105 protein-coding genes and 4 pseudogenes (2 of these 109 only partly in view) are annotated in these 111254 nt (G+C 70.7%); 54 read left to right on the top strand and 55 right to left on the bottom strand.

Annotated features, from left to right (window positions below; genetic code table 11):
- The 3 genes from AMK10_RS21645 to AMK10_RS38720 form a co-directional block, all read left to right on the top strand.
- Positions 1-778 carry the 3' portion of an acyl-CoA synthetase gene (locus AMK10_RS21645; RefSeq protein WP_073749556.1) on the top strand. Its footprint begins 722 nt before the window's first position, so 778 of the gene's 1500 nt are visible here — the last part of the coding sequence; its start codon lies off the left edge, out of view; it ends in the stop codon at positions 776-778.
- A 528-nt stretch (positions 779-1306) separates the two neighbouring features.
- Entirely contained in the window at positions 1307-1810 is a 504-nt protein-coding gene (locus AMK10_RS21640) for a sortase (RefSeq protein WP_073749555.1), read from the top strand.
- Between the two features lie 490 nt (positions 1811-2300).
- Positions 2301-3218 (top strand): class F sortase, encoded by a 918-nt coding sequence (locus tag AMK10_RS38720; protein ID WP_073749554.1) that lies wholly within the window; start codon positions 2301-2303, stop codon positions 3216-3218.
- Positions 3219-3369: 151 nt separating this feature from the next.
- On the opposite strand, the gene paaK is transcribed toward AMK10_RS38720, so the two are convergent.
- Positions 3370-4659 carry a phenylacetate--CoA ligase PaaK gene (gene paaK / locus AMK10_RS21630; protein ID WP_073750133.1) on the bottom strand — a complete coding sequence of 430 codons (1290 nt, stop codon included), beginning with the start codon at positions 4657-4659 and terminating at the stop codon, positions 3370-3372.
- 185 nt (positions 4660-4844) lie between these two features.
- Here paaK and AMK10_RS21625 point away from each other — a divergent pair, with 185 nt between their 5' ends.
- Positions 4845-6365, top strand: coding sequence for an alpha/beta fold hydrolase (locus tag AMK10_RS21625; RefSeq protein ID WP_073749553.1), 1521 nt, complete (start codon positions 4845-4847; stop codon positions 6363-6365).
- A gap of 41 nt (positions 6366-6406) precedes the next feature.
- Here the strand turns inward: AMK10_RS21625 and AMK10_RS21620 are convergent, their stop codons facing one another.
- Positions 6407-8041, bottom strand: coding sequence for an FAD-dependent oxidoreductase (locus tag AMK10_RS21620; RefSeq protein WP_073749552.1), 1635 nt, complete (start codon positions 8039-8041; stop codon positions 6407-6409).
- Positions 8042-8314: 273 nt separating this feature from the next.
- Between AMK10_RS21620 and AMK10_RS21615 the strand changes: the two genes are divergently transcribed.
- The 7 genes from AMK10_RS21615 to AMK10_RS21585 all read left to right on the top strand — a co-directional run bounded on the left by AMK10_RS21615 (position 8315) and on the right by AMK10_RS21585 (position 13564).
- Positions 8315-9433: a SchA/CurD-like domain-containing protein gene (locus tag AMK10_RS21615; protein WP_073749551.1), complete on the top strand. Its 1119-nt coding sequence runs from the start codon at positions 8315-8317 to the stop codon at positions 9431-9433.
- A 71-nt stretch (positions 9434-9504) separates the two neighbouring features.
- Entirely contained in the window at positions 9505-9948 is a 444-nt protein-coding gene (locus AMK10_RS21610; RefSeq protein WP_073749550.1) for a cupin domain-containing protein, read from the top strand.
- Positions 9945-11213: a beta-ketoacyl-[acyl-carrier-protein] synthase family protein gene (locus AMK10_RS21605; protein WP_073749549.1), complete on the top strand. Its 1269-nt coding sequence runs from the start codon at positions 9945-9947 to the stop codon at positions 11211-11213. Before AMK10_RS21610 ends, AMK10_RS21605 begins: the two co-directional genes overlap by 4 nt.
- Positions 11210-12460, top strand: a complete 1251-nt coding sequence (locus AMK10_RS21600; RefSeq protein ID WP_073749548.1) for a ketosynthase chain-length factor — start codon at positions 11210-11212, stop codon at positions 12458-12460. The genes AMK10_RS21605 and AMK10_RS21600 overlap by 4 nt, the downstream gene beginning before the upstream one ends.
- Positions 12461-12473: 13 nt before the next feature.
- Positions 12474-12731 (top strand): acyl carrier protein, encoded by a 258-nt coding sequence (locus tag AMK10_RS21595; RefSeq protein WP_073749547.1) that lies wholly within the window; start codon positions 12474-12476, stop codon positions 12729-12731.
- Between the two features lies 1 nt (position 12732).
- The gene (locus AMK10_RS21590) at positions 12733-13212 is read left to right on the top strand and encodes an SRPBCC family protein (RefSeq protein ID WP_073749546.1); all 480 of its coding nucleotides are present in this window, start codon (positions 12733-12735) and stop codon (positions 13210-13212) included.
- Positions 13213-13231: 19 nt separating this feature from the next.
- On the top strand, positions 13232-13564 hold the full coding sequence (locus tag AMK10_RS21585; protein WP_073749545.1) for a TcmI family type II polyketide cyclase: 333 nt from the start codon (positions 13232-13234) through the stop codon (positions 13562-13564).
- Positions 13565-13634: 70 nt separating this feature from the next.
- Here the strand turns inward: AMK10_RS21585 and AMK10_RS21580 are convergent, their stop codons facing one another.
- Together AMK10_RS21580 and AMK10_RS21575 are read right to left on the bottom strand one after the other, a co-directional pair.
- On the bottom strand, positions 13635-14720 hold the full coding sequence (locus AMK10_RS21580; RefSeq protein WP_073749544.1) for a methyltransferase: 1086 nt from the start codon (positions 14718-14720) through the stop codon (positions 13635-13637).
- A gap of 34 nt (positions 14721-14754) precedes the next feature.
- Positions 14755-15843: a right-handed parallel beta-helix repeat-containing protein gene (locus AMK10_RS21575; protein WP_073749543.1), complete on the bottom strand. Its 1089-nt coding sequence runs from the start codon at positions 15841-15843 to the stop codon at positions 14755-14757.
- 158 nt (positions 15844-16001) lie between these two features.
- Between AMK10_RS21575 and AMK10_RS21570 the strand changes: the two genes are divergently transcribed.
- Both AMK10_RS21570 and AMK10_RS21565 read left to right on the top strand, forming a co-directional pair.
- Positions 16002-16457 (top strand): ACT domain-containing protein, encoded by a 456-nt coding sequence (locus AMK10_RS21570; protein ID WP_073749542.1) that lies wholly within the window; start codon positions 16002-16004, stop codon positions 16455-16457.
- Positions 16458-16503: 46 nt separating this feature from the next.
- Positions 16504-17004, top strand: coding sequence for a hypothetical protein (locus tag AMK10_RS21565; RefSeq protein ID WP_031095964.1), 501 nt, complete (start codon positions 16504-16506; stop codon positions 17002-17004).
- On the opposite strand, the gene AMK10_RS21560 is transcribed toward AMK10_RS21565, so the two are convergent.
- Complete coding sequence (locus AMK10_RS21560; protein WP_073749541.1) at positions 16943-19207, bottom strand: terpene synthase family protein; 2265 nt, start codon at positions 19205-19207, stop codon at positions 16943-16945. The two genes, AMK10_RS21565 and AMK10_RS21560, sit on opposite strands and share 62 nt — an antisense overlap.
- Before the next feature lie 238 nt (positions 19208-19445).
- Between AMK10_RS21560 and AMK10_RS21555 the strand changes: the two genes are divergently transcribed.
- Positions 19446-20777 carry an N-acetylmuramoyl-L-alanine amidase gene (locus tag AMK10_RS21555; protein ID WP_073749540.1) on the top strand — a complete coding sequence of 444 codons (1332 nt, stop codon included), beginning with the start codon at positions 19446-19448 and terminating at the stop codon, positions 20775-20777.
- Positions 20778-20886: 109 nt separating this feature from the next.
- On the opposite strand, the gene AMK10_RS21550 is transcribed toward AMK10_RS21555, so the two are convergent.
- Positions 20887-22023, bottom strand: a complete 1137-nt coding sequence (locus AMK10_RS21550; protein ID WP_073749539.1) for an aminoglycoside phosphotransferase family protein — start codon at positions 22021-22023, stop codon at positions 20887-20889.
- Between the two features lie 231 nt (positions 22024-22254).
- Here AMK10_RS21550 and AMK10_RS21545 point away from each other — a divergent pair, with 231 nt between their 5' ends.
- A complete protein-coding gene (locus tag AMK10_RS21545; RefSeq protein ID WP_073749538.1) occupies positions 22255-23748 on the top strand; it encodes a DNA-binding protein NsdB in 1494 nt (497 codons plus the stop codon).
- Positions 23749-23929: 181 nt separating this feature from the next.
- Here the strand turns inward: AMK10_RS21545 and AMK10_RS21540 are convergent, their stop codons facing one another.
- Positions 23930-25366, bottom strand: coding sequence for a PP2C family protein-serine/threonine phosphatase (locus tag AMK10_RS21540; RefSeq protein ID WP_073749537.1), 1437 nt, complete (start codon positions 25364-25366; stop codon positions 23930-23932).
- Positions 25367-25888: 522 nt separating this feature from the next.
- Here AMK10_RS21540 and rpmG point away from each other — a divergent pair.
- Positions 25889-26053: a 50S ribosomal protein L33 gene (gene rpmG / locus AMK10_RS21535; protein ID WP_073749536.1), complete on the top strand. Its 165-nt coding sequence runs from the start codon at positions 25889-25891 to the stop codon at positions 26051-26053.
- A gap of 249 nt (positions 26054-26302) precedes the next feature.
- On the opposite strand, the gene AMK10_RS21530 is transcribed toward rpmG, so the two are convergent.
- The gene (locus AMK10_RS21530) at positions 26303-26803 is read right to left on the bottom strand and encodes a tetratricopeptide repeat protein (RefSeq protein ID WP_073749535.1); all 501 of its coding nucleotides are present in this window, start codon (positions 26801-26803) and stop codon (positions 26303-26305) included.
- 100 nt (positions 26804-26903) lie between these two features.
- Between AMK10_RS21530 and AMK10_RS21525 the strand changes: the two genes are divergently transcribed.
- Positions 26904-27656: a VanZ family protein gene (locus tag AMK10_RS21525; protein WP_241839623.1), complete on the top strand. Its 753-nt coding sequence runs from the start codon at positions 26904-26906 to the stop codon at positions 27654-27656.
- On the opposite strand, the gene AMK10_RS21520 is transcribed toward AMK10_RS21525, so the two are convergent.
- Both AMK10_RS21520 and AMK10_RS21515 read right to left on the bottom strand, forming a co-directional pair.
- Positions 27653-29407: a glycoside hydrolase family 6 protein gene (locus AMK10_RS21520; protein WP_079180817.1), complete on the bottom strand. Its 1755-nt coding sequence runs from the start codon at positions 29405-29407 to the stop codon at positions 27653-27655. The genes AMK10_RS21525 and AMK10_RS21520 overlap by 4 nt on opposite strands.
- A 290-nt stretch (positions 29408-29697) precedes the next feature.
- Complete coding sequence (locus AMK10_RS21515) at positions 29698-30303, bottom strand: hypothetical protein (protein ID WP_073749533.1); 606 nt, start codon at positions 30301-30303, stop codon at positions 29698-29700.
- 378 nt (positions 30304-30681) lie between these two features.
- Between AMK10_RS21515 and AMK10_RS21510 the strand changes: the two genes are divergently transcribed.
- From AMK10_RS21510 to AMK10_RS21495, 4 genes are all read left to right on the top strand, one after another.
- Positions 30682-33519: a glycoside hydrolase family 48 protein gene (locus tag AMK10_RS21510; RefSeq protein WP_241839622.1), complete on the top strand. Its 2838-nt coding sequence runs from the start codon at positions 30682-30684 to the stop codon at positions 33517-33519.
- Between the two features lie 197 nt (positions 33520-33716).
- Entirely contained in the window at positions 33717-34430 is a 714-nt protein-coding gene (locus AMK10_RS21505; protein WP_073749531.1) for a DUF4230 domain-containing protein, read from the top strand.
- A gap of 399 nt (positions 34431-34829) precedes the next feature.
- The gene (locus AMK10_RS21500) at positions 34830-35837 is read left to right on the top strand and encodes an alpha/beta fold hydrolase (protein ID WP_073749530.1); all 1008 of its coding nucleotides are present in this window, start codon (positions 34830-34832) and stop codon (positions 35835-35837) included.
- Positions 35838-35889: 52 nt separating this feature from the next.
- On the top strand, positions 35890-36399 hold the full coding sequence (locus AMK10_RS21495; protein WP_073749529.1) for a mycothiol transferase: 510 nt from the start codon (positions 35890-35892) through the stop codon (positions 36397-36399).
- Here the strand turns inward: AMK10_RS21495 and AMK10_RS21490 are convergent.
- Positions 36360-37196, bottom strand: coding sequence for a helix-turn-helix transcriptional regulator (locus AMK10_RS21490; protein ID WP_073749528.1), 837 nt, complete (start codon positions 37194-37196; stop codon positions 36360-36362). The two genes, AMK10_RS21495 and AMK10_RS21490, sit on opposite strands and share 40 nt — an antisense overlap.
- Positions 37197-37282: 86 nt before the next feature.
- Between AMK10_RS21490 and AMK10_RS21485 the strand changes: the two genes are divergently transcribed.
- Positions 37283-37714: a DUF2000 domain-containing protein gene (locus tag AMK10_RS21485; protein ID WP_073749527.1), complete on the top strand. Its 432-nt coding sequence runs from the start codon at positions 37283-37285 to the stop codon at positions 37712-37714.
- Positions 37715-37838: 124 nt separating this feature from the next.
- On the top strand, positions 37839-38126 hold the full coding sequence (locus tag AMK10_RS21480; protein ID WP_073749526.1) for a hypothetical protein: 288 nt from the start codon (positions 37839-37841) through the stop codon (positions 38124-38126).
- A 25-nt stretch (positions 38127-38151) separates the two neighbouring features.
- Here the strand turns inward: AMK10_RS21480 and AMK10_RS21475 are convergent, their stop codons facing one another.
- The 6 genes from AMK10_RS21475 to AMK10_RS21450 form a co-directional block, all read right to left on the bottom strand.
- Positions 38152-38583: a protein-tyrosine phosphatase family protein gene (locus AMK10_RS21475; RefSeq protein ID WP_073749525.1), complete on the bottom strand. Its 432-nt coding sequence runs from the start codon at positions 38581-38583 to the stop codon at positions 38152-38154.
- Between the two features lie 8 nt (positions 38584-38591).
- Positions 38592-38864, bottom strand: coding sequence for an HPr family phosphocarrier protein (locus AMK10_RS21470; RefSeq protein ID WP_073749524.1), 273 nt, complete (start codon positions 38862-38864; stop codon positions 38592-38594).
- 47 nt (positions 38865-38911) lie between these two features.
- On the bottom strand, positions 38912-40906 hold the full coding sequence (locus tag AMK10_RS21465; protein ID WP_073749523.1) for a PTS fructose transporter subunit IIABC: 1995 nt from the start codon (positions 40904-40906) through the stop codon (positions 38912-38914).
- Positions 40907-40988: 82 nt separating this feature from the next.
- Complete coding sequence (gene pfkB / locus AMK10_RS21460; protein WP_073749522.1) at positions 40989-41936, bottom strand: 1-phosphofructokinase; 948 nt, start codon at positions 41934-41936, stop codon at positions 40989-40991.
- Positions 41933-42694, bottom strand: a complete 762-nt coding sequence (locus AMK10_RS21455; RefSeq protein ID WP_073749521.1) for a DeoR/GlpR family DNA-binding transcription regulator — start codon at positions 42692-42694, stop codon at positions 41933-41935. The genes pfkB and AMK10_RS21455 overlap by 4 nt, the downstream gene beginning before the upstream one ends.
- A gap of 157 nt (positions 42695-42851) precedes the next feature.
- On the bottom strand, positions 42852-43106 hold the full coding sequence (locus AMK10_RS21450) for a DUF6296 family protein (RefSeq protein ID WP_073749520.1): 255 nt from the start codon (positions 43104-43106) through the stop codon (positions 42852-42854).
- Positions 43107-43384: 278 nt separating this feature from the next.
- Here AMK10_RS21450 and AMK10_RS21445 point away from each other — a divergent pair, with 278 nt between their 5' ends.
- Positions 43385-43639, top strand: coding sequence for a DUF5133 domain-containing protein (locus tag AMK10_RS21445; RefSeq protein WP_073749519.1), 255 nt, complete (start codon positions 43385-43387; stop codon positions 43637-43639).
- Between the two features lie 183 nt (positions 43640-43822).
- Positions 43823-44650, top strand: a complete 828-nt coding sequence (locus AMK10_RS21440) for a PepSY domain-containing protein (RefSeq protein ID WP_073749518.1) — start codon at positions 43823-43825, stop codon at positions 44648-44650.
- 98 nt (positions 44651-44748) lie between these two features.
- Here AMK10_RS21440 and AMK10_RS21435 read toward each other — a convergent pair whose 3' ends face one another.
- Both AMK10_RS21435 and AMK10_RS21430 read right to left on the bottom strand, forming a co-directional pair.
- Entirely contained in the window at positions 44749-45243 is a 495-nt protein-coding gene (locus AMK10_RS21435) for a GNAT family N-acetyltransferase (RefSeq protein WP_073749517.1), read from the bottom strand.
- A gap of 78 nt (positions 45244-45321) precedes the next feature.
- Positions 45322-46518, bottom strand: a complete 1197-nt coding sequence (locus AMK10_RS21430; protein WP_073749516.1) for a right-handed parallel beta-helix repeat-containing protein — start codon at positions 46516-46518, stop codon at positions 45322-45324.
- 239 nt (positions 46519-46757) lie between these two features.
- On the opposite strand from AMK10_RS21430, the gene AMK10_RS21425 reads away from it, so the two are divergent.
- Positions 46758-47849, top strand: a complete 1092-nt coding sequence (locus AMK10_RS21425) for a hypothetical protein (protein ID WP_073749515.1) — start codon at positions 46758-46760, stop codon at positions 47847-47849.
- Positions 47850-47978: 129 nt separating this feature from the next.
- The gene (locus AMK10_RS21420; RefSeq protein ID WP_073749514.1) at positions 47979-48746 is read left to right on the top strand and encodes an NPP1 family protein; all 768 of its coding nucleotides are present in this window, start codon (positions 47979-47981) and stop codon (positions 48744-48746) included.
- 66 nt (positions 48747-48812) lie between these two features.
- On the opposite strand, the gene AMK10_RS21415 is transcribed toward AMK10_RS21420, so the two are convergent.
- Positions 48813-49244, bottom strand: a complete 432-nt coding sequence (locus tag AMK10_RS21415) for a VOC family protein (RefSeq protein ID WP_073749513.1) — start codon at positions 49242-49244, stop codon at positions 48813-48815.
- Between the two features lie 366 nt (positions 49245-49610).
- On the opposite strand from AMK10_RS21415, the pseudogene AMK10_RS38615 reads away from it, so the two are divergent.
- The 4 genes and pseudogenes from AMK10_RS38615 to AMK10_RS21400 form a co-directional block, all read left to right on the top strand.
- Positions 49611-51479 (top strand): annotated as a pseudogene (locus tag AMK10_RS38615) (rhamnogalacturonan lyase family protein); the annotation flags it as partial.
- Between the two features lie 54 nt (positions 51480-51533).
- A pseudogene (locus AMK10_RS36650) lies at positions 51534-52142 on the top strand (DUF6250 domain-containing protein); the annotation flags it as partial.
- Between the two features lie 58 nt (positions 52143-52200).
- On the top strand, positions 52201-52467 hold the full coding sequence (locus AMK10_RS21405; RefSeq protein ID WP_073750131.1) for a hypothetical protein: 267 nt from the start codon (positions 52201-52203) through the stop codon (positions 52465-52467).
- A 143-nt stretch (positions 52468-52610) separates the two neighbouring features.
- The gene (locus tag AMK10_RS21400; protein ID WP_073749512.1) at positions 52611-53462 is read left to right on the top strand and encodes a poly(ethylene terephthalate) hydrolase family protein; all 852 of its coding nucleotides are present in this window, start codon (positions 52611-52613) and stop codon (positions 53460-53462) included.
- Positions 53463-53527: 65 nt separating this feature from the next.
- Here AMK10_RS21400 and AMK10_RS21395 read toward each other — a convergent pair whose 3' ends face one another.
- Positions 53528-54304 (bottom strand): integrase, encoded by a 777-nt coding sequence (locus AMK10_RS21395; protein WP_198959761.1) that lies wholly within the window; start codon positions 54302-54304, stop codon positions 53528-53530.
- 231 nt (positions 54305-54535) lie between these two features.
- Between AMK10_RS21395 and AMK10_RS21390 the strand changes: the two genes are divergently transcribed.
- Together AMK10_RS21390 and AMK10_RS21385 are read left to right on the top strand one after the other, a co-directional pair.
- Complete coding sequence (locus AMK10_RS21390) at positions 54536-55384, top strand: prephenate dehydratase (RefSeq protein ID WP_073749511.1); 849 nt, start codon at positions 54536-54538, stop codon at positions 55382-55384.
- A gap of 95 nt (positions 55385-55479) precedes the next feature.
- A complete protein-coding gene (locus tag AMK10_RS21385; protein WP_073749510.1) occupies positions 55480-56397 on the top strand; it encodes a TIGR03619 family F420-dependent LLM class oxidoreductase in 918 nt (305 codons plus the stop codon).
- A gap of 137 nt (positions 56398-56534) precedes the next feature.
- On the opposite strand, the gene AMK10_RS21380 is transcribed toward AMK10_RS21385, so the two are convergent.
- Positions 56535-57425, bottom strand: a complete 891-nt coding sequence (locus tag AMK10_RS21380) for an LLM class F420-dependent oxidoreductase (protein ID WP_073749509.1) — start codon at positions 57423-57425, stop codon at positions 56535-56537.
- 109 nt (positions 57426-57534) lie between these two features.
- Here AMK10_RS21380 and AMK10_RS21375 point away from each other — a divergent pair, with 109 nt between their 5' ends.
- Complete coding sequence (locus AMK10_RS21375) at positions 57535-58176, top strand: LysE family translocator (protein WP_073749508.1); 642 nt, start codon at positions 57535-57537, stop codon at positions 58174-58176.
- A 38-nt stretch (positions 58177-58214) separates the two neighbouring features.
- Here AMK10_RS21375 and AMK10_RS38715 read toward each other — a convergent pair.
- From AMK10_RS38715 to AMK10_RS21340, 6 genes and pseudogenes are all read right to left on the bottom strand, one after another.
- Positions 58215-58403: pseudogene (locus AMK10_RS38715) on the bottom strand (GNAT family N-acetyltransferase); the annotation flags it as partial.
- A 71-nt stretch (positions 58404-58474) separates the two neighbouring features.
- Positions 58475-59947 carry a cytochrome P450 gene (locus AMK10_RS21365; protein WP_073749507.1) on the bottom strand — a complete coding sequence of 491 codons (1473 nt, stop codon included), beginning with the start codon at positions 59945-59947 and terminating at the stop codon, positions 58475-58477.
- A 159-nt stretch (positions 59948-60106) separates the two neighbouring features.
- On the bottom strand, positions 60107-60499 hold the full coding sequence (locus tag AMK10_RS37730) for a hypothetical protein (RefSeq protein ID WP_073749506.1): 393 nt from the start codon (positions 60497-60499) through the stop codon (positions 60107-60109).
- Between the two features lie 222 nt (positions 60500-60721).
- On the bottom strand, positions 60722-61756 hold the full coding sequence (locus AMK10_RS21350) for a zinc-binding dehydrogenase (RefSeq protein ID WP_073749505.1): 1035 nt from the start codon (positions 61754-61756) through the stop codon (positions 60722-60724).
- 40 nt (positions 61757-61796) lie between these two features.
- A complete protein-coding gene (locus AMK10_RS21345) occupies positions 61797-62168 on the bottom strand; it encodes a DUF2255 family protein (protein WP_073749504.1) in 372 nt (123 codons plus the stop codon).
- Positions 62169-62241: 73 nt separating this feature from the next.
- A complete protein-coding gene (locus AMK10_RS21340) occupies positions 62242-63126 on the bottom strand; it encodes an aldo/keto reductase (protein ID WP_073749503.1) in 885 nt (294 codons plus the stop codon).
- A 777-nt stretch (positions 63127-63903) separates the two neighbouring features.
- Between AMK10_RS21340 and AMK10_RS21335 the strand changes: the two genes are divergently transcribed.
- Together AMK10_RS21335 and AMK10_RS21330 are read left to right on the top strand one after the other, a co-directional pair.
- On the top strand, positions 63904-64800 hold the full coding sequence (locus AMK10_RS21335) for a helix-turn-helix domain-containing protein (protein WP_073749502.1): 897 nt from the start codon (positions 63904-63906) through the stop codon (positions 64798-64800).
- Positions 64801-64827: 27 nt separating this feature from the next.
- Positions 64828-65847, top strand: coding sequence for an aldo/keto reductase (locus AMK10_RS21330; RefSeq protein ID WP_073749501.1), 1020 nt, complete (start codon positions 64828-64830; stop codon positions 65845-65847).
- Positions 65848-65955: 108 nt separating this feature from the next.
- Here the strand turns inward: AMK10_RS21330 and AMK10_RS21325 are convergent, their stop codons facing one another.
- The 4 genes from AMK10_RS21325 to AMK10_RS21310 form a co-directional block, all read right to left on the bottom strand.
- Positions 65956-66432: a (2Fe-2S)-binding protein gene (locus tag AMK10_RS21325; RefSeq protein ID WP_073749500.1), complete on the bottom strand. Its 477-nt coding sequence runs from the start codon at positions 66430-66432 to the stop codon at positions 65956-65958.
- Positions 66433-66447: 15 nt separating this feature from the next.
- Entirely contained in the window at positions 66448-68754 is a 2307-nt protein-coding gene (locus AMK10_RS21320; RefSeq protein ID WP_073749499.1) for a molybdopterin cofactor-binding domain-containing protein, read from the bottom strand.
- Positions 68755-68971: 217 nt separating this feature from the next.
- On the bottom strand, positions 68972-70195 hold the full coding sequence (locus tag AMK10_RS21315; protein WP_073749498.1) for an oxygenase MpaB family protein: 1224 nt from the start codon (positions 70193-70195) through the stop codon (positions 68972-68974).
- A 187-nt stretch (positions 70196-70382) separates the two neighbouring features.
- Positions 70383-71618: an oxygenase MpaB family protein gene (locus tag AMK10_RS21310; protein WP_073749497.1), complete on the bottom strand. Its 1236-nt coding sequence runs from the start codon at positions 71616-71618 to the stop codon at positions 70383-70385.
- Between the two features lie 567 nt (positions 71619-72185).
- On the opposite strand from AMK10_RS21310, the gene AMK10_RS21305 reads away from it, so the two are divergent.
- Positions 72186-72926 (top strand): dienelactone hydrolase family protein, encoded by a 741-nt coding sequence (locus AMK10_RS21305; protein ID WP_073749496.1) that lies wholly within the window; start codon positions 72186-72188, stop codon positions 72924-72926.
- Positions 72927-73111: 185 nt separating this feature from the next.
- Here AMK10_RS21305 and AMK10_RS21300 read toward each other — a convergent pair whose 3' ends face one another.
- On the bottom strand, positions 73112-74035 hold the full coding sequence (locus AMK10_RS21300) for a helix-turn-helix domain-containing protein (RefSeq protein ID WP_073749495.1): 924 nt from the start codon (positions 74033-74035) through the stop codon (positions 73112-73114).
- A gap of 117 nt (positions 74036-74152) precedes the next feature.
- Here AMK10_RS21300 and AMK10_RS21295 point away from each other — a divergent pair, with 117 nt between their 5' ends.
- Positions 74153-75196, top strand: a complete 1044-nt coding sequence (locus AMK10_RS21295; protein ID WP_073749494.1) for an NAD(P)-dependent alcohol dehydrogenase — start codon at positions 74153-74155, stop codon at positions 75194-75196.
- Positions 75197-75330: 134 nt separating this feature from the next.
- On the top strand, positions 75331-75636 hold the full coding sequence (locus AMK10_RS21290) for a hypothetical protein (RefSeq protein ID WP_073749493.1): 306 nt from the start codon (positions 75331-75333) through the stop codon (positions 75634-75636).
- A gap of 71 nt (positions 75637-75707) precedes the next feature.
- On the opposite strand, the gene AMK10_RS21285 is transcribed toward AMK10_RS21290, so the two are convergent.
- Positions 75708-76802, bottom strand: coding sequence for a hypothetical protein (locus tag AMK10_RS21285; RefSeq protein WP_073749492.1), 1095 nt, complete (start codon positions 76800-76802; stop codon positions 75708-75710).
- 230 nt (positions 76803-77032) lie between these two features.
- Between AMK10_RS21285 and AMK10_RS21280 the strand changes: the two genes are divergently transcribed.
- The 4 genes from AMK10_RS21280 (at position 77033) to AMK10_RS21265 (ending at position 80568) form a co-directional block, all read left to right on the top strand.
- Positions 77033-77371, top strand: coding sequence for a thioredoxin family protein (locus tag AMK10_RS21280; RefSeq protein WP_073749491.1), 339 nt, complete (start codon positions 77033-77035; stop codon positions 77369-77371).
- 139 nt (positions 77372-77510) lie between these two features.
- Positions 77511-77885 (top strand): hypothetical protein, encoded by a 375-nt coding sequence (locus AMK10_RS21275; RefSeq protein ID WP_073750129.1) that lies wholly within the window; start codon positions 77511-77513, stop codon positions 77883-77885.
- A 670-nt stretch (positions 77886-78555) separates the two neighbouring features.
- Positions 78556-79578, top strand: a complete 1023-nt coding sequence (locus AMK10_RS21270; protein WP_073749490.1) for an acetylxylan esterase — start codon at positions 78556-78558, stop codon at positions 79576-79578.
- Between the two features lie 201 nt (positions 79579-79779).
- Positions 79780-80568 carry an IclR family transcriptional regulator gene (locus AMK10_RS21265; RefSeq protein ID WP_073749489.1) on the top strand — a complete coding sequence of 263 codons (789 nt, stop codon included), beginning with the start codon at positions 79780-79782 and terminating at the stop codon, positions 80566-80568.
- A 63-nt stretch (positions 80569-80631) separates the two neighbouring features.
- Here the strand turns inward: AMK10_RS21265 and AMK10_RS21260 are convergent, their stop codons facing one another.
- The gene (locus AMK10_RS21260) at positions 80632-82920 is read right to left on the bottom strand and encodes an FAD-dependent oxidoreductase (RefSeq protein WP_073749488.1); all 2289 of its coding nucleotides are present in this window, start codon (positions 82918-82920) and stop codon (positions 80632-80634) included.
- Positions 82921-83264: 344 nt separating this feature from the next.
- Between AMK10_RS21260 and AMK10_RS21255 the strand changes: the two genes are divergently transcribed.
- The 5 genes from AMK10_RS21255 to AMK10_RS21235 all read left to right on the top strand — a co-directional run bounded on the left by AMK10_RS21255 (position 83265) and on the right by AMK10_RS21235 (position 89318).
- Positions 83265-84191, top strand: a complete 927-nt coding sequence (locus AMK10_RS21255) for a carbohydrate ABC transporter permease (protein ID WP_073749487.1) — start codon at positions 83265-83267, stop codon at positions 84189-84191.
- The gene (locus AMK10_RS21250; RefSeq protein ID WP_079180815.1) at positions 84191-85111 is read left to right on the top strand and encodes a carbohydrate ABC transporter permease; all 921 of its coding nucleotides are present in this window, start codon (positions 84191-84193) and stop codon (positions 85109-85111) included. Before AMK10_RS21255 ends, AMK10_RS21250 begins: the two co-directional genes overlap by 1 nt.
- 64 nt (positions 85112-85175) lie before the next feature.
- The gene (locus AMK10_RS21245) at positions 85176-86477 is read left to right on the top strand and encodes a sugar ABC transporter substrate-binding protein (RefSeq protein WP_073749486.1); all 1302 of its coding nucleotides are present in this window, start codon (positions 85176-85178) and stop codon (positions 86475-86477) included.
- A 190-nt stretch (positions 86478-86667) separates the two neighbouring features.
- The gene (locus AMK10_RS21240; protein ID WP_073749485.1) at positions 86668-87972 is read left to right on the top strand and encodes a BNR-4 repeat-containing protein; all 1305 of its coding nucleotides are present in this window, start codon (positions 86668-86670) and stop codon (positions 87970-87972) included.
- 287 nt (positions 87973-88259) lie between these two features.
- Entirely contained in the window at positions 88260-89318 is a 1059-nt protein-coding gene (locus tag AMK10_RS21235) for a DUF2330 domain-containing protein (protein WP_241839621.1), read from the top strand.
- Positions 89319-89538: 220 nt separating this feature from the next.
- On the opposite strand, the gene AMK10_RS21230 is transcribed toward AMK10_RS21235, so the two are convergent.
- The 13 genes from AMK10_RS21230 to AMK10_RS21170 all read right to left on the bottom strand — a co-directional run bounded on the left by AMK10_RS21230 (position 89539) and on the right by AMK10_RS21170 (position 100378).
- Entirely contained in the window at positions 89539-89985 is a 447-nt protein-coding gene (locus AMK10_RS21230) for a hypothetical protein (protein WP_073749483.1), read from the bottom strand.
- Positions 89986-90178: 193 nt separating this feature from the next.
- A complete protein-coding gene (locus AMK10_RS21225; RefSeq protein WP_073749482.1) occupies positions 90179-90781 on the bottom strand; it encodes a dihydrofolate reductase family protein in 603 nt (200 codons plus the stop codon).
- Positions 90782-90936: 155 nt separating this feature from the next.
- On the bottom strand, positions 90937-91701 hold the full coding sequence (locus tag AMK10_RS21220; RefSeq protein ID WP_073749481.1) for an ABC transporter ATP-binding protein: 765 nt from the start codon (positions 91699-91701) through the stop codon (positions 90937-90939).
- On the bottom strand, positions 91698-92498 hold the full coding sequence (locus tag AMK10_RS21215; RefSeq protein ID WP_073749480.1) for an ATP-binding cassette domain-containing protein: 801 nt from the start codon (positions 92496-92498) through the stop codon (positions 91698-91700). Before AMK10_RS21215 ends, AMK10_RS21220 begins: the two co-directional genes overlap by 4 nt.
- On the bottom strand, positions 92495-93373 hold the full coding sequence (locus AMK10_RS21210; RefSeq protein ID WP_073749479.1) for an ABC transporter permease: 879 nt from the start codon (positions 93371-93373) through the stop codon (positions 92495-92497). Before AMK10_RS21210 ends, AMK10_RS21215 begins: the two co-directional genes overlap by 4 nt.
- On the bottom strand, positions 93370-94335 hold the full coding sequence (locus AMK10_RS21205; RefSeq protein ID WP_073749478.1) for an ABC transporter permease: 966 nt from the start codon (positions 94333-94335) through the stop codon (positions 93370-93372). Before AMK10_RS21205 ends, AMK10_RS21210 begins: the two co-directional genes overlap by 4 nt.
- Complete coding sequence (locus AMK10_RS21200) at positions 94335-95852, bottom strand: ABC transporter substrate-binding protein (protein WP_073749477.1); 1518 nt, start codon at positions 95850-95852, stop codon at positions 94335-94337. Before AMK10_RS21200 ends, AMK10_RS21205 begins: the two co-directional genes overlap by 1 nt.
- Before the next feature lie 38 nt (positions 95853-95890).
- The gene (locus tag AMK10_RS21195) at positions 95891-96631 is read right to left on the bottom strand and encodes a DUF1684 domain-containing protein (protein ID WP_073749476.1); all 741 of its coding nucleotides are present in this window, start codon (positions 96629-96631) and stop codon (positions 95891-95893) included.
- 327 nt (positions 96632-96958) lie between these two features.
- On the bottom strand, positions 96959-97546 hold the full coding sequence (locus AMK10_RS21190) for a TetR/AcrR family transcriptional regulator (protein ID WP_073749475.1): 588 nt from the start codon (positions 97544-97546) through the stop codon (positions 96959-96961).
- 5 nt (positions 97547-97551) lie between these two features.
- Positions 97552-98367: an ABC transporter permease gene (locus tag AMK10_RS21185; protein ID WP_073749474.1), complete on the bottom strand. Its 816-nt coding sequence runs from the start codon at positions 98365-98367 to the stop codon at positions 97552-97554.
- Positions 98364-99329, bottom strand: coding sequence for an ABC transporter ATP-binding protein (locus AMK10_RS21180; RefSeq protein WP_073749473.1), 966 nt, complete (start codon positions 99327-99329; stop codon positions 98364-98366). The genes AMK10_RS21185 and AMK10_RS21180 overlap by 4 nt, the downstream gene beginning before the upstream one ends.
- 217 nt (positions 99330-99546) lie before the next feature.
- Complete coding sequence (locus tag AMK10_RS21175) at positions 99547-99978, bottom strand: RNHCP domain-containing protein (protein ID WP_073749472.1); 432 nt, start codon at positions 99976-99978, stop codon at positions 99547-99549.
- A gap of 19 nt (positions 99979-99997) precedes the next feature.
- Positions 99998-100378 (bottom strand): RNHCP domain-containing protein, encoded by a 381-nt coding sequence (locus AMK10_RS21170; protein ID WP_073749471.1) that lies wholly within the window; start codon positions 100376-100378, stop codon positions 99998-100000.
- A gap of 787 nt (positions 100379-101165) precedes the next feature.
- On the opposite strand from AMK10_RS21170, the gene rsgA reads away from it, so the two are divergent.
- Together rsgA and AMK10_RS21160 are read left to right on the top strand one after the other, a co-directional pair.
- A complete protein-coding gene (gene rsgA / locus AMK10_RS21165) occupies positions 101166-102281 on the top strand; it encodes a ribosome small subunit-dependent GTPase A (RefSeq protein WP_073749470.1) in 1116 nt (371 codons plus the stop codon).
- Positions 102282-102298: 17 nt separating this feature from the next.
- Positions 102299-103045: an SAM-dependent methyltransferase gene (locus AMK10_RS21160; protein ID WP_073749469.1), complete on the top strand. Its 747-nt coding sequence runs from the start codon at positions 102299-102301 to the stop codon at positions 103043-103045.
- Between the two features lie 131 nt (positions 103046-103176).
- Here AMK10_RS21160 and AMK10_RS38130 read toward each other — a convergent pair whose 3' ends face one another.
- Both AMK10_RS38130 and AMK10_RS38125 read right to left on the bottom strand, forming a co-directional pair.
- Positions 103177-103626 (bottom strand): hypothetical protein, encoded by a 450-nt coding sequence (locus AMK10_RS38130; protein WP_241839678.1) that lies wholly within the window; start codon positions 103624-103626, stop codon positions 103177-103179.
- 207 nt (positions 103627-103833) lie between these two features.
- Positions 103834-104034: pseudogene (locus AMK10_RS38125) on the bottom strand (helix-turn-helix domain-containing protein); the annotation flags it as partial.
- Between the two features lie 271 nt (positions 104035-104305).
- On the opposite strand from AMK10_RS38125, the gene AMK10_RS21150 reads away from it, so the two are divergent.
- A complete protein-coding gene (locus AMK10_RS21150; RefSeq protein WP_073749467.1) occupies positions 104306-104587 on the top strand; it encodes a hypothetical protein in 282 nt (93 codons plus the stop codon).
- Between the two features lie 271 nt (positions 104588-104858).
- On the opposite strand, the gene AMK10_RS21145 is transcribed toward AMK10_RS21150, so the two are convergent.
- The gene (locus AMK10_RS21145) at positions 104859-105173 is read right to left on the bottom strand and encodes a glycosyltransferase (protein ID WP_073749466.1); all 315 of its coding nucleotides are present in this window, start codon (positions 105171-105173) and stop codon (positions 104859-104861) included.
- A 257-nt stretch (positions 105174-105430) separates the two neighbouring features.
- On the opposite strand from AMK10_RS21145, the gene AMK10_RS21140 reads away from it, so the two are divergent.
- The gene (locus tag AMK10_RS21140; RefSeq protein WP_241839620.1) at positions 105431-105934 is read left to right on the top strand and encodes a hypothetical protein; all 504 of its coding nucleotides are present in this window, start codon (positions 105431-105433) and stop codon (positions 105932-105934) included.
- A gap of 33 nt (positions 105935-105967) precedes the next feature.
- Here the strand turns inward: AMK10_RS21140 and AMK10_RS21135 are convergent, their stop codons facing one another.
- Positions 105968-106162 (bottom strand): hypothetical protein, encoded by a 195-nt coding sequence (locus AMK10_RS21135; protein ID WP_073749465.1) that lies wholly within the window; start codon positions 106160-106162, stop codon positions 105968-105970.
- A 25-nt stretch (positions 106163-106187) separates the two neighbouring features.
- Positions 106188-107492, bottom strand: coding sequence for a LuxR C-terminal-related transcriptional regulator (locus AMK10_RS21130; protein ID WP_107428471.1), 1305 nt, complete (start codon positions 107490-107492; stop codon positions 106188-106190).
- A 286-nt stretch (positions 107493-107778) separates the two neighbouring features.
- Here AMK10_RS21130 and AMK10_RS21125 point away from each other — a divergent pair, with 286 nt between their 5' ends.
- Entirely contained in the window at positions 107779-108861 is a 1083-nt protein-coding gene (locus AMK10_RS21125) for an S-(hydroxymethyl)mycothiol dehydrogenase (protein ID WP_073749463.1), read from the top strand.
- Between the two features lie 59 nt (positions 108862-108920).
- Complete coding sequence (locus AMK10_RS37470; protein WP_158070893.1) at positions 108921-109064, top strand: hypothetical protein; 144 nt, start codon at positions 108921-108923, stop codon at positions 109062-109064.
- Positions 109065-109080: 16 nt separating this feature from the next.
- Here the strand turns inward: AMK10_RS37470 and AMK10_RS38120 are convergent, their stop codons facing one another.
- Positions 109081-109929: an SDR family NAD(P)-dependent oxidoreductase gene (locus AMK10_RS38120; protein WP_079180814.1), complete on the bottom strand. Its 849-nt coding sequence runs from the start codon at positions 109927-109929 to the stop codon at positions 109081-109083.
- Positions 109926-111254, bottom strand: partial view of a flavin-containing monooxygenase gene (locus tag AMK10_RS38115; protein ID WP_079180813.1) — the 3' portion only. The gene runs 63 nt beyond the window's last position; the window shows 1329 of its 1392 coding nt (coding positions 64-1392); the start codon falls outside the window, past its right edge — the gene reads right to left on this strand; its stop codon occupies positions 109926-109928. The genes AMK10_RS38120 and AMK10_RS38115 overlap by 4 nt, the downstream gene beginning before the upstream one ends.

Genomic DNA, 111254 nt, shown 5'->3' with positions numbered 1-111254 from the left:
CGGCGAAGCGGACAGCCTCTTCGCACCGCCCACGGTCTGGATCGGCCTCGCCAACCACCCCGAGTTCGCCACCCGTGAGCTCGGCGCCCTGCGCAAGGCGTACTACGGCGCGTCGATCATGCCCGTGCCGGTACTGGAACGCCTGCGCGAGCGGCTGCCGGAGCTGGCGTTCTACAACTGCTTCGGGCAGAGCGAGATCGGCCCGCTCGCCCTCGTCCTCGGCCCCGACGAGCACGAGGGCCGGATGGACTCCTGCGGGCGCCCGGTGCTCTTCGTCGAGGCGAAGGTGGTGGACGAGAACGGCCAGGACGTGCCCGACGGCACGGCGGGCGAAGTGGTCTACCGCTCCCCTCAGCTCTGCCAGGGCTACTGGGACAAGCCCGAGGAGAGCGCCGAGGCCTTCCGTGACGGATGGTTCCACTCCGGCGACCTCGCCGTACGTGACGCCGACGGCTACTTCACGGTTGTCGACAGGGTGAAGGACGTCATCAACTCCGGCGGCGTACTTGTCGCCTCCCGGCAGGTGGAGGACGCCCTGTACACCCATCCGGCGGTTGCCGAGACGGCCGTGGTGGGGCTCCCGGACGAGCGCTGGATCGAGGCCGTCACCGCGATCGTCGTGTTGCGCGGCGAGGCGTCCGAGGCCGAACTGATCGCGCACGCGCGCGAGAAGCTGGCCCACTTCAAGGCCCCGAAGAAGGTCCTGTTCGTCGGCGAACTCCCGCGCAACGCCAGTGGAAAGATCCTCAAGAGGGAGCTGCGCGACACGTACTCCTGAGCACCGCCGCGATGCCTGGCAGGGGCATGGGTGCGCCCCCGGGTCGGCGCGATGCGCTCGCATGCCGACCACGTCAGCTGTGACCGGGGCCTGCCCGCTCAGTGTCGACCACAGTCCGCAGCGGCCGGGCCCCCGCTCGTCCCCACCGAACTTCCCGCCTGGCAGACCGCCTTCGGTGGTCCCGGGAAGTGGTCGGTTCCGCGCGTCCCCGCTCTCCGGGACCGCGGACGAGGAAGCGCCGGGCCCTGTCGGGTTCCGGGTGGCCCACCGCCGTCTGACGGGCCACCGGGCGGAGCACAGCCGCCTTAACCCGTTCGCCGTCCACACGTGATTGCTCCTCAGATCCGCCTCCGAATCGGGTGACCTGCGTAAACGGTCGCCGGAATGCCCGTTCCCGGGACCGGCCGGGTGAAGGGGCAGGGGACGCCTCGTGTTGCGGGGGTGACGGGGTGTCGGTTGCCTCGGGAGCGGAGCACAGCAGAGGTGCCGCGCAGACCGGCCGGACCCTGCTCCCGTTGGAGGAACCACATGCGCAACACACGCATCGGTGCGGGTATCTGTCTGGCCGTGGGACTGCTCGCGCTCACGGCTCCGGCCGCGGGCGCGGCCGCCGAACCAGCCGCTGAACAGACCATCAGGATCAGCCCGGCGAAGGCCTCGCCGGGCACACAGGTCACCGTCACCACCAGAGCCTGCGGCAAGGAGACCTACGGCAAGGGCACCTCGGAGGCAGGAGGTGCCTTCCACCTCTTCGAGGGCGACCGCAAGGGCGTACTGGTCGGCATCTTCGAGATCCCGAAGGGTACGGAGCCCGGCACCGACACCGTCACCGTGAAGTGCCCGCCGCGCATCAAGATCATTGACACGTACCAGATCGTCGACCGCGCACCCAGCGGCGGAGTCGACGCCGGCTTCGGGGTCTCCACCGGCGGAAGCACACAGCTCGCCGTGGGGAGCGTGCTGCTCGCCGGGGCGGTGGCCGGGGGAGTGGTGAGGATGCGCCGCCGGACAGCTGCCACCGCGCGCGGCTGACGGCACGCCCTGGCCCGCGGACCGTGCGGGGCGTGCCCGCGTCGGGGCCGTGCCGCCGCCGACGGTGCGCCCCGCCCCGGGCCCTGGAGGCAGCTGCGGCTCCGGGGCGTGGTGCGCAGCCGTCCGTACGCGGTCCCGGACCATGGCGGTCGTTCGGTCTTCGCGCCGCGCTGACGCTCCCACCCGTCGCCGGTCCTGGCGCCGCTCCGGCGTCGGGCCGCGGTTGACGGTACGGGTCCCGGGCGCCGCCCTGGCTTCGGATCGCGGCTGACAGCACCTCCGTCACCGGCCAGGGCGCCGCTCCGCCTTCGGACCGCGCGTGTTGCGAACACATCGCGATCCGCAGGCCCGGGCAGTTCGTTCCCGGCCCGGTCATTCCCAGGTCGCCGTAGGTCCCACCCGTAGGTCCCACCCGTGGGTCCCGAAGCCGATCCGGCTCGCGGGGCCCATGGACCCCCATCCCACCCGCTGCGAACCAGAGGCACACGCGATGGAAACCGGGCGCAGGAACAGCACCTCGTCACCCCAGACGTTCCCGGCGGTCAAGCACCTTGTCTGGGCCTTCGTGGCGGGCACGGTGCTGGTGGTCACCGGTCTGCGCGACGACAGCCCGCCGCAGCCGCCCGCCGCCCAGTCCGTCACGGCCCCCGCTCCACCCGGCACCTCGGCATCGGCCTCGCCGGAACCGTCCGGGGGCCGCACACCCGCCCCGGTGGTGCCGGCCGTCCAGGTCCCCGCCTACCTGGCCCCGGAGCGCCCCGCCGCCGGACCGCCCTCCTACGTGCGCCGTGCCACGGCACCCCCAGCGCTCCTTCCCCGGCCCTATGTCCGTCCCGCCCCCCTCCGCCCCCTCCCGCCGAACCCCTCACCGGTGCCGGCGAGGAGCGGCGTCGCCACACCTGCGCCCAGCCGCAGCGCCGCTGCCGCACCACGTCCCGCCGCCCGGCCACTCCCGCCCTCGGCGCCGCTCCGGCTGCGGATCCCGACGCTCAAGGTGGACGCGCCCCTGATGGAACTGGACCTGGACAAGGCGGGCGCCCTGAAGCCTCCGCCCGACAACAACCCCGTACTCGCGGGTTGGTACGCGGGCGGCACCGTGCCCGGAGCCGAAGGCACCGCGATCACCGCCGGGCACGTGGACACCCGTCTCGGGCCCGGTGTCTTCCAGAAACTGGGATCGCTGCGCAAGGGCGCCACGGTCGAGATCGACCGGGTCGATCTGCGTACCGCCGTGTTCACCGTCTACGCCGTCGAGGTCTACAGCAAGAAGAACTTCCCGGACCAGAAGGTCTACGGCCCCTCCACCAGGCCCGAACTGCGGGTGATCACCTGCGGCGGCGACTACAGGAAGAAGACCGGCTACCAGGACAACGTCGTCGTATTCGCGACCCTGACCGCCACACGCTGATCCCGGCCCCCATTCCGCTCATGCGGGGCTCACCCCCCTGAGGTTCGCACCGTGCGGGAGACTCGTGGCGCTTGAGCTACCTGCGACGTTCGAGCCACCCGTGACGCCTGTGCCTCCAGTGACGTCTATGCCTCCGGCGACCGGGCGCACCTCAGCTGTCCCCCCGCAGATCGACGATCCGCTTGATCTTGCCGACCGACCGCTCCAGCGTCTCCGGGTCGACGATTTCGACCCCGACGCTCACACCCACACCGTCCTTCACGGCGGCCGCGATCGACCGAGCTGCTGCTGCCCGCTCCTCCGACGTAGCACCGGCCCGCGTTTCGGCCCGCACGGTCAGTGCGTCCAGGCGCCCCTGCCGCGTCAGTCTCAGCTGGAAGTGAGGGGCGACCCCCGGCGTCCGCAGGACGATCTCCTCGATCTGGGTGGGAAAGAGGTTCACCCCGCGCAGGATCACCATGTCGTCACTGCGCCCCGTGACCTTCTCCATGCGGCGGAAGGCGCGAGCCGTCCCCGGCAGCAGACGCGTCAGGTCCCGGGTCCGGTAGCGGATCACCGGCATGGCCTCCTTGGTGAGCGAGGTGAAGACCAGCTCCCCCTCCTCCCCGTCCGGCAGGACCTCCCCGGTGAGCGGATCGACGACCTCCGGATAGAAGTGGTCCTCCCAGATGTGCAGCCCGTCCTTGGTCTCGACGCACTCCTGGGCCACGCCGGGTCCCATGACCTCCGACAGTCCGTATATGTCGACCGCGTCGATGGCGAACCGCTCCTCGATCTCGCCGCGCATCTGCTCGGTCCACGGCTCCGCGCCGAAGATGCCGACCTTCAGCGATGTCGTGCGGGGGTCGACGCCCTGGCGCTCGAACTCGTCCAGCAGGGTCAGCATGTACGAGGGAGTGATCATGATGATCTCGGGCCGGAAGTCCTGGATCAGCTGCACCTGGCGTGCGGTCATGCCCCCGGACGCGGGGATGACGGTGCAGCCGAGCCGCTCCGCACCGTAATGCGCTCCCAGCCCACCGGTGAACAGACCGTATCCATAGGCCACATGGGCCTTGTGGCCCGGACGTCCGCCCGCAGCCCTGATCGACCGTGCGACCACGTCCGCCCAGATGTCCAGATCGCGCTCGGTGTACCCGACGACCGTGGGCCGGCCCGTCGTGCCACTGGAGGCGTGGATCCTCCGGACCCGGTCCTCCGGAACGGCGAACATCCCGAACGGGTAGTTGTCGCGCAGGTCGGACTTCACGGTGAACGGGAAGCGGGAGAGATCGGCGAGGGAGGTGCAGTCATCCGGCCGCACACCGGCCTTGTCGAAAGCCGCCCGGTAGAAGTCGACGTGGTCGTAGGCGTGCCGCAGCGTGGCCCGGAGGCGCTTCAGCTGCAGGGCCTCGAGCTCGTCGCGGCCGAGCCGCTCGCCGGCGTCAAGCAGCGCGGTCATACGGATCATCCCCTCGCCGACCGACGACCGACCATTCGGTCGTCTCCTGTGATCAGTAATTCAGGAGGCGGCCCGTCCTGGCAAGGGGGAGACGCGGCCTGTGGAAAACTCCTGTGAGCGGTCACCTGATTCGCTGTGGGCGTAGGCACGCGCACCATGCGCCCGACCCTGTTTGGATGGCAGTCATGCCGATCTTCAACACGTACGACGGGACCGAGCTCGCCTACCACCTCCACGGCGAGGGCGAGCCGCTGATCTGTCTGCCCGGCGGTCCCATGCGGGCCGCGCGATACTTCGGCGACCTCGGCGGACTCTCGCGCGTGCGGCAGCTCGTCCTGCTCGACCTCCGCGGCACCGGGGACTCCGCGATACCCGAGGACACGTCGAGCTACCGGATCGACCGGCTCGTGGAGGACGTCGAGGCGCTCCGCGCACACCTGGGCCTGGAGAAGGCGGACCTGCTGGGGCACTCCGCATCGGGTGAACTCGCGGCGCTCTACGCCGCGAAATACCCGCAGCGCCTGCGCTCCCTCACCCTCGTCACGCCCGCGACCGGCATCCTGGGGCTTCCCGCCACCGACCAGGACCGGCGCGACGCCGCCGCGCTGCGCGCCCACGAGCCCTGGTATCCCGAGGCCGCGGCCGCCCTCGCACACATCCAGGCCGGACAGGCCACCGCCGAGGACTGGGCCGGGATCAGGCCGCTCACCTACGGCCGCTGGGACGCGGAGGCCCAGGCGCACGCAGCCGATTCACCCGGGCAGAAGAACGCCCTGGCAGCGTCGCTCTACTACCCGGAGAACGGCCTCGACACCGCCCCCGCGCTCGCCGCCCTGCGTGAGCTGTGCGCGCCCGTCCTCGTCCTCGCGGGGGAGTACGACGGCGGCCCCACCCCCGACCGCGCCGCCGAGCTCGCCGCGCTGTTCCCCTACGCGGAGTTCGCCGTCCAGCGGGGTGCCTCCCACTTTCCCTGGATCGACGACCCCGGCGCCTTCGTCCGCACCGTCACCGCCTTCCTCGACCCCGAGGTCAGCAGTGTGCAGGCGGGCGGAATCCGGCTCGCGTACCGCACCTGGGGCGATCCGTCCGCCCCTCCCGTCGTCCTCGCGCACGGCCGGTGCGGCAGCAGTCTCGACTGGACGGGCATCGCGGAGGAGCTCGCCGCCCGCCACCGGGTGTACGCCCTCGACTTCCGGGGCCACGGTCTCAGCGACTGGCCGGGCCGCTACAGCTTCGAGTTCTTCCGCGACGACCTGCACGCCTTCCTGGAGGCCCGCAACCTCTCCGGCGCCACGGTGATCGGGCACTCCATGGGAGGCGCGGCAGCCCTGCTGCTCGCCGAGCGGGACCCGGCACTGATCGGGTCACTGGTCATCGAGGACGCCCCGGCCCTGCTCCCCCTCGACCCGCCCCGCCCGCCGGCCGAGCGGCCGCCGGGCGAGCTCGGCTTCGACTGGCAGGTGGTCCCCTCCATCGACGCCCAGCTGAACGCCCCCGACCCGGCCGCACGGGAGAACCTGGGCGAGATCACCGCACCGGCGCTCGTCGTCGGAGGCACCCGGAGCCATATCGACCAGGAGCAACTGGCCTGGATGGCCCGGCAGATCCCCGGGGCCCGGTTCATCGCGGTCGACGCCGGCCATCTCGTGCACAGCGAGAATCCGGAGGCCTTCCTCGCGGCCCTCAGATCCTTCGGCATCGGCTGACCGGCAGGCCGTGCGGCGCTGCCGGTCACCCGACACGTCCGTCAGACGCGGTGCAGCAGCGTCGCCAGGACCTCGTACAGCGTCCCCTCCGGGTCCGCCGCCCCGCCCTCCGAACGCCAGGCCACGAACCCGTCGGGGCGCACGAGCACGGCGCCCTCGGCGGACGTGCCGTGGGCGGCGGCCCAGTCGGCACCGTCCTCGGACCGGAGATCCGCGCCCTCGTCGGGACCGATCCCGAAGGCGTCCAGACGGACCGACAGACGTTTCGCCACCTGCTCGGCCGCCGTGCGCCAGTCCTTGTACCGGGCGTCGCTCAGCAGCACGAACGACCGCTCGTAGAGATCCAGGGTGGACACCCGCCCGCCCTCGCGGCCGAGCCACATGTGCGGTGCCCTGGTGCCGGGTTCGCCCGCCAGGCCCATCCCCTCGGGGACCACGGGCAGGCCGGGATCGACGTCCAGGACCGCGCCGCGCACATAGCGGTAGCCGAGCGCGACCGTGAGCATGCCGCCCTTGCGCCCGCCGCCGGGACCGGGCGAGCCGGCGTACCCCGGGTGACTGTGCTCGGAGGAACGGGCCGACGCGCGTGCGCTCGTGGCCTTCGCCACGGGCAGCCGCTCCGCCTCGTACGTCTCGAGCAGCCCCGGTCCGGCCGCCTCGTCGATCACGGCCGCCAGCTTCCAGGCCAGGTTGTGCGCGTCCTGGATACCGGTGTTGGAGCCGAACGCCCCGGTGGGGGACATCTCGTGGGCCGAGTCCCCGGCCAGGAACACCCTGCCCGAGCCGTACCGTTCGGCGACGCGCTCCGCAGCGTGCCACGGAGCCTTGCCCGTGATCTCGATGTCGAGATCCGGCGCTCCGACGGCCCGGCGGATGTGCTCCGCGCACCGCTCGTCGGTGAAGTCCTCCAGCGTCTCGCCGCGGTCGGGCTGCCAGGGGGCGTGGAACACCCACCGCTCCACGTTGTCCACGGGCAGCAGCGCCCCGTCCGCCTCCGGATTCGTCAGATAGCAGACGATGAAGCGCCGGTCACCCACCACGGTGGCGAGCTCGCGTGAGCGGAAGGTGATGCTCACGTTGTGGAACAGGTCGCCGGGACCCGTCTGGCCGATGCCGAGCTGCTCCCGGATCGGGCTCCGGGGCCCGTCCGCGGCGACGAGGTAGTCCGCCCGGACGGTGGTGTGCTTCCCGGTCTCCCGGTCCTTCACGACAGCGGTGACCCCGTCCGGGTCCTGCTCGAAGCTCATCAGCTCGGTGGAGAACCGCAGCTCGCTGCCCTGCGCACGGGCGTGTGTCACCAGCACCGGCTCCAGGTCGTTCTGGCTGCACAGGCACCACCCGCTCGGGCTGAACCGGGCGAGCCCGCCACCCGGGTCGATCTCCTTGAACAGCCACTCCTGGTCGTCGCCTGTGAGGGAGCCGGCCTGCAGGATGCCGTGGTTGCCCGCCAGCACGGACGCCGCGTCACGGATCAGCTGCTCGGCACCCGCGGTGCGGAACAGCTCCATCGTGCGCACGTTGTTGCCGCGCCCACGCGGGTGGGTCGAGGTGTCGCTGTGTTTCTCGACCAGCAGGTGGCGGACGCCGAGCCGGCTCAGGAAGAGGGAGGCGGACAGGCCCACCAGGGAGCCGCCCACGATGAGGACCGGTACGCGGAGGTCGACGTTCTCGTTCATCAGTTGCTCCAGCTCGGACGCACGGGGGATGCACTGTCCATGCCCTGATACGAGCCCCTCGGCAGGGCTTCGGACGGTGCCTCACCTGAACGGTTCATAAATCTCGCGCCGCCCGTACCAGCGTTCCACGATCAGTCGCGGGAGCGATGCCCGTGATGCGGGCGAGGACGTCACGCGTCAGCGGACAGGGATCCGCGCCGCTTCCACCGAAACCGACGGATGACGAGAGGCCACGGGACGTGGCCGCCGCACCGTCTCGAAGGAGAGCTAACGATGACAACCCTCTCGGAACGGATATCGCAGTCCGCCTTCGACGGCTCGAGGCTCCGGGTCATACTCATGCTCGACCTGCACGACGGCGCCCAGAACCAGTTCCTCGAGGCGTACGAGCACATGCGCAACCAGGTGGCCTCGATCCCCGGACACATCAGCGACCAGCTGTGCCAGTCCATCGAGAACCCCTCGCAGTGGCTCATCACCAGTGAGTGGGAGAGCGCGCCGCCGTTCCTCGCCTGGGTGAACAGCGAGGAGCACGTCGCGACGGTGCAGCCGCTGCACAGCTGCGTACGCGACACGCGCTCGCTCCGTTTCAGCGTTCTGCGGGAGACCGGGGCGGCGTTCGAGAATGCCCCCGAACCCGTCAAGGGACGCCTGCAGGCCGCACCGCGGCTGGGCGACGGTGTCGTGCGCCACGCGCTCACCTTCACGGTGAAGCCCGGCACGGAGGAGCTGGTCGCGAAGATCCTCGCCGACTACGACTCCCCGCAGGCACGCGTCGACGAGAACACGCGACTGCGCCGCACCTCGCTCTTCATGCACGGAAACCGTGTCGTGCGAGCGGTCGAGGTCGAGGGCGATCTCATGGCAGCCCTGCGCCACGTCTCGCGTCAGCCCGAGGTCAGGGCCGTCGAGGAGGCCATCAACGAGTACCTGGAGCAGGACCGCGACCTCAGCGACCCCGACTCCGCCCGGATGTTCTTCACCCGAGCGGCGCTCCCCACCGTCCACCACGTGACGGCCGGCCGCCACGCCCCGGCGGACGTCCAGCGGCACGCGCTGTTCTACCAGGCCAAGGAAGGCTGCGGAATGGCGCTGGCCCGGCTGCTCGCCGGTGAGGACGAGGAGGCGGCGGACGACGCCACCAGCCCCATCGAGAGCAGCACCATCTTCCAGCGCGACGACATCGTCGTACGGCTCCTCGAAGTCAGCGGCCCGCTCGACGCCCAGCCCACGCAGGCGCTGGGGATCGGCGGCGGCCGCAAGGCGGCCATGCTCGGCCGGCTGCTGGACGGCGGCGCCAACGGCATGCCGACGACCGACCAGGAGGCCGCGCGCTTCCTCGCGCAGGCGGAGATGAATCTGATCACCGACCGTCGGGCCGGCGAGGCCTGATCCGCGTCACCGGCAGCGGGGCCGCTCCCCGCTGCCGTCACACAGCACAACGTGCCTGGAGGAGACCAGCCATGACCACCCACCGGCCTCGCATCGTGGACCTCAGCGAGACTCAGCCCAACCGCAGGCGCGGAGGCGACCTGCGCGCTCTGCTCACCCCCACGGCTGTGGGTGCCACCAGCGGCTTCATGGGGCTGGCCATCGTCGGCCCCGGTGAGCGCATCGGCGAGCACTACCACCCGTACTCCGAGGAGTTCGTGTACGTCGTGCAGGGGCTCCTCGAAGTGGACCTGGACGGCGAGTCGCACGCGATCCGGCCCGACCAGGGGCTGCTGATCCCGCCGCACGTCCGTCACCGCTTCCGCAACGTCGGCGACGTGGAGGCGCGGATGGTCTTCCACCTCGGCCCGCTCGCCCCGCGCCCCGAGCTCGGACACGTGGACACCGAGGTCACGGAGAGTGCGGACCCCAGCGACGGCTACGCGCCGCCAGAACGAACGGGGGCCGCGTCATGACACGGCGTGTGGCAGTCACCGGGGTCGGCGTCGTCGCCCCCGGTGGCATCGGAGCCCCGGCCTTCTGGGACCTGCTCTCCAACGGCCGGACCGCCACCCGGGGCATCACCCTCTTCGACCCCGCGGCGTTCCGCTCGCGCATCGCCGCGGAGTGCGACTTCGACCCCGTCGCGTACGGCCTGGACGACGAGCTGATCGCACGTTCGGACCGGTACGTCCAGTTCGCCCTGGTGGCCGCGCGCGAAGCACTCGGCGACGCCGGGCTCGACATGGAGAAGGAGGACCCCTGGCGCGTAGGGGTCTCCCTCGGCACCGCGGTCGGAGGCACCACCCGCCTCGAACACGACTACGTCGCCGTCAGCGGCAGCGGTGCCCGCTGGGACGTCGACCACCGGCCGGCGGGCGCTCACCTGGAACGGGCGTTCTCCCCCAGTACCCTCGCCTCCGCCGTGGCGGAGGAGGTCGGCGCGCACGGCCCCGTACAGACCGTCTCGACCGGCTGCACCTCGGGACTGGACGCCATCGGATACGCCTTCCAGTCCGTCGAGGAGGGCCGGGTCGACATCTGCGTCGCCGGGGCCTCCGACACCCCGATCACCCCGATCACCGTCGCCTGCTTCGACGCCATCAAGGCGACCTCGGCGAACAACGACGACCCGGAGCACGCCTCCCGGCCGTTCGACGCCCGCCGCGACGGCTTCGTCATGGGCGAGGGCGGAGCCGTCCTCGTACTCGAGGAGCTGGAGCACGCACGGGCTCGCGGGGCGACCATCTACTGCGAGATATCCGGCTACGCCACCTTCGGCAACGCCTACCACATGACCGGGCTGACCAGTGAGGGCCTGGAGATGGCCGAGGCCATCAACACCGCCCTCGGACACGCCCGGCTCGACGGATCGCAGGTCGACTACGTCAACGCGCACGGCTCGGGCACCAAGCAGAACGACCGGCACGAGACGGCGGCCGTGAAGCGGGCGCTCGGCGCACACGCGTACAAGGTGCCGATGAGCTCGATCAAGTCCATGGTCGGACACTCTCTGGGCGCCATCGGAGCGATCGAGATCGCCGCGTGCGTCCTGGCCCTCGAACACCAGACGGTGCCCCCGACGGCCAACTACGAGACCGCGGACCCCGAGTGCGACCTCGACTACGTACCGCGCACCGCACGGCCGCTCAAGCTGCGCAGCGTGCTCTCGGTAGGCAGCGGGTTCGGTGGCTTCCAGTCCGCCGTCGCCCTGACCCGATCAGGCGGGAGGACCCCATGACCAGCTCGGCACACCGACGGTCCGTCATCACGGGAATCGGTGTCATCGCTCCCAACGGGAGCAGCACCGGTGCCTTCTGGAAGCAGACGCAGGAAGGCGTCAGCGTCCTGGACACGGTCTCGCGCGAGGGCTGCGAGAACCTTCCGCTGCGGGTCGCGGGCGAGGTCAGGGACTTCGACCCGGTCGCGGCCGTGGAGGAGCGCTACCTCGTCCAGACCGACCGTTTCACCCACTACGCGATGGCGGCCGCCGATCTCGCCCTCGAGGACGCGCGGCTCGGCCGTGCCGACTACGAGGACGAGCCGTTCAAGGTCGGGGTGGTGACCGCCGCCGGCTCCGGCGGCGGTGAATTCGGCCAGCGGGAGCTGCAACGGCTCTGGGGCCAGGGCTCCAAGTTCGTCGGCCCCTACCAGTCCATCGCCTGGTTCTACGCGGCCAGCACCGGCCAGATCTCGATCCGGGGCGGCTTCAAGGGACCCTGCGCCGTCGTGGCCAGCGACGAGGCCGGCGGTCTCGACGCGGTCATGCACGCCGCGCGGTCGATCGGGCGCGGCACCGACGCCGTGGTCGTCGGCGCAGCGGAAGCACCCCTCGCGCCGTACTCGGTCGTCTGCCAGCTCGGCTACGAGGACCTCAGCCGCTGCGACGAACCCTCGCGCGCCTACCGGCCCTTCACCGCCGACGCCTGCGGATTCGTGCCGGCCGAGGGCGGGGCCATGCTGGTGGTCGAGGAGGAGGCGAAGGCCCGCGACCGCGGCGCCAGGATCCGGGCCGAACTGGCCGGACACGCCGCCACCTTCACCGGCGCCTCCCGCTGGGAGCAGTCCCGTGAGGGGCTGGCCCACGCGATCGAAGGGGCACTGCGCGAGGCCGGATGCGCGCCCGAGGAGATCGACGTCGTCTTCGCGGACGCGCTCGGCGTGCCCGCCGCGGACCGCGCCGAAGCCCTCGCGATCGCCGACGCCCTCGGAGCGCACGGACGGCGCGTCCCGGTGACCGCCCCCAAGACGGGGATCGGCCGTGCCTACTGCGGCGCGCCCGTGCTCGACACGGCCGCTGCGGCGCTCGCCATGGAACACGGCCTGATCCCGCCCACGCCCAACGTGTTCGAGGTCTGCCACGACCTGGACGTGGTCACCGGCCGTGCGCGTCCCGCGGAACTGCGGACGGCGCTGGTGCTGAGCCGCGGGCTGATGGGCTCGAACTCCGCCCTGGTGCTGCGGCGCCCCACCGACACCCCGCTCTGAGAAGGAGTACCCCATGACCGCACAACTGACGTACGAGGAGCTGGCCGCGCTGATGAAGAGCGGCGCGGGCATCTCGGTCGAACCGCAGCAGATGGAGGGCAGCCCCGGCTCGGCCTTCGACGAGTACGGCCTGGACTCCCTCGGCCTGCTCGGCATCGTCGCCGCACTGGAGAACCGGTACGGCCACCCGCTGCCCGCCGACGCCGACCGGTGCAAGACGCCCCGGGAGTTCCTCGACCTCGTGAACAACACCCTCGTGACAGGAGCCTGACGTGTCCGGACACACCGAGAACGAGATCACCATCGCCGCCCCCCTGGACCTCGTCTGGGACATGACGAACGATCTCGAGAACTGGCCGCAGCTGTTCAGCGAGTACGCGGCCGTCGAGGTGATGAAGCGGGAGGGCCAGAAGACGACCTTCCGGCTCACCATGCACCCCGACGACAACGGCAAGGTCTGGAGCTGGGTCTCCGAGCGCACCACCGACCGCCAGGGACTCAACGTACGCGCCCGGCGTGTGGAGCCCGGACCCTTCCAGCACATGGACATCCGGTGGGAGTACTCGGAGGTCCCCGGCGGTACGCGGATGCACTGGCGGCAGGACTTCGCGATGCGGCCCGACGCGCCGGTCGACGACGCGTGGATGACCGACAACATCAACCGGAACTCCCGCGTCCAGCTCGAACTCATCCGCGACAAGATCGAGCAGCGCGACCGCGAGCGCCGTTCCGCCGCGGTCCCCGCCAACTGATGCCCCGAAAGGCAGCCGGATGCACCACGCACTGATCGTCGCCCGGATGGCACCCGAGTCCGCACCGGACATCGCGAAGCTGTTCGAGGCCTCCGACAACACCGATCTGCCCCACCTCGTCGGCGTCAACAGGCGCACGCTGTTCCAGTTCGGCGACGTGTACCTGCACCTGATCGAGTCCGACCGGCCCCCGGGCCCGGAGATCGCCAAGGTGACGGAGCACCCCGAGTTCAAGGCCATCAGCGACCGGCTCACCGCCTTCGTGAGCCCCTACGACCCGCAGACCTGGCGCGGTCCGAAGGACGCCATGGCCCAGCCGTTCTACCGGTGGCAGCGCGACGGCGCCTCCTGACGGACGGACGACCGCCCCGGGCCCGGCACTCACGTGCCGGGCCCGGGGCGGTCCTGTGGGGAGGCGCCGGTTACGGGACGCGGCACTCGAAAGCGTGCAGGTACGCGTTGACCGGGCTGATCTCGCCCACCCGCAGGCCCGCCTCGGACAGACGTGAGACCAGGCTCTCGCGCGTGTGCTTCGCACCGCCCACGTTGAGCAGGAGCAGCAGGTCCATGGCGGTGGTGAACCGCATCGACGGGGTGTCGTCGACGAGGTTCTCGATGATCACGACACGGGCACCGGGACGGGCCGCCTCGACCACGTTGCGCAGGGTCCTGCGCGTGCTCTCGTCGTCCCATTCGAGGATGTTCTTGATGACATAGAGATCCACGCCGACCGGGATCTCCTCACGGCAGTCACCGGGCACGATCCGCACCCGGTCCGCGAGCTCGCCGCCGTCCCGCAGCCGGGCGTCCGCCCTCGCCACGACACCCGGCAGGTCCATGAGCGTGCCCTGGACCGAGGGGTGCTTCTCCAGCAGGCTGGCGAGCACATGGCCCTGACCGCCGCCGATGTCGGCGACCGAGGACACCCCGGTGAGGTCGAGGAGCTCGGCGACGTCCCGGGCGGACTGCACGCTCGACGTGGTCATGGCCCGGTTGAACACCTGGGCGGACTCGCCCGCGTCCTGGTGGAGGTATTCGAAGAAGCCCTTGCCGAACGTCTCCGGGAAGACGGTCGTGCCGGAGCGCACGGCGTCCTCCAGGCGCGGCCAGACGTCCCAGGTCCAGGGCTCGGTGCACCACAGCGAGATGTAGCGCAGGCTGTTCGGGTCGTCCTCGCGCAGCAGCCGGGACATCTCCGTGTGGACGAACTTCCCCTCCGGCGTCTCGCTGAAGATCCCGTAGCAGCACAGCGCGCGCAGCAGCCGCCGCAGCGGTGCCGGCTCGGTGTCCACGACGAGGGCGAGCTCGGCGGCGAACGCGGGCGTCTCGTCGAGCGCGTCGGCGACTCGCAGTCTGGCCGCGGCGCGTACGGCGGCGGCCACGGCCGCTCCGAACGCCAGCTCCCGCAGGCGCATGGCCGGCGGCGGGGACGGGGCCTCGGCGGGCTTGGCGGTGGTGATGGTGGACTTCAGGGGAGTGGTGTCGGGGGTGGGACTCACGGTGGTCATGCCGTCTCGTTTCTGCTGGTGCGGTGGTCAGCCGTCATCCGGCACACATCCCGGCCGGTACGGACGTCCCGCACGTGTTGCTGACGAAGGTGTTGCCCTTGCCGGAGGTGTCGCGGTTGGCGAGGTCGGCGGGCTGGTTGCCCTGCACGAGGTTCTCGCTGATCGTGTTGTCGGTGTTCAGCGCGCCGACGAAGCTCTTGAACAGGAGGATCCCGCCCGACAGCGGGGTCGAGCCGACGTTGTCCCGGATGACGTTGGACCGTACGACGGTGCGCTCACTGCCGGTGAGGACGATCCCGGATCCCTGGATCGCCGACAGACGCGGGGTCGCCGCACAGAACTTGTTGTTCTTCACGATCCGGTTGCCGCTGACCGTCATCGCGCCGGCCGCGGGCTTGGACTCGTCTCCCACGACGAAGACACCGCTGCAGTTGCCGGTCAGGGTGTTGCCGTCGATGACGAGGTTCCTGACCCGGCGGGCGGTGACACCGATGCGGTTCCCGCTCACCGAGTTGTCCAGGACCACCGTCCCTCCGGTGTCGGTCGCCCCGCCCTCCTCGCTGACCGAGTTGGCGATGAAGATCCCCGCGTCGCCGTTGCCGGTCGCGGTGTTGCGCCGGAAGTCGGCGCGGGTCGACCGCTCCTGCGCGATGCCCCAGGTGCCGTTGGAACGGGCGGTCACCTTGCGGACGGCCAGCTCGTCGGTCCAGGAGGCCCAGATACCGCTCTTGCTGAAGCCGGAGACGGTCAGTGCACGGATGGTGACACCGTCGACGGTGCGGCCCTTGGCGCCGATGACGCAGATGCCGTTCCCGCCGGCGGCGCAGGCGTTGGCCGCCTTCTTGCCGTTGGTCGCCTTCTTGCTCTTCGCCGCCGCGGGCGTGATGACCGTCCGCCGGCCCATGCCCTGGAGGGTCAGGCCCGGCTTGGTGACCAGGACGCTCTCGTGGTACGTGCCCGGCAGGATGACGATGGTGTCCCCGGGGTGCGCGGCGTCCACCGCGCTCTGGATGGACTCGCCCGGGCGCACCACATGATCACCGTGTCCGGTGGCGGCCGAGGGGACGGCCGCGAGACCCAGGGCCGTGGCAGTGCTGACGGTGATACCCGCCAGGCATTTCATGTGTTTTTTCCTCATGAGCCGAAGCTATGGGCGATCAAGCACCGGTGCCACGCAAGGTGAGCGTATGGATACATGGCGTGCCCGAATGGCTTACTCGTCCGGACAGGAACGCATCCCGCAGGCGCGCGGGTGCCCGCGCGCGGCCGTAGCGTGGCCTCATGACGGGCGAACGCGATCTGCGCACACTGCTGCACGGCATGAGGCCGGAACTGAATCCCGGCCGCTACGTCTTCACGGCCGTACCCGGCGGTGAGGTGCCCACCGGTGTCACCCCCGTCGTCACCGTCGCCGAGCGCGAGGGCCTGACGCTGGTCGTCCCCGAGGGGCAGGCGGTCGCGTCGGGGCTGGAGTTCCACTTCGTCGCGGGCTGGATCACTCTCCGTGTGCACTCGGCGCTCGACGCCGTCGGGCTGACCGCCGCGGTCTCACTGGCCCTCACTGATGCCGGGATCAGCTGCAACGTGGTCGCCGGATTCCACCACGACCACCTGTTCGTCCCGCACACGCGTGCGGCCGAAGCGGTCCAGGTGCTGGAGGCGCTGGCGGCGGAGTCCGGCCAGGGTCCTTCGCCGGGATCGGGCCGGATGAGGCCTGATCCCGGCGAAGGGGCTTAGGAGTGCCCGGCTCCGCAAGGTGAGCCGGGACACGTAACATGGCCCCATGTCCTTCCTCCGCCGCCGTAGCGCCGCCACACCCGCGGGCCCGGACTTCGATGTCCTGGCCATGGATCCGGGGGACTGGCCCGGCAACCTCGGCGCCGGTCTCCTTCCCGCTCCCGACGGGAGCTGCCAGGGCGTCTTCCTGCGCTACGACCTGTTCGGCGGCCGCGGTCCCGCGATGATCATCGGCAACCTGCCCGAGGGATCACCCGCCCGCGAGACCGAGGAGGGCCAGGTCCCCTTCGAGGTGGCCCAGCTCCTCCTCGCGCTCGAGAACGACGAGCCGGTCGAGGTGACCGGCACCGAGGACGTGCCCGTCATGCAGGGGGACAGCCTGCTGATCGTGCGCCGCATCAAGCTCTCCGAGAGCCGCATCTCCTGCGTCCAGTTCGACCGGAGCGACGGCGTGCTCGTCACCATCGCCAGCTGGGACCGGCCGATCACCGACGATCTGTACGCCCTGCTGAAGCCGCTTCCGGCAGAGCTGTTCCAACAGGGCTGAAACGTCCCTGCGCCGTCAGCAGGCGCGTCACCCGCGCCGCCGACGTCCCGAACCCCGTGGGACCACTGATGTGCCACGGGGTTCCCGTGCCCCGCCGCAGATCCTGCTCGCGGTAGCGGCGGCAGTCCCGGTGCCAGATCAGGATTCCGGCCATCCAGTGCTGGAGCTCCACGACATAGCCCGCCAGGATCTCCCGCACCTCCGCGTCCAGCGCGAAGTCGTCGTACAGCACCGGCAGTTCCCGCTCGGCGACATGCTGGAACTGACGCATCCGCGACTTCATCAGGTCGTGCACGATCGCGACCCCCGTCGGATAGTCCGTCCCGAAGAAGTTCTGCACGACCAGGACGCCGTTGTGCACCTCGCCCTCGTACTCGATCTCCTTCTGGTACGAGAACAGGTCGTTCATCAGGCACGCGTAGTCGGCGGCCGCGTTCTCCAGGGAGCGCATCGGTCCGCTGCGGTAGACCGCCTCGGGCACCTTCTTGCCGTGACCCAGCCGGCACAGGCTCATCGTCAGATCCGAGCCGAACGTCGCCCGGCGCATCTCCATGTAGTCCACCGGGTCGGGAATCCGGTTCTGCGCCTGATTCGCCAGCTCCCACAGCCAGCTGGCCGTCATGGACTCCACCGCCTCACGGAACGTGCGCCGGGCGGCCTCGTCCATCGGGCCGGACGTGCGCCCCCAGAGATCGGCGAGCCCGCGCTCCAGTGCGTTGACCGGCTCCGGCACCGGCGAGCCGTCCAGCGGCATGAACAGCGACAACCGCTCGTTGGCCAGCCGCGCCCCGGCCAGATCACGCGTCCGGCCGTGCACCACCGGGAACCAGTCGTCGCCGTACGTTCCCCAGGTCAGCCAGCCCGACGACAGATCGAGCTCGTCAGGAGTGGCATCGGGATGCAACCCGGCGGCGCACAGGGGCAGATCGGTCGCGACGAGCCTCTCCTCGTCCCAGATGTGCGAACCCGGCACACCGGGCTGCGCCTCCAGCAGGCCCATCCGGCGTGACCAGTCCACGATCCGCACCCGCGCCCCGTCCAGATGCGGGCTCAGCGTCGTGCTGAACGGCATCTCGAAGTCGGGCAGCAGCGACGGACCGACGTGCTGGAACGGCACATGGGCGTGGCTGCGCAGCCGGAAGGACTCCGAACGAGGCGTGAATCGCAGCGAAGCCGCGGCCATGCCGAAGCCGGGCACGCTCTCTCCCGCGCCGCCGCCGTTCATGTAACGGCTGGAACGCATGTGCCACTCGTGCCCGCCGGACTGCCAGTCCTGGAGCCCCTTGACGTACGCCAGGACGGCAACCGTCTCGTCGGGGGCGAGCCCCGCCTCCGCACAGAGCGGACCGAGCTCCGTCAGCGCGGTGTTCTCGAACTGATGCAGGCGCGAGGTCAGCAGATCGTTGACCGCCTCGGCCGCCTCCTGAGTGGTGCAGCCCAGGAACCTCTCGAGTACCAGCACACCGTTGCTGTTCTCCCCCTCGTCCTCGACCTCACGCTGGTACGAGAACAGGTCGTTGCGCAGGTGCACACCGTCGGAGAACGCGTCCCGCAGCACCCGCAGCGCACGCGAGTCCGCCACCGGGGCCGGCACCTCCGCGTTCGCCGCGTACTCCACCAGCCCGGCCGACCACGGCGCCCCGCCCACCTTGCGGCGCATCTCGATGTACTCGACGGGGTTGGCGATGCGCCCCTCGTTGATGTTGGCGAGCTCCCAGAGGGACTCGTTGAGCAGATTCTCCGTGGCCACCGCGAAGCGCGCCCGCCACGCGTCCGACATGGCCGGCACGGTCCTGGTCCACAGGTCGGCCAGACCCGCCTCCACCGGATTCGTCGGCTCGGGTGTGGCCGCACCCCGCTCCATCGGCATGAAGGCGGGCAGCCGGTCCAGATACCGCTTGCCGCCCTCACGGTCCGGAGTGCGCTTGAAGAGTTCGAGGAAATGGTCGTCGAAGAAGAAGACCCACACGTACCAGTCGGTGACCAGGGAAAGGGCTTCCGCCGAGCAGTCGGGGTGGGTGTACGCGCAGAGCAGCGCGTAGTCATGGGATTCGAGGTCCTTCTCGTCCCAGATTCCGGATCCCTCCAGCATCCCCATGCCGCGCGCCCACGCCCGGGTGTGGCTCCGGGCGGCCTCCAGATGGGGATTGAGACGCGCAGGGTACGGGACGTAGAAGTCCGGCAGTGAGAAGGGCTGTGCCATGTGCGTCGGGCCTTTCCGGTAACCCGGACCGGTCCACGTGGACCGGTCCTTTCGGCGCCAGCACTACCCTTCGGCCATCCGGGGCACGCACCGCGCGGAATAGTCACACAAGCTCAGGTCTAGTTGCACACTGCACTCTTGACGCACCGACACCTCCCGCCACAGAGTGTGCGCCGACATACGAACGCGGAAAGCACCGCAGGACAGCTCCGCCACCCCCGGCCCCGGAAGGGTTGTCATGACGTCGAAGCAGAGGATCAGACTCGCGCTCGCACTGACCACGGCGGGGGCGCTGAGTGTGGCGCTCCTCTCCCCGGCTGCGGCCGGCGCGGACGCCGTACGCCCCGAATGTCCGCGCACCCTGGACTGCGACTGGGTCCCGGCCGCCTACCAGCAGACCGGCGACCCTGCCGACAAGGAGACGTACGGCAACTACGACACGGCGGAGCGGCCCGACAGCAACGCCGTCAAGTTCATCGTCCTGCACGACACCGAGGTCGACTTCGACACCACTCTGAAGATCTTCCAGAACCCGGCCAACCAGACCTCCGCCCACTACGTGGTGCGCTCCTCGGACGGCCATGTCACGCAGATGGTCAAGAACAAGGACGTGGCTTGGCAAGCGGGCAACTGGTACCTCAACACCCACTCCATCGGCATCGAGCAGGAGGGCGTCGCGGCCGAGGGCGCCAAGTGGTACACGCCCGAGATGTACCGCTCGACCGCGCGACTGGTGCGTCATCTGGCGGCGAAGTACGACATCCCGCTCGACCGGCAGCACATCCTCGGCCACGACGGTGTACCGCCCACCAGCGCCGCGGGCACGAAGAACATGCACTGGGACCCGGGCCCGTACTGGGACTGGAACCGCTTCATGGCCCTGCTCGGGAAGCCCACTGTGCCCAGCGCTCCCGCGAGCAGCGAACTGGTCACGGTCAGCGCCGACTTCGGGAAGAACCAGCAGGAGTTCCGGGACTGCGAGAAGGGCGTCGACCTCCCCCGGCAGGGCAGCAGCGCCGTGCCTCTGCACACCGGGCCGTCCGACGACGCGCCACTCTTCTCCGACCCGGGACTGCACCCGGACGGCTCGCCGGGCACGAACTGCGCCGCGGACTGGGGCAGCAAGATCAGCGCCACCCAGCAGGCCGTCGTCGCGGGCAAGGAGAAGGGCTGGACGGCGATCTGGTGGTACGGGGAGAAGGCGTGGTTCCGCACCCCGGCAGGCTCCCGGGTCGTCACCCCCACATCCGGCCGTGTCGTCCGGCCCAAGGCGGGGAGGACCGAGGTGCCCGTGTACGGCGTGGCGTACCCGGAGAAGGCGGAATATCCCGCGGACTTCGTCAAGCCGACCGTGGGCAGCCCGCTCGTCTACACCATCAAGGAGGGGCAGGCGTTCCCCGGGGGCGGCGAGGCACCCACCGGCTACTACTACGCACCGACGATCGACGCGTCCAAGCCGTACGACCACACGTACTTCCAGGGAGCGCAGAAGTACGTCACGGTCCAGATCGGGCACCGGATCGGCTTCGTGAAGGCGTCCGACGTCGATGTGGTGCGGGCGCGCCCATGAGCCGCGGCTGAGAAGCACCGACAACGCGCTGCGGGACCCGTGTGTCGGCACCGGTCCCGCAGCGCGCTTTCCTCGTCCCCCGTAGGTCAGGCTTGTCGTCCCGGCGTGCTCAGCGGGTGCCCACCGCGGCGCGCACGGCCCGCCGCGCCATCGCGCAGTCGTCGTGCAGCCTGCGGAGCAGCAGCCGCTGTTCCTCGCCGGAGGACAGCACACCCTGCCGCGCCTGGCCGCCTCCGGCCGGGGCGCCTTCGCGCATGGCCCGCTGGACGGCCGTCTCGTACGTACGGATCTCGCGGGTCAGCACGATCATCAGGTTGACCAGGAAGGCGTCACGCGCAGCGGCGCCGGAGGCCTGCGCCAGCTGGCTGATCTGGCGGCGTGAGGCAGGGGCGTCACCGAGCACGGCCCACAGCGTCGCCAGGTCGTACCCCGGCAGATACCAGCCGGCGTGCTCCCAGTCGACCAGCACGGGGCCGGTGGGCGGCAGCAGGATGTTGGAGAGCAGGGCGTCGCCGTGGCAGAACTGGCCCATGCCCTGCCGCCCGCCCGCGTGGGCCAGACCGTGCAACAGCTTCTGCAGATCGCCGAGATCACGGTCGGTGAAGAGCCCCAACTCGTGATAGCGGGCGATGCGCGAGGCGTAGTCGAGCGGAGCGTCGAAGAGTCCGGCCGGCGGCCGCCAGGCGTTGACCCGGCTGACCGCACCGAGAACGGCGCGCAGGTCCGCGCGCGGCGGAGCCTCCGCCGGATGCCTCGTCAGGGCCGCGACGCGGCCCGGCATCCGCTCGATGACCAGGGTGCAGTTCTCCGGGTCGGCGGCGATGAGCCGAGGGACCCGGACCGGCGGACGGTGCCTGACGAAGGCACGATATGCAGCTATTTCGTGCCGGAATCGCTCGGTCCAGGCGGGGGAGTGATCGAGTAAACACTTGGCCACCGCGGTCGCGCGCCCGGTGGTGCCCACGATGAGGACCGAGCGGCCGCTGCGGCGGAGCACCTGCACCGGATTGAACTCCGGGCAGATGCGGTGGACCGAGGCGATGGCCATCCGCAGCTGTGCGCCCTGGGCGCCGGACAGGTCGAGCCGTCCGCTGAGCGGTTGGGTGCCCGGCCCCGCCGCCCGCCGGGTCCGACCCGTGCCGGACGCCGGTGCGGCGGCGCGGGGGTCGAGATACGGCCCGCTGCCCGTCCCCATGGGACGGAGCGGCCGGGGCGGGGCGGACACGGAGGACGATGCTGTGTACATGGGCGAGACAGATCCCTTCGTGCGCCGACAAGTTGCGTGCGCCGCCCCGGCCGGCGGCCGTTCGGCACCCTGGGGAGTACCTAGGGCTGCCGGGCGGGGTGGCGCTTTCCTACCTGACACCGACCTGCGGGTAGTGGAACATCTGGCGACCCCTGGCGAACCCTGGCGAATATTCGCCCGGCATCCGCTGGGGGGCTAGGGTCAAGTCAGCCGAGAACCTGGGGGCTTGACGTGACCGGAGAACCCAACACCCGCCTGTCCGACCTGTTCGGCCTCGCCGGATGGTCCAAGGGCGAACTCGCGAGAATGGTGAACAGGCAGGCGGCGGCCATGGGCCACCTCCAACTCGCCACCGACACCTCGCGGGTCCGGCGCTGGATCGACATGGGGGAGTCCCCCCGCGATCCGGTGCCCGAAGTGCTGGCAGCTCTGTTCACCGAGCGACTCGGCCGTGTCGTGACCATCGAGGACCTCGGGTTCGGCCGGCGCGGGCGTGTGGGGAAACGGCGGAAAGCCGGGACGCAGGACAATCCCGACGGACTTCCGTGGGCGCCCGAACGGACGGCAGCGGTCCTCACCGAATTCACGGGAATGGACCTCATGCTCAACCGACGCGGCTTGGTGGGCGCGGGCGCCGCGCTCGCCGCTGGCTCAGCTCTCACCGGCGCCATGCACGACTGGCTGCACTCCGAGCCCGCTCCGGCGGCCCGGACCTCCCACCTCAACTCCCCCCAGTACGCCGACAACGCGGGCTTCGATCTCTATGAGGCGGCGCCCATCGGATCGGAGGAGATCGAGGCCCTGGAGCGCTCGGTCGAAGTGTTCCGGGCCTGGGACGCCTCCAGAGGGGGCGGACTCCAGCGCAAGGCGGTCGTGGGCCAGCTCAACGAGGTGGGCGGCATGCTCGCCTACCGGCATCCTGAACATCTGCAGCGCCGCCTGTGGGGCGTCGCCGCCAACCTCGCCGTCCTCGCCGGGTGGATGTCCCACGACGTCGGCCTCGAACCCACGGCACAGAAGTACTTCGTCATCGCCGCCCACGCGGCGCGCGAGGGCGGCGACCGACCGCGCGCGGGCGAGGCCCTCTCCCGGGCCGCCCGCCAGATGGTCCACCTGGGCCGGCCGGACGACGCCCTGGACCTGATGAAGCTCGCCAAGTCCGGCTCGGGGGAGGAGACCCTGCCGCGTACGCGGGCGATGCTGCACACCATCGAGGCCTGGGCACAGGCGTCGATGGGCCGGGGACAGGCCATGCGGCGCACCCTGGGCGAGGCCGAGGAACTCTTCGTCTCGGACAAGGGCGACGTGCCGTCGCCGAGCTGGATGCAGATGTTCGACGAGGCGGACATGCACGGGATGCAGGCGCTGGCCTTCCGTACGCTCGCCGAGCACGACCCGGCGGCGGCGACCACGGCTCAGCGGCACGCCAAGCAGGCACTCGATCTGCGGATAAACGGTCGCCAGCGGTCCAAGATCTTCGACTACATCTCGCTCGCGTCGGCCTGCTTCATCGCCAACGACCCCGAGCAGGCAGACCGCTACGCACGGCTCGCCCTGGTGTCGATGGGGGAGACCTCCTCTCACCGCACCTGGGACAGGCTGCGCGAGATGTACCGGCTCACCGGGCAGTTCGCGGGCTACGGCAAGATCGAGGACCTGCGCGAGGAGATCGAGCTCGTCCTGCCCCCGCAGGCGGCCAAGAAGGCCAGAGGCTCGCAGATCTGAACCGGATCTCCGGCCAGGGAGATGCGCAGGCAGGTTCGGCAAGGAAGGGCGACGAGGGAGCTCGGCCAGGGGCCCTGGGGCAGGGAAGTCCTGCCAACAGAGGGATCAGCTGTGCCCGGGCAGGGGTAAGTTCTGCCGTTCTCCGTGGTCCTTCACCGGCACTGCGCCCTCAGGCGATTCCTCATGCCTCGACGCGGGCCACCAACACGCAGGCGTCGTCCAGTCGTTCGGCCGATCCGATCTCCTCGACGACGGCCCGTACGCAGTCCTGCGCCGTGCGGGCCCGGGCGAACCGAGGTGCCAGCCCCAGAAGTGTGTCCGGGCCGGCGCTCCGCTCGTCGTGCCGCGTCAGTCCGTCGGTGTGCAGGACCAGCACGTCGCCGGGGAGCAGGTCCACCTGGTCCTGCTCGTAGGTGACCCCTGACGCGGCACCGAGCAGCACCCCGTCCGGCGCGGGCAGGGGGCGCCCCACTCCGTTGCGGAACAGCAGCGGCGCGGGGTGCCCCGCCTGCGCCCAGGTCAGCGTGGACGCCACCGGGTCGAAGCGGCAGTACACCGCGCTTCCCAGGGCGGGCTGCGCCGAGCATTCGATCAGCTGGTTCAGATGGCTCATCACGGCCCCGGGCTCGACACCCGCCACCGCCATGCCCCGCAGCGCCCCGAGCAGCATCGCCATGGCCGACGTGGCCGGGATGCCGTGGCCCGTGAGGTCACCCACGGTGAGCAGCGTCCTTCCGTCCGGGAGCGGCAGCGCGTCGTACCAGTCCCCGCCGATCAGATCGCTGGACCCCGACGGAAGGTAGTGCGCGGCGATGTCCAGGCGGCCCGCGCACCGGCCGGACACCGGCAGCGAGCCGCTCCAGGGGGGCACGACCGCCTCTTGGAGCTCGACCGCCATCCGGTGCTCCGTGTGCGCCCTGTGCTCCCGCAGCCGCAGGGTGTCCCGGGTCCTGCCCACGACGTGCTGAGTGCGCCTCAGCCTGCTGACGTCACGCAGGACCGCCCACATCGAGGCGGTGCAGCCCTCCGCGTCCAGGACGGGTTCGCCCATCATGTGCAGCGTGCGCATGCCGCCGTCGGGCAGCAGGATGCGGAATTCGCCGTCTATCGGCCTGCCGTCCACCAGACAGTCCGTCACCATCGACGTCAGGAGCGGCTGGTCCTCCGAGAGGAGCACGGACGGCAGCTCGTCCAGCGACAACGCACCCTTCCCCGGGTCCCTGCCGAAGATCTGGTACAGCTCCTCGGACCAGCTGACCTCGTCGGTGAGCAGATTCCATTCCGCACTGCCCACCCTGCTGAGGAGCGACCCCGTCGGAGGGCCGGCCTGCGCCTCGGAGGAGACCGTGCCCGCGGACCCCGAAGCCGCCGGGCAGCCGGATATGCCGTCCCGCAGCTGTCCCAGGTGCTCGCCGAGGTCGTCGAGCTGGTGGACGGCGAGCTCGCAGAGGGCCCGCTGCCAGCGCAGCTGAAGATCGTCGTCGTCGATCACGGATGTGTCGCGCCGCACGGCGTCCACATCGCCTCGGAGCAGTCGAGCGCGGTTGATCAGGGCATCGACGGCTTCCCGCTCGGGCGGTTGTGGGGCGGGGCGGTCCGCAAACAGATGGGACGGCATCTGGTACTCCGATACAGGCGGTACGGCCGGTTCGTGGGGGTGGACCGAACATGACTGTTGCACAGCCGACGGGGGCCCGTAAGGGGTTTGGCAACACTCGACACGTTCTTGCTTCCGGCATATGCCATCGGCGGGGTGGAGCGGGGGTCCGCCGAACACCCTTGCTGTTGCGGGGGAGTTGACGCAAGTCATCCGGCGTGAGCAGTCCGGCGTACGCCCGCGCATGGGGACTCGCGCGGCTCGCACCCGCCGGGATCAGGGCATATGCGGGGTGGCGCGGAGCCGGGGGCCGGTGCGAAACGCGCCCCGGCCGCCCTGCCGCTCGACGGGGTGTTCGGGGTGGCGGTCAGGTGCCCATCGGTCACCCGTTCGGAAGCGGTCGGGCGAGGGTCGCGACGGGGTGCTCCGGCGCCTCGTGCGGACGGGAATGACGGCGCGTCCTCGCGCGTTGCAGCGGTCAGTAAAGAAAACGACACCCATTCCCATCCAGGGGCTGGGGTCGGCACCTTCTCTGGAGGCCCCATGGCGCGCAACGAGACCAGGCCCGTCGTGCTGCTCCGGTCGACCGCCGGAACCGGCCACACCTATGTCACGCGCAAGAACCGGCGCAACGACCCCGACCGGCTGGAGCTGCGGAAGTTCGACCCGGCCGCAGGGCGTCACGTCGTGTTCCGCGAGGCCCGCTGACCTTCGGCGGTGCCGTCGCGCCGCCTCCGGCGCACCCCTGCGACCTGTGTGGTCGTGGTGTGGATCACATGAAGGGGTGCCGGTTCCAGGGAACGCGGCGCGGTGGTTTATCGTTCATCTATACGTGGGAGCGGCCGGGCGGAGCCCGCTGGACAGCGAGCCGCCTTCGCCCCCGCACACAGACCGCCCCGGCTGGATTCCCCCGATCCGGCCGGGGCTTCCTTCTGCCCCGAAGCGGTCGGACCGGCGTCACATGGTCCGCGTCAGGTCCGCGGCGTAGTGCTCGATGGCGGGCCGGTAGCTCCGCACGTGCGGGCTGTCGCTCGTCGTCGCCACCAGGCGCAGCAGGAGCTGCATGGCCTCGTGGTGCTCGCCGGTGTTGAACAGGGCCATGGACAGGAACGTGCGCAGGGCGCCGTCGTCCGGGAACTCCTCCACACCGCGGCGCAGCGTCTCGACGGCCTGCCCGAACCTGCCGAGCACGCGGTAGGTGCTGCCGAGTCCCACCAGGGCTCCCCGGCGGTCCTCCTCGGCGAGGTCCTTGCTCTGGAGGCAGCGCTCGTAGTACGGCACGGCCTCGGCCTCCAGGCCGAGCACGTCGTGGACCCAGGCGGTCTGATAGGCGACGTCCGCGTCGTCCGGGAACGCGGCGGTGAGGGTGAGGAGGCGTTCCCTGGCCTGCTCGGGATGGCCCTGTTCGCGAAGCCGCACGGCCTCGGCCAACGGTTCGTCCTTGTTCTGTGCGCTCATGCGCACATGGTCGCACCCGAGGGTGGGTGTGGCCGACGGAGTTGGGGGCATCCGATCCGCCATGACAGCAGAGGCGAATCGTAGTGCACGACGCAGAGACATGACACGACTTCTGCTGCGAGCGGTGGTGCTGGCCGCGGCCTTCCTGGCCCTGGTGGCCTTCTCCGTCGTACTGGCGAAGGTGACACTCACCCCATCACCCGCCTCGGAGGGCATCGTGACCTCCAACCTGCGGCCGGGGCGGTCCCTGCGGCAGTACGCGGAGGACTACACCTTCCTTGCAGCGTGCAAGCAGGCGGGCGGCAACCTGTTGCTCGGCGCGCCGTTCGGCGTGCTGCTGCCGATCATGGTGCCGCGCCGGCTGCGGATGTTCAGGATGATCGTGCTGACCGTCCTGGTCATAGCGGTCGTCGAACTGGCGCAGGGCGCGCTCGTGGCGGGCCGGGCCTTCGACATCGACGACGTCATCCTCAACACCACGGGTGCGCTGCTGGGTTACCTGCTGCTGGGGCGGCGCATCAGTCACCGCTACCACGAACTGGCCGTGAAGCCGGCTCCCGTGAATGCGACCGGCACGGAGACGAAGGCCGCCAAGACCAAGCCCACCGCCAAGGCCAAGCCCGGCACGAAGGCCGCTCCCGGTACGAAGACCAGGCAGGGGAAGCCGGGCGTGATGGCGAAGGCCGGTGCGAAGGCCAAGCCCCGCACCGGGGCCGGTGCGAAGGCCGGCTCCGGCGCACGCCGGAGCGCGTCCGCGCCGGTTGCTCGCGGACGCGCTCTTTTCGACAAGTGGCGTGGCCATCGGGAGGACCCGGGCGGGAGAGCGCCCGGACCCCGCCGACGTGGAGCCTAGAGCGCCGGGTAGGCGTTCTTCATGAGCTCCTGGAACTGCGCCGAGAACCACTGCCCGGAGATGGGGGCGTTGGGCAGCGCACCGGACATGTTGTTGTTGTTGCGTGCGTTACCCGTGTAGGTCGGGTCGCACATCCGGTCGAATCCCTTGCCGTCGGGGTTCTCGATCAACTTGCTGGAACCGTCCGACTCCCCCGGGGGCTTCATCCAGACGTACGCGTCGATGCCGGCCGCGGGCGCCGCCGTCGGCCGCTCACCGAGGCCCGCACCGGACTGGTTGCACCAGTTGCCGAGGTGGATGCGCCGGTCGATACGACCGCCGTCCACATAGGTGTCGACGCTGGTGGTGGCACCCGGCCCGGTGGGCCGCTGCGTGCCGCCCCAGCCGTTGCGCGAGGTGTCGATCAGCATGCCGATGTCGGACTTGAAGCCGACCGAGACCAGCTCGTTGCGGAAGGCCTGGGCGAACGACTGCTCGTCCGTGTAGCGGTTCCAGTCGACCCACTTCGACTGACGCACCGAGGTTCCGTTGACGGAGTCCTCGATCTTGAAGTTGGTCTCCTTGAGCGCGCTGTAGTTGGCCGTGTTGGTGATGAAGCCGTGGACGTCGCTGACGGTCGCGCCCTCGGTGGTCGCGGCCTCGTGGAAGAGGTCCGCGGAGGCTCCGAAGTTGTCGTCCCAGCCGATCCAGCCGTGGTGCCCGGCGTCGATGTAGTTGTAGACGTTGGGCGCGTCGCCGAGCTTGTTCAGGGCGTAGCCGACGCCCTTCTGGTAGTTGCCGTTGGCCTTCATCACGTCACAGGCCGGGGTGGCCGTGGCGCGGCTGCCGGTGTTGGTGACCAGGTTCGGCAGCGAGTCGATCTCGATGGTGGTGACGATGCGCAGACCCGCGTACTTCGAGTCGGCGAGGATCGCCGCGATCGGGTCGATGTACTCCGTCTTGTAACGGCCGATCTCGGTGGGGCCGAGCTCACCGTTGGAGGCGAGAGCCGCACAGTCACGTCCGGGCAGGTTGTAGATGACGAGCTGGACGACGAGCTCGCCGGAGCCCTTCTGCGTCAGGGCCGCGTCCAGGTGGTCGCGCAGGCCCATTCCGCCGTTGGCGCCCTCGATGGCGGCGATGCGGTCGAGCCAGACACCCGTCGGCTGGCTGGAGATCCGGCTTCCGCCCGGCTCGGCGGCGGCCTTCTCGGACCACTCCGGGTTCACGTAGACCTTGGCCCCCTCGTAGGGGTTGTTCACCTTGTCGCCCGCGGGGGGATCGGTGGGCGGGTCGGTCGGGTCCGGCGGGTCGGTCGGACCCGTCACGTCTCCGTTGCAGGTGACGCCGTTCAGCTTGAAGGTCGCGGGGACGGTGCTGTTGCCGTTGCCCGTCGCGTTGAAGCCGAAGGAGGCGGACGAACCGGTGGCCAGCGCGCCGTTGTAGGAGAGGCTCTTCGCGGTGACCGCGGCCCCGCTCTGCGTGACGGTGGCGTTCCAGCCCTGGCTGACCTTCTCGCCGCCGGCGAACGACCACTCCAGCTGCCAGCTGGACACGGCGTCACCGGTGTTCGTGACGCTCACGGAGGCCGTGAGCCCGCCGTTCCACTGATTCTGGATCTTGTAGTCGACTTTGCAGCCGGCTGCCGCGGCTGCGGCGGTACCGAAGGGGGCCGCCGCGGCGGCGGATCCCGCGGCTGCGGCGACGAGGGCTCCCGCCGCTATGAGCGCCATTCTGGATCGGCGCAGGTTGGTGCGGCTCGTGCGGCTCATGCGAATTCCGTTTCCTCAGCTGTAGAGGGCGCGCGGAGATGACGCGGCCCGATTCCGTACGGGTGGGGATTCCGTTCGTAGTCGCTGATCAAGGACGGGGCCTGTGGAGTGGTCCCACGCGTTACAGGTCCGTCCGGTTGAGCGGGTCCGTGGTCGTCGAACCGCTGCGTGACCCGGTCGGCCGAAGCCGTGGGGACAGGGTTCACACCGATCTCGCCTGCGGCGAGGGGGACTTCGGTGTCGACCGGTGCGAGCGGGGACTTCCAGCGGTCCTCGTTCGCGCGGACTTCTCAGTTGTGGACGCGCCGGGCGGTGGCGGCGGGCGCTGGATGCCCGCGGCCTGGCCGTCGCCCGGACAGGTGCGGCCGGGGTGCGCGTCGGAGCTGCCGGCGGTGTCGCCGGTGTGGTGTTCCCGGGGCGGGTGTTCTCCCGCCCGGGGGAGCCGTGCCCTGGTCCTCGCCGCGCGGAGAGGGGTCCTTCACGGCGCTGTGCTCGTTCTCGCCCGCGTACTGCGGTTTCGTCGTGGTCTGGCCCAGCCTGTACTCCTCGGTCAGGGGAACAAGGGGGGTCTCGGCGCGCTCGTCGTCGGCCGCCCGCACGGAGGCGTCGTCGAGGAGCTCGCTGTTCCGGGTGCCCGGTTCGGGCAGCCCGTCGGTGGAGGCGGAGAGAACCGCCGGCGCAGTGGATCCGGTCGGACCGGAGCTCGCACCGATCGCAGATGTCCCGTCCGGCCTCGTTCCCGCCGCGGTGCCGGCTTCCTGGATACCGCCGTCCACCGTGCGTACGGGGGCGGATCCGGAAGCAGCGGCCATGCGGGCGGCAGCGACGCCGGCCGTGGCGAACACTGCTCCGAGGAGCAGCTTGAACAGGTGCGAGAAGTGCGAGGGGTGACGCATGAGCGACTCCTTGCAGATCGGGCATGCCCCCTACGGCACGTCCACTGATGGAACCGCTCCCACTGGTGTGGCATGACGTTAGAGCGTCAAGTGGTGTCGGTCAACACACCAGTTCTCAACTCTTGCTATCGAAATAATTCGACTCTTCAAGTCTCTTGACTCTCTTTTTCCTCATCCCCATGCTGGGAGCGCTCCCACTGGTTCAAGGCTTGTGCTCAACCCTGCACGCCCCCCATGTCGCCGAGCCGCGAGGAGGTACCGCGCATGCCATCGGGACGCGCACGAAGAACGTGGTTACCGAGAAGACCGGGAAGAACCGGAGCCGGAAACCGACGGTTGTGGACAGCATTCGTTGCCGCACTAGCCCTCCCACTGGGTATGACCGCAGCAGCCGGTACTCCGGCCCAGGCCGCAGCCGTCCAATGCAGCGTCGACTACAAGGCCAATGACTGGGGTTCGGGCTTCAGCACCGAACTCACCATCACCAACAGGAGCACGGCCGCGATCGACGGCTGGACCCTGACCTACGCGTACGCCGGCAACCAGCAGCTCACCAACGGCTGGAACGGGACCTGGTCCCAGTCGGGCAAGAACGTCACCGTCAAGAACGCCGCCTGGAACGGCAGCGTCGCCGCCGGAGCGGCGGTCACCACGGGGGCGCAGTTCTCGTACAGCGGCACCAACACCGCACCGACCAGCTTCGCGGTCAACGGCACCGCGTGCACGGGCGCGCACCAGCCGCCGATCGCCGTCCTCACCAGTCCGGCGGCGGGCGCCGTCTTCTCCGCCGGCGACACGATTCCGATGGCCGCCACCGCGGCGGCCGCGGACGGGGCGGGGATCAGCAAGGTCGAGTTCTACGACAACACCACCCTGCTGGGCACGGACACGACGTCCCCGTACACGTTCAACGCCTCGGGCCTCGCCGCCGGCGGCCACTCCGTGTATGCGAGGGCGTACGACAGCCTCGGCGCGTCCGCCGAGTCGACACCCGCCGGCATCACCGTCGTCGCGGGTCCGGCCGTCGTCGCGACGCCCGCCCAACTGGGCGTGCAGCAGAGCAAGTCAGGGACCTTCAACGTATCGCTGTCCACCGCGCCCACCTCGTCGGTCACCGTCACGGTGGCGAGGACCGCGGGCAACACGGGCCTCAGCGTCACCGGTGGTGCGAGCCTCACCTTCACCTCGGCGAACTGGTCCACGCCCCAGAAGGTGACCGTCACGGCGGACGCCTCCGGCACCGGGGCCGCGACCTTCACCGTGACCGCCCCGGGTCACAGCAAGTCCGAGGTCACCGTCACCCAGCTCGCGGCGGCGAAGGACTACGACGCCCGCTTCCTCGACCTGTACGGGAAGATCACGGACCCGGCCAACGGCTACTTCTCCTCGGAGGGCATCCCCTACCACTCCGTGGAGACGCTGATCGTCGAGGCGCCCGACCACGGCCACGAGACGACGTCGGAGGCGTACAGCTACCTGATCTGGATCCAGGCGATGTACGGGAAGATCACCGGCGACTGGACGAAGTTCAACGGTGCGTGGGACACCATGGAGAAGTACATGATCCCCACCCACGCCGACCAGCCGACGAACTCCTTCTACAACGCGTCCAAGCCCGCCACCTACGCGCCCGAGCACGACACCCCGAACGAGTACCCGGCCGTCCTCGACGGTTCGGCGACCTCCGGATCGGACCCCATCGCGGCCGAGCTCAAGAGCGCGTACGGCACCGATGACATCTACGGGATGCACTGGATCCAGGACGTGGACAACGTCTACGGATACGGCAACACGCCCGGCAAGTGCTCGGCAGGTCCCACGGAGACCGGGCCCTCGTACATCAACACCTTCCAGCGCGGGCCCCAGGAGTCGGTCTGGGAGACCGTCACCCACCCGACCTGCGACAACTTCACCTATGGCGGGGACAACGGCTACCTGGACCTGTTCACGGGTGACGCCTCCTACGCCAAGCAGTGGAAGTTCACCAACGCCCCCGACGCGGACGCCCGCGCCGTACAGGCCGCCTACTGGGCGGATGTCTGGGCGAAGGAGCAGGGCAAGTCGGCCGAGGTCTCGGCGACCGTGGGCAAGGCGGCGAAGATGGGTGACTATCTCCGCTACTCCATGTTCGACAAGTACTTCAAGAAGGTCGGCAACTGCGTCGGCCCGACCACCTGCGCCGCGGGCACGGGCAAGGACAGCGCGCACTACCTGATGTCCTGGTACTACGCCTGGGGCGGAGCCACCAACACCTCGGCAGGCTGGTCCTGGCGCATCGGTTCCAGCCACGCCCACGGCGGATACCAGAACCCGATGGCGGCCTACGCGCTGAGCTCGGTCGCCGACCTCAAGCCGAAGTCGGCCACCGGACAGCAGGACTGGGCCAAGAGCCTGGACCGGCAGATGGACTTCTATCAGTGGCTCCAGTCCGACGAGGGTGCCATCGCCGGCGGTGCGACCAACAGCTGGAAGGGCAGTTACGCCCAGCCGCCGGCCGGTACCCCGACCTTCTACGGCATGTACTACGACGAGAAGCCCGTCTACCACGACCCGCCGTCCAACCAGTGGTTCGGCTTCCAGGCGTGGTCCATGGAGCGCGTCGCCGAGTACTATCACGAGTCGGGCGACGCCCAGGCCAAGGCCGTGCTGGACAAGTGGGTCGACTGGGCCCTGTCCGAGACGACCATCAACCCGGACGGCACCTATCTCATGCCGTCCACCCTCAAGTGGTCCGGCGCGCCCGACACCTGGAACGCGTCGAACCCCGGTGCCAACGCCGGACTCCACGTCACGGTCGCCGACTACACCAACGACGTCGGTGTGGCGGGTGCCTATGCCAGGACGCTGACCTACTACGCCGCCAAGTCCGGTGACACGGAGGCGAAGACCGTCGCCGAGGGTCTGCTCGACGGCATGTGGAGCCACTACCAGGACGATGCCGGTGTCGCGGTGCCCGAGACGCGCGCCGACTACAACCGGTTCGACGACCCGGTGTACGTCCCGAACGGCTGGACGGGCGCCATGCCCAACGGTGACACCGTCGACAACGACTCGACGTTCCTCTCCATCCGGTCGTTCTACAAGGACGACCCGAACTGGCCGAAGGTGCAGGCATACCTGGACGGCGGAGCCGCCCCGGTCTTCACCTACCACCGGTTCTGGGCACAGGCCGACATCGCCCTGGCTCTGGGGGCGTACGCGGATCTACTGGAGTGAGTGACCGCACCTGAACGACCGCTTCCCCAGGGGTCCCGGCCGTCGGCAGCAGCCGCCGGCGGCCGGGACCCCGTCCAGCGCGCGCGGGGGGTCGCGGGCGGCAGCCGGAGCCCGAGGGCCGCGCCTTCGCTACAGGATCTGGCGTAGTCGGCACAACCCGGCGGACTGAAACCGCCCGACGGGGTCACACGGAAGGTATGACGTCCACTGACGTAAGGACAGACAGCACGGGCGAACCCGGCCACGGCGACACGCCGCGCCGTCGCGCCCGCACGCGAGGATGCCTGCCGTTCGCCGGGGTGTGCGCCGCGGCACTGGTCCTGCTGTTCCTGGGCAGCAGGCTCAGCCTGGTGCCCGGATTCGGAGACCTCTTCGGCGAGGAGACCACCGACCGCTCCGGCCCCGCGGTCCTCAAGTCCATCCAGGACATGAGCTCCTACGAGGCCGCGTCCGGCAATTTCCAGGTCGTCGTCGACCTGGAGAAGGACGCCAAGTTCCTGCCCGACGCCATCCGGGGCACCCGCACCCTGTACGTCGGGGCGGGCACGGTCGGGGCCTCCGTCGACCTCGGGAAGGTCGGGGCGAACGGGGTGCGCGTCAACGAGGACCGCACCACGGCCGAACTCCGCCTGCCCCACGCGGTGCTGGGCAAGCCCGCCCTGAATCCGGACCGCTCCTACGCCGTGTCCAAGCAGCGAGGGCTTCTGGACCGGCTGGGCGACTTCTTCTCCGACAACCCCGGCAGCGAACAGGCCGTCAACAAGCTGGCCGCCAAGCACATCGGCGAGGCGGCGAAGGAGAGCGGGCTCACGGAGCGGGCGGAGAAGAACACCACCTCCATGCTCCAGGGACTGCTCGGCTCGCTCGGATTCGAGAAGGTGACCGTCACCTACACCGACACGACCACCTGACCCCTCGTGCAGCCGTGCCGCGGCGGCGGCACCGAGCCCTCGGAGCACGGCTGTCGAGCGCGGAGTACGGCGGACACGTCGCGTTCGGCCGGAGACGCGCACGAGGAGTGCGCCCTGCCCATCGGAACCCGAACGCCTCTGACGCGGCCGTCCCTCGAGACTGCCGCGTCCACATCTACCAGGTGATCGCCCGGCACCCGGACGAGGCCTCGGCCCGCGCACACCTCGTGCGCCTCCTTGCTGGAGCGCGCCGAGCGCGCCGAGCGCGCCGAGCGCGCGACCGGCCGGTTTGCCGGAACGGCAAGTTGTCTTGTCCGGTCCTGCGGTGGAGCCGAATCATGGGGTGACAGCCGGCCCCACGGACCGATGTGGACCGGCCCCGGCAGCCCGAGGAGAGACATGCCCCAGCCCGTTCCCGCCGCAGAGCCCTCCGTGAGCGTCCCCGGGGCGGTCCACCGCCTGGTGGACGTCCCCGGCGGCCGGATCCATCTGCTCGAACAGGGGACGGGCCCTCTCGTCCTCCTCGTCCACGGATTCCCCGAGACCTCGTACTCCTGGCGGCATCAGCTCGCCGCCCTCGCAGCCGCGGGCTTCCGCGCCGTCGCCGTCGACGTGCGCGGCTACGGGCGTTCCTCGGCCCCGGATCCCGTGGAGGCCTACCGGATGACGGCGCTGGTCGCCGACGCCGTCGGTGTCGTCCACGCGCTGGGCGAGGAGACCGCGACGGTCGTCGGCCACGACTGGGGCTCGCCCATCGCCGCCAACTGCGCGCTGCTGCGGCCCGACATGTTCACCGCCGTGGGCATGCTCAGCGTCCCCTACGCCCCCTGGAACCCGGTCCGGCCGACCGACGGCTTCGCCCGTATCGGCGGGAGCGAGGAGTTCTACGTCAGCTACTTCCAGCAGCCCGGCCGCGCCGAGGCGGAGATCGAACCCGACGTACGCGGATGGCTCGCCGGCTTCTACACCTCGCTCTCCGCCGACACGATGCCGGGGCCCGGCGCCGAGAGCCCGTTCTTCGTGCCCACCGGTGCGTCCATGAGCGACCGCTTCACCCGCGGCCCGCTGCCGTCCTGGCTCACCGAGTCCGAACTGGACTTCTACGCAGCCGAGTTCGAGCGGACCGGCATGACCGGCGCACTCAACCGGTATCGCAACGTCGACCGCGACTGGGAGGACCTGGCCGTGTGGGACGGGGCCCGGCTCACCGCCCCCGCGCTCTTCATCGGCGGCGCCCTGGACTCCTCCACCACCTGGATGGCGGACGCGATCGCCGCCTACCCCACCACGCTCCCCGGGCTGGTGTCCTCGCACGTCCTGGACGGGTGCGGCCACTGGATCCAGCAGGAACGCGCCGCGGAGGTCAACGCCCTGCTCACGAAGTGGCTGCACACCGTGCACCCGTGACCGCCGCGTGTCGAAGTCGGGGGCCGGACGGGGCACCGGCCATGGTGGTCGTATGAACAGTGCAGGGATTCTCGCCGATGCGTTCGAGCGCATCCACGAAGCGGTGCACGCCGCCGTCGAAGGTCTCCCGTCCGAGGACCTCAACGCCAGGCTCGACGACGACGCCAACTCGATCGCCTGGCTCGTCTGGCACCTCACGCGCGTCCAGGACGACCATGTCGCCGACGCGGCAGGGACCGAACAGCTCTGGTTCGCGAAGGGCTGGGCGTCCCGCTTCGAACTGCCCCTCGAGAAGGGCTCGACCGGCTACGGACACAGCAGCGCGCAGGTCGCGTCGGTACGGGTGGAGTCGCCCGCCCTGCTCCTCGACTACTTCGACGCCGTGCACGCGCGGACCCTCGACTTCGTCCGTGGACTCGACGGCCGAGCCCTCGAACGCGTGGTCGACGACTCCTGGTCGCCCCCGGTGACCCTGGGCGTGCGGCTCGTCAGCGTCATCGCCGACGATCTTCAGCACGCCGGTCAGGCAGCCTTCGTCCGCGGTGCGCTGGAGCGCAGGTAGGCAGCCTGCCCGGTCCGCGCGTAGTGCCCCGGGCTCGTGCCGACCACCCGCTTGAAGTGCCGGGAGAAGTGCGACTGGTCGTAGAACCCCACCGAAGCCGCCACCTCCGGCGCGCGCATCCCCCCGAGCAACAGCCGCCGGGCCAGATCGACACGGCGCGCCGTCAGGTACTGGTGCGGGGCCATGCCGAACTCACGGCTGAAGGCCCGTACCAGGTGGGTGTGATGGGAGTGCAGCAGCTCCGCCGCATCGCGGAGCGTCACCCCCTCCACGACGTGCTCGTCGAGCAGCTCCCGCAGCCGGTGGGCGAGCTTGGGATCAGGCACCGGCGGGGCAGCGGACTCGTCGCGCAGATGGTGGGCGAGGCGTTCGGAGACGAGCGAGAGTCGGCTCTGTGCCTCCAGCTCGTCGCCGGGCCGCTCCAGCGTCCGGTGGAGCTGGTCGACGCGGTGCCGCAGCCGGGGATCGTGCAGTACGGGGCGGTCCACCGCGCGCCCGACCAGGTCGGCGTCGATCTGCGAGGTGTTGAGGTACAGGACGCGCTTGCGGAAGCCCTCGGGGGTCGCCGCGCCGCCGTTGTGGGGGACGTGCGGAGGCAGCAGGCTCACCACCGAGCTGGGCGCACCGTGCTCATGACGGTCCAGGTCGTAGCGGACCATTCCCTCGTCGACGATGAGCAGCGTCCACGCGTCGTGCGTGTGCATGGGATAGGAGTGGTCCGCGAAGTGGGCGTGGAAGACCTCGTCGATTCCCTCGACCCGCGGACGCCACGCGGTGATGTCCGGACGTGCACCCATGGTTGAACCATACAAGAACCTCACCGGGGCCCAGCGTGCAAAGTTCGTACAAGACCCGCGGTGGTGGCCGGCGCCAGGCTGTGTCCATGACCGACCACAACGCACCCGTACGCTTCGACACCAAGATCGCCGTACTGCTCCGCGACGACCTGGAGACCTGGCAGCGGCTCAACGTCACTGCCTTCCTGGTCAGCGGCCTCGGCACTCAGGTCCCCGAGGTCGTCGGCGAACCGTACGCGGACGCCGACGACACCCCCTACCTGCCCATGTTCCGCCAGCCGGTCCTCGTCTTCGCCGGTTCGAAGGAACTGCTGACGAGCGCCCACACCCGGGCGGTGAGCCGGGGCGCGACCCTGGCCGTGTTCACCTCCGACCTCTTCGCCACCGGCCACGACGAGGCCAACAGGGCAGCCGTCCGTGCCGTGCCGCGGGACGCGCTGGACCTGGTCGGCCTGGCCGTCCACGGGCCCCGCAACGCCGTGGACAAGATCCTCAAGGGCGCTTCCATGCACCCCTGACCGGTGCCCGGGCGTCACCGCCCGGATACTCCCGGGCACACCCGTGCGGGTGATGCTTCTCGGTGCCATACTCGAATCAAGTCCGCTTGACAGGCTTGTCACTGTCTCCGAAAGGCGACGCGTCATGAACTGGGCATCGTGGACTACCCTCGGTGTCTTCGCGGGAACCGGCGGAGTGCGCACCGAAGAGGTAGGTGTCGTGAGCGGTGATCTCACCGTGCACACGACGTGGATCGAAGGGCAGGCAGAGGTAGCCGTGCAGTACAGCGGCGCCTCGGACTGGTTCACACTGGCCGGCAGTCCGGTGCCGTGCCGTTCGGAGGAAGAAAGCCGGACCTTCCACCAGAGTGTCGTCGAGGCCGTACGCGCCGGCGGCGGAGCAACGGTTCCGGTTCCGCAGACGGTGGAGTGACCCCACGCCCGGTGGCTCCGGTACGTCAGCCCTCGGCGAAGCGCACGACGTACCGCCGCTGCCATGGGGTCTCCACGGCCTTGGGGTGGTAGCGCCTGCGTACGTAGGCGACCGCCTCGGCGGCCGGTACGCCGTCCAGCACGGCCAGACAGGCCAGTGCCGTACCGGTGCGTCCCCTGCCGCCCGCGCACGCGACCTCCACCCGGTCCCGCTCGGCGCGCCCCCATGCCTCGCTCAGCACCGCACGTGCGGCCTTGCGGTCGGCGGGCAGACGGAAGTCCGGCCTGCGCAGCCACCTCGACTCCCAGGCCACCGGGGGAGGGGACGCGCCCAGGAGGTGGACCGCGAACGTGGGTGTGAGCCCCTCGGGAAGGGGACGCCGCAGACCGCGCCCGCGGACCAGCCGTCCCGAAGGCAGCCGCAGCACCCCCTCACCTGCCGGATTCCAGCTGTCCATGGCGCTGCTCAGGCCTTCCCGTCGTGGTCCTCGGCCAGAAGGGTAGCCAGCTCCTCGACCGCCTCCGGCGCGCCTTCGCCGACAGCGGACAGCACCAGCTGATCACCGTGCCGGGCGGCCAGGGAGAGCACCGAGAGCATGCTCCGGGCGTCGACCGGATCGCGGCCGTCGCGGGCGACGGTCACCGGGACCGGCAGACGCGTGGCCGCCTGCACGAAGAGCGAGGCCGGACGGGCGTGCAGTCCGCTGCGGGAGCCGACGGCGACGGTGCGCTGGTACATGGGTGCACTCCTGTGATGTGGGGATCTGTGGTGACGGACGGTGAGGGTCAGACAGCCGCGGCGACCTCGGCGCCCTCGGCGGGGGAGGCGGCCGTCTCCGGGGCGCGCCGCATTCCCTTGAGGGCGACGACCAGGGCGGTGGACACCGCCGTTCCGGCGGCGATGGCCAGCAGGTACAGGAACGGCTCGCCGATCAGCGGTACGACGAACACGCCACCGTGCGGGGCCCGGAGCGTGCAGCCGAAGGCCATGGAGAGCGCGCCCGTGACCGCACCGCCCGCCATCGCGGACGGGATCACCCGCAGGGGATCGGCGGCGGCGAACGGGATGGCGCCCTCGGTGATGAAGGAGGCGCCCAGGACCCACGCGGCCCTGCCGTTCTCGCGCTCGGTCCGGGTGAACAGCCTGCCGCGCACGGTCGTGGCGAGGGCCAGCGCCAGCGGAGGCACCATCCCGGCCGCCATCACCGCGGCCATGACCTTGAGACTGCCGGGGGTCGGATCGGCCAGGCCGCCGACCGCGAAGGCGTACGCCACCTTGTTCAGCGGGCCGCCCATGTCGAAGCACATCATCAGCCCGAGCACGACGCCGAGGATGACGGCGTTGGAGCCCGACAGGCCGTTCAGCCAGTCGGTCAGGGCGTTCTGGAGCGAGGCGATCGGCTTGCCGACCACGATGAACATCAGGAAGCCGACCGCGGCCGAGGCGAGCAGAGGGATCACCAGCACCGGCATGATGCCGCGCAGTGTGGGATGCACCTCGACCCGCTGGATCGCCATCACCACCGCACCCGCGAGCAGCCCCGCGACCAGGCCGCCGAGGAATCCCGCGTCGATGGTCAGGGCGATGGCGCCGCCGACGAACCCGGGCACGAGAGCGGGCCTGTCGGCCATCCCGTAGGCGATGTAGCCGCCAAGCACCGGGACCAGGAAGCCGAAGGCGGCACTGCCGATCTGATTCAGCAGGGCGGCCCAGCTGTCCGCCTCGCCCCACACGAAGTGGTCGGCCACGGACTTCGCGCTCGCGATCTCGTAGCCGCCGATGGCGAACGAGAGGGCGATGAGCAGTCCTCCGGCCGCGACGAACGGCACCATGTAGCTGACACCCGACATCAGATAGGTCCGCAGCCGGACGCCGAAGTGCCCTGCAGCGGCGTCGGGGCCACCGGCGCCCGCGTCCTCGCGGTCGTCGGAGATCCGGCTGATCTCTCCCCGCTCTGCCTTGCGCCGCGCCTCGGCGATGAGCTCGGCCGGCCGGTTGATCCCGGCCTTCACCCCGGTGTCGACGACCGGCTTGCCGCCGAACCGCGCCCTCTCCCGCACCTCCACGTCATGCGCCCAGATGACGGCGTCCGCTGCGGCGATCACTGCCGGATCCAGCCGCTCGAAGCCGGCCGAGCCCTGGGTCTCCACATCCAGCACGACACCTTCGGCGCGTGCGGCGGCCTCCAGCGACTCGGCCGCCATGTAGGTGTGCGCGATGCCGGTCGGACAGGAGGTGACGGCCACGATCCTGAACGGCTCGTCCGGCTCGGCGACTGCGGGCTCCGCGGCCTCCGGGGCTGCGGCGGCCCCGGTCGTGCTGCCGGTCGCCGTCGGGCCCTGTTCGCCGCGGATCAGGGCGGCGGCGGCAGCGGGATCGCTCTCCGCCCGCAGCGCGCCGGTGAATCGGGGATCCATGAGCCGCCGGGCCAGGGCCGACAGGATGGTGAGGTGGTCGTCGTCCGCGCCCGCGGGCGCGGCGATCAGGAAGATCAGATCCGCGGGGCCGTCCGGGGCGCCGAAGTCGATGCCCCGGGCACTGCGGCCGAACGCCAGCGTCGGCGCGGTGACGTGCTCGCTCCTGCAGTGCGGAATGCCTATGCCGCCGTCGAGACCGGTCGGCATCTGGGCCTCACGGGCCGCCACATCGGCGAGGAACCCGTCGAGGTCCGTGACACGGCCGGCCGCGACCATCCTGTCGGCCAGTGAACGGGCGGCGGCGCTCTTCGTCTCGGCGGACAGATCGAGATCGACCAGTTCCGCGGTGATCAGCTCACTCATCGCGGGGCTCCTTGCTCGTGGACCGTCGGGGGGACGGCGCGGGGGGACGGGAAAGTCGTACGACCGGACAGGGGCCGGGCGGTCACAGGGCCGGCTCCGGCAGAGCCAGGTCCACGGGGACGTCCGCGGTGGTGACGACGGCGGACGGATCGAGGTCGGCGGGTGTCGGCATGACGCTCCCGGGCAGTTGTACGGCGGCGGCGCCGTGCGCCACCGCCGCGGCGAGGGCCGCCCTGCCGGTGCCGCCGGCGGACAGGAACCCCGCCAGCGAGGCGTCTCCCGCTCCGACATCGCTCCGCACGGCGTCCACCCGCGCGGCAGCGAAATACGCTCCCGAAGGCTCCACCAGCAGCTGTCCCGAGGCTCCCAGGCTGGCGAGCACCGAACGGGCGCCGAGCTCGCACAGCTCCTGCGCCGCCTTGAGCGCGTCGCCGACCGTTGCGAGCGGACGGCCGACGGCCTCGGCGAGCTCCTGCGTGTTCGGCTTGATCACATCCGGCCGTTCCGGCAGCGCGGCGACCAGCGCGGCGCCGGAGGTGTCGAGAGCGATCCGGACACCGGCACGGTGACTTCGGGCGACCAACTCGGCGTACCAGAGGGGTGGCAGGCCGCGCGGCAGGCTTCCGCAGCAGGCGATCCAGTCCGCCCCCGCCGACCGGGCCCTGACCGTGTCCAGCAGGGACTCCGCCTCGGCGGCGGTGATCTCGGGGCCCGTCGCGTTGACCTTGGTGAGTGTCCCGTCGGGCTCGACGAGGGTGATGTTGACACGGGTGCTGCCGGCGATCGGCACACCGGCGGCCTCGATGCCGTGCTCCCCGAGGAGCCGGGCGAGCAGTGCGCCCTCCGGCCCGCCCAGCGGCGCGACCGCGACCGTGCGGTGCCCGGCGGCGGCGATCGCGCGGGAGACGTTGACACCCTTGCCGCCGGGGTCGACCCGGTCGGCGGTGGCCCGCAGGACGGCACCACGGGTGAGCCCCGGCAGTTCGTACGTCCGGTCCAGGCTCGGATTGGGGGTGACGGTGAGGATCATGCGCGCACTACTTCCGTGCCCCGGCTCTCGATGGCCAGGGCGGCCTCGGGGCTGAGCCCCGTGTCGGTGATGAGCAGGTCGACCTGGGACAGATCGCCGAAGCGCGCGAAGTGCTCCTGGCCGCACTTGCCCGAGTCGGCGAGCAGGACCACGCGGCGGGCTGCCGCGATCACAGCCCGTTTCACCGCGGCCTCGGCCAGGTCCGGGGTGGTCAGGCCTCCCTCGGGGGAGAAGCCGTTCGTGGCGAGGAAGACGACGTCCGCGTTGATCTCGGCGTACGCGCTCAGGGCCCAGGCGTCCACGGCCGCGCGGGTGCGGTGCCTGACCCGTCCGCCGACCAGGTGCAGGGCGATGTCCGGGTGGTCGGACAGCCGGGCGGCCACGGGCAGGGCGTGGGTGACCACGGTGAGGCGGGAGTCGATCGGGACGGCGGTGGCCAGCCTGGCTGTCGTGGTCCCGGCGTCGATGATGATGTTGCCGTCGGCGGGGAGTTCGCCTAGGGCGGCGCCCGCGATGCGGTCCTTCTCGTCGGCGGCCACGGTGTCGCGTTCGGCGAGATCCGGTTCGAAACCGAGCCTCCCGGCCGGGATCGCTCCGCCGTGCACCCGGCGCAGGAGCCCCGCCCTGTCGAGGGCCTTGAGGTCACGGCGCACGGTCTCCGCCGTCACCTGGAACCGCTCGGCCAGGGACAGCACGTCGACACGGCCGCTCTCGCCCGCGATGCGGAGAATCTCCTGCTGCCGCTCCGGTGCGTACATGTGGTTACGTTTCCGTTTCATGCCCGAGTCTGTTGTTTCACCGGCAGACTACGGACGCGCCTCGGGAAAGTAAACACATTCGGACGAGAAGTGGGCATGGACGGACTTCGGGTGCCGCCGTGCGCGGTCCGGGCCCCTCGGTGGGGGCCCGAGGTGCTCAGCGGGGACGGTGCGTGGCGGCGGACCGGCTCAGCGGCCGGGCCCGCAGCGGGGCCCCGAGCATCTGGTGGCCGCCGCTGGCCTGCATGCGCACCTCGCCGCGCTCGCTGATCTCCGCGCGCACGATTCCGGTCTCGTCCTCGTAGACGGGGTAACCGCCCGCACCGGAGCGGGCCGTGAGGTGGACGACGACCACGTCGTCCTCGGCGCCGCCCGCCTGGAACATGAGCTCGTAGCTCTCCGGGTAATCCATGACCACCTCCCGACCGGGCGGGCACGCGGCGGTGACCGCCCGTCGTCTTCCATTGTTTCCCACCGGGGAGCACGGCGCTCCGGGAGCCCGGACGTGTGACCTTGCGTGACTGCGGATGCGGAATGGGTGAGGCGGAGCGACCATCAACTGCAAGGGATCGGACGCGTGCTGTCAGCTTCGCACGGCCGCCCGTGACGCCAGGCGGTTCCGCCGGCGCGATCGGACTTCGTCGGCGCGGGGCCCACGGGCTCCCGGCCGCCCTGTGGAGAGGAACTGCCGTGCTGATGGCCAATCCCGCAACGCTGCGGAATCTCGTCAAGCGCTACGAGTCACTGCGAAGTGCCCATGCGCGGCTCGGTACTTCCGAGAGCAGCCGTCGGCTGGAGGACGTCTCGTACACCCTCTGCGTCACGACCGGTACCAGGACCGTGCCGGACGCGCTGGCCGCGGCGGCGGCCCGGCTGGGCGCCGTACCTTCCGCGGGTCCGCTCGGGACGTCGGCCGGGCCGGCCGAGGTGCAGCTGACCGCCTGACGCCGCACAGCGCCCACGGGGATGACGCCGGTTCCACGGAACCGGCGTCATCCCCGTGTGCGGACGGCGTGGCGGCCCGGGGGTGCCGGGCGACACGCCGAATGGGCGGACGATGCCGTCGATCGGGTGACACCCGCCGGTCGGACAACATGACTGTTCGTGTGGGCGGCTAGGCATGCCAGCATGAGATTTGAGCCCCGCCGAAATAAGACCGTTTCCTCGCGTACCCGCCGGCTCCGCGTCGCGGGAGGCGCCCTGTGCGCCGCCGCCCTCGCGGCCACCCTTGTGACCGGTTGTGGCCAGGACAGCGGTGACAAGACCGCAGCGGCCACCTCGGAGGCCGCGAAGGTCCTCCCGAAGCAGACGACCAGCCCCTCCGGCAGTCCCTCCGCGACGGCCCAGCTGACCGAGGCGCAGACCAAGCGCAAGGACCTGCTCTCGAACGTCAAGGTCACCTTCGACAAGGCGGCCACCACGGCCGTCGGCGAGGTGTCCGGCGGCAAGCTGGTCGATCTCGACCTCGAGCCCCTCGACGACGACGATGACGCGACCGGCAGCCCCAGCCCGACGGGCAGCCCGACCGGCAGCCCCAGCCCCTCCGGCAGCCCGACCGGCAGCCCGAGCCCGACCGGCTCCGCCAGCCCCAGTGGCAGCTCCGACACGCCGAAGTGGATCGCGGAGGTCGTGGAGGAGGACGGTACCGCGCACGACGTGACCATCGACGCCGTGTCCGGAAAGGTCCTCGACTCCACGACGGACCCCGACCAGAGCGACGCCGACAAGCAGGAGCTGGCGGATCAGGTAGCCAAGGCGACGCAGACCCCCGAGCAGGCCGCCAAGGTCGCCACGGACAAGGCGGACGGCTGGGTCACCTCGATGAGCCTCGACGAGAACGACAGCCAGGTCCTGGTCTGGCAGGTCGACGTGGTCACCAAGGACTGGAACAGGACCGTCTTCGACGTGGACGCGGCCAAGGGCACGATCACGGACGAGCAGATCTACGACAACTGATCACAGCACCATCCCGGACAACTCATCGGTGGCGGACCGCATCGCGGTGCGCCGCCGGTGCGCGTTCCGGGCAGGCGCGGGCTCGAGGTGCGTGCGGCTCAGCCGCCGGGGGCCGCCAGATACCGGGTGAAGCGGAGCCCGGGCTTCCCCATCAGCGTGAGGGTGCCGGCCTCGGCGAATCCCGCGCGGAACAGCACCGCCCTGGAACCCGCGTTGTCCACCGTCGTCCTGGCCCGCAGCACGGTCAGTCCGTACTCCGCGAGGGCCAGCGCGCACACGTCGCGGACCGCCGAGGTGGCGAGCCCGCGGCCCGACGCCCGCTCGGCGACGCGGTAACCGAGCTCGGCCGATCCGTCCTCGACATCGAGGAGGTTGAACCGTCCCAGCACCGCGCCCCCGCCGTCCGCCAGGACATGGAAGTGGTGCAGTCCCGCTGCCTGTTCGGCGAGCAGCTCGGCGTGACGCGCGGCGAACCCGGTGAAGAATTCGTCCCCCCGGTCCGGGATCGAGGCGGCGAAGTACGCGCGATTCTCACGCTCGAAGGCGAGCAGGGCCGGAGCGTGATCAGGACGAAGGCGCTCGAGAACGGTCATGCGGCGACGATACAGAGCCGCTGTCGCCTGGACCCGCGGGGGAGTGCCGCTCCGGCCGCCCGACCGTGCGGCCCCCGCTCACAGCCGGGCCCCGACAGCGGCGCCGTTGCGCGGCACGAGGAAGGCCGGGGCCGGCGGCAGGGAGCCGTCCGCACCGCGTGCTCCGGTGATCGGGCCCGTGTCCGTGCTGAGGACCGAGGCATCGTTCCAGGTGCCGCCGATGTCCCAGGAGTTGCCCTTGGACGCGGTGTCCGCGCCGAGGGCGGCGGGGCGTGCGTCCGAGACGGACAGATTCGCGGTGAGCGTCGCCCGCGCCGCCGTGGTATCGGCATCGAAACCCGTTCCGCCGTTGCGGAACGTCGTCGTACGGTTGACGGTGAGCGTGCCCGGGTTGCCGTTGTCGGTGAGCCCGTGCTTCGCGTTCCGGAACGCGACCGAATTCCGTACGGTGTGCCCCACCGCCGGGGCCGGTGTGCCGCCTCCGAGCTTGAAGCCGTTGCCGTCACCCGCGAAGTCCGGGAAGCCCCAGCGGTCGACTCCGTTGCCGTACGCGATCGTGTTCTCGATCAGCACCGGGGACGCGAACTTCCAGGCGTCGAAGCCGTCGTCCACGTTGTTCCACAGGCGCGCCCCTCGCACCACGTTGCCCGTTCCGCTGCCCTCCTTGATGCCGAGGCCGTCCGCGCTCTCGCCGTTCTTGCGCGGATCGCGGTTGCCGAAGCTGTCGAGTCCGAGGATCTGGTTGTCGCTGGAGTCGCCCTGGAGCTGGAAGCCCGTCTCGTAGTTGTCGCGGGTCGTGAGCCCGGAGAAGACATTGCCGTCACAGCCGTCGCAGTAGTAGCCGTACGGACCGTTGATGATCTCCAGGCCGGACACCCGCCAGTACGAGGCCTCCTGGTGGATCGCGCCGCGCTCTGCGCGCGGGATGCTGCCGCCCACCGGCGTGTGGCTCGCGGGCAGCGCCTCGCCGTCGATGACGACCCGTTCGCCCTGGTACGCGCCGAGCGAGATCGGCTGGGAGGCCTCTCCCGAGGTGGTGATGGTGATGTTGTCCACGAGGGCGTAGGTGCCGCCCCGGACGGCGATGGCATCCCCGGGCCCTGCCCGGTCGACCGCGGCCTGGATGGTGCGCAGGGGCTGGGCCAGGGTGCCCGCGGCGGAGTCGTCGCCGTTCACCGCCACGACGATGGGCGACGCGGCGGCCGAGGCGTCGTCCGGTGCCGCTGAGATGACGGCCCCCAGGACCACTGCCAGGGACAGGCCGACGATGCGCATACGAACTCCCGGGTCAAGACGAGACGGCTGACGGAAGGACAGTCGCCGCCGTGGCCCGAAACGTTGCCCCGTTCACGTCCGGTCTGCTCTCACGGTTCGGGGAACGAGTCCTGTGCGTCCTTCCCGCCGGACCGTGCTGCGAATGTCCGTACGAAGGGTGACCTCGGCCCGTCGGTCACGTTGTACAGGGCGTGCCTCCTTCCTCTGTGAGTTCGCCCCCGGCCCCGGTCCCTCCGGCGGTGAAGCCGAATCCCTTCCTCCTGACGCCCCGCCAGGGGGAAGCAGCGCGTGAGCTCCTGGCCCATGTGGCCTCGCTGCCGCTCGAGGGGGCCGATGCGCGGCTCCTCGCGGTGGTGGTCACCATCCGGGCGGCGCGGAGCGGGATCGGCAATCTCACCGGCCAGGACCTGCGCTCCCTCCGACTGGCCGATGCCGAGGGGGCCGTCCTCGCCGTCTCCGCCCTCGGCTGGACGGGGCAGGAGGCGCTGCTCGGGGGAGACCTCGTCACCCCCGTGGCGATCACCCTGCCGGAATTCGCCGACCGGCGGCTGCCCTTCGGCAAGGTGATGCGGTCCCGGGTCTCGGGATGGACGACCAGGACGCTGTCCGCCAAGCCCGTCAAGAAGACCTCGACCGCCGCACGGCTGGCGGCCCTCTACCTCGCGGCCCACGGACCGGCCGACGAGCACGGCACCCTGCCCGCGGACCTGCCCGCCGACTGCCTGCCCGCCCTGCCGGAACTGCTCGCCAAGGGCTTCCTGCGGGAGCTGGACGGGAGCGGCTATCTGCTGGGCGAAGGCGTACGGCACCTGTCGGGCCTGCGCCCCGTCCCCGTCGACCTGCCCCGGGCGGACGACGGCCCCGTGGAGGAGACGCCGAGCTGGGACGAGTGGAAGGCTGGGGTGAGCGTCGCCCTGCGGCGGCACGTCGAGGCGGTCGAGAACTGCGAGGACTGCGCGCTGTCCACCGTCAGGGTGTCGGAGGCCTTCATGCGCAAGGCCGTGCCCGCCCAGTTCGAGGAGAAGGTCCGTAGGGCGTACGGCGCCTGGGAGGCGAGGTATCCCGACCAGGGGCCTCCCGCGGCCCGGTTCGCGGCCGCCTTCCGGGCCTCGCACGGCCACGGACCCTCCGTCAAACAGCTCTGCAAGGGCCTGGGCTGGGGGAAGATGTCCAGGGACCTGCGGATCTTCGTCATCCGCCGGCTGATCGCCGACGGGTGGCTGATGAACACCGATCCGGTGCCGTGGACCCTGCGCCCGGGCCGGAACGCCCAGGCCGGCACGGCGGGTGCCGCGACGTCAGGGGCGCCCGCGCGCCGCCCCGCGCCGTAGGCCGCCGCCCCTCACCTCTGGCCGTACTCCCGGCGGCCGTCGAGGCGGGCCCGCGCGGTTCGCTGCGCATGCGATGGGCATGTCAAGCGTAGCCGCGTGCCCCCACCACGCGCCGACCGGGAGGACACTGTGAAAAGCAGAGCACCGATCCGCAAGGTCTCACTCGTCGTCGCCAGCGCCGTCGCGCTGGTCGTGGCGTCGGGAAGCAGCGCGTTCGCCGCCCCGCCGACCGCGCTGCCCGCCGCAGCGGACGTGCTGGAACAGAGCTTCCAGCCCGCATACGACTACGACACGGACGGCTGCTACCCCACGCCGGCCATCGGCCCCGACGGGACGATCGCCGCCGGACTCAACACCACCGGCGCCGTGAACGGCAGCTGCCGTGACGCCGTGGATCTGGACAACACCAACGGCTACGCCCGCTCCACGTGCAACAACGGCTGGTGCGCGGTCATGTACGGCCTCTACTTCGAGAAGGACCAGGCGGTGGCGGGCAGCGGGCTCGGCGGCCACAGGCACGACTGGGAGCACGTCGTGGTCTGGGTCAAGGACAACGTGGCCCGCTACGTCTCCACCTCCGCCCACGGCGACTTCGACGTCCACGACGCCGGAGCGATCCGCTGGGACGGGACACATCCCAAGATCGTCTATCACAAGGACGGTGTGAGCACCCACTGCTTCCGCCCCGCGAACTCCAACGACGAGCCGCCCGAGAACCACTACCACGACTGGCGCTACCCGGCCCTCGTCGGCTGGAACGGCTACCCGGCAGGTCTGCGCGACAAGCTGAGCCAGGCTGACTTCGGCAGCGCCGTCTTCGGCCTCAAGGACGGCAATTTCAACAACCACCTGGAGAAGGCCGAACCGGCCGGAATCCCCTTCGACTCGTACGCCTGAGCAACGGACCGCCCGGCGGGCCGGGGTGGCCGTCCGGCCCCCGGCACCCGCCGGGCCGACGGGGCGTCAGCGCTCCGAGAGCTCCGAGGGCGCCTCCTGGACCACCCATCCGTTGCCGTCCGGGTCGGAGAAGGACATGAACGAGTTCCAGGTGTCACCCTTGCCCTCCTCCCAGCCCGTCGCCCCCACATGCCGGATCGGGGACACGTCGACGCCCCGGCCCGTCAGCTCGGCGCGTGCCGCCTCGATGTCCGTGACGCAGACCTGGAGTCCCTGGAGCGTGCCGGGAGCCATCACCTCCATGCCGGGAGCCGCGGGCATGCCCTGGAGCATGGCGATCGAACACCGTGAGCCGGGCGGGGTCAGCTGGATGATGCGCATGCCCGGAGCGACCTCGTCGTCCAGATCCAGCTTGAAGCCCGCCTTGTCGGCGTAGAACTCCTTCGCCCGGTCCATGTCGGTGACCGGGACGGGGATGACCTCGAGTGTCCAGTTCATGGAGCCTCCTCAGCAGAGCCAGTACGCCTGGCCGGGATTGGATCGCCCTCGGCCGGGCCGGGACGGGGAGTGCGCCGCGGCGCATTCCGAAGGAGGTCCACCATCACCCGGCGGGGCGCCCGCGCGCACCTGGAAACGCCATCCGGGCCCACACTTCGACCATGTGCGGTGTCGGGCGCCGCGTCTGCCACCGCCGCGGGCCGATCCGCGTTCGTCCGTCCCGTGCCGCCGCCCGGTCCGTGACGGCCGGATGTGCCGCAGATTGCGGTCACGTGGCAGCGCGCCGGAAATCATCGACAGCGGGGTTTCCCGGCCCGCAGTGTGGATCTTCGCAGACAGCGCTTTCCACGCTTCGGAGGATCCACCATGCTCCCCGTCCGTCCAGGACGCCGCAGAATCGCGGCGGTGAGCGCCGTGGCCGCTCTCGCCGGCCTGCTCGCCGCCCCGTCCGCGCACGCCGCTCCCCCAGGGGACAAGTCCGGTCACGCCGCCCAGCCACAGACCCGCAGGATCCTGGAGAACCTCGACCGGGGGCTCGTCGCCGTGCCCTCGGGGAAGGGCACGTTCCTCAGCTGGCGGCTGCTCGGCACGGAGTACGGCTCCGACATCGCCTTCAACGTCTACCGGGGCGGCAAGCGGCTGAACCACCGGCCCGTCACCTCCTCCACCACCTATCAGGACAACAACCGCGGACACGGCGCCTACACCGTGCGCGCGGTCGTCGACGGCCGTGAGAGGAAGCCGAGCGGCGGCGCCCTGGACTTCGTGAAGGGGTACGCGGAGATACCCCTGGCCGATGCCGCCGGGTACACCGTTCAGCACGCCTGGCCCGGTGACCTCGACGGTGACGGCGGCTACGAGCTCGTGGTCAGCCGGCTGTCCGGCACCCGGGACCGGCCGGACCTGCTGGAGGCGTACACCCTCACCGGTGAGCGCCTGTGGCGCGTCGACCAGGGGCCCGGCTCGTACACCCAGGCGCCCGGCAACGGCGCCAACGACCCGGCGCCGGCCGCGATCAGCGGCTCCACCGCCATCGGCGGATTCCGCAACGACGACAACGTCACCGTGTACGACCTGGACAGCGACGGCAGGGCCGAGGTGCTGGTCCACACCGCGGACGGCACCACCTTCGCCGACGGGGGCAAGGTCCGGGCGGCGTCGCCCGCCGGCCAGTTCGTCTCGGTCATCGACGGCGCCACCGGCGTCGAACGCACACGGCAGCCGGTGCCCGACGACTTCACCGCCGACGGTCCCTCCGGCGGTCAGTTCGGCATTGCGTACCTCGACGGGGTCCACCCGAGCCTGGTGACCAAACTCGTCACGCGGGTGGGTGCCAAGCGCGGTGCCTTCCGCACGCTCATCCAGACCTGGGACTTCGACGGCCGCGCGCTGAAGCCGAACTGGAAGTACGTCGTACCGGCCGACAGCGGTGCCACGAGTTTCCACCAGATCCGCACCGTCGACGTCGACCAGGACGGCAAGGACGACATCGCCGACGGCAACTACGTCGTCAACAGCGACGGGACCCTGCGCTACGTCGTCGACGGCGCCGGCCACGGCGACCGCTTCCACATCGCCGACCTGGACCCCGACAGACCGGGGCTCGAAGGCTTCGCGATCCAGCAGTCCGAGCTCGGCGTCGTCTCCCGCTTCCCCTGGTACTACTACGACGCGGACACCGGCGAGCGCCTGGTGACCGGCGAGCACCCCGCCGACCCCGCGAGCGAGGCGGACCTCGATGTCGGCCGCGGCACCACGGCAGACATCGACCCCCGTCACAAGGGCCTCGAACACTGGACGTCCACCGCCGATGTCACCGCGCCCGGCGCGGGCGTGCGCAACGTCCGGGACGGCAAGGTCTCCGGCACCACACCCAGCGTCAACTTCCGTGTGTGGTGGGACGGCGACAAGGGAGCCGAACTCCTCGACGGCACCCACGTCGAGAAGTGGAACCCCGCCACCGAGACGAGCACCCGTGTGTTCGACCCCAGCGGAGTCGTCGCGGGCGCCCGCAACGCCACCCCCTTCTACGGGGACATTCTCGGCGACTGGCGTGAGGAGATCCTCGCGGAGACCGAGGACCACACGGCCCTCCGCCTCTACTCGACCACCGAGCCAACCTCCACCCGCCTCTACACCCTGGCCCACAACCCGGCCTACCGCCTGGGCTGGACCGTGCGCGGCTACCTCCAGTCCACGTTCACGGACTACTACCTCGGTTACGGTTCCAAGAACCCGCCCAGGCCCGCGATCCGGACCGACACCGGCCCCGACCGTGCCTGGACCGCGATCGCGGGCGACACCTTCCGCTCCGGCACCGGCCTGTGGACCTCCGAGCTCCAGGACGGCGGGTCCGTGACGGCCGCCGACGGCGTCCTCGACATCGACGTGCCCGCCGGAGCCACGGTCTGGTTCGACCGCAGGCTCAGCGGGCCGTACGAGATCGAGTACACGGCGACCGCGGTGTCCGCCGGCGGTGCCAACGACCGGGTGTCCGACCTCAACAACTTCTGGAACGCCACGGACGTCCGCTCGCCCGGCGACATATTCGGCACCGGACGCGGGGGAGCCCTGGCGGAGTACGACCACCTCACGACCTACTACGTGGGCTACGGCGCCAACTCCAACACCACGTCCAGGCTGCGCCGTTACGTCGGCGAGGCGGGCAACCGCCCGCTCCTGCTCGACTACACAGCCCCGCTGCTGACGGCCAACGAGCCCAACCGGGTCCGGATCGTCTCCGACGGCCCGACCGTGCAGTGGTGGAACAACGGCAGCCTCGTGTTCGACTACAAGGACCCCGAGCCGTACACCAGCGGTCACTTCGCCTTCCGCACGGTCACCAGTCACTTCAGGATCAGCGACTTCACGGTCTGGCGCCCGCCGACGCGCGGCTGAGCACCGCCCCTCGGCGCTCCACGGTGGATTGTCAGTGGTGGCTGTGATGCTGGAAGGCATGGACGAACTGATGAGACGCCGCGTCTACGGCGCCGACCACGACGACCCCGATCCGGGACCCCGGCCCGGTCACGTCTACGTCGAGCTGGTGGGCGGCCCGCTGGACGGGCTGCTCCTGGACGTGACCGGCTGGCCCGCGGACCGTCTCGCGGTGGGCGCGGCTCTCGGGACGGAGCTCGGCAAGTTCGGCGCGGGAGGCAGCGCCGTGTACGGACCGGTGGACGCCGACCCGAAGCGGTGGGCCTGGCAGGCGGACAGCCCGTGAGCCGCCCGCCCGCCGGCCCGGTCCTGCCGCCCCGGTGGCGATCGGTACTTTCACCAGTGTTCAGGCCCCGCGGGTGACTCGGCCCCCGGGCGTACCTAGCGTGCTCGACCGACAGGATTCCGGATCCAGGAGGTGGAACACGAATGAGGCAGATGATGCGCCGCGTCGCCGGCGCCGCAGCGGGACTGCTCGCCATGGTGTTACTCGCACCGGCGACGGCGGCAGGGGCGGATGCCGAGGTCGCCGCGGCAGGCGGGACGGGACCCCACCCCGCGGGATACGAGACCGTGGCGACCCTGCCCGGCCACACGGTCTACCGGCCGGACATCCTTCCGGCCGGGGAGAAGCTGCCCGTCGTCGCCTGGGGCAACGGAGCGTGCCGCGCGGACGGCACCTGGTTCGAGAACATCCTGACCGAGTTCGCCTCCCATGGCTTCCTCGTGATCGCCAGCGGGGTCCCGGGTGGCTCCGGCCGGACGTCCTCGGACATGCTCATCGAGGCGGTGGACTGGGCCGTCGCGGCCGCCAGCGACCCGGACAGCAGGTTCAGGGGCCGGATCGACACGTCGCGGATCGCGGTCATGGGCCAGTCGTGCGGCGGGCTGGAAACGATGGAGATCGCCGACGACCCGCGTATCGACACGACGGTCATGTGGAACAGCGGGTTGATGAGCAGGCTCGACAAACGGATCCAGCTGCCCCGTCTGCACGCGCCCATCGCGTACTTCATCGGAGGCCCGGACGACATCGCGTACGAGAACGCCGCCGATGACTGGGACAGGCTTCCCGCCGGACTGCCCGCGTTCTCCGGAAACCTCGACGTCGGGCACTACGGCACGTATGCCGAGCCCAACGGCGGCGAGTTCGGCCGCGTCGGTGTGAACTGGCTGAAGTGGCAGCTCAAGGGCGACGCCGTGGCGCGGGCGGAGTTCGTGGGCCCGGACTGCGGGATGTGCTCCGGCGACTGGGACGTCGAGCAGAAGAACCTCTCCTGACTGTCCCGACGGGACCTCGTCGAGAGGACTCACCCGGCCTGACCCGACCGGCGGCCGCGCGGAGGTCAGGCCGGGCCGAGGCCTGTGCAGTAGGTGATCGTCGCGTCGTCCGCCGCGACCGCCCGGCGGGCCTCCGCCCGGCGGACCCGGCGGATGATGTCGGCGGATCCGCCCGACGCCAGGGTGGCCATGACCCCCGGCCAGTCGGTGAGCCCGAACAGGTCCACGATGCGGCCGGCGCCGTTGCTGAGGAGTGCGGCAGCGCTCAGCCCGGAGACCGGACCGCATCCGGTGATCGCCTCCTCCGCCGCCCGGGGGTCGTCCTTGGCCACCCAGAAGCCGCCCGGACGGTTCCGGTTGGCGCGCATGTCCCGCAGGACGCGGCGGTAGTCGTCGCTGTCCTCGGCGGTGGCTTCGAGCACCGCCCGGTACGGCCGGCAGACGACCGTCTCCCTGGGATCGGTCAGGACGAGCGGCGGTGTGTCGTCACCTTCGTCGAGCACGACGACCGAATCGCCGAGCACCAGGTACTCGGCCAGACCGCCGGACACGCGCAGCACGGCCACGGTCGCCGACGGACTGATGGGGTCGGCGACATCGCAGGTGCCCCGGTGGCCGTCCGTCACCTGTTCGATCGCCTCGGCGAGCAGCGCCGGCAGACCGCGCTCGGGCGCGCCCGCGAGCAGGCCGAGGAGACTGCCGCCCAGCCGTGACGCGTACCAGGCCACACCGTGCCGGCAGACGGATGCGGCACCGGGGATTCCTGCGCCGTCGATGAGCACGGCGGCCGTCGGCACGGCACCCGTGAAGTCCTCGTTGGCGCGGCCGGCCCGCTTGGCCACGCTCGTCATCGTCACCCGCACACGCGCACCCTCTCTCCGCCTCCCCGCGACCGCGGGGGAGAGACCGAGTATCCGCCCCGCCGGCCCCACTCGGCCGGGGCGACTGCCAGGTGAAGCCCCGCACCCCTGTGATTCCGGCCCCGGGCGTACCCCCGATACTGGAGTACACGCGATTTCGGTGGAGCTTCTGCCGTTCATGGACGCGATCAGCACGGTGGAAGGCGAGACACGGTGACGACGACCGTTGCATATCAGGGCGAGCCCGGGTCGAATTCGGCGACGGCCGCCCGGTTCCTCTACCCGGAATGCGGTGAAATGCCCTGTACCGGTTTCGAGCAGGCCCTGGACGCCGTCACCCTCGGTACGGCCGATCTCGCCGTGATCCCGGTCGACAACTCGACGGCCGGACGCGTCGCCGACGTTCATCACCTGCTCCCCGAGTCGGGGCTGTTCATCGTCGCCGAGCACTTCCTCGCCATCCGCTTCGACCTCATGGGCGTGCGTGGCGCCACCACCGAGGACGTGGAGTGCGTACGCAGCCATGTGCATGCCCTCGGCCAGTGCCGGAAGGTCCTGCGAGAGGGTGGCTGGCGCACGCTCGTCGCCGACGACACGGCCGGTGCGGCACGCGAGGTCGCGGAGCTGGGCGACCCGCGGCACGCGGCCCTCGCCCCGCCCGCCGCGGCCCGGCTGCACGGCCTGGACGTGCTGCGGGCCGGTGTCGAGGACGACCCGGACAACACCACCCGGTTCGTCGTCCTCTCCCGGGAAGCGAGCATCGCACCGGACACGGGCGAACCCACGATGACGAGCCTCTTCTTCAGCGTGCGCAACATTCCCAGCGCCCTCTACAAGGCCCTCGGCGGGTTCGCCAGCAGCTCCGTGAACCTCACCAAGATCGAGAGCTACCAGATGGGCGCGGGGCTCAACGCCAGCCACTTCTACGTCGAGATCGAGGGACACCCCGACGACCCCCGTGTCGACCTCGCCCTCAACGAACTGCGCTTCTTCTCCTCCGAGGTACGCGTCCTCGGGGTGTATCCGGCACACCCGCACCGTCTCGGGGGCCGCACCGCCTGAGCCTCTGGCGTATATGGTTGCAGGGCACATGTATGTTGCCGTGGTTCAGCCCGATACCTGCGGACGCGCACGCGTCCGCAGCCGAAGGGAGACACATGCGACTGGGTCTGGCCCTGCCCACCTTCGGCCGCGACGCCGACGCGGATGCAGTCGTCGCCGTGAGCCGTACCGCCGAGGAGATGGGCTACGACTCCCTCTGGAGCGGCGACCGTGTCCTCGCGCCCCGGACACCCAGCGTGCCGTACCCCGGCGCCGGCGGTGTCATGCCGCGGTCCTACGAGAACCACATGGACCCGCTGGTGTCGCTGACCCTCGCCGCTGCTCACACGGACCGTGTCCGGCTCGGGACGAGTACGCTCAACGGCCTCTGGTATCCGCCCCTGCTGCTGGCCCGGTCGCTGACCACCCTCGACGTCGTCAGCCGTGGCCGTCTGGACGTCGGACTCGGGTTCGGCTGGATGCCCGACGAGTACACAGCGGTCGGTGTGCCCTGGGAGGCCAGGGGGCGGCGGCTGGACGAGACCCTCGACGTGCTCGACGGGTACTGGACCCACGACGTGTTCGCCCATGACGGACCGCTGTTCACCGTCCCGGAGACGGTCGTCGGACTCAAGCCGCACCAACGGCCGGGGCCGCCCGTGCTCCTGGCGGCGTTCACCCCGGCAGGGTTCCGCCGGATCGGCAGGCGGCTCGCCGGATGGCTGCCCGGAGCGATGCCCCTGACGCCCCTCATGGACATGTGGCCGGTCATCGTGAAGGAGGCCGAGCGGGCGGAGCGCGATCCCGACGGGCTGCGGATGGCCCTGCGGGTCAACCCCACCCTGACTTCCGCGAGGACCGACCCGGCTCAGGTCCCCCGCGCGGGGACCTTGGACCAGTACATCGACTACGCGCGGGCCGCCGCCGGGGCGGGCGTCCATGAACTCTTCCTGGACCTGGGGCAGACGCCGGCCGCGCTGGACGAACGTATCGACCTGGCAGGACGGTTCATCGAAGGCGTACGGGCCGGCTGACCGTCCGTACGGCATGCGAAGCGGCCGGTCCGGCCGGGAGTTCCGCGCTCCGTACGGTACGAGAGATGACCGGTCCGGGTTTTCGCACTCCGTACGGTACGAGGTGGCCGGTCCGGCCGCCGTGGCCGGCCTTCCGGCTACAGCTCGCCGGCGAACGCCCCGGCCAGCTCCCGCCACTCGGCGCGCGGCAGGTCCTTGCCGCGGTCTTCCGCGGTGACCACCTGGAGCGCGACGTGGTCCGCCCCCGCGTCGAAGTACTCCTGCGTACGCGCCTTCACGTGCCCGGCGTCGCCCAGCGCGAAGAGCGCGTCGAGGAGACGGGCACTGCCGCCGCCCTCGAAGTCGCTCTCCGTGAATCCCAGGCGGAGCAAGTTGTCCGTGTAATTGGGAAGTCGGAGGTACGTGCCGAACATGTTCCGGGCGGTCGTGCGGGCCCGCTCGAGGTCGGTGTCGAGCACGACCGACAGTTCCGGGGCGAGCAGCGCGTCGGGGCCGAGCGCCGCGCGGGCCTCCGCCGTGTGCTCGGTGGTGACGAGATAGGGGTGCGCTCCCAGCGACCGGTCGGCCGCCAGCTTCAGCATCTTCGGGCCGAGCGCGGCGAGCACCCGGTGTCCGGCCTCCACGGGCGGTGCCGCCGCGTCGAGTGCGTCGAGGTAGTCCACCATGGCGCTGTACGGCTTCGCATACGCGGGCACCATGGGGCCGTGGCTGACGCCCAGGCCGAGGACGAACCGGTCACGTGCGCTCGCCTCGATGGCCGCGACTCCCGCTGTCACCTCCTCGGCGGTGTGATCCCAGATGCTCAGGATGCCGGTGGCCACGGTGATGGTGCGGGTGGCGGCGACGACGGCCGCCGCGTCGTCGACCGAGGGGCTGCCACCGAGCCAGAGAGTGCCGTAGCCCAGCTCCTCGAGCTCGGCGACCGCCTCCGCGATCGCCTTCCTGCCCGCGTCGTCGGTCCGCGAGCCGTGCAGCGCCCCGCTCCAGATACCGATCCGTCCGAATGTCTCGCGCGTCTCAGAGGTCATGGTGTGATCAACCGCGACCCGGGCCGGCTATTCCCGGGTGAGCCGGGATTCCTCACAAAGAGGGGGTGCGTGAGGAGACCGGCCGCGCGTTCTCGTACGCTGGCCTTCCATGGCAATAGACACCGCGCTGTGGTCCTTCGCCCTGGTCGTAGGGCTTCTCACTCTCACTCCCGGACTCGACACCGCTCTGATCCTTCGCACCTCGGCCCTCGGCCGGCGCAGGAGAGCCTGGGGCGTCGTCCTCGGAGTCCAGACCGGCACCCTGGTGTGGGGCGCACTCACGTCCTTGGGGGTGACCGCGCTCCTGACCGCGTCCCACCTCGCCTATGTGACGTTGCGCTGGGCGGGCGCCGTCTACCTCGTCTGGCTGGGCGTCCGCATGCTCAGGGACACCTTCCGTGGGCTGCCCGGGCGGGACGCCACCGACGAGTCCCCTCTGCTCACCGGTCAGGACTCGGTCCCCGGCGGCTGGCGGCAGGGCACCCTCACCAACCTCCTCAACCCGAAGATGGGCGCGTTCTACGTCGCCGTCCTGCCCCAGTTCATTCCCGAGGGCGTGAGCCACTTCGCCATGGGGCTCCTGCTCACCTCGGTGCACATCGCCCTCGGTCTGCTGTGGTCGGCCGCCCTCATCGGGTTCGCACGCGTGCTGCACAACTGGCTGCGCAAGCCTCAGGCCCGGCGTCTGCTCGACCGGATCACCGGCACCGTCATCGCGGGGTTCGGTGTCAGGCTCGCCCTGAGCGACTGAGCCCGTGGAGGTGGCTCCCGGGCCGTTCGCCCTGGTCGCAGCGAGCGCCGCGTACAGACGCGGGGCCACCGGTCCAGGCCGTGTGCCGCTTCACGCCGACGGATCGTCCGCAGGCCGGGGGTCAGTTCGCCGTCGTCCAGGAGGCGGAAGCCGCAGCGGACGCAGTACGGGTCGTTCCAGCGGACCTCGGTGAACGTGGTGAGGGTCAGGGCGGGTGCCCCTCGCGCGTTCCGGCCGCCGCCCGTGAGCGCCGCCCGCCGCGTCCGCCGGAGCCCGGCGGACGCGGCGGGCGGGCCGGTCAGGCGCCGGGTTCCGTCACCGACGCCGCCCGCGGGTGGTACGCCATGCTCAGGGCGTCCGGCTTCACCGTGACGACGGCCTGGGCGCGCGGAGGCCGGGAGGTGAGCGTGATGCGGGGCCAGGCACGGAGGATGCTGGCCAGGATGATCTGGAGTTCGGCCCAGGCGAAGTTCTCGCCGATGCACTTGCGGCGCCCGTCACCGAAGGCGAGGAACGAACCACGTGCGGCGGGCGCGCGCTCCGGCGTCCAGCGGTCCGGATCGAAGGTCTCCGGATCGGGGAACCAGCGGGCGTCGTGCTGATGGAGATAAGGGCTCCAGACGACGTCCGCGCCCTCGGGTATGCGATGCCCGCCGAGCTCGATGTCGCGGGTCGCCGTGCGGGTCACCATCCAGGCGGGGCCGTACTTGCGGATGGACTCGTGCAGCACCTGGCGGGCGTAGGTGAGCCGGCCGATGTCGTCGTAGCGGAGGGGGCGGTCACCGCAGACGGCCGCGAGCTCCTCGCGGAGACGTTTCTCCATCCCGGAGTTCTGAGTGATCTCGTACAACGTCCAGGCGAGAGTCGTCCCGGTGGTCTCGATCGCCCCGGTCAGCAGAGTGATCGCCTCGTCCTGGAGCTGCTGCCGGGTGAGGGGGTCCTCTGCGGTCAGCAGGGTCTTGAACAGTCCGCCCTGGTCCTGCCCCCGGGGTGTGGCGTGCGGGCAGCCCGCCGCCCCGGCCCCGGGCGCGACGCCCTCGGCCGGGGCGGTGCCGCCCGAGGGGCCCGTCCCGGGGGACCGGACGCTGTGGTGGTCGATCGCCTGGTCGATGAGGGCGCGCAGCCGCGCCACACGGTCCGCGTGGGCCCGGTTGGCCGGCAGAGGGAGGCGGGTGACCCAGGTCGGAAGGATCGTCTGACGGATCGCCCCCTTCATGATCTCGGGCATGAGGGTGACGAACTCGCCCTCCAGATGTCCCGGGAGGTCCGCGCCGAACAGGGCGACCAGGAACGCGGAGAGGGCCACCTCGTTCATGTCCGCGTACACGTCGCGCGGCACACCGGCGGGCCAGGCGCCGACCGCGTTCCGTACCTGCTCGATCATGGGGGCGCCGCGATCGGCTATGTGGGCCTTGTTGAACATGGGTTGCACGAGACGCCTGTTGCGCAGATGCGTGTCTCCGTCGGCGACCGTGGCGAGCCCGTCACCGAAGAACATGCGCAGCGCGTCGATGATCCTGCCGCCCTTCGCGTAATGAGCGGCGTCGGTCACCAGGACCTCACGCGTCAGGGCGGGATCGGTGACGACGTACGCGGGAGTCGGCCCGATGCGTATGCGGACGACGGTGCCGTGCTCGCGCAGCGAGGTCATGAACGGCAGGGGGTCGCGGGCGAGCCGGTGCGCGTGCCCGATGAGGGGGAGGGCGCCGGGGGCGGTCGGTGTGGCGGTGGCCGACGTACTGCCGGCGGACGTGCTGGTGGGGGCACTCATGTGGGGCGGATCACTCCTAGTGGGGTATCGGCGATCGAGCCGATGCATGCCCATCGAATGATCAAGGAATGCCGACCCCGAAGATCTTTTACGGGCCGGAGCCGCCCGCCCTGCTGCCCGGCCACCGGAGCCTCGCGAGGGACGCTGCCCGCGCTCTGTTCACCCCGTCTCCCTCACCTGCTCCAGACGTACCTCCTCGGCGTCCAGTTGCTCCTGCACCCGCAGCAGGACGGCGTCGTCGATCCGGTGCTGGTCACGCAGGCCGATGACGGCGGAGCGTTTGTGCTCCAGGAGGGCCAGACGCAGGTCGGCCTCCTGCCGTCGGCGCCGCAGCAGCGGCCCCGAGCCCGGATCGCTCGCCGTGCCGGCGGCGGCCATGTATCTGCTCAACGGTTCCTTGTTCGTCCTGGTCGGGCTGGAGACGCCGACCGCCATGCTGTAGACGACCAGCGCGGTGCCGTCGTTGATCAGGGACTCGGCCCGCAACAGCGTGACGTTGCGCTGGGGGAGCAGCCGGGACACGACACCGACGGTGAGTGCCGCGCCCAGCATCACGCGTTACTCGGCGTCCGCTCCGACCGCGATCATCGCGGCGAGCTGCGTCATGAGCCGGGTCCTCTCCGGCAGGTCGCCGGTGTGGCCCGGCACCCCGTCGAAGGCGAAGTCGTCGAACCGGGCGATGAGTTCCGGGTCGGTCCTGGCGAGCGTGGAGCGGTGGCCGGGGAAGAGGCGCGCGTGCGCGGCCGCCGCGGCCGCGTTCGGGGGTGCGGGCGGTCACGGGCGAACCAGCGTCTTCAGCGCCTCGCGGTCGTTCATCGCCCGGTAGCCCTCCGCGATGTCCTCCAGGGCGACGGTGCGGTCGAACACGCGGCCGGGCCGGATCGAGCCGTCGAGGATGTGCGGCATCAGCTCCTCGATGTACGCGCGGGCCGGCGCGACACCACCGGTGAGCGTGATGTTGCGCAGGAAGTCGGGGAAGCCGAAGGGCACGTCGGTGAACTGCGGAGCGCCGACGCGGCTGACGGTGCCGCCGGCACGGACCACCCCGAAGCCCTGTACGAGCGCGTCCTTCAGCCCCACGCATTCGAGGACCCTGCGGGTCCCGTCGCCACCGGTCAGCTCGCGGACCCGGGTGATGCCCTCGTCCCCCCGTTCGGCGACGACATCGGTGGCGCCGAACTCACGCCCCAGGTCGGTCCGGGCCCGGTGGCGGCCCATGAGGATGATCCGTTCGGCGCCCAGCAGCTTCGCGGAGATCACGGCGGACAGGCCGACCGCGCCGTCCCCGATGACGGTGACGGTGTCGCCGCGGCGGACGCCGGCCGTGCGGGCGGCGTGGTAGCCGGTGCACAGCACGTCGGACAGGGTCAGCAGGTCCGGCAGCAGTGCGGAGTCCTCCGCGACGGGCAGCTTCACCAGAGTTCCGTCGGCGAACGGGACCCGGGCCGCCTGCCCCTGTCCGCCGTCCACGCCGTCGACGCCCCACTGTCCGCCGTGCGGGCAGGAGGTCTGCAGGCCCTCGCGGCAGTAGGCGCAGGTGTTGTCGGCCCACACGAACGGGGCGACGACCACGTCGCCGGGCCGGAGGGTGCGCACGTCGGCGCCGGTCTCCTCGACGACGCCGAGGAATTCGTGACCCATGTGGCGGGGCGCGTCGGTCGGCTCCAGCGACTTGTAGGGCCACAGGTCGCTGCCGCACACGCAGGACAGCACGATCCGCACGACCGCGTCGGTGGGCTGCTGGATCTTCGGGTCGGTCACGTCCTCGACGCGGACGTCCTCGGCGGCGTACATCAGGGTGGCTCGCACGGGTGTGCTCCTTGGCAGGTGTTGAGGGGGTGCGGGGTGGTCAGCGGGGTTCGAGGCGCAGGGTGGAGGCGCGGGCCCGCTCGGTCAGGACGTGCTCGACGATGCTGGTGTACCGGCCGTACTTGGCCCGGTAGGCCGCGTCGACGTCGGGGTACTCGCCGGGGTCGGCGTCGCGGAAGGCGACGTCGGCCCGGACGCCCCCGGCCTCCACGCGGCCCTGGTGGCGGGAGCGGGTGCCCTGGTACCAGGGGCCGTCCACGCCCTTGACCGAGCGGACGTAGAGCCGGTCTCCGGCCCGTACGACCCACATGGTCACGGGAGCGCGGAGCGTTCCGTCGCCGCGCTCGGACTGCAGGTCCAGTTCTTCCGCCGTGCCGATTCTTCTCAGGCCGGACTCGTTCCAGGTGGTCATGTTTCTTCCCTTCCGTGGCCCGGTGCGTGGACGTGGTGGACGGTGGTTCCTCCGCGGGTGGGACGGCCCGGCATCAGGCTTCGGGGATGGCGCGGCCGAAGTCGGCGAGGGTGACGGCCTCGGGCTCGGGGCCGCCGCGCCGGCCGGTCTCCAGGGCGTCCAGTGCGGCCAGCTCGTCCGTGGTGAGCGAGAAGTCGAAGACGTCGATGTTCTCCGCGATGCGGTGACGCTTCGTCGACTTGGGGATGACCGAGCGGCCCTGCTGGAGCCCCCAGCGCAGCAGTACCTGGGCCGGGCTCTTGCCGTGGGCTTCGGCGATGCGGGTGACGGCCGGGTCCTGAAGGACGCTCACGCGATGTTCGCCGTAGCCCGGGTAGAAGGTGATGCCGCCGATCGGGGACCACGCCTGGTTGAGGATGCCGTGGGTGTCGTCGAAGTCGAGGACGGCGCGCTGCTGGAAGTAGGGGTGGATCTCCAGCTGGTTGACCGCGGGCACCACGGACGTCGCGTCCAGCAGTGCGGTCAGGTGCTCGGCCATGAAGTTGCTGACGCCGATGGCGCGGACCTTGCCGTCCGCCAGGAGCTTCTCCAGGGCGCGGTACGCGGCGAGGGTCCTGTCGAAGCCGGACGGGAGGGCCTGGTGCAGGATCAGCAGGTCGATCCGGTCGACCCCGAGCTTGGCGGCGCTCTTGTCGAAGCCGTGCAGGGTCTCGTCGTAGCCGTAGTCGCTGATCCAGATCTTGGTCTCGACGAAGAGCTCGTCGCGCGGGACCCCTGAGTCGCGGAGCGCCTGGCCGACCTCGCGTTCGTTGCCGTAGGCGGCGGCGGTGTCGATGTGCCGGTAACCCAGTTCGAGGGCCGCGGTCACCGCGTCCCGCGTCTCGTCCGGCGGTGTCTGGAAGACTCCCAGTCCCAGGGCCGGCATCCGGACACCGTTGTTGAGCGTGAGGGTCTGCATCGGTTCTGCCTTTCTGCGGAAGTGCCCCGTGCGGGCACGACGAGGGTGACGACCGCGACGACGGCACGGGCCGGTAACGCGGCTCATCCGGTGAGCGCGGGGAGGGACAGGCCGGCCGGAGATCCCGGGGCGGAGCGGATCCGCGGCAACCCGGTGAAGACCGGTCGAGTGGTCGCGGACGACCACGGGGCAGCTGAGCACCGGCATCGTGCGGGCCTGTGCCTGCCCGGCCGCTCCACCGCCGATGGCGCGCGTCGAGCAGTGGCCGTCATGCTGTCTCCCGCTCCTTCGGCGGCTCCAGGGCGACGGTTCCGCCGGGTACCCGAGCTGCGGTTCGTACCGCTGCAGGCGCCGGTGCGGGCACCCACAGGGCTGATCACAGACTGCCTGGTCACGGCCGCACCAGCACCTCGGGAGCCTCAGGCGTGTCCATGGCCGTGTCCTCGGCGCGGACACGACCGGCTTCGTGCATGAGTGCTGTGCGCACGGTGCTCCTCCGGTTCGGTCGGAGACCGGGATCGGGCCCGTGATTCCGGCGTGCCCGGCCTCGGTCCTGTCCAGCAAACCGCGTGCCGCCGCGCAGGTGGGAGTCACTGCTCTTCCAGGTACTGGCAGTACCTCGCAGGGGTCCGCCGGCCGACCTACCGTGGAAGGGCCGGCACAGGAACCACGCCGATCCGAAGGAGCACCTCGTGTCACTGCCCCCCGCCGAAGCTTTCCTCAGCAGCGGGCGACGCCGTCCGGGACCGCCGTGGCACACCAGCGCGGAGGCCGACCGTGGCCGGGCCTGAGAAGAAGAACCTGGCCGCCGAGGTCCGCGAGTTCCTCAGCACCCGGCGGGCCCGGATCACCCCGGAGCAGGCCGGGCTCCCGGTCTACGGCGGCAACCGCCGTGTCGCGGGTCTGCGGCGCGAGGAGGTCGCCCTCCTCGCGGGCATGAGCGTGGACTACTACGTACGCCTGGAACGCGGCAACCTCAGCGGTGCCTCCGACTCCGTCCTCGAAGCCCTGGCCCACGCCCTGCAGCTCAACGAGGCCGAACGCACCCATCTGTACGACCTGGCCCGCGCGTCCACCCCCGCCGGCCGGCGGCCCACCGCCACCTCCTCCCGGGTCCGGCCCACGATCGTGCGGCTGCTCGACTCGATGACCGGCGTCCCGGCGTTCGTACGCAACGCACGCTTCGACGTCGTGGCCGCCAACGCCCTGGGCAGGGCTCTGTACGCGCCGCTCTTCGACTCGCCGCTGTTCGCCCAGCGCGGGCCGGTCAACAGCGCGCGCTTCCTGTTCCTGGACCCCGCGGCTCAGGACTTCTGGGCCGACTGGGACAAGGGGGCCGACGACGCGGTCGCCTTCCTGCGCACCGAGACGGGCCGGGCACCGCACGACAGGGCGCTGACCGACCTGATCGGCGAGCTGACGACCAGAAGCGACGCGTTCGCCCACCGGTGGGCCCGCCACGACGTGAAGTTCCACCGCTCCGGCGTGAAGAACTTCCGCCACCCACTCGTCGGCGACCTCACGCTGCCCTACGAGGCGATGGACCTGCCCTCCGACCCGGGCCTCCGCCTCAACTTCTACACCCCCGAACCGGACTCCCCGGAGCGACAGGCACTGGACCTGCTCGCCAGCTGGACGACCACGGGCACGGTCGTCCCCGCCGGGAACGACTGACCGGACCTACTTCAGGAGAACCCTCACATGCAGTACCGACCGCTCGGCCGCACCGGCGTACAGGTCAGCCCGCTCTGCCTGGGCGCGATGATGTTCGGCCCCTGGGGCAACGAGGACGAGGCCGACTCGATCCGGATCATCCACCGCGCCCTCGACGCCGGTGTCAACTTCGTCGACACCGCCGACGTCTACTCCGCGGGTGTCTCCGAGGAGATCGTCGGCAAAGCCCTCGAGGACCGCCGCGACGACGTCTTCCTGGCGACCAAGTTCTTCATGCCCATGGACCAGGACGATCCCAACCAGCGCGGCGGCTCGCGGCGCTGGATCATCCGTGAGGTGGAGAACTCGCTGCGCCGCCTGGGCACCGACCACATCGATCTGTACCAGGTCCACCGCCCGAGCCCCGACACGGACATGGCGGAGACGCTCGGCGCGCTGTCCGACCTGGTGCGCCAGGGGAAGGTGCGCTACATCGGCTCCTCGTCCTACTCCGGCTCCCAGATCGTCGAGGCCCAGTGGGTCTCGGGCGAGCGGCGTCTGGAGCGGTTCGTGACCGAGCAGCCGCCCTACTCCATCCTGGTCCGCGGCATCGAGGAGGACGTCCTGCCCACCGTGCGCCGCCACGGCATGGGCACCCTCACCTACAGCCCGCTCTCCGGCGGCTGGCTCTCCGGCCGTTACCGCAAGCATGCCGCCGAGGGCCCGGCCTCCGCCGCGCGTCCGCAGGCCCGGTTCGACATGAACACCCCCGCCAACCAGCGCAAGCTCGACGCCGTCGAACAGCTCGCCGTCCTGGCGGAGAAGGCCGGCCTCACCCTCATCGAGCTCGCCGTCGCCTTCGTCATCAACCACCCCGGCGTCACCTCGGCGATCATCGGACCACGCACCATGGAGCAGCTGGAGGCGTTCCTGCCCGCCGCCGACGTCACCCTCCCCGCCGACGTACTCGACGCCATCGACGACATCGTCGCCCCCGGAGTCACCGTCAACCCCGTCGACAACAGCTACGGCGACTTCGAACTGCGGGCCGACCAGCGGCGGCGCTGACCGGGCGCACGCACTCGAGGTCTCCCGTGCGACGGACCCGTCGTGGGCGCTGCCGGGCACACGGCCGGCGCCGCCCACGACGGGGTTCGCGTTCGAGGGGAAGCCCTCTCACATGTTCCGGGCACCGTCCTTGATCGCTGCCCGGATGCGGACGTAGGTGCCGCAGCGGCAGATGTTGCGGATGCCGTCCAGGTCGGCGTCGGTGATCTCGCGGCCCTCCTCCCGGGCCCGTCGTACGAGGGCGACGGCCGCCATGATCTGGCCGGGCTGGCAGTAGCCGCACTGGGCGACGTCCTGGTCGAGCCACGCCTGCTGCATGGGGTGCAGTTCCGCGCCCACCGTGGCCGGAAGCCCTTCGATCGTCGTGATCTCGTCGGCCGGGTTCAGGTCCCCCACCGGAATCGCGCAGGGGTTGACCGCCCTTCCGTTGAGGTGGCTCGTACACGCCTTGCAGACGTTGATGCCGCAGCCGTACTTGGGACCGGTGACACCCAGGACGTCGCGAAGCACCCACAACAGCCGCACGTCGTCGTCGATGTCCACGGTGACCTGCTCGCCGTTGAGGCGGAATGTCTGCTCGGGCACGAAAGGATCCTCACATCAGTAGGCGTGGTCCCGGCCGTCCGTCGGGGACTGCGGGACAGGAGGGACGGTCGGCTTGGGTGCGAAGGCGAGCGTGCCGTGGTTGACGGGGAACGAGGTGGGCATCGTCCCGGTCGCGCGGCCGTACGCGCAGGCGACCGCGGCCATGGAGGCGGCGACGGCGAGCTCACCCGCCCCGCCGGGCTTCCCCGTGGTGTCGGGCATGATGATGACGTCCAGCTCGGGCGGCGTGTTCCACTGCCGGGTGTAGAAGTAGTTGTCCCAGCTCGCTTCGAGGAAGTATCCGTCGCGCAGGTGCAGGCTGGAGGTGAGGGCGAGCGCGATGCCGTCCATGGCGCCGCCCATCATCTGCGCCTCCAGTCCACGCGGGTTGACGGTGAGACCGGCGTCCACGGCGACGACGACCTTGGTGACGCGCGGGCCGGCGACACCGTCGCGGACCGGGCGGTTCACGGTCTCGGGCCGGCAGTCGATCTCCACCAGGACCGCGCTGGCCGAGTGGTACTCGGAGTGGAGCGCGATGCCCTGAGCCGTACCCTCCGGCATCTGCCTGCCCCAGCGTCCGGCTTCGGCGGCCTTCTCCAGCACCGCCAGGGACCGGTCGTCCGCGAGGAAGTCGCGCCGGAACCGGTAGGGGTCCTTCCCCATCTTCGAGGCCAGTTGGTCGACGAGGAGTTCCCGCGCGCAGGTGACGTCGGGGGAGTAGACGTTGCGCATGCTGCCGGTGTTGAAGCTCTTGTCGGTCTCGTTGAGCAGCCGGCTGTTCACGCCGAAGTTGTAGGGCATCGACTGGGAGAGCTGGAAGAACGTCTCGGAGAAGCCGAGGTCGACCACCGGCAGTTTCGCCGCCAGGGCGGTGAAGATCTCTCCGAAACCGTGACCGAGATCGGTGGCGACACTGGTGTGGCGCTGCTTGTAGCTGAGCACGGTGTCACCGACGTAGGAGATGCGCACGCGGGACGTGGCCATGGGATGCGTACGGCCCTGACGGGAGTCGTCGGCCCGGTGCCACATCAGTTTGACCGGTTTGCCGATCTTCTTCGAGATCTCCACGGCTTCCAGCGCCGCGTCGAAGAAGAGCTTGCGCCCGAACGACCCGCCGCCTTCTGTGACATGCACCGTCACCGCGCCGAGCGGCAGCCCCAGCAGCGCGGCGATGGCCTCCTTCGCGACGATCGGCGCCTTGAGGCTCGACCAGATCTCGGCGCGGTCCGGGCGTACGTCCGCGATGGCGCAGTTGGTCTCGAGCGCGCTGTTGCTGCGGAAGTGGAAGGTGAACCTTCCTTCCACGCTCGGGGTGAGGGGCGGGAGTCCCATCGTGGGCTCCGCGGCCCTGAGTTGCGTGAGGACGGAGGTGTCGCTCTTGCCCTTCGCGCTGCCGGGTGCCCATGACACCCGCAGGGCGCGTACGGCGTCGATGCACTGGCCGAAGGTCCGGGCGCGCACGGCCACACCGCTCGTGATCACGGCGACGTCGGTGACGCCCGGCATGGACCGGACCTCGTCGGCGTTGGCGACGGACGTGACCTTTCCGTTGATCGTCGGCGGACGGCACACCATGGTGGGAGCGGCGCCGGGGACGGTGAGATCCATGGCGAACTTCTTGCGTCCGGTGACCGCGTCGAGGGCGTCGACTCGGCCCCGGGGAGTGCCGATGACGCTGAACTGCTCGGACGGCTTGAGCTCCGTGGTGACCCGCTGGGTCCGGAGGGCCGCGGCCTTCTCCGCCAGCTCGCCGATCCCGACGCTCCGGCCGCCGGGGCCGAGGACCACTCCCGCTCTGATGCGGACCTCGGTGAGCGCGGCACCGAGCACCACCGCGGCGGCCTCCAGCAGCCGTCCGCGAGCGACGGCGGCGGCGACCCGGACCGGGGTATAGGTCGAGATGGTCGTGTTGGAGCCGCCGGTGAGCTGGTTGAACAGGAGTTCCGGCCGCGCGTCGGCCAGGGTGACCCGGACCCGGTCGAGCGGCACGTCCATCTCCTCGGCGATCAGCATGGCCGTCGAGGTCGTGATGCCCTGGCCGACCTCGGCCCGCGGCAACGCCAAGGACACGGTGCCGTTCGTGTGGACCTCGACCGTGATCAGACCGGAGGTCGGCAGAGCCGCCAGGGACATGACGTCGTTGAGGTCGACCAGTTCCGTGATGTCCGCCGAGGGCACGTCGGCCCTTGCCGCTTCGGCGGGTACGAGTTCGGCGGCCGTCACCAGGGTCGGTGCTGCCAGTACGAATCCCAGGAACCGGCGCCTGTCGAAGGCATGGTTCCCGGACGGCGGCCGGGGCGCGTCCTGATCACCGTTCACCGGGGGTCTCCTCCTGCCCGCGCCTTTCGGCGTCCCCCTGTCGGGAAGTCCGGAGGAGGACTCGTCCTGGCGGCACGCTTCGGCGTTTCTTCGTCGATGGTCTTCATGTGCGGTTCGGCTCCGGACGGGTGGCGGACGGGGAGGCCAGGGGCGGTGGAAGCCGCCGCCCCTGGCCGTCGTGCGGGAAGCGCCGCGCTCGGGCGGTGGGGCGAATCGTTCAGGACGGGCGGTTGACGTCAGGGATGTCGATCGCGATGGGCTGCCCCTCGGCGAGGAAGAGCAGGACGAATTTACGGAGCGCCTCTTCCAGCGTCCAGAGGACCGCCGGGACGGCGGGCAGCGGGATCAAGCCCTCGCGGAAGGCCACCAGCAGCGGCCACGCCGTCGCTATGAGCTTCTCCAGGATCGGCTGCTTGGACAGGCCGATCATGTCGCCGACGTCACCGCCCAGCGTGTACCGGGTGAACGCGCTGATCAGGGGGCGTGTCAGGCCGGCGTCGAGTTCGGCCACGATGCCGAGCAGGACGTTCGTCAGTGCCTCGCCCTCGGGGGAGTGGGCGAGGATCGGGTCGAGGACCTGCTTGGACTGCGCGTTGGCCGCGTCCCACGTGGCGGGTATGTACTCGTCGCGGACGCCGAGCATGTGCGCGCTGACCTGCCACACGTGCAGGTACGCGTCCGAGTCGGCGGCGTTGACGCGCACACCCCACTCTTTCATCCTGCGCATGACAAACGTGGCCAGGCTGTGCCAGGTGACCATGATGTCGGCCTGGCTGATCGGGATCGTCTGGCCGCCGCTGGTCTGGGACCAGCCCGGGGACTGCGGCAGCAGATGGCGTACCGCGGCGTGGACCATGCGGGTCTTCACCGCGGTCACGATCATCGAGCCCTGCGGCAGATACGCGTCCAGGTCCCCGATGTCGTAGCCGAGCCGCGCGGTCTTGGCGATGCGGTCCTTCATGTCCGCGCCGCCCTTGGAGTAGTAGACGGCGCGCGACTCCCTGGGGATGGCGGTGCTCATCAGGCCGCTGCCGAGACCGTACAGCGCTCCGACGTAGATGCCCTTGGTCTTGCTGAACTGGGCGGCGCGGTCGAGCTTGGCCTTGTCGGCCCAGGACGGCATCTGGCGGGCGTGCTCCATGAACTCCTTGAGGTCCGCCGGGAGTCCGTCGGGCAGCGCCTGGTCGTTGCGGGTCCACCGCTTCAGCAGGGTGTTGACCCGCGGCACGTCGCCCCGCTGGATCACGGCGGCGAGTACGGGGTCGGCCTCCTCGTCCCACACCCATTCCGGGTCGAGACCGGCACCCGTGCCCGCCACCGACCCGGTGGGCGACCAGGTCCACAGGGACCGGGCGCCGGCGGGAGTCGTCGCCGTCAGCGCGCCGATGGCCCCCAGGGCTCCACCCGTTGCCAGCATCTTGCGCCTGCTTAATCCGTCCATGGGCCGAACTCCTTCTTGGTTGTGACAGGTCGGTACTTCGAGGGGTGAGCGGTACGAGAGGTGGTCGAGGACATGTTTCTGCGGCCCGGGGGTCCTCCGAGTCCGCGTCGGAGTGCGGAGGAGGATGCCCTCCGCTACCGCAGGGGCGGATCTCCGGTGACCGAGGCCGCCGGCCGCGGGCACGGCGTCAGCCGGCACCGGGCCTGTTGGTGTCGGGGATCTCGATCCGGGTGCCCTGCCCCTTGGTGAGGTAGAACAGGATGTACTGCCGTGCCGCTTCGTCGATCGTCCACGCCAGCGGCGGCACCAGGGGCAGGGGGATCAGCCTCTCGCGGAAGGCGACCAGCTTCGGCCAGAGGGCCGCGATCGTCTTCTCCCAGAACGGCTCCTCGGGGATGCCGTCCATGTCGGCGACACGGTCGCCCACCAGGAACCGGGCGAGTGCGTTGACCAGCGGGCGATCGATGCCACCGGGGCTCGTCTGTTCGGCGAGCTGGCCCAGCAGGATGTCCGTCAGCTCGATGCCCTCCCTCGTGGAGGTGAGGATCGGGTCGAGGACCTGCTCGGACTGGGCGTCGGCCGCTTCCCACGTGGCGGGAATGTACTCGTCGCGGACGCCGAGCATGTGGGCGGTCACCTGCCACAGGTGCAGGTAGGCCGACGCGTCGGCGGGGCCGACCGGGACCTTCCACTCCACCAGCTTCTGCATCGTGTAGGTGGCGAGGCTGTGCCAGGTGACCATGATGTCGGCCTGGCTGATCGGCACCGTCTGACCGCCGCTGGTCCGGGACCAGTCCGGGGACCGCGGCAGCAGATGGCGTACCGCGGCGTGCACCATGCGGGTCTTGACGGCGTGGACGATGACATCTCCGTCGGGCCGGAACGCGCGCAGATCGCCGATGGCGAACCCGAGCAGGCTCGTCTTGGCGACGCGGTCCTCCATGTCGGCGCCGCCCTTGGAGTAGTAGACGGAGCGCGCTTCACGGGGGATCGCGGTGCTCAGCATGCCGCCGCCCACCCCGTTGAGGAGATTGAGGTAGAAACCCCGGGACTTGTTGAACGCCGCCGCGCTCTCCAGCTTGGCCCGGTCGGCCCAGGACGGCAGTTGGCGGGCCTTTTCCATGAAGGCGCGTACATCGTGCGGAAGCCCCGCCGGCAGCGTCTGGTCGTTGCGGGTCCAGGTGCGCAGTGCGTCGTTGACCTTCGGCACGTCACCGCGTTCGATCACCGACGCCATCAGTGAGTCGACCTCGTCGTCCCAGACCCATTCCGGGTCGAGGCCCTCTCCCTTGCCGGCGACCGACCCGCTCGGAGCCCACGTCCACGGCGTACGCGCGGCGGCCGACGGCGTGGCGCCCAGGGCCCCCAGGGCTCCCAGGGAGCCGCCCACCGCTAACACTTCGCGCCTGCTGATTCCCTCCATAGCTCTCTGAACTCCTCCTTGAGTCCTTCGGCTTGCGACATGTCGGCTTGGCACAATGAAACATGTCGAGCATCTCTGTGTCATAGAGGAGCACAGGCGGGCGGGGAACGCCAGAGGATTTTCGAAATCGGGCGGGCCCGTGGAACCTGCCGGACCGTGCCCTGCACGGTCGTCCGCCAACGCCCCGTCCGTGCTGGAACTCGCCCTCAGGGACGTCGCCGAGGGCCCCGGGGCTGTCGGTTCGTCGTGCGCCGCGCGCGGCGGTCGTCCCTCGGGACACGTCGCGGTGCCCACCGGTCCGAGCGTCCCGACCTGACGGACCGCCGGCTGCGCCGTGCGGCGTCGGGCGATCGACGGCCTCACATCCCGCTCGGCGCGGAGGCTCCGCACAAACGCGTTTGGCCGACACATGGTGACCGGCTACATTTGCGGAGGCCGTGCGAGAGAACAAGGAGGTGGTACCCGTGAACGCAGTATCGACATGGGTGCTCCCCTCCGGGGTCACGGTCGGGCGATAGGCAGGTCGTCCGGGAGCGCCGTTGCAGCGCATTCCCGAAAGGCACGACCATGCAGTTCACTTCCGAGCAGCACCTCGACGACGGCCTCGTCGAGCATGAATTCACCCTCGACGGGATCCCCGGCATCCTGTGGACGCCCGCGTCGGCGTCCGTATCCGCGCCCGTGCCGCTGATCCTGCTCGGCCACCCTCCCCTGGGCCTGCGCACGATGTACCCCCGGCTGGTCGCCCGGGCCCGGCACTCCGCGGCGGAGGGCTTCGCCACCGCCACCATCGAACTCCCCGGAGGCGGCGAGCGGCCCCGTCTGCCCGCCGTGGAGCAGGCCCGCTCCGACCTGCGCCGGGCCATGGCGGCGGGCGAACCCGTCAGCGACGAGATCGTCGACGCCCTCGTCCTCCCGCTGGTCGAGAGGGCGGTCCCCGAATGGCAGGCCGCCCTCGACGGGCTCCTGTCGCTGCCGGAGATCGGCGGGCCGGTGGGGTACTCGGGTGGAGTGATCTCCATCGGGATCCGGCTCGCGGTGGCCGAGCCGCGTATCGCGGCCGCGGGTCTGTTCGCCGGGAGCTTCGTGCCGCGCTCCATGGTCGAGGAGGCACGGCAGGTCACGATTCCCCTGCATGTCCTGCTGCAGTGGGACGACGAGGGGAACGACCGGCAGGCGGCCCTGGACCTGTTCGACGCCTTCGGCTCCAAGGAGAAGACCCTGCACGCCAACACGGGCGGCCACACCGGCGTCCCGCAGTTCGCGGGGGAGGACGCGGCCCGGTTCTTCACCCGGCATCTGAAGTGAGGCCGAGCCGTCGGACCGACGGCGGAAGGCAGCTGATGTCGCGGGACCCGAAGCGCGCAGGGCCGGGCCCCGGCCCTGCGCGGTTCTCCGCGCCGAGAGGCGCCGAGGGTCCCTGCCGAACTCTCGGCGGGGGCCCTCGGCGCGTGCGGTCATGGACCGTTCGTCCTCTGCGGAGCTCCGGCACTTCAGGGGTGTCGTGTGTGCTTGTCCGCCGGGACCGCGTCCGTCCCCCAGCTCGCGAGAATGCGCAGGGCCTCCGCGGACGCGGAGCCCGGCTCCGCGTGGTACACGCACAGGTACTGTTCGTGATCGTCCGGGAGGTGCAGGGTCTCGTAAGCCAGGGTGAGGTCACCGACCAGCGGGTGCCGCATCCGCTTCACACCGTGGCCCTTCTCCTTCACATCGTGCGTGGCCCACAGCCGCCTGAACTCATCGCTCTTGACGGAGAGTTCACCCACGAGTGCCGCCAGCTCCGGGTCCTGCGGGTGCTGGCCCGCGTACAGCCGGAGGTAGCTGACCATGTCGGACGCCTTGGAGTCCCACTCCAGGAACAGCTCACGGTAGTCGGGGGAGAGGAAGGTCAACCGCGCCCAGTTGCGTTCCCCGGGGGGAAGCTTGCCCCAGTCACCGAACAGCGCGGCCGCCATCCTGTTCCAGGCCAGGATCTCCGAGCGCGCCCCGGCGACGTACGCGGGCACGCCCTCCATCGACTCCAGCAGCTGCTGCAGCGCCACCCGTACCTGCTGCCGCTTGGGCGCCCGGTGCTTCTTCCGCTGTTGTCTCGGCTTGGCGAGACGGGTGAGGTGAGCATGCTCGGCGTCGTTGAGACGCAGGGCGCGCGCGATCGAGTCGAGCACCTCCGCGGACACATTGCGCCCGTTGCCCTGCTCCAGGCGTGTGTAGTACGCCACCGAGACCCCGGCCAGCTGCGCCAGCTCCTCGCGCCGCAGCCCCGGCACCCGCCTGTGCCGTCCGTGCGAGGGAATTCCCACGTCCTCCGGCTTGAGCCGGGCCCGCCGGGTGCGCAGGAACTCGCTCAGCTCGGCCCGGCTGTCGAGGCCGTGGGGGAGGGCTGCCTGGCCGTCGTCCGTAGCGGGTGTGTCTTCCATGCTGTCAAGTATTCCTCGTCCTACGACCAGGAGCCTGACCCCGCCAGTAGTAGGACCACTGGACGTACGCAAAGCGGTGACCTGGGCGAACACCCTGTGAGGAGGCACGCTGGGAGCATGACCACGACTGTTGCCGCATATTCCGCCTCCAGCGCCAGTGCCCCGCTGGAGCGCACCACCATCGAACGCCGCGCGGTCGGCGAGTTCGACGTACTGATCGACATCAAGTTCGCCGGGATCTGCCACTCCGACATCCACCAGGCCCGCGAGGGCTGGGGCGAGGCCATCTTCCCGATGGTGCCCGGCCACGAGATCGCCGGCGTCGTCGCCGAGGTCGGCCCCGGCGTGACGAAGTTCAAGGCCGGCGACCGGGTCGGCGTCGGCTGCATGGTCGATTCCTGCCGCGAGTGCGAGAACTGCGAGGCCGGGCAGGAGCAGCACTGCCTGCGAGGAAACGTCGGCACCTACAACGCCGTCGGCCACGACGGAGAGCCCACGTACGGCGGCTACTCGCAGAAGGTCGTCGTCGACGAGAACTTCACCGTCCGTATCCCGGACGGGCTGGCCCTGGACGAGGCCGCGCCCCTGCTCTGCGCCGGCATCACCACGTACTCCCCGCTCAAGCGCTGGGGAGCCGCCCCCGGCAAGAACGTCGCCGTGGTCGGTCTCGGCGGCCTCGGCCACATGGCCGTCAAGATCGCGCACGCCCTCGGCGCCGAGGTCACGGTCCTCTCCCAGTCGCTGCGCAAGAAGGACGACGGCCTGAAGCTGGGCGCCGACCACTACTACGCCACCAGCGACCCGGCCACCTTCGAGGACCTGGCAGGCACCTTCGACATCATCATCTCCACGGTGTCGGCGCCTCTGGACTTCGGCGCGTACCTGGGCCTGCTGAAGACCAACGGCGCCGTGGTGAACGTCGGTGCCCCGGAGGAGCCCGTGGCACTGAACCTCTTCTCCCTGATCGGCGGCAACAAGACGCTCGCCGGTTCGATGATCGGCGGCATCGCCGAGACCCAGGAGATGCTCGACTTCTGCGCCGAGCACGGCCTCGGCGCCGAGATCGAAGTGATCGAGGCGAGCAGGATCAACGAGGCGTACGAGCGTGTGCTCGCCTCGGACGTGCGCTACCGCTTCGTGATCGACACGGCGACGATCTGAGTCCCGCGGCCTCACCGGGCGGGTGATCGACGCCCTCCTCGGGATCCGGTGGATGGACCGGACCGATCCCGAGGAGGGCTCGTTCCCCGGGGGCCGGCAGAGCAGGACACCCCCTGCGCTACCGTCCTGGAGGTATGGAGCACGCGGCTGGGACGACACCCTTCATCGACCCGGAATCGGACTATCCCTGTTGCTGGTTCTGCCCCGCTCTGCGGCTGCCGCGCGCGGGGTTCCTCGTGGCGGACCGGCCCAGCAGGGACTGGCCCTTCGACGCGGCGGACGGATTCCGCTACACCACCGACGACCGGACCCCGGTCTGCGTGCATCCGGGCAAGGTGGGGCTGGAGGTCGAGCGGATGGCGCCACCTCCTGTCGTCGAACCGGCCCTTGAGCCGGTGCCGGAGCCGGTGGGGCGACGCCTCCGCTGGCGCCGGCGCTGAGGCGCCCGCACTGAGCCGGGCCACCGGTCGGGCCGCCGCAGAAGGCGGCCGCCGCCACCGGCCGCCGCCCGCTAGGACCGGGTCGCCCTCCCGCACTCGTCCCCGGCGGACTCATCGCGCCCGACCGGCGTGCTGCGGTCGTACGGGTCGAGCTCCGTGCCGGCCGGGTCCGCCCGGTCGTCGGATCCGAAGGGCGGGGTGAGGTACCCCGTCGGGGTGCCGCATCCGCCGTTGGTCATGTCGTACTTGTACGAGACGACCGAGAACGTGCCCGGCTCGGTGATCACCTTGTCGGGGTCGTCCCAGCTCAGGACCAGCTCGCGCCGGACGATCGTGCGCATGATCTCGTCGTCGCCACCGGAACCGGCCGGAACGACCGGGTAGACGTACGTGACGTCGGCGGTCACCTGGAGTGCTCCGCGCTTCCCCTCCCGATAGCTCAGCCGGCCCCGGGTCTTCACGACATCGCCCACCAGTCGCGCTTGGGACGGCTGGAATCGGCTGAAGAGGAGAAGCGGATCGCTCCCCTCGCCCGGGGTCCGGAACGCGGTGTCCAGAAGGTCCTGGACATCCTTCTGGTGCGGGTTGATCAGAGCGATCGCCGTCTCGGGGCGCTCGCCCCGGAGCACCTTGCGGTCCAGACCGGACGCGACGAGGAAGTCCCGGCTGCGGGAGAGGGCCTGCTCGACCTCGGCCGCACTCATCCATCCGACCGCCGCGGCCTTCGGCACGGTGATCCCAGCCGCTTCGCTCGCCCAGTCCGCCGCCGGCGAGCCGCGGAACGGCTCGTCCGCCGTGGGGCGGAGAGCCGCCTCCGCCGGGGGCGCCTCGGTCGGGCGGACGGTTTCGGCCTCCACCGGTGAGGAGTCCGCGCCGGCGAACAGGCCGGCGATCGGCCCGGGTGCGAGCGCCACCACCAGCAGCACCAGCGAAGCGACGAACCCGGCTATGTACCAGCCCTTGCGCCGCTTGGGCCGCGCGGGCGTGTAGGTGCGCCAGCCCTCAGGCTCTCGGCCGGGCTCCGCACGGAGTCGCTTCGCCACGTCCCGGGCCCGCGCGGAGGGCTCCTTGGGCGCGTCGGCCGCACCTGCCACCGACTCGCGCAGAAACCGTTCCCACTCCTCGTCGGACCTGGACGAGCCGTCCGGCTCCGTACCCGCGCCCATCCCCAACCCCCTGGCAATCAACGAACCACGCCCAGTCGTCGAGGCGCGTCCGCATGATGGCACAGCAAGCTGACAGCGAGGTCCGCGGGCCGGAGGCCCGCTCGGTGCGAGGGCGGGCTCGCTCCTGGCCGGCCCCGGCACGGACGGGTACGGGGTGTCCGGGGCCGGGCGGCCGCATCGGGCAGGGGATGATGGGGGCGGGAAGACGGAACACCAGGTCAGGAGCTTGCATGGCGAAGCGGGTCCACCAGCCCCGTGAGGACGCGGAGTTCGACTTCATCCTCGGTATGAGCACGGCGCCGGTTCTCGCCTACTTCATCGGGACGTGGCCCAAGGCCGTCGAGTCCTGCCGGGCGATGGACCTCGTCGTGGGCGGTATCGCCGAGGAGTACGCGGGCCGTGTGACCGTCGTGCGGACCGACATGTCCCGCTGCCCGGCGGCAACCGTGCGGTACGGAATCACCGGGGCCCCGTCCTGCGTCCTGGTGGAGGCGGGGAGGACGGTGCCGCTCGGGACGGGGCCTCTGACCGCCGCCGAGATCAGGGAGTTCCTGGACGGGCACCTGTGACGCCCAGCACGCGTCAACCGGGCCATGCCGGGCAGGCCGGCACCGGCGACCGCCGTCCCCCTGTTCCGACCACGAGCGGCGGTGGCACGACGGAGGAACCCGGTTGCGATCGATGGCCGAGAACAAGGACATTCGCGCGATGAGCCGCAGCACATCGTCCGAACCGGTCGAGCGAGGGTGGGACGAGCCCTGGTACCGGGTTCGCACGGGGGGGTTCCAGGCGTCGTTCCTGCCCAGCGAGGGCGAGGACCTGGCCGAGATCTGCAACGTCGATGTCTTCGTGACGCTTGAGGACGGATCCCGTTGGACCGCGACCGTGTTCACGGTCGCGGAAGTCGAGCGCCTGATGAAACTCTGGGAAGAGACCGACGAGGCCCTCGGGGGCCGGTACTTCTGGGTCTCGGACGGTCTGATCGTCAGGGATCCCGGCATCGGCAACATGACCGACGTGATCGCCGGACTGATCGAGAACGGCGAGTTCTCCGAGATCTTCGAGCGGGTGATCGACAACTGACCGGAAGGGCATGGGCTTCGCTCTCACGCGAAGCCCATCGCGCAGCTGACGTCCCATGCTCCTGACAGCTGTGGCTCCACCGTCGGCGCAACGGGCGACCCGGGCGTCCAGCCCCTGGGGCCGGCCTGCGTGACGCCCCGTCGACCCGGATTCCTCCGGGACGGGGACAGGAGTGGCTCCGCTTCGCGGGGCGAAGGGCGAACGCGCCGCCCAGGTGCGGGGACACGGGCGCGGCGCGCACACCCCCTGCTCACGGCGGGAGCCGCAACCTGTTGCGAGGCGCGGGCCGATCACCGTATGGTCACGCGGGCGGCGCTGATCACGACGGGGAGTTCCCCGCGGGCACCGCGAGGTCCTCGGGCGGATGGCCGGCGACGGAGCCGCGACGCGCACGGCGGGCCGACCACCGCGCCCGTCCGACCGGGAACCAGCGGATCGAACGACGGGCCGGCGTCGTCCCGGTCTCCTCGGCACCGCCGCCCCAGGACCGACCTTCGCCGTTCTTGCCGAAGCAGCTGCCCGTGACCGCACCGCCCGCCGGAACGTGACCGTCGAACCGGCGGAGTGGGGCCAGGGCAGGTGCTCGGCGCCGTCGGGGCAGGGTACGTCGCGCCGAGGACCCGTTCCGGACGACGTGCTGTACACAACGCACACCGAACAAGGAGAGATCTTGTCCACCCATCCGCTCGCGACGGACACCGGCGAGCTCAGCCCGCTGCCCCATGATTTTCCCTTCGATCCCACCCATGGCTACGACCTGCGGCGCCTGCTCGCGGTGACGGCGCCGCCGGGCCCGGACGACTTCGCCGACTTCTGGCGGGAGCGCCACGCGCGTGCGTCGCGCGTCGACACGGCGCCCCGGATCGAGGGGCCCTGGGCCACGGTGGACGGCGTGCGGGTCGCCGACGTCTCCTACATGTCCACCGACGGCGTCCGTATCGGCGGGTGGCTGACCGTCCCTGCCGACGGCCGGGTCACCCAGGGCTGTGTCTCGGCACACGGATACGGCGGCCGGGCCGCCCCGGACTCCTGGCAGGCCCCGCCGGAGACCGCGACCATCTGGCCCTGCCTGCGCGGGCTCGGAACGCGGAGCCTGCTGCCCGGCGTACCGCCGAACTCGGCGGGGCACGTCCTGCACGGCATCGGCGCCCGGGAGTCGTACCTCATCGGCGGGTGCGTGGCGGACGTCTGGTGCGCGGCCACCGCACTGCAGCTGCTGGTGCCGGAGGCCGCGGGACGGCTGACGTACCTGGGCACGAGTTTCGGCGGCGGCATCGGCGCGCTGGCGCTCCCCTGGGACGACCGTTTCCAGGCCGCCGGCCTGACGGTGCCGACCTTCGGCAACCATCCGCTCCGGGTGACACTTCCGTGCACGGGCAGCGGTGAGTCGGTCCGTACGCGGTTCGCCGAGGATCCCTCGGTGCTGGATGTCCTCGCGTACTTCGACGCCGCGACGGCGGCCCGGCACCTCGAGATCCCCGTCCATGTGAGCGCCGCCCTGTTCGATCCCCATGTGCCCCCGCCCGGGCAGTTCGCGGTGCACAACGCACTGGCCGGGCCGCGCGAACTCCTGGTCCTGCGGGCGGGGCACTTCGATCACCCGGGCGAGCCGGCCGAGACGGCGGCCCTGGAAGAGGCCCAGCGACGGTTCCTGTCCGGGACGGACCCCGTGGTGCCGGGCCCCACCGCCTGACGGCCTGCCGCACGACCGGATCCGCCGGGCCGGAGCGCTCTCCGGTTCCCGCCCTGTGACCTGGTGGTTCCGCGATGCCACCGATGTCCTTCCCGCAGGACGTCGCGGAACCGCCACGGTCGCTCGTTCCAGGTACGGGCATCGATCATGCGCGATATGCTGATGCAGAATGTGCAAGAGATTTGCAGAACAAGGAGGGTCATGGCTACACGGGCAACTGATGCAGGGACGAACCAGAGCGTCGAGCGAGCGGTCTCGGTGCTGCGCGCACTCGACTCCGGCCGGCCCGAACTCCGTGTCTCCGACGTCGCCGAGCTCACCGGACTGGGCTCCTCGACCACCTCCCGCCTGCTGTCCACCCTGGAACGCCTCGACATGGTCGAGCGTGATCCGGTCAGCAACCTCTACCGCCTCAGCCTGGGCCTTCTCCCGCTGGCCGCCACCGCCACCAACCGCCACCCCGTGCACCGGGCCGCGCGCATGGTGCTCCAGGGCCTCGCCACCCGCACCGGGCTCGGTGCCAACGTGGCCGTACGCCGCGACGGCGAGCTGATGTTCCTGTGCAATTTCGAGGGCACGCGCGCCCCCAAGTCCTATACGCAGGCCGGACACACCGCCCCGCTGCACGCCACGAGCATCGGCAAGTGCCTCCTCACCGGTCTGACCCCCAAGGAGCGCCGCAAGCTGCTGGGCGACCCGCTCGACGCGCACACCGAGTACACGACCACCAGCCACGACCTCCTCGATGCCGAGATCGAGAGCGTCCGGCGCACCGGTTACGCCGTCGAGGCCGAGGAGCGCGCCCTGGGGCGCGCGTCCCTCGCCGCGCCGGTCCGTGACGCCTCGGGGGAGATCGTCGCCGCCATTTCCCTCTGGGGCCCGACGTCGGTGCTCGGAGACGGCTCCGACACCGAGGGGCAGCGCCTCGCCCTCGTGCGCGAGGTCATCGAGGCCGCCGACGCCATCAGTCAGGCGCTCGGCGCGCTCTGACGTGCACGGCGAAGGGGGCCGGGGGAGGCCGATCGGCCTCCCCCGGCCCCCTTCGCCGTGCGGCTATGCGCCGTACGCCTTGAAGGCGAATACGTGCGCGTGCCGTGCCCCGTGCGTCGCGTCGACCACGAGCCGCAGTGCGCCGGTGCGTACGGGACCGCCGTCCGGGGCCTCCAGCGCGTGTACGCGGTGGCGGCGCCGGTTGTCCGTCACCGTCAGGAGCGTGTGCCAGTCACCGGCGGCGTCGCACGTCTGGACGCGGTAGTCGCGTACGAGCTCCGGCATGACCTCGTACGGGGTGCGGTGGCGGTGCAGGTTGTTGAGGTACTCGTCGACGTCGTCGTCGAACACCAGGCGGATCTCCGTGAGCTCCTGCTCGTCGTGCCAGTCGAGACGGAGCCACCGGGCGTCGTCCTCCCGGGCGGAGGACCACATGTTCGGGCCGCCGTAGGGACGCTGGTAGCCGCCCACGGCCCGTTCGGGCCGGAACGCCCCGGTGTCGGGGGCCGCCCGGAAGGCGAAGGTCTGCCGGCGCAGTCCGCGGGCCTGCCATTCCAGGACCAGCTGGCCGTCCTCCTCCGGGATGTCGTGGTCGACGCCTGCGTCCCCCTCGGCCTTCCTGCGCAGGGAGAGGACACCGTCGGTGCGTTCGGGGAGAAGGACCAGGGCCGTGTCTGCGCAGGCCCGGACGATGAGGATGGCGTTTTCGGGTGTGCCGGGGCGGTGGTCGAGGCGGGCCGTGACCCAGTGGGGGCCGCCGGGCGGGACGGTGACGGTGGTCGTGAGGAGCTGGTCGGCGGGGACCCCGTTCTCCGACCGGCCCGTGCTCCACAGCTCCACGGTGAGCTCGCGGGACTCACCGTTCGGGGCCCCGTGGACGAGCAGGTCGACCGTGTCGAGCGCCGGGTCGACCGGCAGCAGGAGCGCGAGGTCGCGGGTGAGGGGGTACGGGGTGCCGGGCGCGTCCTGCGTGGGTTCGGCGGCCAGACGGGTCAGGCAGGAGGAGCCGGTGACGCGGGCCGTCCGCGCCAGGTTGCCGGGGTCCTCGTCGGCGAGGCCGATCACGGAGGCGTCCTGGCGGAGCAGGGTGCGGTGCACCAGTTCAGGCCGCTTGGTCGCGAGTTCCCGCGGAGTGAGGTTCTCGGCGACGCACAGGGCCGCGGCGGTCCCGGCGGCCTCGCCGAGTGTCGCGCAGGTGGCCATGACACGGGTGGCCCCGAAGGCGATGTGGGTGGCGGAGATGTTGCGCCCGGCGAAGTGCAGGTTCGTGACGTTCGCCGAGTAGAGGGAGCGCAGGGGGATGTGGAAGATGCCGTCCGCGTACCGCTGGCGCGCGCCGGGCTCCTCGGCGTACATGCCCTGTACGGGGTGGAGGTCGACGGACCAGCCGCCGAAGGCGACCCGGTCCTCGAACTGGCGCTGCTGGAGGATGTCCTGCTGGGTGAGGACGTGATCGCCGAGGAAGCGGCGGTACTCGCGCTTGCCGGGAAGGCTGCCGACCCATTCGAGGGTGAGGTTCTCCGCGTCCGGGAACTGCCCGGAGTTCTTGATGTGGTCCCAGACCCCCATGATCACGGCCTGGAGCTCGTCGCGGATGCGCTCGTTGTCGTGGACGGTGTCGAGTTCGCCGCCCCACTCGATCCACCAGTAGTCGCAGCCGTTGTCGCCCGTGCGCAGGATGCGGTTGCGCAGGATGGGTGTGGTCGACAGGTCCTTGGCGTAGGCGGGCGGTACGAACTTCACCGGCCGCCCCGTGTCCCTGGTGTGGAAGAGGGTCGTCGAGCCGAGCAGCGCCCGGTCCGCCTCGGACGGTGCCCAGGGCTCGTCGAACTCGGCCTGCGCCTCACGGCCGATGCGGTAGCGGGCGCCGGCGAGGTGGCCGACCAGGCCGTCTCCGGTGCAGTCGAGGAACTGGCCGGCGTGGAAAGTGATGCGGCGCTCCGAGCCCATCATCCACCCGGTGCAGGAGTGCACCTCGCGGCTGTCGGCGGGGCCGCTCGCGTCGACCTCGCGTACGTCGGTGTTGAGATAGAGGTCGATGTTCGGCTCGGCGTGGACGGCGTCGAGGACGACCTGGTCCCAGTAGTAGGGATTGCCCTCGGGGTTGCGGTACTGGTTCTCGGTGTACAACTCGCCCATGATCCCGGTCTCGCGGGCCCAGCGGTGCACGCCGTGCGCGGTGGCGCCGCAGACCCAGACGCGGATCTCGCTGCTGGCGTTGCCGCCCAGGACCGGCCGGTTGTTGACCAGGGCGACGCGTCGGCCGAGCCGGGCCGCAGCGATGGCAGCGCAGGTCCCCGCCAATCCGCCGCCGATCACGGCGATGTCGTAATGGACCTCTTCTTCCCGCACGGTGCGGCCTCCTTGGTGTGAAGCTCGGATACTCCCCGCCGCAGCGGAGCGGCCTTGAACGTACATCACATCCATATTGTGCAACCACTGTTCAACCAATGGGATTCGCTGTAAGTTCCGGTTGCGGCCACCGACCTGGCCGTCGTGGGCCGAAGTGCAAGTTCGTGGCAGGTGGGGCGTGTTCGCCGGTCCTGCACAGAATCGGCGATTCACCGACGAAAAGGGTTGACGCCATCGCACGATATGGAGAACGATCCCGCATGCTGCAACTTGCATCCAGTGCAGCAGGGACGACGTCCACGCAGGGCTCCGGCGCTCCCGCCACCATTTGAGAGGACAGACCCATGAGTACGGCCGCACCTCCCCAGAAGGCGCCCCCGCCCCGCGAGCGGACCGGGGGGCGGCTCTCCAACGGTGCGTTCGCCCTGCTGCTGACGGCACCCGGCCTCGCCCTGTTCGCGGCGATCATCTTCTACCCGCTGCTGTCGGCGCTGTTCACCGGGTTCTTCAAGCAGGATCTGCGGCTTCCGGGCCGGGAGTTCGTCGGCCTGGAGAACTTCACCTACTGGCTGGACGGCGACTTCCTCACCATCCTCGAGCAGACACTGGTCTTCACCGTCGGCGCGACGCTCGTCCCCTTCGCGATCGGCTTCGCGCTCGCGCTCGCGCTGAACACCGGACTCAAGGGCAGCGGCTTCCTGCGCGGCCTGTTCCTGTTCCCCTGGGTGATTCCGGGCGTGGTGGTCTCCTTCCTCTGGATGTGGATCTTCAACGCGAACTACGGGGTGCTCAACGGCGTCCTCATGGAGGCCGGAATCATCGACGAGTCCGTGGCGTGGCTCGGCCGGCCCGGCACCGCGATGCTCGCCGTGATCGTCACCAAGACCTGGGCCAGCTTCCCCTGGATGATGGTGATGCTCCTGGCCGGACTGCAGACCGTCCCCAAGGAGCTGCACGAGGCGGCCTCGATGGACGGGGCGGGCTCGATCCGGCGCTTCTTCGCCGTCACCTGGCCGCAGGTCCGCGGCGTCGCCTCCATCGTGCTCCTGCTGGAGTTCATCTGGAACTTCCAGCACTTCGACACCATCTACGTCCTCACCGGCGGCGGCCCCGCCGGCACGACCGAGACCTTCGCGACCGCCGTGTACCAGACCGCCTTCAAGGGCTTCGACATCGGCCGGGCCACCGCGCTGGGCGGGCTGTGGATGCTGCTCCTGCTCCTCCTCGTCGCCGTCTACCTCAGGATCACCGAGCGGAAGGGCGACGCCTGATGACCTCCACCACCTCCACCCCGCTGTCCGCCGTCGACCGGCCGCAGCCGTCCGCCACGCGGACCGGGCACAGCGCCCGGCGCCGTATGCGCAAGGACCTGCTGCGCTCGCGGATCGCCGCCTGGAGCGCGGTCGTCGTCATCGGCGCCTTCGGTCTGCTGCCGGTCTACTGGCTGCTCGCCACCGCTCTGAGCACCCCCGAGTCGACCTTCCAGTTCCCGCCGAAGCTGATACCCACCGATCTGACCCTCAGCAACTTCACGGCCCTGGCCGAGAACGACCAGCTGATCAAGTACATGATCAACTCGCTCGTCGTGGCCTCGATCACCGCCGTGCTGAGCGTGATCGTCGCCACGTACATGGGCTACTCGTTCTCCAAGTTCCGCTACCGCGGCCGGCGGTCGCTGATGCACCTGGTGCTGGCCTCCCAGATGTTCCCCCAGGCGCTGCTGCTGGTGACGCTGTACACCGTCTTCTCCAGCTTCGGCATGCTCAACACGTACAGCGCCCTGGTGCTCTCCTTCACCACGTTCACCATGCCGCTGTGCGTCTGGATGCTGAAGGGCATCTTCGACACCATTCCGGACGCCCTGCTGGAAGCGGCGTCCATCGACGGCGCGTCCCGGTGGCGGACACTGCACTCCATCGTGGCGCCGCTGGCCGCGCCGGGGATGATCGCCGCCGGGCTCTTCGCCTTCGTGCGCGGCTGGAACGACTTCATCTTCGCGCTGACCCTGGCCGACAAGGAGAAGCAGACCCTGCCCCCCGGGCTCGTCTCCACCTACATCGGCGAATTCCAGACCGCCTGGCCGCAGCTGATGGCTGCCTCGCTCGTGGTGTCGGTCCCCGTGATCGTCGCCTTCATGTTCCTGCAGCGCTACCTCGTCGGCGGCATGACCGCCGGCTCGGTCAAGAGCTGAACCAGCAGGTTCGGCCCGCGCCCCCACACGTACCTCCCCTCCCGCACACTCCCATGGAGAGATCATGACCACCTCTGGCATCAGCCGGCGCGGCGCGCTGCGCATGTTCGGTATCGGCGCGCTCGGTGTGGCGGGCGCCGGTGTGCTCGGCGCCTGTGCGCCGTCCGGCGCCGGCTCCCCGTCCAACGGCGGCGACCCGAAGTCCAAGAACTTCGACTTCACCTCCTGGTCGCTCAACGAGGAGGCTGCCAAGCCCTCGATCGAGAAGATCATCGCGGCGTGGGAGAAGGCCGAGAAGTCGAAGATCCGCGCGGTCTCGTACCCGTACAACGAGTACCTGAGCCAGCTCACCCTCAAGCTGGGCGGCGGGGAGACGACGGGCGCGGTGCACCTCGACATCGCCTGGCTCGCCGCGATGGCGCAGATGGGCAAGCTGGTCGACCTCGGATCGGTGGCCGGCAAGGGCGGCTACACGGACGTGGCGCTGAAGAGCGGTGTGTACGACGGCAAGCAGTACGGCCTGCCGTGGAACACCGGATCGATCGGTGTGATCGCCAACTCCAAGCTCCTGGAGAAGGCCGGGATCAAGAAGCACCCCACCACCGTCGAGGAGTTCGAGGCGGCGCTGCGCGAGCTGAAGGGGCTCGGCGGAGGGGTCGTGCCGTACGCCGCCGCCACCAAGGTCGCGCAGCTCAAGGACATCTTCCCGTGGATGCAGACCTTCGGCTGCAAGCTGCTCGACGGCGGGAAGGTCACGATAGGCGACGACGCCTCGGTCGACGCGGTCACCTGGTACAAGAAGCTGCACGACGAGAAACTGATCGCCGCCGACGTGGACCGCTTCGACGCCCGCGCCCTGTTCGGGCAGGGCAAGGCCGCCTTCTACGACGACGCGATCATCGGCAAGGGCGTGACCTCCGCCCAGTCGAAGGACAAGACGCTGGCCGACGCCATGCAGCCGATGGAGCGTCCGGTGCTCAAGGCCGGGGACACACCGCAGGCGCTGCTGTGGGGCGGTGTGATCGCGATCGTGCAGGGCAAGGGGCAGGACGCGGCGACCGAGTTCGCGCTGCACACCACCACCGACCAGGCCACCACCTCCGAGTACTTCGCCGCGCGCGCACTGCCGCCGTCCACCACCGCGGGTCTGGCCGCTCCCGAGGTCGCCAAGGACACCTTCACCACGGAGTGGACCGAGAAGATCACGAAGACCGCGACCGGCAGCCCGTTCTGGCAGTTCGCGCAGAACGCCCAGATCGAGGAGGCCGTCGCCAAGCAGGTACAGGCCGTCCTGGTCGGCACGGCGAAGCCGAAGGACGCGATGAAGCAGGCCGGCGAGGAGGCCGCCGCGCTCATCAAGCGCTGAGCCGAGCGCCGTGGCCCGGGCCCGGCGAGCGCGGCACGCTCTCCCCGGTCCGGGCCCGGCGAGCGCCGCACGTCTCGCCGGGCTCCGCTCCGTACCCCACCCCGCACGACGACCGCGCCGGCCGGCCTCCGGGCCGCCGCCGTCCGCGTCATCTCCCACGCCCGCACCCGCACCCGCGAAGGAGCTCATCTTGCGACGTCCCACGGTACGTATCTACACCGCCTCGGCCGCGGCCCTGGCCGCTCTCCTCCTGCCCGCACCGGCCGCTGGGGCCGACACCGCGCAGACCGTCGCAGCCGCGGCGACGGTGATCGAGAAGGTCCCGTACGCGATGGACGCGTCGAACCAGGCCGCCTGGTGGACGCCGGTCGCCACGTACAAGGGCCGTGGGCAGTACACCTACTTCGCCTTCAACGAGCCGGGCTCGGCGGCAGCGACGCACCGGCCCGCCATCGCACGGCGCGACCCGGACGGGGTCTGGAGCCGGCTGCCGCTGCTGAACAGCGACGGGCAGCAGGCCGAGTTCCCCGACGACAACGGCCACAACCAGCCGTCGATCGCCCGTGACGGCAGCGGTCGCCTGCACGTCTTCACCTCGATGCACGCCGACTCCTGGCGCTACTTCCGCACCGAGGCGCCCGGCGGGAACGTCACCGACCACGCGTCCGAACTGCCCGACCAGGGTGTGGGCATCACCTACCCGGTCGTCACCACCGCCCCCAACGGCGACCTGTATCTGGCCGCCCGTGTCGGTACCGGCTACGACCAGCGCCCCGGCAAGCTGTACCGCTGGGACAACGCCAACTCCCGCTGGAGCGTCGTGGCGACCTTCGCGAGTGCGCTGTACCGCTCCGTGTACCCCGACGACCTCACGGTGGACGCCTCCGGCCGCGTGCACCTCCTCTACGAGTGGGCGAAGGCGCCGGCGACCGCGTTCCGTCACCAGCTCTCGTACCTGTCCTACGATCCGTCGACCGGCGCCTTCGCGGACAGTACGAACACGACTGTCACCACCCCGGTCACGCCCGCCACCTCCGACGTCGTCCAGGACCTCACCGCGGGCGAGGAGTGGAGCGCCGACAACGCGTACACCGGCCCCGCGGTACAGAGCGCCAAGCTCACCCTCGACGGCTCCACCCCGAAGGTCGCCTATCGCTACCGCTCGGCGGACAGCGGTGGTCACTTCCGCGTGTACTACGCCTATCCGAGCGGCGGCGGCTGGACCGGCAAGACGGTGTACGCCGGCGGACAGACCGCGGCCGCCCTCGGCATCACCTGGGACGAGACGGACGCCAAGCGCATCTACTACGTGACCACCTCGGGCACCGACCGGGTCTTCTCCGCGACGCAGTCGGCGGACGGGACCTGGACCGCGCTGTCGGCCGCGCCGGGCGTGAGCGCCGACCGGCTCGCGGTGCGACGGGACTCCGACGGCCGTGATGTGCTCTACCTTCCGGACACCGCTCACAACGCCTTGTACTACGCGACGCGCTGAGGGGTCCTGCCGTGCGACGCCGTCCGTACGGAGGTGAGGCCGCGGTCCTGCGGGCGGCGAAAGCAGGAGGCGCTCGCGCTGTGGTTGCGTGCTCAGCGCGAGCGCAGGGGTGTGCTGAACCGTCCACGCTCCAACCCCATGCGAACTGTCGCCGTGTTTCCCGCCGTCGAGCGAGCCGGGTGCGTTGCCCCGCTCGACCGGCGTCTGCCCGAGGTGCCACCTGCCGGAACCGGATCTTCGCGCTCCGCGTCTGAGGGGGCATGCGGGGGACACACAGAATTCTGGCCATGCTGTTCGCGCTGTTCGTGCTGCAGCTCGGCTCACTGATCGCACCGGCGTACGCCTGCGGCTGCGGAGCCATGATCCCGGACCGGAACCAGCACATCGGCGTGGACCGGGAAAGCTCCGCCGTGCGCTGGGACGGCCGTACGGAACAGATCGTCATGCGCTTCACCGTGCGCGGGACCGCCGAGCGGGCCGCGTGGATCATGCCCGTACCAGGCCGCGCCGACGTCGAGCTCGGCGACGCGGAGCTCTTCGACGAGCTCGAACAGCTCACCCGTCCGGAACACAAGGACCGCCACTACTTCTGGCCGCGCGGTAAGGACTGGCCGTTCACCGACGGCGACGTGGACGGCGCGGGAGCCGCACCGCCCCGCGCCGGCGCGGTCGGGGTCGTCGGCCGCGAGCGACTCGGCCCCTTCGACGTGGCACGGCTCACCGCCACCGATCCGAAGGCACTCAGCGGCTGGCTGGAGAAGAACGGCTTCGAGTTGTCCGACGGGCTCGCGGCCGAACTGCAGCCGTACGTCGAGCAGAAGTGGGAGTACGTCGCGGTGCGCCTCGTCCCCGACGCGGACGGCACGACGCTCCGGGGCGAGCTCGATCCGCTGCGGATCAGCTTCGCCAGCGAGCGGCTGATCTATCCCATGCGGCTCTCCCGTCTCGCCAGGACCCCCCAGTCGCTCGGCCTGTACGTCCTCGCCGACCACCGCATGGAACCGCGCGACGGCATCGGTGGGCAGGCGCCCGAGGTGACCTTCGCCGGCCCGGTCGAGCCGGAGGGCGCGGTCGCCGAGCTGATCGGCGGCGATGAGCCGGTGTATCTGACCGCGATCGACCAGTCGTTCCCCTTCCCGTCCCGGATCGACGGCGACCACGAGCTGACGCCGGCGGCCTCCGACACCCCGTACCGGGAAGTGGTCTACCACGACCGGATCCTCACGGTCAGCGGCGGAATCCCGGTCTGGTTCCTCACGGTGGCGGGCGTGCTGCTCGCAGTCGTCGGGTGGGCCGTCGCGGCACATGTCCGGCGGCGGCGCCGCGGGGCACGTCCGGCCGCATGAACCAGGAGGAGAGGACGCCTGTTCCACGCCGAGTCGGGGCAGGACCGAGGAGGTTCTCGCCGGGCCGGCGGCCCACGTGGGCCACGCTCTCGGCGTACGACATGCGCGCCACGGGCATCGCGCCCTGGGCGCAGGCGTGGCCGGGTCTCCGCGCAGCCCAGCCCGACATCCGGCTGGAGGCGCAGGACACGCTCATCGAGGGGGACGGGTCGCCGTTCTCTCATCTCTCGACACGTACGGATCCGGGGTGGACCGACACGGCGGTGAGGTAGAGGCCGTCGCCGCTGAGCCGGAGGGTGGGCGGCAGGTCGTCACCGAGGGCGTCCGAAACCTCGCTGGTCGGGTAGCCGAAGAGGTCGATGCCGCGAAGGACAACGGGGCAGGCAGACGGCCCGGTGAGTGGGAAGGGGGCACGGGTGAGACCGATGCCGGCCAGGCCAGGGGTGTCCTCATGCCGGCCGTGGCGGTCCGTGGTGTCGCCGTACGCGTCGAGCGTCAGGCCCCGGTACTGCGCGCTGAAGGCCCAGCGTGCGCCACAGACCCAGCCATCGCGAACGTCCGCGACGGTGGCGACGGCCCACTGAGCGGTGCGCTCGTCCATGCCGAAGCGGAGTGTGCCGGCACGGCCAGGGAGTCGGAGACCGACCTCGGGGAGCAACTCGAACATGCGCAGATGGTCCCAACGAATGCCACAGCGCTACAAGCCGGAAACGACGATCACCCGCCGCGTCGGGGTGCTGCCGGCCGGCCATGGGGGCCGGTGTCGCGGGGGCCCGTCCTCGTGCCGGGCATGCTCCGGCCCGAACACTCCCACGTCGGCGCCGGCCCGGCAGCTGTCCGGACCGGCGGTCGACGCGAGGTCACGCGGCGACGAGCGGCGGGTGCTCGAGCACCTTGGGCCTGTACTCGACCAGCTGGATGCGGCCGTCGAAGGTGCGATGCTCGATCATCTCGAGTGCGACGTCCGGATATCCGTCGTAGATGCGTTCTTCGCCCGTGGCCCCGGTGATCACCGGGAACATCACGACGCGGAAGCGGTCGACGAGTCCGGCTCGCAGAAGGGACCGGCACAGGCTGAGGCTGCCGATCGTGCTGAGGAGTCCTGAGCCACTCGACTTCATGGCGCGGACCGCCTCGACGGCGTCGTCACGGACGAGCGTGGAGTTGGCCCACGTCAGTGGCTCCTCGAGCGAGGAGGAGAACACCACCTTGGGCGTCTGCGTGAGCTCGTCGACGGACGCCTCTTCCTCGGGCCTGAACTCGTCGTTGCCTTGCGGGACCTCCCCTGCGGCGAAGCCCGACATCAGACGGTAGGTGTTCGCCCCCAACAGATAGGTGGCTCTGGGCTGCTCACCCAGCCATGCGAGGTACGCCGGGCCTTCGAGGCCCCAGAACCCTGGCCATCCCTCTCCGGACGCACAGCCGTCGAGGGAGGTGATGAAGTCGACGAGAAGCTCCGACATGGCGGCTCTCCTTTCCTGGCGTGTCACGAGTTTGGACCGACCGGGAACAGAAAACTCATCGGACGGGCTGCGGAGTGACGAGGAAAAGAGCCCGGGCCGACCATCGCCCTCAGCCGGGTCGGGCACAACGCTCCGGGGCCGGCCGAAACGCTCGGTCAGCTGGGCAGTCGCGGCACGCTCTCGATCAGCCGGCGCGTGTAGGAGTGCGCCGGATCACCGAGCACCTGCGAGGTGGCCCCCTGCTCGACGACCCGGCCGTGCTCCAGCACGGCGGTGCGCTCGCACAAGGAGGCCACGACCGACAGGTCGTGGGAGACCATCACCAGTGTCAGCCCCCGCTCCTCCTTCAGTTCGGCCAGCAGGTCGACGACCTTCACCCGGGTGGTGACGTCCAGCGCGCTGACCGGTTCGTCGGCCAGCAGGACGCGCGGGTCGCAGACCGTGGCCCGGGCGATGGCGATGCGCTGACGCTGGCCGCCCGAGAACTCGTGCGGGTATCGGTCGACGGCGTCCGCCTGGAGGCCGACGCGCTCCAGCGCGACAGCCACCTCGGGCGCCGCCGTGGCGCGGGTGGCGAGCCCGAGGGAGCGCAACGGTTCCGCGACGATCGCCCCGACCTTCCGGCTGGGGTCGAGGGAGGAGTAAGGGTCCTGGAAGACGCACTGCACGCTGCGCCGGAAGCGGCGCATCTGCGCGCGGTCGCGTGGATCGAGTTCCGCCCCGTCGAACCGGACCGTGCCGGCTGTCGGGCGGGCCAGGCCCAGCAGCAGGCGCAGCAGTGTGGTCTTGCCCGCGCCGGACTCGCCGACCAGCGCGAGGCTCTCGCCCGCCTCGACAGCGAGGGAGACGTCCCGCACCACGTCGGCGGAGGCCCCCCGATAGCGCACGGCGGCGTCCTTCAGCTCCAGCACCGGTGTCATCGCGGGCTCCTCATGTCCAGGGCGGACTCCAGCTTCCGGGCACTGGCGACCAGAGCCCTGGTGTACTCCTCGCGCGGCTCGCGCACGATGTCGTGGACCGTGCCCTGCTCGACGGCCCGGCCGTCCTTCATGACCAGCACCCGGTCGGTGACCCTGGCCACGACGGCGAGGTCGTGGCTGACGAACAGCACGGCCATCTCCCGTTCCCGCACCAGGCCGTCGATCAGCTCCAGCATCTCCGCCTGCACCGACACGTCCAGGGCGGTGGTGGGCTCGTCGGCGATGAGCAGCTTCGGCTCGCAGGCCAGGGCCATGGCGAGGGCGACGCGCTGGCGCTGGCCGCCTGAGATCTCGTGCGCGAAGGCGCGGGCGATGCGGTCGGGTTCGGGCAGCCTCACCTGCTCGAGGGCGTCGTGCACGGCCCCGCGCAGCTGTCTGCCCTTCCAGCCTGTGCGGCGGGCGAGCGGCTCCGCGATCTGGCGGCCCAGCCGCATCAGCGGGTCCAGTGCGGTCAGCGGCTCCTGGAAGACCACGGCCGCGTCCCGCCCTCGTACGGCGGTGAGCCGCTTCTCGGAGGCGCCCACGGTCTGCGTACCGGCAAGTTCCACGCTGCCGGCCGAGGTCATGCCGTCGGGGAGCAGCCCGAGCACGGCGAGCGTGGTCAGGGACTTCCCGGATCCGGACTCACCGATGAGGCCGAGCCGTTCACCCCCGGCCACCGTGAAGGAGAGGTCGTCGACCAGGGTCCGCCCGTCGGGGGAGTGGACGGTCAGTCCGCGTACGTCGAGGAGAGTCACGTGCGCCTCCGCCGGGTGGCCGGGTCGAGGGTGTCACGCAGGCCGTCGGCGACGAGGTTCACACCGATGACGAGCAGTACGAGCAGGATGCCGGGCGCGAGCGCACCAGCCGGTGCCGTGGTGAAGGTGGCCTGTGCCTCCTGGAGCATGCGGCCCCAGGACGCGTTGGGCGGCGGCGCTCCGAGTCCCAGGTAGGAGAGCCCGGCCTCGGCGAGCACGGCGAGGCCGAACTGCAGCGCGAGGTTGACCACCAGGGTGGGCCAGATGTTGGGCAGGACGTGGGAGAGGACCGTACGCGGCCAGGTGGTGCCGGAGGTACGGGCGGCGGTGATGTAGTCCTGGGCCAGGACCCGCTTGACCAGGATGCGCACGAGCCGCGCCACGACCGCGCTCTGCGCCAGGCCGATCGCCAGGACCGCCGAGCCGAGCGTCGCCGACCGTGCGGCGACGATGAGCATCGCCAGCAGCAGAGTCGGGAAAGCGATGAGGATGTCCAGGAACGCCGAGAGCGTGTCGTCGATCCAGCCCTGTGCGAACGCCGCGAGCACGCCCAGGGTGACCCCGATGGCGGCTGCGATGGTCACCGAGCCGAGCCCTGCCTCGACGGCGATGCGCGAACCGGTCATCACCTGGGTGAACAGGTCGCGCCCGAGCTTGTCGGTGCCGAGCAGGTGACCGCCGCCGGGCCCGGCGAGCCGTCCGCCGGAGGTGTCCTCGGCGTCGTAGGGCAGCCAGAAGAACGACACCACGGCCAGCAGGGCGATCACGCCGGCCAGTACGCACCCGACGGCGAGAGTGGCCGAGCGCCGTGAGCGCCGCTTCGTGGAGGGCTCGACGGCCGGCTTCGTGGAGGCGAGCAGGTCCGTGCCGGTCATCGGGCACCTCCCGAGAGTCGGCCGCGCAGCCGCGGATCGATGATCCGCTGGACCAGGTCGGCCACGAAGCCGATCACCAGCACCGCGAGGGTGGATACGAACAGCACGCCCTGGATGACCGGGTAGTCGTGCTGCGCGATGCCCGTGGCGAGCATCGAGCCGAGGCCCGGCAGCGCGTACACCGACTCCACGACGACGGCGCCGAGCAGCGTCGAGGCGAGTTCGATGCCGAGGACGGAGATCACCGGCACGGCACCGTTGCGCAGGCCGTGGCGCCACATGGCGCGGCCGAAGGAGGAGCCGAGGGCGCGTGAGGTCCTCAGGTAGTCGCTGCCGAGGACGTCCAGGGTGGCGGAGCGGACGTAGCGGATCAGGGACGCGCTCATCACGAGGGCGATGGTCACGACCGGCAGGACGAGGGCGCGGAACGCCTCGGCGGGGTCGGACCAGCCGTCCTGCGGGAACCCTCCGGAGGGCAGCCAGCCCGCGTTCAGCGCGAACACCGCGATGAGGATCATGCCCAGCCAGAACACGGGTATCGCGATGCCCAGCTGGGACACACCGCTGAGCAGCGCGCCGTACCAGGTGTGCCTCTTGTGGGCGGCGACGAACCCCGCGGGTACGGCCATCAGCACGGCGATGACGAACGCGGCCAGGGTGAGCGGCACGGTGACGTCCAGCCGGGCGGTGACCTCGGGCCCCACCGGCAGTGAGCTGACGAATGAGGTGCCGAGGTCCCCGCTCGCCAGCTGCCCGAGCCAGTGGGTGAACTGTTCGGGCAGCGGGCGGTCGGAGCCGATGGAGTGGCGGGCCGCGGCTATCTGCTCGGGGCTCGCGCCCACCGCGGTGAGCGCGTTGGCCGGGTCGCCGGGCAGCATGCGCAGCAGCACGAACAGCACCACGCTCGCCAGCGCCAGCGACACCGCGAGGAAGGCCAGCCGGCGCACCAGATAGCGCGCCATCAGCCCTTCTTCTTGATGTCGTAGGCGAAGAACTGCGAGTTCAGGCCGTTGAGGGGGTAGCCGGACAGCTTGTTGTTCGCGACGACGATCTGCGGGTACAGGTACAGCCAGTCGCTCGCCGCGTCCTCGGCGGTCTGCCGGTTGACCTTCTTCAGCAGCTCGGTCTGCTCGGCGGTGCTGGAGGCTTCCTCGGCCTGCTCCACCCACTTGGTGACCTGCGGGTTGTCGTAGCCCCAGTAGAAGTCGGGGTTGCCGTACCAGACCAGGTCGCGGTCGTTGACGTGCTCCTGGAGGGTGGCCGTGAAGTCGTGGTTCTTGTAGACCTTCGTGTACCACTCGTCCGGCGTGATCGTGTTGATCTCGACCGTGATGCCGACCTTGGCGAGCTGGGACTTGATGAAGGTCGCCGCCGTCGGGTGCGGGTCGTAGTTGGGGGTGTCGAGGGTGAAGCTGAAGCCCTTGGCGTAACCGGCTTCGGCGAGCAGCTTCTTGGCCTTCGTCACGTCGTGGGCGTCGACGTCGGTGAGGTCCTCGTACCAGGGGTCGGTGGGCGGGACCATCGAGCCGATCTGCTTGCCGTAACCGCCCCAGACGGACTCCAGGAGCTTCTTGTCGTCAATGGCGGCGGACACGGCCTGGCGCACCTTGACGTCGGTGAAGGGCTTGGCCTTGTCGTTGAACGCCAGCAGCAGCTTGGTGGTGGAGTCGCCGTCGTTCACCGTGTAGTTGCCGTTGCTCTTGAACTGTTCCAGGGCGTCCGGCGACTGCTCGCTCGTCACCACGTCGACGGCGTTCGTGAGCAGAGCGTTGTTCAGCGCAGAGGCGTCCTTGTAGTAGTGGAAGACCACCTGCTTGCTGGCGGCGGCGTTGCCCCAGTAACCGGCGAAGCGGTTCAGGCTCAGCGCGGAACCGCGGGTCCACTTGTTCAGGGTGTACGGGCCGGTGCCGTCCTCGGCCGTCTTCAGTTCCTTCGCCTGGGAGTTGATGATCCAGACGTAGGAGAGGTTGTAGACGAAGGAGATCGACTTCTTGGACAGCGTGATCTTCACGGTCCGCGCGTCCGGCGTGGTGATGCCCTCGACGACTTCGAGATTGCTCTTGCGGGCGGACTGGGAGTCGTCCGCGAGCACCTTCTCCAGGCTGTACTTGACGTCCTGGCTGGTGAGTTCCTTGCCGCTGTGGAACTTCACGCCGTCGCGCAGGGTGAAGGTGTACGTGAGGCCGTCGGTGCTGGTTTCGTAGTCCTGGGCGAGGAGCTTCTCGACCTTGCCGTCGTCGGTGAGTCTGAACAGGCCCTCGTAGACGTTGCCGTTGAGGGCCTCGGTGACGCCCTGTCCGCCGCCCGCGGTGTTGTCGAGGTTCTGCGGCTCGTAGAGGGAGCCGATGTTGACGACCGCGTCCTTGTCCCAGGTGCCGCCGGAGGCGCTGGTGCCGCCGGAGCCGCCGCAGGCGGTCAGGGTCAGGGCGAGAGCGGCGGCGGAGGCGGTGCCGTACAGGACGTTCTTCTTGGTGCTCATGGGTGAGGCTCTTTCGGTGCGGGGGAGCTGCGGAGCGATCAGTGCTGGGCGTCGAAGCCGTCGCGGAAGACGGGGAGCTTCTCGCCGGCCCCGACGGGCAGGTGGAAGCGGTTCTGCCGCGGCGGCATCGGACAGTTGTACTGATCGGAGAATCCGCAGGGCGGCACGAAGGCCTGGTTGAAGTCGAGGACGACCCGGCTCTCGTCGTCCGTGCGCCGTACGAAGAGGAAGCGGCCGGCCCCGTAGGTGAGGTCACCGTTGGTCGGGTCGCCGAAGACGAGCAGCAGGGTGCCGTCGTCGTCGAAGGCGCTGAGCGTGTACGCCCGGCTGTCGACGGTGAGCGTGATGTCACCCGGGACGACCAGGTCGCGGCTGCCGCCGTTGTCCCGGATGTGTTCGAAGGCGATGCGGCGGCCGTCGGCCACGGGGGCGTACGAGGCTTCCAGGACCCAGGCGGGGTCGTAGGGGAAGGTGTCCACCCGGTCGAAGTGACGGATGGCGGGTGCGTCGGCGTCCCAGAACCGCAGACCGTGCTCGTCCTCGCCGCTGACCCGGTCGGTGCGCTGGAGTGTGGTGACGGTCACGGTGTCCGGCAGACCCGTGCGCGCGTGCGCCACGTCCGGGACCTCGCCCGTCGGAGACCAGCGGGTTTCGACCAGGGCGAGATTGCCGGTCGGGGACGTGAGCGAGCGGTGGCGCTCGGCGCGCCAGGCGTCCCATGCCTCCGCGGGGTCGATGGATGCGCTGTCGGGGGCGGGCTGGGACACGGAAGTACTCATTCGTCTAGGCGGGCAGCCCTCACATCCCTCTGCAACAGGGTGTGAATAATTGGCCAAAGCATCACCTTTATTGACCATAAGTGCATCTAATGTCAACCGGCTGCGCCACATTGTGAGACTGGCTTCTCATATTTCGACGGCAGGCGCCACGTCGCCGACCGGCTGCGGCTGCCGGGCGGATGAGTTCGCCGGTCGCGGTGGAGCCAGCGCCCCGGCGGTGCCACGGGGAGGCGATCAGCTCTGGGCCGCAGCCGCCCTCGTCGGTCGGGCGGCCGGCCGGGGGCGGCCCTGGCCGGGCGCCTGATGGGCGAGGGCTGAGGATTCGGGTCAGGGGGTGTCCGGGCCGGCTCCTCGGAGGAAGAGGTCGACTACGTCCTGGGCCAGGCGTTCGGCTGCGGCCGGGGTGCCGCCGTCCTGCGGAGGCCGGACGGTGGCCGCGAGCTCCATGAACGCGGTGGCGAGGAACCCCGGATCGGCTTCTCGTAGTTCACCCGTGGTCACCGCCCGGGCCATGAGGTCGGTGACGGGCTGGATGAGTCCGCACACGTACGCGTGGGAGACCTTGGTGCGCCGGTCGTCATCGAGGTGGCGGGTCGCGTAGTAGATCTGGTTGCTGAGCGCGGAGTTGTAGGTGCCCTCCGCGTACGAGGCGGCGAGGGCGAGGAGCTTGTCGCGCAGGGTTCCGGGTGTGGCGAGGGCGCCTTGGAGAAGGGCGGCGGCCTCCTCGGTGTAATGGTCGGCGACCTCCATGAACAGGGCGGGCTTCCCGCCGGGGAAGTGGTGGTAGAGGCTGGCCTTCTTCACGTCCACGGCTTTGGCGATGTCGTCGAGGGAGACGCCGAGGTAGCCGTAGTCGGCGAGTCGCCGGGCGAATTCGTCGCGGGCGCGGGTGCGGGTATCGGTCTGGCGGGGCATGGTGGTCAGACTCCTGTACGGGTACGGCGGGTCAGGGCGAGGTGGGCCGCCGCGGCGCCCACCACCAGGATCGCGAGAGCTATGAGGGCGCCCGGCATCAGGTTCTGCTCGTTCCAGGGTGCGGTGAGCAGGCTGCGCATGGCTTCCAGCGGCGGGGTGAGCGGGTTGATGTCGGCCGCGTGGGCCATCCAGCCGCCGAGCTGGTCGCGCGGGACGAAGGTGGCCGTGAAGAAGGAGAGCGGGAAGAAGACCAGGGTCACGGAGCCGACTGCCGAGCTGTTGCCGGTGTGGAGGCCGACCGCGGCGGCCAGCAGCAGGAATCCCGTACCCAGCAGGACGGTCGCGCCGATGAGCGCCAGGAGGGCGAAGGCGCCGGCGACGGGGTTCAGGCCGAGCAGCAGGCCGAGTCCGGTGAGTGCGGCGGCCTGCGCGGTCAGGACGACGGCCCCCGCGAGGACGGGAGCGGTGACGAGGGCCCACCGGCTGACCGGGGTGAGCCAGATCCGTGCGTGATAGCGCGAGCCGATGTCGCTCACCAGCAGCTGTCCCGCGGTGGCGCCGCCGGTGAAGGCGGTGGTGAGCAGGCACAGCGGCAGAACCACGTCGATGTAGCGGCCACCGGGGGTCGACGCGGCTGTGACCGAGGACAGCTGCCCTTCGTAAATGATCATGAAGAACGCGCTCGTGAGCAAGGGCGAGAGGAGCAGGGCAGGCGTACGGAGGCAGGACCTGAGGGATCGGGCGGTCAAGGGCCCCAGCGCCGCCCATGGTTTCGGTGCGGCGGCAGGGCCCGCGGGGGCTGCGACGGTGATCGTGCTCATGGGGCGGTGGCGCCTTCCGGGGTGAGGGCCAGGCGGAGGAAGGCGTCCTCCAGGCTGGGTTCGTCGACGGTAAGGGATTCGGCGTGCAGGCCGGCGGAGGCCAGGGTGAGCAGCGTCTCGCCGTCGGCTCCGGGGCGGGTGAGCCGGATGCTCACCGTGTGGGGGGCGGCTCCTGCCGTATGGAGCTGTTCGCCCTTGCCGGTGAGGAGCTCCCTGGCCCGGCCGGCGGCGGAGGCGTCGTGGAAGCGAAGGGTCAGGACGCGGTCGCCGATCTCCTCCTTGAGGGCGCGCGGGGCCGCGGAGGTGATGAGCCGCCCTGCGCGGAGAATGCCGACGCGGTCGCAGAGCTGGTCGGCCTCTTCCAGGTACTGGGTGGTCAGCAGGACGGTCACGCCGTGCTCGGCGGACAGGGCGCGGATCTCGTCCCACAGGCTCCGGCGGCTGGCCGGGTCGAGCCCTGTGGTGGGTTCGTCCAGGAAGAGGACGTCCGGGCGCTGAACCAGGGCCACGGCGAGATCGACCCGGCGGCGCTGGCCCCCGCTGAGCTTGCCGACCGGGGTGTCCGCGAACTCCTGAGCATCGAAAGCGGTGAGGAGCTCGACGCACCGTGCACGGGCCTGCCGGGCGGAGAGCGACTGGAGCCGCCCTTGCAGGCGCAGCAGTTCGCGTGCGGACATGAGGGGGTCGAGGGCGGTGCCCTGGAGGACGACCCCCGTGCGGCGGCGGACCGTCGCGGGGTCCCGGGTGATGTCGGCCCCGGAGACCTGGGCGGTGCCCCGGGAGGGGCGCAGCATCGTGGTGAGCATACGGACGGTGGTGCTCTTGCCTGAACCATTGGGTCCGAGCAGCCCGTAGACCTCTCCGGGGTGCACCTCCAGATCGAGCCGGTGGACCGCGGCGCGATCGTCGAAGTCCCGGCCGAGCCCGACGGTGCGGATGGCTGGGGTGGCGGTGTTTCTCATGCGCCAAAACCTACCTATCGATAGGTAGGTTTTCAAGTGGGGCCTCACCTGGGGCTCCGGTCGACCGGTGGGAGAGGGGGGAGCGCACGAGCGAGCGCGCTCCACCCCTCAGGTGCCCTTGCCGTCACACCGGCGAGAGCGCAGTTCGAAACGCCGCACGGAACGAGCGGCGCTCGCCCCGCTTCCGGCGGTACGACGGCACCGGCTGCGGCTCAGGTCACAACTGGAGCAGCGTGCGGTGGGCGAGGCCGGTGTCCCGCAGCGGTTTCAGCGCGAGGCGCATCAGGGCCAGTGCGTTGTCGTCGCCGGCGATCCGGTTGGCGCTGAGCTCACCGCAGGACCGGCACTGGTGGATGATCATCCACTCGCCGTCGGGCCGCACGGACACGCTCAGGGCTTCCATCCGCCCACGGCAGGTGGCCGCCCGGTCGCCGGGGATCCGGCGGTCGACGTGCAGGCTTGCCAGGCAGTTCGGGCAGTGATTGCGGTGGGAGGTGCCGGGCGCGTCCAGGGACACGTCGAGTCTGCAGCCCACGCACCGGAAATCGTGCCGCCGGTGCCCTCCCTGCTGGTGCAGGACGTCCTTGGGCCGCTGTGGACGCCGTGATGTGTGCGTACGCGCACCGGAGTTGTTCGCTCGTCTCGGCATGGGTTCTTCTCCTCCCGGCTTACAGGTTGCCGAACGCTTCGAGCGGGAAAGGTGGTTGCGCCAGCGGCCGGACGGCCATACGCATCAGGACGAGCTGGTTGTCGTCGGCGCAGACGGGGTTGGAGGTCAGCTCGTCGCAGCGCACGCAACGATGGATGACCATCCAGTCGGCGGTGCGCAGCACCGCGACGGAGATCGGCGACATCCTGCCCCGGCATCGGCTCGTGCCGCCTTCGGCGTGGTCGAGAACGTGCTGGGAGTGCAGGCACGACGGGCAGTGGTTGCGCCGCGTGCCGTCGCCGGCGACGGCGGACACCGTCAGGCCGCACCACGCGCAGGTGAAAGTGCCGGCCAGGGTTGTGTTCGGAGTGCTGGAGAAATTCTTGTCGGAACTGGACACCCGGAGGGCTCCTTGCTGAGAAGTCGGTCATGACAGCAAGAGCTGGCCGAGCGGCCTCGATGATGACGCGCCCCCCCGGTACACCGCAGCGTGTGTGCGAGGACTACGGGTGTGTGGGCAGGTCAGAGCACCGGACAGCCTCGCCCGGTAACCGTCCGGGCGGGACGGGGCAGGAGGGCGTGATGGCTGGAACGGTGCAGCGAGGCGCGCGCGGCATCGGCCGGGGCACAGAACTCACTCCTCTTCGGGGCGCGGCAGGGCCGGGTGGTACGACGGAACGCCCGAACGTTAGCAAGGGCCGATGAGCGGGCGTCAACGGATTTTCGGGCGTGCCCGCGCCCGTGAACAGCGAAGGCGACCGCATGACGGCAGGAGCCGGCCGAGCGGACTCGACGTGGAATCCGGGCCGACGACGCCCGCCCCGGGTCTTCGGCGTCTGCGTCGAGTCGCCTGGCCGGCCGGCGTCCGCGGACGAGAAAGTCTGCCCCGCCCCGGCACGGGCGAGGTTCGAGAAGGCCGCGACGAGGCTCATGAGACATTGCCCGCTCGCCCGACCGGCGCAGACGTTCGGGACGATGCTATGGTTTTTCCGCAGTGGCGACCGTGCCACTCATGGAGATCGGAGGAGATGCGCGATGACGGTCGTGGTGACCACCGCAGTTCGCGGTGCCCGACTCGTTTGCATCTCCCGGGTCTCGTCCTGACCTTTCCCATGCCAGCCTCCCCTCCGCGGGAGTGATTCCGGCATGTCTGCCGTCCGGCGAGACCCCCTCTCAAGGGTCTCTTCATGTTTCACCAAAACACTTCACACCCATCTGCTCTCTCCCACCCTTCGCGTGTCCTGACTCTGGCCGACTACGGCTGGGACACGGAACGTGAGCGCTCCTTCGCCCCGTCACGGGCCGATGGACTGGTCCCGGGCCGTGTGGTGCGGGCCGAGCGCGGTCTGTGCGACGTCGTCGCCGAGACCGGCTCCGTTCGTGCGATGGTCCTCCCCTCGTCGAACGCCGGTGACGGGCTGACGCCGTGCACCGGCGACTGGGCGGCCGTCCGGCCGGCCGGCCCGGCTGCCTCGGCCTCCGTGGTGGAGGTGCTGGAGCGGCGGAGCGCCGTGGTCCGCTCCTCTTCCTCACGCACCTCGCACCCCCAGGTACTGGCCGCGAACGTCGACACCGTGGCGGTGGCCGTCTCCCTCGCCGACCCGCTCAAGTTGGGGCGGATCGAGCGGATGCTCGCCCTGGCATGGGAGAGCGGTGCCACACCTGTGGTGGTGCTCACCAAGGCCGACCGGTCCGCCGACCCCGTCTCGGCGGCGGCCGAAGTGGCCGAGGCGGCCCCGGGGGTGGAGGTCCTGGTCACCAGCGCCACCACCGGCGAGGGCCTGGACGTCCTGACCGCGGTCCTCTCGGGCACGGTCGTCCTGCTCGGGCCCTCGGGCGCCGGCAAGTCCACCCTCGGCAACCGCCTGCTGGGCGAGGACATCCTGGCCACCGGCGCGGTGCGCGGCAGCGACGGCAAGGGCCGGCACACCACCGCCTGGCGCGAACTGGTGCCGCTGCCCCACGGCGGGGTCCTCCTGGACACCCCGGGCCTGCGCGGCGTGGGCCTTCACGATGCCGACGAGGGACTGGAGCAGACCTTCGCCGAAATCACCGAACTGGCACGGGACTGCCGTTTCGCGGACTGCGCCCACACCGCCGAACCGGGCTGCGCCGTGCTGGCGGCCGTCGAGGACGGCCACCTCACCCGGCGGCGTCTGGACAGTTACCACCGGCTGCAGCGCGAGAACACCTACGCCGCCTCCCGCACCGACGCGCGGTTGCGCGCCGAGCTGGAACGGCCGATGAAGCAGATCTCGCGCCAGGTGCGCGCCCTCAAGCAGTCCCCGAACTTCAAGGCATGACGGAAAGGAATACGGTCATGGACCTTCCCCGCATCTTCACCATCCGCGAGAGCAACCACCGCATCCACAACCCGCTGACCGCGGAGAAGTTCGCCACCCTGGGGGAATCGCTCCGCCTCCCGGCCGGGACACGGGTGCTCGACCTGGCCAGCGGCTCGGGCGAGATGCTCTGCACCTGGGCCCGCGACCTGGGCTTCACGGGCACCGGCGTCGACATCAGCACGCTCTTCACCGAGCAGGCCCGGGCCCGCGCCGCCGCACTCGGCGTCGCCGACCGGGTCGAGTTCGTCCACGGTGACGCCGCCGGTCATGTCGCCGACCAGCCGGTCGATCTGGCCGCCTGTGTCGGCGCCACCTGGATCGGCAACGGCGTCGCGGGAACAACCGAACTGCTCCAGCGCAGCCTGCGGCCCGGAGGCATGATGCTGATCGGTGAGCCGTTCTGGCGGCGGACACCTCCGGACGAGGAGACCGCCAAGGCATGCCACGCCAGTTCCGTCGCCGACTTCCTGCTTCTTCCCGCTCTGATCGAGCAGTTCCAGGAACTCGGTTACGACGTCGTGGAGATGATGCTGGCCGACCAGGACAGCTGGGACCGCTACGCCGCGGCCCAGTGGCTGAGCATGCGCCGCTGGCTCGATGAGAACCCGGACGACGAACTCGCCCCCGAGGTACGGGAGGAACTCACCACCGAGCCCGCCCACTACGCCCGCTACGGGCGTGAGTACCTCAGCTGGGGTGTCTTCGCCCTCATGAAGCGCTGACAACCCCGTCCCGTGAGGGCTCAGGCGTCACACCGCCCGGGCCCTCACGGGACGCGTCGTCACCGTGGCGCTCCTGCGACGGGGGAGTCGGAGGAGCCTCCGGCTCCGGTGAGGCGTCTCGTGCGGAGGGCTTACGAGCCGCACGTCGGCAGAACGGTGGTGAGCTGGGTCAGGTGGTCGGGGTGGACGCGGATTCCGGGGAGCCAGAGCTGCTCCTTGTGGTGCGTGATCCGGATCCAGATGCTGGTGTGTTTGTGGTTCTCGTCGGTGACGGTGATGCCGTTGGCCACCGTGCAGGTCGCCTGGAGCAGGTCGTGGTGCCAGACGCGACCCGCGGAGTTGGCGGTGTTGTAGGGGCGGTAAGGGCTGTGGGTCAGGGAGAGTGCGCAGAACGGCGTACGGGGAGTTTGGCAGGCCTTCTCGACGTTGTGGACCAGCACGCCCACATGGCTGTTCCCGCCGGCCCCTTGGTTCGGCCCCTGGGCGCCCTGTGTCGCGGTGCCGGTGCCTGGCCTGGTTTGCGAGGGCAGCAGGAGCACCAGGAGGCCGGCGGCCACCGCGGCGACCGCGACGCAGACCATGGCGACAGCCCCTCGGCCGGTCACGTGTCCGCGACCGCCGGACAGTCCGTGCCACCTCCGCCACCACGCCGGACCGCGCATGTGTGACGGCTGGGCGTCACCAGTAGCCGTCCGGAGTGCGGCGCCGGTGTTCGCCGCAGCGTCGTGTTCATCGAGCGGGGTGTTCTCGGTCGCTTCCCACAGGACCCGGTACGGAGTGGGGTCTGCCTTCAACGCCCGGCACAGGTCTCTGACCGCGGGCCACGGCGGCACGGTTTCGCCTCGGAAGTAGCGGGACAGCGACGAGTCGCTGATACGGACCTCGGCTTCGAGGCTGCGCAGGGGGCGCCCCGACTGCTGCTGGAGGTTCCGCAACGCTGCACCCAGTTCTCGTGCGGCCGCACGAGGGTCGGGCTGTTGGCCGGTCATCGAGATCGGGGCCCTTTCGTGGAGCCGGGGGATGTGTCCCGCCGGCGTTCCCATGTCCCGGGATACGTACATCCCAGCAGGTCAGGAATGTATTTATCCCGATATCGATGAAGCAAGCGGGATTTCGTCAGTCAGGTGCCGGTTCCCGTGCAAACTCTGCGTACCGGCCGAGAGCAGATCACCCCCAGGGGTGAGCGTGCCGGTGGTCGTGGCCTTGCCGGCTGATGTCGCAGGGCCCGGCCTCACACCCCTACCGAAAAGGATCTGCATCATGCGTGTACGCATCGCACTCTCCGCTTTCACCGCGATCACGGTGGCCGGGCTCGGCCTCAGCGTGGTCGCGCCGGCCATCGCGGCATCCGGTTCCACGACCCAGCGGGTATCCACGGTGCAGGCAGCCGAAGGGCTCGACGTCCACCGCGAGAAGTTCATGACCCTGAACGGCTGCCAGACGGCCGGTCAGCAGGGCATCGAGCGTGGGCACTGGGACCGCTACCAGTGCGCCGAGGGCTCCGCCTGGCCGTGGGTGTGGAACCTGTGGACCAACCGCTGAGCACCTGACCGGCCCGCCGTCGGTGTCCTCCTCGCGGGTGATGAGGACACCGGCGGCCTTCGCAGCCGGGCCGCGTGATGTGGTGCAGGGCGTCGTCTCCGTGGCATCGCTTCGGTGGCGCAGACCAAGCTCGCTGTGGTCGGGCTCCGCATCCACATGCGTCTACCGCTGGGCGGCTCGAAACCGGGCCTGAAGAAGCAGACCCGAAGCGCCGTTCCGAAGACCGGGCCGTGCCGGGGCCGCACCGGCCCCGGCACGGCCCCGGCGTGCGTCAGACCGGGACGACCGCCCCTTCGCGTATCCAGCCCCGGCCGTCCGCCGCCGCGTCGGTGGCCACCAGAACGTAGCCGTACTCGTTGTAGGACGCTCCCTCGCAGGTCGACGCGCCGACGATGTCACCGGCGTACTTGGTCTTCACGACGGCGCTGTTCGGATTCGGGTTCTCGTACACCCCGGCGGTCGGCCAGACCACCTTGTACTGGCAGCCGGCCTGCGCGGCAGCGCCCGAGGCGGGTGCGGTGACGAGCGCTCCGGCGATGCCGAGCGTGACGATCAGGGCGGTTGTGGCGATACGGGTCGTGCGCATGGTCGGTGAGGCTCCTCGGGGGCGGCGATATGGCAGGAGCATGATGACAGGTCGGCCGGGCCCCGAGGCCAGGGACGGCATCGGCAAGATGCTCGAACAGGACCTCGCCGACCACCGGACCCGGCTGCGGTCCTCACCCGACTCCGGCTCGCCCGGCCCCCGGTCGCCGTCCCGAACCGGCCATGGGAGCAACCGAGCCCGCCGGACAAGCCGACCCTCGTACGTGGCCCCGGTCCGAGCCGGTCCAGAATGCTGCCATGGCCGACGAAGAACGCAACGAGTCAGCGGCACGCACTTTCCTGTCGTGTGTCACCGAGGTCGCGCGACTGATGGATCTCGCCAACGTGGCCGACGTACCGGAAGCGCGCCGCGCGCGGCACCTCGCCCACGCGGTCCGCAGGCCTCTGCTCGAACGCGCCCACCTGCCCGAAGAGTTCTTCGCCCCGTTGATGGCCGCGGCCGTCCACGACCCGGACCCCAGCTTCTGCCGCTGGTTCGTCGAACCAGCCGTCTACGCCTTCGGACGCCGCCGGGTCATGACCGCCCTGCTCGGCTACCTCCGGACCGGTACGCGCGCCGAGCAGGCCGGCGCCCAGCGAGCCTGGTACTGCGCCCATGTGCCGCTCTACGCGGACCAGTCCCCCGCCTACGCACCGGACGGAACGCGTGATCCCGCCCTGGACGAGTTCCGCGACGTCAGGGACGAGTGGCAGGAGACCCTGCAGCGATCGGCCGTGCGGCCGGGCCGCCCCGAAACCTGAGCCTGCCCGCAGTCGCGGGGCTGTTGCTCACGCTCACCCGATACGCGGCGTCGAGCCCGACGCGCCCGTCCTGGCGAGTCGGGTCTGCCGGCGGATGGGGAAGTCGACGTACGCGTTCACCGGACGGCTCTCGGTCTCTCCGCCTGGACGGTGTGCGAGTGTGGTGCCGTCCTCACGCACGATCTGCCGGTACTCGCCACCGGAGCCGGCAGCCGACAAGTACGGCATGGCCGACGTCATCCGTGCGGAGCCGTCACCGACCGGGGGTGGCGTGAGGCACCGGGTGGTCGGAGATTCCGAGTCCGGCGTCGGCGGCGAGGGCGGCGGCAGCGGCCCGGGAGGTGACGCCCAGCTTGCGGTAGACCTGGCTGGTGTGGAACTTCACGGTGTTCTCGCTGATGCCGAGTTCAGCGGCGATCTGGCGGTTGCGCCGTCCGGCGACGAGGAGGCGCAGGACTTCCGTCTCGCGGGCTCCGAGGTCCCACAGGTGAACGGCCGTGTCCGAGGTGTCGGGCGGGTCGAGCGGGATGCGTACGTCGATCTCCGAACCCCAGGTCTCGACGGCCTCGACGGCGAGGTTCCCGCCGAGCGCGGTCGCCCGGGTCGCCAGCTGCCGCAGAGCCGGACGCCCCTGGTCCAGAAGGCCGGGGCCGTCGTCGCGGACGGAGACGAGCAGGTTCGTGCCGTCGCAGTTCCACTGGACCCGGATGCGCGTCACGTCCTCCTGTTCCCGCATGAGCAGGACCGCGCTGCGGACAACGGCCCGGGCGGCATGGGCGACCTCTCCCGGCAGGGCCCGCCCGTCCGCGGGCGGTTCGACGAACTGGACCTCGACGCCGCCGTAGCGGCTCAGGGGACGCAGGTCGGCCCGCAGTCGTCCGAACGCCTGTGAGACGGGCTCCTCCGCGAGCGAGGCCACGAGGTCGCTGCCCTCCCTGACCCGGACCAGGGCCACGGCCGCCGTGTCGGTCGCCAGCGCCCTGGCCCGGGAGTCGTCCAGATCGCGGCCGCGCAGGGTGGCCAGGAGCGTCTCCAGGTCGGTTTCGTGGCGGGCGGTCAGTTCGGCCGTCACCCGCAGCCGTTCGGTGGATGCTGCACGGGACTCGCGCAGGTAGTCGGGGCGGGCCTCGGCGACCTGTTGCCGGATGCGGGTCGCGGCCGTCACCCATACCGCGCGCACGTAGTCCCCGGCGCCCCGGTACGCGAGGTCGCCGGGCTCGCACAGCACGAGGACGGCCCCGGTCGGTGCGTCGTACACGCGCACCTCGCGCTCCGTGCCGGCAATCACGGCGGACGTGGGCTGATTCCCTCCGGCGACCAGTCGGCGCACGGCGTCGAGTTCCGCGATCGTGACCCGCTCGGTGATCGCCGGATCGCCGGCCTTCTTCTGCGGCCGTCCGGTGCAGTCCTCCGTGAACACGGCCAGGGCCCGGTGCGGAAGCACCTCGCCGATCACCTCGTGAAGCCGTGCGGCCACCGTGTGCAGCGGGGCGGTCGCCACGGCTCCCACGCGCTCGGCCACCACGGCCGGATCCGGATGCGGCACGGAAGGTCTCATGGGAAGAACCTACCTCGTCGGCCTACCCGAACGGGTAGGCCGTGAGGCACGAACGTTGGGTGCGGCCTACCCGAAGGGGCAGGAAGATGGAGGAGCGAACGGGCGTCCCGCCCAGCGTCGGACCGGCTCCGGAACGCGTACACCACGACGGGCGGCAGCGACGCCGCGCAATCCACGGACGCAGCAGCCCGCAGGAGCCGCGTCGAGACGCCGACCGACCCCGGAAGGCGGCAGATCTCGACGCGTCGTGTCGGCCTCCATCGATCAGCACGAGGAAAACGTACATATGACTCATGAAGTCCAGGGCGTCGTCGCCCGCCACGCAGGTGCCCCCGTCTCCGTGGAGACCATTCTGGTGCCCGACCCGGGACCGGGAGAAGCCCTGGTGAAGGTGCTGGCCTGCGGCGTGTGCCACACGGACCTGCACTACCGGGAGGGCGCCATCGGCGACGACTTCCCGTTCCTGCTCGGCCACGAGGCAGCCGGCATCGTCGAAGCGGTCGGACGGGACGTCCAGGACGTCGCACCCGGAGACTTCGTCATCCTCAACTGGCGGGCCGTGTGCGGCCGGTGCCGGGCCTGCCGGCGGGGCGAGCCCTGGTACTGCTTCGACACCCACAACGCCACGCAGAAGATGCGCCTGGCGGACGGCACCCCTCTCACCCCCGCGCTGGGCATCGGCGCCTTCGCCGAGAAGACCCTGGTCGCCGCCGGACAGTGCACCAAGGTGCCCGAGGTGCGTCCCGAGGTGGCCGGGCTCCTCGGCTGCGGTCTCATGGCCGGCCTGGGCGCCGCGCTGAACACGGCTCCGGTGAGGCGCGGACAGAGTGTCGCGGTCATCGGCTGCGGTGGCGTCGGCAACGCCGCGATCGCCGGCGCCCGTCTGGCGGGCGCCTCGCGCATCATCGCCGTGGACATCGACGACCGGAAGCTGGAGCCGGCGCGGACGTTCGGCGCGACGCACACCCTCAACTCCCGGACGGACGACCCGGTGGCCGGGATCCGCGCCCTCACGGACGGGTTCGGTGCCGATGTGGTGCTCGACGCGGTCGGCCGCCCCGAGACCTATCGACAGGCGTTCGAGGCACGCGATCTGGCGGGGGTCGTCGTACTCGTGGGCGTTCCCACCCCGGGCGTCACCGTCGAGCTTCCTCTCCTGGATGTCTTCGGCCGCGGCGGTGCGCTGAAGTCCTCCTGGTACGGGGACTGCCTCCCCTCCCGCGACTTCCCCATGCTGATCGACCTCTACCGGCAGGGGCGTCTCGACCTGGACGCCTTCGTCACGGAGACGATCGCACCGGACGCGGTGGAGAACGCGTTCGCCAAGATGCACGCGGGCGAAGTCCTGCGCTCCGTGGTGGTGTTCTGAGAGCGGGGACGCTCGTTCCGGCGTGTTCGTAAGGGCCGGCCGGGACCCGTGGCGGGACCATGGTGCCCTCGCAGGCGTGCGCCTGGCCTTGGGCCAAGGCCGGGTACACCGGCTCCGAGTCGCCGGTCTCCGCGAAGAAGCAGGTCGCGGCCAACCCGGTGGCCGCCGTGTTCCACGGCATCGCTCCATCCGGTGCCGGCTGATCCGGGCCCGCTCGGCCTACGGCCGGGCGGGAAGACGCGTGCGCGAGGCGTCGGCGCGGTGCCGCCGGACCATGCCCGCGGCGAGGGGTGCCTGGTCCAGATCGCCTGCCCGGATCCGGTCCGCGACCGTGCGCCGGACCAGCCGGTCGGCGAGGCCGGGGCAGTGGCGGGCGAGCGCGATCTCGATCCGGCCGCGACCGGTGGTGGCCACGTCGCGCGGCGCCTTGCGGGCGGTGGCGGCACGCAGGATCGCGTCGATCACGCCCTCCAGCGGCTCGTGTCGGGAGACCCCGTCGAGAGAGAGCCCGGCCGCGGCCGAGGCGTCGTGTATCGGCGAGGTGACCATGCTCGGGTGGACCACGCTCACCCCGATGTGGGTGCCGACCTCGAGCCGGAGCGCATCGGCGTAGGCGGTGACCGCACGCTTGCTGACGCCGTATCCGGCGGCCAGGGGCAACGCCATGAAGGCCATCCGGCTGGCGACGAAGACGATTCGCCCGCGTGAGGTCTCCAGCGCTTCGATCGTGGCCGCGGTCGTCCGCCAGGCTGCCAGGAGGTTGACCTCCAGCTGCTGATGGACCGCCGCGTCCGGGGCCAGCTCGGCCGGGGCGGGGCCGCCGACCCCGGCGTTGTTGATCAGGAGGTCGAGTCCGCCGAGGCGCTTCACGGCGGCGGCCACGGCGGCGGGGCCGGCCTGCGGGTCGGTCAGATCGGCGCCGACTACGGGTACTTCGCCGACCGCGCCGTCCCGCAGGTCGAGCCCGACCACCCGGGCGCCGGCGGCGGTCAGCCGCTCGCACAGCAGTCGGCCGAAGGTGCCTGCGGCGCCGGTGACGATCACTCGGCGGCCGGTGAGAGTGGTCATGAGGATTCTCCCTGGGTGGGGACCACGGCGGTGGCCGGTTCCGTTGGGCGCGGCGGCACTCCGTACGCCACCCCGCGGCCCGCGCGACGGCGTCGGAGCCCTTCGGTCAGCTCCCGGGCGGCCAGGGCGAGGTAGGCGTCGAAGTCGATCCGCATGGCGGGCCGACGGTGGCCCCAACGGGCGGTGGCAGCGCGCAGCTCGGCCGCGCAGTCGGCGCGCTGGGCGGCCGGGTCCGGCAGGGCGTACTCGTCGGCGAGATGGGCGGCGACCAGCCGGGCCTGCGCCTCGACCACCGGCAGCGCGGAGCCGGTGGACTGCATCAGCCCGACGAAGAACAGTCCGGTGGTGTCGAGGGGGAAGACGTGCCGGTAGAGGCGGATCGCGTCCGGGCCCGGGCCCAGCAACGCCGGGTCGAGAAAGGGGATCTCCACCCGGTATCCGGTGCACCACACCACCAGGTCGATGGGGTCGGAACGGCCGTCGGCGAACGTCACCGTGGAGCCGTCGATCCGGCTGATCCCGGGGCGGACCCCGATCTCGCCATGGGTGATCCGGCTCAGCACCGTGTCGGAGAGGGTCGGATGATCCTGCAGAAAACCATGGGCGGGGGCCGGCAGCCCGTAGCGCTCGGGCCGCCCCGCCGCTGCGGTGATCACGGCCTGGCTGATCCGCTGGCGCACCCGCCAGGGCAACCGCCGGGCCAGCGCGCCGTTGAGGCTGTCGGAGGGCTTGCCGAGCAGGTACTTGGGAACGATCCAGACCCCTCGGCGCAGCGAGAGCAGGGTGGTCGCGGCCGTGTGCGAGGCGTCGACGGCGATGTCCATGGCGGAGTTGCCGCCTCCGACCACCAGCACCCGCCGTCCGGCGAGCTGCTCCGGGCCCCGGTAGTCGTGGCTGTGCAGTTGCTCGACCGCAGGAGTGCCCGGGTAGGGCGGCGCGGGGAGCCGGGGAGTGCTGTTGTGCCCGTTGGCGACCACGACCGCCTCGGCGGCCACGGTGACCGGGCCGTCCGGGCCGTCGGCGGTGACCCGCCAGGATCCGTCGTCGCACCGGGTGACCCGCCGCACGGTGTGCCGGAAGCGGATCGAGTGACTGCGCCCGAAGAGGCCGGCGTAATCGGCGAGGTACTCGGCGATCCGGGTGTGGTCCGGATAGTCCGGCCACTCGGCGGGCATCGGGTGGTCGGCGAACTCCGTGCGCCGCCGGGATGTGTTCAGGTGCAGCGTCCGGTAGGCGGAGGAACCCGGAGCTCCGAGGACCCACAGGCCGCCGGGGCGGTCGCCGGAGTCGAAGCAGAGCGCGGCCACCCCCCGGTCGGCGAGTGC

This window comes from Streptomyces sp. CB02058 (genome assembly GCF_001905505.1).
GTDB lineage: Bacteria > Actinomycetota > Actinomycetes > Streptomycetales > Streptomycetaceae > Streptomyces.
Note: the sequence above shows the minus strand (reverse complement) of the source record. Positions and strands in the feature narration are given on the sequence as shown.

What these genes read in the sequence shown, in the direction of transcription:
- AMK10_RS21380 (WP_073749509.1), bottom strand. Translation starts at nt 57,425, where the DNA reads ATGACCTCTGAGACGCGCGAGACATTCGGACGGATCGGTATCTGGAGC.
- AMK10_RS21175 (WP_073749472.1), bottom strand. Translation starts at nt 99,978, where the DNA reads ATGCCGAGACGAGCGAACAACTCCGGTGCGCGTACGCACACATCACGG.
- AMK10_RS21290 (WP_073749493.1), top strand. Translation starts at nt 75,331, where the DNA reads ATGGAGCACGCGGCTGGGACGACACCCTTCATCGACCCGGAATCGGAC.
- AMK10_RS21640 (WP_073749555.1), top strand. Translation starts at nt 1,307, where the DNA reads ATGCGCAACACACGCATCGGTGCGGGTATCTGTCTGGCCGTGGGACTG.
- AMK10_RS38120 (WP_079180814.1), bottom strand. Translation starts at nt 109,929, where the DNA reads ATGACCACTCTCACCGGCCGCCGAGTGATCGTCACCGGCGCCGCAGGC.
- AMK10_RS21345 (WP_073749504.1), bottom strand. Translation starts at nt 62,168, where the DNA reads ATGACCACCTGGAACGAGTCCGGCCTGAGAAGAATCGGCACGGCGGAA.
- AMK10_RS21250 (WP_079180815.1), top strand. Translation starts at nt 84,191, where the DNA reads ATGACCTCCACCACCTCCACCCCGCTGTCCGCCGTCGACCGGCCGCAG.
- AMK10_RS21295 (WP_073749494.1), top strand. Translation starts at nt 74,153, where the DNA reads ATGACCACGACTGTTGCCGCATATTCCGCCTCCAGCGCCAGTGCCCCG.
- AMK10_RS21125 (WP_073749463.1), top strand. Translation starts at nt 107,779, where the DNA reads ATGACTCATGAAGTCCAGGGCGTCGTCGCCCGCCACGCAGGTGCCCCC.
- AMK10_RS21160 (WP_073749469.1), top strand. Translation starts at nt 102,299, where the DNA reads ATGGACCTTCCCCGCATCTTCACCATCCGCGAGAGCAACCACCGCATC.
- AMK10_RS21530 (WP_073749535.1), bottom strand. Translation starts at nt 26,803, where the DNA reads ATGAGCGCACAGAACAAGGACGAACCGTTGGCCGAGGCCGTGCGGCTT.
- AMK10_RS21525 (WP_241839623.1), top strand. Translation starts at nt 26,904, where the DNA reads ATGACACGACTTCTGCTGCGAGCGGTGGTGCTGGCCGCGGCCTTCCTG.
- AMK10_RS21605 (WP_073749549.1), top strand. Translation starts at nt 9,945, where the DNA reads ATGACACGGCGTGTGGCAGTCACCGGGGTCGGCGTCGTCGCCCCCGGT.
- AMK10_RS21220 (WP_073749481.1), bottom strand. Translation starts at nt 91,701, where the DNA reads ATGACACCGGTGCTGGAGCTGAAGGACGCCGCCGTGCGCTATCGGGGG.
- AMK10_RS21595 (WP_073749547.1), top strand. Translation starts at nt 12,474, where the DNA reads ATGACCGCACAACTGACGTACGAGGAGCTGGCCGCGCTGATGAAGAGC.
- AMK10_RS21560 (WP_073749541.1), bottom strand. Translation starts at nt 19,207, where the DNA reads ATGGCACAGCCCTTCTCACTGCCGGACTTCTACGTCCCGTACCCTGCG.
- rsgA (WP_073749470.1), top strand. Translation starts at nt 101,166, where the DNA reads ATGTTTCACCAAAACACTTCACACCCATCTGCTCTCTCCCACCCTTCG.
- AMK10_RS21435 (WP_073749517.1), bottom strand. Translation starts at nt 45,243, where the DNA reads ATGACCGTTCTCGAGCGCCTTCGTCCTGATCACGCTCCGGCCCTGCTC.
- AMK10_RS21145 (WP_073749466.1), bottom strand. Translation starts at nt 105,173, where the DNA reads ATGCGCACGACCCGTATCGCCACAACCGCCCTGATCGTCACGCTCGGC.
- AMK10_RS21580 (WP_073749544.1), bottom strand. Translation starts at nt 14,720, where the DNA reads ATGACCACCGTGAGTCCCACCCCCGACACCACTCCCCTGAAGTCCACC.
- AMK10_RS21555 (WP_073749540.1), top strand. Translation starts at nt 19,446, where the DNA reads ATGACGTCGAAGCAGAGGATCAGACTCGCGCTCGCACTGACCACGGCG.
- AMK10_RS21515 (WP_073749533.1), bottom strand. Translation starts at nt 30,303, where the DNA reads ATGCGTCACCCCTCGCACTTCTCGCACCTGTTCAAGCTGCTCCTCGGA.
- AMK10_RS21315 (WP_073749498.1), bottom strand. Translation starts at nt 70,195, where the DNA reads ATGGACGGATTAAGCAGGCGCAAGATGCTGGCAACGGGTGGAGCCCTG.
- AMK10_RS21300 (WP_073749495.1), bottom strand. Translation starts at nt 74,035, where the DNA reads ATGGAAGACACACCCGCTACGGACGACGGCCAGGCAGCCCTCCCCCAC.
- AMK10_RS21500 (WP_073749530.1), top strand. Translation starts at nt 34,830, where the DNA reads ATGCCCCAGCCCGTTCCCGCCGCAGAGCCCTCCGTGAGCGTCCCCGGG.
- AMK10_RS21400 (WP_073749512.1), top strand. Translation starts at nt 52,611, where the DNA reads ATGAGGCAGATGATGCGCCGCGTCGCCGGCGCCGCAGCGGGACTGCTC.
- AMK10_RS21475 (WP_073749525.1), bottom strand. Translation starts at nt 38,583, where the DNA reads ATGGACAGCTGGAATCCGGCAGGTGAGGGGGTGCTGCGGCTGCCTTCG.
- AMK10_RS21505 (WP_073749531.1), top strand. Translation starts at nt 33,717, where the DNA reads ATGACGTCCACTGACGTAAGGACAGACAGCACGGGCGAACCCGGCCAC.
- AMK10_RS21200 (WP_073749477.1), bottom strand. Translation starts at nt 95,852, where the DNA reads ATGAGCACCAAGAAGAACGTCCTGTACGGCACCGCCTCCGCCGCCGCT.
- AMK10_RS21565 (WP_031095964.1), top strand. Translation starts at nt 16,504, where the DNA reads ATGTCCTTCCTCCGCCGCCGTAGCGCCGCCACACCCGCGGGCCCGGAC.
- AMK10_RS21275 (WP_073750129.1), top strand. Translation starts at nt 77,511, where the DNA reads ATGAGCCGCAGCACATCGTCCGAACCGGTCGAGCGAGGGTGGGACGAG.
- pfkB (WP_073749522.1), bottom strand. Translation starts at nt 41,936, where the DNA reads ATGATCCTCACCGTCACCCCCAATCCGAGCCTGGACCGGACGTACGAA.
- AMK10_RS21195 (WP_073749476.1), bottom strand. Translation starts at nt 96,631, where the DNA reads ATGAGTACTTCCGTGTCCCAGCCCGCCCCCGACAGCGCATCCATCGAC.
- paaK (WP_073750133.1), bottom strand. Translation starts at nt 4,659, where the DNA reads ATGACCGCGCTGCTTGACGCCGGCGAGCGGCTCGGCCGCGACGAGCTC.
- AMK10_RS21610 (WP_073749550.1), top strand. Translation starts at nt 9,505, where the DNA reads ATGACCACCCACCGGCCTCGCATCGTGGACCTCAGCGAGACTCAGCCC.
- AMK10_RS21450 (WP_073749520.1), bottom strand. Translation starts at nt 43,106, where the DNA reads ATGGATTACCCGGAGAGCTACGAGCTCATGTTCCAGGCGGGCGGCGCC.
- AMK10_RS21495 (WP_073749529.1), top strand. Translation starts at nt 35,890, where the DNA reads ATGAACAGTGCAGGGATTCTCGCCGATGCGTTCGAGCGCATCCACGAA.
- AMK10_RS21375 (WP_073749508.1), top strand. Translation starts at nt 57,535, where the DNA reads ATGGCAATAGACACCGCGCTGTGGTCCTTCGCCCTGGTCGTAGGGCTT.
- AMK10_RS38130 (WP_241839678.1), bottom strand. Translation starts at nt 103,626, where the DNA reads ATGGTCTGCGTCGCGGTCGCCGCGGTGGCCGCCGGCCTCCTGGTGCTC.
- AMK10_RS21520 (WP_079180817.1), bottom strand. Translation starts at nt 29,407, where the DNA reads ATGAGCCGCACGAGCCGCACCAACCTGCGCCGATCCAGAATGGCGCTC.
- AMK10_RS21225 (WP_073749482.1), bottom strand. Translation starts at nt 90,781, where the DNA reads ATGTCGGAGCTTCTCGTCGACTTCATCACCTCCCTCGACGGCTGTGCG.
- AMK10_RS21490 (WP_073749528.1), bottom strand. Translation starts at nt 37,196, where the DNA reads ATGGGTGCACGTCCGGACATCACCGCGTGGCGTCCGCGGGTCGAGGGA.
- AMK10_RS21415 (WP_073749513.1), bottom strand. Translation starts at nt 49,244, where the DNA reads ATGAACTGGACACTCGAGGTCATCCCCGTCCCGGTCACCGACATGGAC.
- AMK10_RS21405 (WP_073750131.1), top strand. Translation starts at nt 52,201, where the DNA reads ATGGACGAACTGATGAGACGCCGCGTCTACGGCGCCGACCACGACGAC.
- AMK10_RS21285 (WP_073749492.1), bottom strand. Translation starts at nt 76,802, where the DNA reads ATGGGCGCGGGTACGGAGCCGGACGGCTCGTCCAGGTCCGACGAGGAG.
- AMK10_RS21480 (WP_073749526.1), top strand. Translation starts at nt 37,839, where the DNA reads ATGAACTGGGCATCGTGGACTACCCTCGGTGTCTTCGCGGGAACCGGC.
- AMK10_RS21585 (WP_073749545.1), top strand. Translation starts at nt 13,232, where the DNA reads ATGCACCACGCACTGATCGTCGCCCGGATGGCACCCGAGTCCGCACCG.
- AMK10_RS21245 (WP_073749486.1), top strand. Translation starts at nt 85,176, where the DNA reads ATGACCACCTCTGGCATCAGCCGGCGCGGCGCGCTGCGCATGTTCGGT.
- AMK10_RS21135 (WP_073749465.1), bottom strand. Translation starts at nt 106,162, where the DNA reads ATGCCGTACTTGTCGGCTGCCGGCTCCGGTGGCGAGTACCGGCAGATC.
- AMK10_RS21365 (WP_073749507.1), bottom strand. Translation starts at nt 59,947, where the DNA reads ATGAGTGCCCCCACCAGCACGTCCGCCGGCAGTACGTCGGCCACCGCC.
- AMK10_RS21510 (WP_241839622.1), top strand. Translation starts at nt 30,682, where the DNA reads ATGACCGCAGCAGCCGGTACTCCGGCCCAGGCCGCAGCCGTCCAATGC.
- rpmG (WP_073749536.1), top strand. Translation starts at nt 25,889, where the DNA reads ATGGCGCGCAACGAGACCAGGCCCGTCGTGCTGCTCCGGTCGACCGCC.
- AMK10_RS21190 (WP_073749475.1), bottom strand. Translation starts at nt 97,546, where the DNA reads ATGCCCCGCCAGACCGATACCCGCACCCGCGCCCGCGACGAATTCGCC.
- AMK10_RS37470 (WP_158070893.1), top strand. Translation starts at nt 108,921, where the DNA reads ATGGTGCCCTCGCAGGCGTGCGCCTGGCCTTGGGCCAAGGCCGGGTAC.
- AMK10_RS21305 (WP_073749496.1), top strand. Translation starts at nt 72,186, where the DNA reads ATGCAGTTCACTTCCGAGCAGCACCTCGACGACGGCCTCGTCGAGCAT.
- AMK10_RS21440 (WP_073749518.1), top strand. Translation starts at nt 43,823, where the DNA reads ATGAGATTTGAGCCCCGCCGAAATAAGACCGTTTCCTCGCGTACCCGC.
- AMK10_RS21575 (WP_073749543.1), bottom strand. Translation starts at nt 15,843, where the DNA reads ATGAAATGCCTGGCGGGTATCACCGTCAGCACTGCCACGGCCCTGGGT.
- AMK10_RS21600 (WP_073749548.1), top strand. Translation starts at nt 11,210, where the DNA reads ATGACCAGCTCGGCACACCGACGGTCCGTCATCACGGGAATCGGTGTC.
- AMK10_RS21130 (WP_107428471.1), bottom strand. Translation starts at nt 107,492, where the DNA reads ATGAGACCTTCCGTGCCGCATCCGGATCCGGCCGTGGTGGCCGAGCGC.
- AMK10_RS21620 (WP_073749552.1), bottom strand. Translation starts at nt 8,041, where the DNA reads ATGAACGAGAACGTCGACCTCCGCGTACCGGTCCTCATCGTGGGCGGC.
- AMK10_RS37730 (WP_073749506.1), bottom strand. Translation starts at nt 60,499, where the DNA reads ATGCTGGGCGCGGCACTCACCGTCGGTGTCGTGTCCCGGCTGCTCCCC.
- AMK10_RS21570 (WP_073749542.1), top strand. Translation starts at nt 16,002, where the DNA reads ATGACGGGCGAACGCGATCTGCGCACACTGCTGCACGGCATGAGGCCG.
- AMK10_RS21280 (WP_073749491.1), top strand. Translation starts at nt 77,033, where the DNA reads ATGGCGAAGCGGGTCCACCAGCCCCGTGAGGACGCGGAGTTCGACTTC.
- AMK10_RS21455 (WP_073749521.1), bottom strand. Translation starts at nt 42,694, where the DNA reads ATGTACGCACCGGAGCGGCAGCAGGAGATTCTCCGCATCGCGGGCGAG.
- AMK10_RS21330 (WP_073749501.1), top strand. Translation starts at nt 64,828, where the DNA reads ATGCAGTACCGACCGCTCGGCCGCACCGGCGTACAGGTCAGCCCGCTC.
- AMK10_RS21235 (WP_241839621.1), top strand. Translation starts at nt 88,260, where the DNA reads ATGCTGTTCGCGCTGTTCGTGCTGCAGCTCGGCTCACTGATCGCACCG.
- AMK10_RS21180 (WP_073749473.1), bottom strand. Translation starts at nt 99,329, where the DNA reads ATGAGAAACACCGCCACCCCAGCCATCCGCACCGTCGGGCTCGGCCGG.
- AMK10_RS21465 (WP_073749523.1), bottom strand. Translation starts at nt 40,906, where the DNA reads ATGAGTGAGCTGATCACCGCGGAACTGGTCGATCTCGATCTGTCCGCC.
- AMK10_RS21210 (WP_073749479.1), bottom strand. Translation starts at nt 93,373, where the DNA reads ATGACCGGCACGGACCTGCTCGCCTCCACGAAGCCGGCCGTCGAGCCC.
- AMK10_RS21310 (WP_073749497.1), bottom strand. Translation starts at nt 71,618, where the DNA reads ATGGAGGGAATCAGCAGGCGCGAAGTGTTAGCGGTGGGCGGCTCCCTG.
- AMK10_RS21340 (WP_073749503.1), bottom strand. Translation starts at nt 63,126, where the DNA reads ATGCAGACCCTCACGCTCAACAACGGTGTCCGGATGCCGGCCCTGGGA.
- AMK10_RS21205 (WP_073749478.1), bottom strand. Translation starts at nt 94,335, where the DNA reads ATGGCGCGCTATCTGGTGCGCCGGCTGGCCTTCCTCGCGGTGTCGCTG.
- AMK10_RS21255 (WP_073749487.1), top strand. Translation starts at nt 83,265, where the DNA reads ATGAGTACGGCCGCACCTCCCCAGAAGGCGCCCCCGCCCCGCGAGCGG.
- AMK10_RS21430 (WP_073749516.1), bottom strand. Translation starts at nt 46,518, where the DNA reads ATGCGCATCGTCGGCCTGTCCCTGGCAGTGGTCCTGGGGGCCGTCATC.
- AMK10_RS21385 (WP_073749510.1), top strand. Translation starts at nt 55,480, where the DNA reads ATGCGACTGGGTCTGGCCCTGCCCACCTTCGGCCGCGACGCCGACGCG.
- AMK10_RS21230 (WP_073749483.1), bottom strand. Translation starts at nt 89,985, where the DNA reads ATGTTCGAGTTGCTCCCCGAGGTCGGTCTCCGACTCCCTGGCCGTGCC.
- AMK10_RS38720 (WP_073749554.1), top strand. Translation starts at nt 2,301, where the DNA reads ATGGAAACCGGGCGCAGGAACAGCACCTCGTCACCCCAGACGTTCCCG.
- AMK10_RS21540 (WP_073749537.1), bottom strand. Translation starts at nt 25,366, where the DNA reads ATGCCGTCCCATCTGTTTGCGGACCGCCCCGCCCCACAACCGCCCGAG.
- AMK10_RS21265 (WP_073749489.1), top strand. Translation starts at nt 79,780, where the DNA reads ATGGCTACACGGGCAACTGATGCAGGGACGAACCAGAGCGTCGAGCGA.
- AMK10_RS21485 (WP_073749527.1), top strand. Translation starts at nt 37,283, where the DNA reads ATGACCGACCACAACGCACCCGTACGCTTCGACACCAAGATCGCCGTA.
- AMK10_RS21625 (WP_073749553.1), top strand. Translation starts at nt 4,845, where the DNA reads ATGCCGATCTTCAACACGTACGACGGGACCGAGCTCGCCTACCACCTC.
- AMK10_RS21185 (WP_073749474.1), bottom strand. Translation starts at nt 98,367, where the DNA reads ATGAGCACGATCACCGTCGCAGCCCCCGCGGGCCCTGCCGCCGCACCG.
- AMK10_RS21615 (WP_073749551.1), top strand. Translation starts at nt 8,315, where the DNA reads ATGACAACCCTCTCGGAACGGATATCGCAGTCCGCCTTCGACGGCTCG.
- AMK10_RS21150 (WP_073749467.1), top strand. Translation starts at nt 104,306, where the DNA reads ATGCGTGTACGCATCGCACTCTCCGCTTTCACCGCGATCACGGTGGCC.
- AMK10_RS21140 (WP_241839620.1), top strand. Translation starts at nt 105,431, where the DNA reads ATGGCCGACGAAGAACGCAACGAGTCAGCGGCACGCACTTTCCTGTCG.
- AMK10_RS21550 (WP_073749539.1), bottom strand. Translation starts at nt 22,023, where the DNA reads ATGTACACAGCATCGTCCTCCGTGTCCGCCCCGCCCCGGCCGCTCCGT.
- AMK10_RS21470 (WP_073749524.1), bottom strand. Translation starts at nt 38,864, where the DNA reads ATGTACCAGCGCACCGTCGCCGTCGGCTCCCGCAGCGGACTGCACGCC.